Below are 115,343 nucleotides of genomic sequence, written 5' to 3' on the forward strand. Positions count from 1 at the left end.
GAGCGACCTGCCCGCCCCGATCCGCCCCACGGACCGAGCGCTCACCGTCTGACGCCCCAGGGTCCATCACCCCTCATACGTCCCGTACAACGACGTGCGGAACTGACCGGCGCCCGCCCCACTGTCCCCGACCGGACGACTGGGCGGGCGTCGCGGCGTGTTCGGGCCGCGGCCCGCGCCACGTATTGACTATTAGTCAATTGCGCTCCACTCTCGGGACGAGCCGCCGTCCGTCACCGGGAGGTCCTTGTGGACAACGAAGCGCTGTCGCAGTTGAGTACGGAGCTGGGGGCGCCGCCTCCGGACTTGCTGGCCGAGCTGACGCCTGATCAACTCTCGTTCCTTGCAGGCGCGTTGGGCAAGGAACGCGAAAGCCGGGCGGCCGGTCTCGGCGAAGCCGCCGAAGAGGCCCTGAAGCTGGTGCCCGCCCTGGCCCGCGGCCCCGTGCGCCGCATCCTCTTCAAGTGAGGGCGGCCATGGACAAGCTCCGCAACCGCGCGGAGACCGAGAAGATCGCGGCCCTGCTGGACGAGCGCCCCGAGCACCTGGCCTTCCTGGCGGCCCTGCCCGCCGAGGACCTGCGCAAGCTCCGCGAACAGGCGGTGGCCGCGCTGTTCGACGGGGCGCCCGACATGCTGGACCGCATAGCGAAGGCGACCAAACTCGTCCCGGCCGGGGTGGCCGCGGCCATCTCGCAAAAAGCACTCGGCCCACGCCTGGCCGCCGCCGTCGCGGGCCGCCTCGAACCGGCCCGGGCCGCCGACATCATCGAGAAACTCCCCGTGGCGTTCACCGCCGCGTCCTGCGCCCACCTGGACCCCCGCCGCATCGCGGGCATAGTGGACCGCCTGGACGAGAACCTGCTCGTACGGATCTCGGTCGCCCTCGCCGAACGAGGCGACCACCTCACGATGGGCCGCTTCGTGGGCCACCTGCGCGACTCGGCGCTGACCCGGATCCTGCCGCAGGTGGACGACGCGGTGGTGCTGCGCACGGGATTCGCGGTGGACCAGCCACAACGCCTCGGCACGATCGTCGAGTTGATGGGGGAGGAGCGCCTGGCCCAGGTGATCGCCTCCGCCGCCGACGGCCTGTGGCCTCAGGCCCTGGCGGTGGCGGGCATGGTGACGGGGGAGCAGCGCGCCCGGATCGCCACCCTGGCCGCGCGCCAGCCCCGAGCCCGCCTGGACACGCTGGTACGCACGGTGGCCACCCAGAACCTGTGGGAGTCGCTGCTCCCCCTGGTGGCCCTGCTGCCCGAGGAGGACCGCCGGTCGGTGGCAGTACTCCCCTCCCTGAGGGACCCGTCGGTCCTGGCCGGAGTGGTCCCGGCGGTAGTGGCCACGGCCCTGTGGGCAGAGTTCCTCCCGCTGGTGGAACTGCTGCCCGAGGAATCCCGCAAGGTGGTGGCAGACGCGGCAGGATCCCTCGCGGACGAGGACCTGGACGCCCTGGCAAGAGAGGTCGACAAACAAGACCTGTGGGATCTGGTGCTGCCGCTGGTGGAGCTGATGGAGGACGAGGCGAAGGAGCGAATCTTCGCCCTGCCCTCCTTCCAGGACCAGACTCCGTAGGACTCGGAGCGGGCGGCCGAACCCCCTAAGGGGCGCGGGGCTGTGCCATGGTGCGGCTCCGCCGCGCGGGCGAGACCGGCCACGGATGACCCGCAGACGAAATCCGCACCCCCAGGCGAGCGCCCCGGCGCCGGGCGCCAGAAGTGCCCCCGGCCGGCCGGGGCTGCCCGGGGCAAGCCGGACCCACCCCGCATCGCGTAACCTCGGCACTCCCGACCCCGTCGGAACGGAGACGAGGCGCATGCCCGCACTGTCCCTCCGAAACGTGGAGGAGGCCGCGCCCGCGCTCGTCTCCCTCTACAAGAGCGCCGCCGTGTCCCTGGAGAAGCACGGGCTCCACGACGAGACCGCCGCCGTCTACCTCGTCGTCGACTACTCCGGCTCGATGCGCCGGTACTTCAGGAACGGCAGCGTGCAGGCGCTCGCCGACCGGGTGTTGGGCCTCTCCGCGCACCTCGACGACGACGGCCGGGTGCCGGTGGTGTTCTTCTCCACCGGCATCGACGCCGAGACCGAGATCGCCCTGGAGAACCACCACGGGCGCATCGAGCGCATCGTGGCCAACCTCGGCCACATGGGCCGGACCAACTACCACGTGGCGATGGACGCGGTCATCGACCACTACCTGGAGAGCGGCGCGGACGCCCCCGCGCTCGTCGTCTTTCAGACGGACGGCGGCCCCAGCAGCCGCCTCGCGGCCGAGCGGTACGTCTGCAAGGCGGCGACGCTGCCGATGTTCTGGCAGTTCATCGGCTTCGGCAATCCGCGCAGCCACCAGTTCGACTTCCTGCGCAGACTCGACGAACTGGCCGTCCCCCAATACCGCTGCGTCGACAACGCCGGGTTCTTCGCCGCCGGGACCGATCCGCGCAGAGTGAGCGACGCCCAGCTCTACGACCGGCTGCTGGGCGAGTTCCCGCAGTGGCTGCGCGCCGCCCGGGCGGAAGGGATCGTACGGTGAGGACGCTGCGGGCCGCCGCCAGGCGAGCCGTGCCGTGGAAGAACGGCGGCGGGGTGACCCGGGGCATCGCCGCCCACCCCGAAGGCGCGGGGACGGCCGACTTCGAGTGGCGGGTCAGTCTCGCGGAGGTCGGCGCGGACGGCCCGTTCTCCGGATTCCCCGGCGTGGACCGGATCCTCACCGTCGTCGAGGGCGCCGGAATGGACCTCACGGTGGGCGGTCGACGCCGCCTGGTGGACGAGCGGTTCGTGCCGCAGCACTTCCCGGGCGACGCCCCCACCGACTGCCGCCTCCTGGCCGGCCCCGTCGTCAACTTCAACGTGATGTTCCGCAGGGGCCGCCCCGCCCCGGCGGTCGCCGTCGTGCGGGGCGCACTCACCGTCGCCGGGCCCGCCCTGATCGTCGCCCTCGACGCCCCCGCCCAGGTCGACGGCGTACGCCTCGGTCCGTACGACGCGGTGCTCACCGCAGAGGGCGCCGCGGCGCTACGGGCCGAGGGGCACGCGGCCGTAGTCACCCTGCCGCCCCGGCAATCCGGACAGGAGGTGTCGGGTATCTGAGGTTTCCTGGGGTCATGGCAACCAAGGAGACAGGAACCACGACGGTCGGCTGGGCGGAGTTCCACCAGGCCGAGGCGCAGTTCGCCGGGCTCGTCGAGGCCCGGTTCAAGAAGTACAAGCACCATGTCCTGGCCACCCTGCGCAAGGACGGCTCGCCCCGGGTGACCGGCCTGGAGGTGGACATCCGGGACGGCGAGCTGTGGCTCGGCATGATGCCGAACTCGATGAAGGCCCTCGACCTGCGCCGCGACCCGCGCTTCGCGGTGCAGGCCAACCCGGGCCCCGACGCCGAGATGGCCGACGGCGACGTACGGATCAGCGGCCGCGCGGTGGAGGTCACCGACCCCGCCGTCAAGGCGGCCTACGCCGCGCAGGTCGAGCCGCCCGAGCCGTTCCATCTCTTCCGCGGAGAGCTGGCCGAGGTCGTGTACACGGGCTTGGAGAACGACGAACTGGTCGTACGGGCCTGGCGACCCGGCACCGCCCTGCGCACGCTGCGACGCGGCAACAGCGAGGAGAGCCTGCGCGAAGACGCCTGAGGAACAGGCCGCTACAGTCGCCCTGGGCATGCGGCGGGTTCGAGAATCCAGGGGAGTTCATGAAGCGCGAGCACAACAACGGCGCGGTCACCCTCGTCACCGGCGGGGCCAGCGGCATCGGCGCCGCGACCGTCCGGCGGCTCCTGGACGGCGGACACCGGGTCGCCGTCACCGGCCGCGACCAGGCGAAGCTCGACGCCTTCGCGGATGAACTCGGCGTGGGGGAGCGGGTGTTGGCGGTCGCCGCCGACACCACCGACCTCGCGTCGATCGGTGCCGCCGTCGAGGCGACCGTCAAGAACTTCGGGCGGCTCGACCACGTCGTCGCCAACGCCGGGTTCTCCACGCACGACAACCTCGCCAACGGCGACCCCGAGCACTGGCGCGAGATGCTCATGGTCAATGTGCTCGGCCCGGCCGTCCTGGTGAAGGCCGCGCTGCCCGCGCTCAGCGAGAGCGGCGGCCGGATCGTGATGGTGGGCAGCACGGCGGGGATCAAGAACACCCCGGGCAACATGTACTCGGTGACCAAGGGCGCGCTGACCTCGCTCGCCGAGAACACCCGCGTCCTGGTCACCGGCTCGGGCATCGGCGTGACGCTGGTCGCGCCGGGCCGCGTGGACAGCCCGTTCTGGGAGAGCCACTCGACGGGCGTGGTCCCGGACGGCCCCGCGATGACCCCGGACAACGTGGCCGAAGCGATCGTTTGGGCGCTGGCCCAGCCGGCCGGGGTGGAGGTGAACCAGGTAGTGGTCCGCCCCACGGGCCAGCTCCACTGAGCCGCCGGGCCCGGTGGCTGAGCCTCCGGTGCCCGAGCACCCCGCTCAGCCGCCCAACACTGCCGCGCGACACTCCGAAGGCGAACCCCACGCGTCCCTCAGCGGACGCGCCTTGCGCAGCCACAGCGACAGGTCGAGCTCCTGGGTGTAGCCGACCGCGCCGTGCAGTTGCAGCGCGGTGCGGGCGGCGGCGTACGCGGCCTCGCCCGCCGTCACCTTCGCCGCGGCCACATCCCCGGGCGCGAGCGACAGCGCCGCCCCGTACAGCAGCGGCCGCGCGAACTCCACCGCGACCAGCGTGTCCGCGAGCCGGTGCTTGACCGCCTGGAATGACCCGATGGGCGCCCCGAACTGGGTGCGCTGCTTGACGTACGCCACGGTCCGGGCCAGCAGCGCCTCCGCGATCCCGAGGCACTGGCCTGCCGCAGCGAGCCGAGCCCAGACCGTGGCGTACGCGACGGCGTTCTCCAACTGGGGCCCGGTCGCCAGGAGTTCACCGCCGGGCAGCGGGCGGGAAAGGCGCCGGGCCGGGTCGGCCGAGGGCTGGACGGGGCCGTGGCCCGGCGCGAGCCGCACCTCATGGCCGACCGCCGCGAGCACCACGTCCGCCGCGTCCGCGTCGAGCGCGTACGGGCTCGCGCCCGGGAACAGCACGCTCGCCGCGCACGCGCCCGACACGATCCCGGGCAGCAGGCGCTTGGCCGGCCCCTCCTCGCCCAGCTCCGCGAGCCGGGCGAGCAAAACCGATGCGGCGACCGTCTCCACCAACGGGCCAGGCACCGCATGCCGCCCCAGCTCCACGCAGGCGACGGCCAGTTCGACGGGCAGCGGCCCGACGCCCTCGTACGCCTCGGGTGCGGCGAGTGCGAACACCCCGGCCCCGGCGAGCCGGGACCACAGGGCGCGGCCGGGCCCGGAGTCCCCCGCGCCCCAGGCCCGTGCCGCCGAGGGTGTGTCGGCGGCGGTCAGCATCGTGTCCAGGGAGTGGGCGAAGTCGCGCTGTTCCGGGGTGAGCAGGAACCTCATCGGCGGCCCTTCGGCAGGCCGAACAGGCGCTCGGCGATGATGTCGCGCTGGATCTCGTTCGTCCCCGCGTAGATCGGGCCGGCCAGCGAGAAGACATGACCCTCGGCCCAACTGCCGTATGCGGGCGCCTCGTCGGCGTCGTCGGACAGTTCGCCGTACGGGCCGAGCAGGTCGAGTGCGGTCTCGTGCAGGGCGATGTCGTACTCCGACCAGAACACCTTGTTCAGGCTCGACTCGGCGCCGACGGTCTCGCCCGCCGCGAAGCGGGAGGCGCCCGCGCAGGTGAAGAGCTGATAGGCGCGCGCCCCGATCAGCGCGTCCGCGACCCGGTCGCGCAGCGCCGTGTCCGCCGGGTCTCCCGCCGCGCGCCACAGCTCCACGAGCCGCGCGGCCGAGGCGAGGAAGCGGCCGGGGGAGCGCAGCATCAGGCCGCGCTCGTTGCCGGTCGCCGACATGGCGATCCGCCAGCCCGCGCCCACCTCGCCGATGACGTCCTCGTCGGGCACGAAGACACCGTCGAGGAACAACTCGGCGAAGGCCGGCTTGCCGTCGAGGCGGCCGATGGGGCGGACCGTCACACCGGGCGCCCGCAGGTCGAACATCAGGTAGGTGAGGCCCTGGTGGGGCCTGTCCGCGTCCGGGTCCGTACGGAAGATGCCGAAGGCGCGGTCGGCGAACGCGGCCCGGGACGACCAGGTCTTCTGCCCCGAGAGCAGCCAACCTCCGGGCGTGCGCACCGCTTTGGACCTCAGGGACGCGAGGTCCGAGCCGGCCTCCGGCTCGGACCAGGCCTGCGCCCAGATCGTCGCGCCGCTCGCCATGTCCGGCAGGAACCGCGCGCGCTGCTCGGGCGTCGCGTGGTCGAACAGGGTGGGTGCGAGCAGGTTGATGCCGTTCTGCGTGACGCGTCCGGGGCCGCCCGCCGCGAAGTACTCCTCCTCGAAGATCAGCCACTTGAAGATGTCGACGCCCCGGCCCCCGTACTCCTCGGGCCACGACACCACCGACCAGCGGTCCGCGGAAAGGCGCGCCTCCCACTCCCGGTGCGCGGCGAAACCCGCCTCTGTCTCCAGCGAGGGGAGCGGCACGGCCGGGACGTGGGCGGCGAGCCAGTCGCGCGCCTCGGCCCGGAAGGCCTCCTGGTCGGGCGTGGGGTCCAGGTCCATGGGTACGGCACACCATCCTTCCCTAACAAGTGTTTGGTAGGTTAACGTGGCGCCGTGACGGACAACAAGGCTCAGTACGTGCCGGGCCACGGCCTCCTCGACGGCCGCACCGCCGTCGTCACGGCCGCGGCCGGCGCCGGGATCGGCGGCGCCACCGCCCGCAGGCTCCTCGAAGAGGGCGCCCGCATCGTCATCGGCGACGCCCACGCCCGCCGCCTGGGGGAGACCGAGCAGGCGCTCGCCACCGAGTTCGGCGCCGGAAACGTCGCCTCCCTTCCCTGCGACGTGACCGACGAACAACAGGTCGCCGCACTATTCGCGCTGGCCGCCCGCGAACACGGCGGACTCGACATCGTCGTCAACAACGCAGGGCTCGGCGGCACTTGCTCGCTCGTCGACATGAGCGACGAAGCGTGGTCGAAGGTCCTCGACGTCACCCTGAACGGCACCTTCCGCTGTACGAGGGCGGCCCTGCGCGCCTTCGAGCAGTCCGGGCGAGGAGGCGTGATCGTCAACAACGCCTCCGTCGTCGGCTGGCGCGCCCAGGCCGGGCAGGCCCACTACGCCGCCGCCAAGGCGGGCGTCATGGCGCTCACCCGGTGCGCGGCGATCGAGGCCGCCGAGTTCGGCGTGCGGGTCAACGCGGTCGCGCCCAGCCTCGCCATGCACCCGCACCTGGCGAAGGTCACCTCCGCCGAACTCCTCGAAGAGCTCACCGCCCGCGAGGCGTTCGGGCGCTACGCGGAGCCCTGGGAGGTCGCCAACGTCATCGTGTTCCTGGCCAGCGGCTACTCCTCGTACCTGACGGGCGAGGTCGTCTCCGTCAGCAGCCAGCACGCCTAGGGGCAGCACAATGGTCGGGTGCCAACGAACAAGAAGAAGACGCAGGTGACCGCCTCGCCCGAGCGGCGGCGCGAACTCCTCGCCACGGCGGCCGAGGTGTTCGCCGCCCACGGGTACAACGCCACCACCGTCCGGAAGATCGCCGACGAGGCGGGCCTGCTCGCGGGCAGCCTCTACTACCACTTCGACTCCAAGGAGTCGATGCTCGACGAGATCCTCTCGACGTTCCTGGACGAGCTCTGGGAGGGGTACGACGCCGTGCTCGCCGCCGGGCTCGGCCCGCGGGAGACCATCGAGGCGCTGGTCACCGAGTCCTTCCGGGAGATCGACCGGCACCGCGCCGCCGTCGCGATCTACCAGAAGGAGTCCAAGCACCTGGTCGCGCTGCCCCGCTTCCAGTACCTGGCCGACTCGCAGCAGAAGTTCGAGAAGGCATGGCTCGGAACCCTCGAGCGCGGGGTCGCCGCGCACGCCTTCCGCGCCGACCTGGACATCCGTCTCACCTATCGCTTCGTGCGCGACACGGTGTGGGTGGCCGCGTCCTGGTACCGCCCCGGCGGCGGCCACAGCCCGGAGGAGATCGCCCGCCAGTACCTCTCGATGGTCCTGGACGGAATCGCCGTACGTACGTAACTCGCTTACCGGATTGGGGAGTTGGCATGTCCGAGGCCTATGTCGTCGAAGCGGTACGCACCCCGGTGGGCCGGCGCGGGGGAGGGCTCTCGGCAGTCCACCCCGCGGACCTCGGCGCCCACGTCCTGAAGGCGCTGGTCGAGCGCAGCGGCGTCGACCCGGCCGCCGTCGAGGACGTCGTCTTCGGCTGCCTGGACACGGTGGGCCCGCAGGCGGGCGACATCGCCCGTACGTCCTGGCTGGCGGCGGGCCTGCCGGAAGAGGTCCCCGGCGTCACCGTCGACCGCCAGTGCGGCTCGTCCCAGCAGGCCATCCACTTCGCCGCGCAGGGCGTGCTCTCGGGCACCCAGGGCCTGGTGGTCGCGGGCGGCACCCAGAACATGTCGATGATCCCGATCGCCTTCGCCTCCCGCCGGGCCGCCGAACCCCTCGGCCTGACCGACGGCCCCTACCTCGGCAGCGAGGGCTGGCGGGCCCGCTACGGGGACGCTCCGGTCAACCAGTTCCACGGCGCACAGCTGATCGCCGAGAAGTGGGGGATCTCGCGCCGCGACATGGAGGAGTTCGCGCTGAGCTCGCACCGGCGGGCCGTCCGCGCCATCGACGAGGGCCGCTTCGAGCGCGAGACCGTCGCGTACGGAGAGGTGACGGCGGACGAGGGGCCGCGCAGGGACACCACCCTGGAGAAGATGGCGAGCCTCAAGCCGGTCATGGACGGCGGCACCATCACCGCGGCCTGCTCCTCCCAGGTCTCCGACGGCGCGGCCGCCCTCCTCATCGCCTCCGAGCACGCCGTCGCCGAGCACGGGCTGACCCCGCGCGCCCGCATCCACCACCTCTCGGTGCGCGGCGAGGACCCCGTCCGCATGCTGTCCGCCCCGATCCCGGCCACCGCGTACGCACTGAAGAAGACCGGCATGACGATCGACGACTTCGACCTGGTCGAGATCAACGAAGCCTTCGCGCCGGTAGTGCTCGCCTGGCTGAAGGAGACCGGCGCCGACCCGGCCCGGGTCAACGTCAACGGCGGTGCGATCGCGCTCGGCCACCCGCTCGGCGCGACCGGCGTCAAGCTGATGACGACGCTCCTTCACGAGCTGGAGCGCACCGGGGGCCGCTACGGCCTCCAGACGATGTGCGAGGGCGGAGGCCAGGCCAACGTGACGATCATCGAGCGGCTGTAGGCGCGGGGGAGCCGCTCGAGAAGGGGGGATGCCGCCGACGGCATCCCCCCTTCCCGGCGAGTTGGTGACGTGCCACACGGACGCGCCGCACGGCGGCGTGCTATCGTGGTGGCTGTTGCAGTTTTGGTACCCATATACTTTATGTGCGCCTGACGGGAATGATCCTCAGGCGCATTATTTGTTTCCGGGGTTTCTCCGGATGGGCTCAATGCGGCGACGAGGAATCCGTAAATCCGCGGATTTCCGGAACTGCCCCTGTCTTAGGAGAAATGACATGGCTACTGGCACCGTGAAGTGGTTCAACTCGGAAAAGGGCTTCGGCTTCATCGAGCAGGACGGCGGCGGCCCCGACGTCTTCGCCCACTACTCCAACATCGCCTCCTCCGGCTTCCGTGAGCTCCTCGAGGGCCAGAAGGTCTCCTTCGAGGTCACCCAGGGCCAGAAGGGCCTGCAGGCGGAGAACATTCTCCCCGCCTAATCGCCGACGAGGCGTATTTTGCAGCCGCGTTTCAGCGGCTCGCGAATTTCGCAGCCGGGGCCCGCACCCTCAGGTGCGGGTCCCGGCTTGTGCTGTCTTGTCCCAGGAAGGCAAATTCCGTATGACGCGCATGACCAGCAAGCGCTCCGGTGCCGGTTCCGGTGCCGGTACCGGCTCCCGTTCCGGTTCCGGTTCCAGTTCCGGTGCCCGCAGGGGTTCCGGCCGGCCCGCCGCCAAGTCCTCGAAGCCCGCCAAGGGCAGGACCATGGCGCCGCAGGGCGAATTCAAGCTGCCGGAGACCCTCACCCCCGCGCTGCCCGCCGTCGAGGCCTTCGCCGACCTGGACATGCCCGCGGCGCTGCTCAAGACGCTCGACGCGCAGGGCGTGACCGAGCCGTTCCCGATCCAGGGCGCCACCCTGCCGAACTCGCTCGCGGGCCGCGACATCCTCGGCCGCGGCCGCACCGGCTCCGGCAAGACCCTCGCCTTCGGCCTCGCCCTGCTCGCCCGCACCGTGGGCCGGCGCGCCGAGCCCAAGGCGCCGCTCGCCCTCGTCCTCGTACCGACGCGTGAGCTCGCGCAGCAGGTCACCGACGCGCTCACGCCGTACGCGACGGCCGTCAACCTGCGCCTCACCACCGTCGTCGGCGGGCTCTCCATCACCAAGCAGGCGGGCTCGCTGCGCCGCGGCGCCGAGGTCATGGTCGCCACTCCGGGCCGGCTCAAGGACCTCATAGAACGAGGCGACTGTTCCCTGGAGAACGTCGCCATCACCGTCCTCGACGAGGCCGACCAGATGGCCGACATGGGCTTCATGCCGCAGGTCACCGCGCTGCTCAAGCAGGTCGAGCCGGACGGCCAGCGGATGCTGTTCTCGGCGACCCTGGACGCCAACATCGACCGCCTGGTCCGGATGTTCCTCACCGACCCGGTGGTGCATTCCGTCGACCCGTCGGCCGGCGCGGTCACCACGATGGAACACCACGTCCTGTACGTGATGGACGAGACCGACAAGAAGGCCGTCACCACGCGGATCGCGGCGCGCGACGGCCGCGTGATCATGTTCCTGGACACCAAGCGATCCGTGGACCGGCTGGTCAAGCGGCTGCTCTCCAGCGGTGTCCGCGCGGCGGGCCTGCACGGCGGCCGCTCGCAGCCGCAGCGCAACCGCACGCTGGACCAGTTCAAGAACGGCCAGGTCACGGCGCTGGTCGCGACGAACGTCGCCGCGCGCGGCATCCACGTCGACGACCTGGACCTCGTGGTGAACGTCGACCCCCCGACGGACCACAAGGACTATCTCCACCGCGGTGGGCGTACCGCCCGGGCGGGCGAGTCGGGCAGCGTCGTCACGCTCGTCCTGCCCGAGGAGAAGCGCGAGATGACCAAGCTCATGTCGTTCGCGGGGATCCGTCCCCGGACGGCGGAGATCAAGTCGAGCTCCGAGGAGCTCGTACGGGTCACGGGGGCGCGGGAGCCGTCCGGGGTGCCGGTGGTCATCGAGGTGCCGGCTCAGCCGGAGCCCAAGCGTGCGGCTTCCGGGCGCAGCCGGGGCCGCCGCGGCGGCCAGGGCTCCCGCGGCGCGGCGCAGCCGTCCGCACCCCGCTCGCAGGGTTCTGCCTCTGCGCGGCAGGGCTCCGGCTCCGCTCGGCAGGGTGCAGGCTCCGGCTCCGCCAGGCAGGGTGCCGCGTCTCGTTCGCAGGGTGGGCGTGCGCAGGGCTCTGGGCAGGGTGCCGCTTCCCGTGGGCAGGGTGGGCGCGGGCGTCGGTCCGGAGCCTGATCTTTTCCCCACCCCGCCCCTTCCCGCTGTGACACTCCGCGGCTCCGCCGCGTGGCCTCCGGGGGTGGATGGGTGAAGCCGGGTTTCCTGGGGCTCCGCCCCAGACCCCGTTCGCGCCCCCTGCCAGGCGCAACCCTGCTGGGGGCGCGGCGAACGGCGCGAGCGACCAAGAACGGTCCGAGGCCGAAGGCGCGGTTAGGGGCGCGGGGAACTGCGCGATCAGCCACGGACGGTCCGAGGCCGATGGAGCTGCCAGGGGCGCGGGGAACTGCGCAAACCACGGCGCCCGCACCCCCGCAGGGGCGCCCCGTACCCACCTCCCCGCGTCGCGGAGACGGCGGGGTCCGGGGCCCAGCCCTGCGGAACTTCACCCCGCCGCCCGCAAAGGGCACCCCGTACCGACCCGCGCCGCGAGCTCGGCGCGCAGCGCCACCAGCTCGCTCACGCGCGCATCAATAACCCCAATCTTCTCCTCGAACAGCGCGGACAGCGCCCCCGCACTGTCCGCCGCGCCCCGCAACTCCTCCCCGGTCCGGGCGATCTCGGCCAGCGAGAACCCCAGCGCCTGGGCGGTGCGCACGTACTGCAGCCACGGCACCGTCTCCCGCGGGAAGTCGCGGTAGCCGTTCGGCAGCCGTCGGCCCATGACGAGGCCGACCTTCTCGTAGAAGCGGATGGCGTCCCTGCTCAGACCCGTCTGCGCGGCCAGCTCCCCGATACGCACGGCTTCCCCCGAACTGCGAATGGCGTACTTCCTGCTGCGGACTTGACCTTGGACAGTACTCCACTGTTTAGCGTCGAGGCGTTCCCGCGGGAGACCGCCCAGTCCGCCCAAGACCGCCAGCAGGAGATCGATCGCCATGGCCTCTTCAACGCCCCCTTCCCTCGCCCCTTCCACCACCCCCTCCCGTCCCGGCTACCTCCGCGCCGTGCGCGCCAGTGCCTGGTACGACCTCCTTGTCACCGCCGGATTCGCCACCCCCTGGACCTACACCCTGGTCCACGACGCGCTGTCGGAGTCCGGGGGCGGGCTCGGGCTCGGTACCCTGCCTGCCCTTGGTCCGATGGAGATGCTCTACGCGAACCTGATGGGCTCGGTCGTCGTTGTCTGGGCGCTGCTGCGGATCGTCCGGCCGCTGGCCGTGCACGGGCTGTTCGACGGGGTCGCGCGTACGCTCTTCGCCTCGTGGCAGGCGTACGCGCTCGCCCACCGCGCACCCCGCTGGCTGTGGCTGTTCCTTGTGGTCGAGGTCTCGTTCGGTGTCGTCGAGCTCGCACCCTGGGCGCGGGCCCGGCGTGTCGGCCTCGCGCACGCCTCCGCCTGAATCAGCTCACCAGCCGGGACCGCAGCGCCGCCAGGTCGCCCAGGCTCAGGCCCAGCCCCTGCGTCAGGTACCCGTACAAGTCGCCGTACTGGGCCGACAGTTGGGCCAGCGCCGCGTTCAGGTAGTCGAGGCGCACCTCCTGCAGCGGGATCAGCAGGTCCGGGTTCTGCATCATGCCCGACTGCTTCAGGCCCGCCCGCAGTGCCGCGTCCGCCGCCGCCCGGAAGCCGTTGGACGCCAGGTAGTCCTGCTGAGCCGTCGCGTCCGGCACCCCGAGCGCGCGCAGCAGTACGTAACTCTCCCAGCCCGTACGATCCTTGCCCGATGTGCAGTGGAAGAGCAGGGGGCCGTGCCCGGCCGCCAGGTCCTTCAGTGTCGCACCGAACTGAGCTCGGCTCGCCGGATCCGAGACGAAGTCCTGGTACACCGTCCGCATGAGGGCCTCCGCCTTGCCGTGGCCCAGCATCGCGTCCTGCTTCGCCGGGTCCTTGGACCCGATCGCGGCCAGCATCTGCGCGTACAGGCCGCTGTCCGAGACCGGGCGCGCGGTCGGGGCGAGCCCGGCGGGGAGGCGGTCGGGGCCGTCGTACTGGAGCTCAAGGGGCACCCGGAAGTCGACCACCTCGCGCAGGCCTAGCCGCGAGAGCGTCGTGACGTCCGCGTCCGTCGCCCTGTTCAGGGCGTCGGCCCGGTAGGCGACTCCGTACCGGACCCGTTTCCCGTCGTACGTCCCGTAGCCGCCCAGGTCACGGACGTTCACCGCGCCCTGCAACACGACCTGGTGGATCGGCGACGCCTCCTGCCGGTGCGCGACGCCGCCGACGGCCACGGCCGGCGCCGCCATCGGCGCGCCCACCGCCAGGATCGCGGCGACCACGGCGGTCGCCGCCCTGGCACGTGTCACCTTGCGGACGGAGCGGTAGTGGTAGTGGTGGTTCACTGGGGGCCAACTCCCATGCAAATAGGGGGATTCACCCTGCCGTCGTCGGCAGGGTGGCGAGCACGTGCGCTGCCTCGGTCATCACGCGGGTGATCAGTTCCTCGCAGCTCGGGAGGTCCTCGATCAGCCCGGCCACCTGGCCCGAGGCCATCACGCCGAGATCGGTGCGGCCCTCGACCATCGACGCCCTCAGCAGCATCGGAGTGTTGGCCGCCAGCAGCGTCTGGCTCCAGGTCAGGTTCTTGCCGTGCTTCATCGCCAGGCCGTCCCTGACCATGTGGGCCCAGGTCAGGCCGGAGATCTTCCGGAAGCCCGCCGCCCGGCGCACCGCCTGCGCCAGCGCCCTGACGCGGCCGGCTCCCTCCAGCGATGCGACGAGTTCCGTACGGAGCATGCGGTGCGGTAGTCCGTCCACGGCCGTCGTCACGGTGATGTCCTTGACCGTGGCTGACAGGTACTTCGCCTTCACCGCGTCCGGGACCGTGGAGTCGGAGGTCAGCAGGAAGCGGGTGCCCATCGCCACGCCCGCCGCGCCATAGGCGAGCGCGGCCACCAGGCCCCGGCCGTCGTGGAAGCCGCCTGCCGCGATCACCGGAATGTCGACCGCGTCCACAACCTGCGGCAGCAGTACGGTAGTTGCCACCTCTCCCGTGTGGCCGCCGCCCTCGCCGCCCTGCACGATCACCGCGTCCGCGCCCCACGCCGCGACCTTCTCGGCATGCCGCCGCGCGCCGATGGAGGGGATCACGACGACGCCCGCGTCCTTCAGCTCGGCGATGAGCTCGCGCGAGGGGGCCAGCGCGAACGACGCCACGCGCACGCCCTCGTCGATGATGATCCGGACCCGCTCGCGGGCGTCGGCGGCATCGGCCCGCAGATTGACCCCGAACGGCTCCTCCGTACGGGACTTGACCTCTCGCACCGCCCGCCCCAACTGCTCGGTCGTCATCGTGGCGGAGGCGAGGATGCCCAGCGCGCCCGCGTTCGCCGTCGCCGAGACCAGGCGCGGGCCCGCGACCCAGCCCATGCCGGTCTGCACGATCGGATGCCGGACGCCGACCAGCTTCGTCAGCGCCGTTTCCAGGCGAGGAGTCGTCACGGCCCGACCTCGCGGTCGCGCAGGCCGTCCGGGTCGATGACCTCGCGGATGAGACGGAGCTCCTCGGGGGTGGGTTCGCGGGTGTGCGCCACCTCGGCGGACATGGTCAGCTCGAACGCCGTCGCCTCTCGCACCTGCTCGACGCTCACCCCCGGGTGCAGCGACACCACCCGCATCGAGTGGTCCGGCGTCGCGAAGTCGAAGACGCCCAGGTCGCTCACCACGCGCGGGATGCGGTGGTAGCGGGTCGCGGACGGGCCCGCTGCCGCCGCGCTGTCGTAGCCGACCCCGCTGATCATGTCGACCTTCGGCACGAAGACCCGGGTCGAGTGCTTCGGCACCCAGTAACTCACCGGATTGTTGAGGGTGTTGACGGGGGCGCCCCGTACGCCGAGGAGCTGGCGGGCGGGCTGCGCCCAGTCGCCGATGCAGGAGATGTTCTGGTTGCCGAACCGGTCGATCTGGCTCGCGCCCATCATCACGTGCCGCCGCCCGCCGGTGACCATCGCGAGGTGCCGGCGGTACGGAAGCCAGCCCTCGGGTTCGCCGTCGAGGCCGACCAGCATGGCCTCGCCGTCGGTGAGCAGCAGGTCGGGTGAGAAGGTGCGCCGGGCGAGCCGGGCGCCGACCGACGGGATGAGGCCCATCGGGCTCGCGAGGACCTCCCCGTTGTCGCGCCAGGCCTCGGCACAGGCGATCACGCAGTACTCGGCGCGGGACACCCGCACGGTGCCGGTCGTCATTTCTGCTCCTCGTGCCAGCTCTGCACCGCCGACTGGTAGGACTTCTCGTCGGGCCCGGACAGGAAGCGCTCCGCGAACTCGGGCCAGGGCGTGGTCGCGTACAGCTTCTGGAACGGCTCGTCGCGGCCGTAGTCGGGCACGCAGGACGTGAAGTGCGCGCCGTTCGGGCTCTCCACGACGCCGGTCACCGCATACCGCTTGACCAGCAAGGACTGCGGCACGGCACCCTTGAAGCCGTCCACGACGCGTTCGCACGAGACGTACGCGCTGTCGGCGGCCTCGCAGAACAGGTCGTCGAAGTACGGGTCCGGGCCCAGGTACTGGCCGTTGCCGAGCCGGTCCGCGCGATTGAGGTGGACGAGCGCCGCGTCCATGCGCAGGGCCGGCATCGCGACGAACCTCTCGCCGTCCTCGTACGGTGAAGCGACCGTACGCAGCGCCGGGTTGACCCGCATCACGTCGGAGCCGATGCCCGCGCGGACCGGCAGGAACGGCAGCCGGTTGGCGGCCGCGTGCAGCCCCCACATGAACATCGCCTCGTCGATCTCCATCAGCTCGAACGCGCCCGCCTGGCGAGCGGCGCGGAACTGCGGCTCCAGCGGGATCGAGTCGAGCGTCGCGAACGGCGCGACCAGTTTGCGGATCCTTCCGGCGGCGGCGAGCAGGCCGACGTCCGGGCCGCCGTACGAGATCACCGTGAGGCCGGTGACGGGGGAGCGGAGCAGGGCGCGCACCAGCGCCATCGGTTTGCGGCGCGAGCCCCAGCCGCCGATGCCGATGGTCATGCCGCTGCGCAGCCGCGCGACGACGTCCTCGGGCGTCATGGTCTTGTCCGTCACTGCGGGGCCTCCTCGGTGGCCGGTGCGCCGGAGGTGTCGGGTGCTCCGAACGTGTCGCGGACGCGGTCGGCGACGCCGCTGAGGTTGGCCTCGAAGGTGAAGCCCTGCTCGAAGCGGTAGCTGCGGCGTACGTCGACGGGGTCGATGCCGTTGATGGCGGCCTTGGCGAGCCGGATCAGGGTGCCGTCCTTGCGGGCGATCTCCCGCGCCAACTCCATTGCCGCGCAGCGGAGTTCATCACGGGGGACCACCTTCCACACCGAGCCGTGGGCGTGCAGTTCCTGGGCCGTCGCCGTGCGCGAGGTGTAGTACAGGGCGCGCATGAGGTGCTGCGGGACCAAGCGGGCGAGGTGGGTGGCGGCGCCGAGTGCGCCCCGGTCCAGTTCGGGCAGCCCGAAGACGGCGTCGTCGCTCGCCACGATCGCGTCCGCGTTGCCGGCCAGGCCGATGCCGCCGCCCAGGCAGAACCCACCGACCGCCGCGACGACCGGCACCTCGCACTCGTACACGGCGGCGAAGGCCTCGTAGCAGCCCCGGTTCGCGCCGATGAGGGCACTGTGGCCGGGGTCGCGCTGCATCTCCTTGATGTCGACCCCGGCGTTGAAGCCGCGGCCCTCGGCGGCGAGCACCACACAGCGGTTCTCGGGGTCGCGGCCTGCCGCGCGGACCGCGTCGGCGAGCTCGTACCAGCCCTTGACGGGAAGGGCGTTGACGGGCGGGAAGTCGACCGTGACGAGGCACATGCCCTTCTCGGGGCTTGAGGTGGAGACACCCATGGGCGGATCAGCTACCTTTCCACCAAACATTTGTTAGGTCAGGTGTTGAGTCAGGAAGGTAGCAGCGGATGGAGCTGGCCGGGAAGGCAGTCGTCGTCACCGGTGGCACCCGGGGCGTGGGCGCGGGCATCGCGAAGGCGTTCCTCGGGGCGGGCGCGGACGTGGTCGTGTGTGCGCGCAGACCGCCGGACGAACCCGTCGAACTCGGCGGCCGCAAGGCCGAGTTCCGCCCCCTCGACCTGCGCGAACCCGACGGCGTACGGGCCTTCTTCGCCTCGGTGGCCGCGGATTACGGGCGCCTCGATGCGCTGGTCAACAACGCGGGCGGCACCCCGTACCGGCTGCTCGACGAGGGCGAGGCCGAGCGCCACGCACGTGTCGTCGACCTGAACCTGACGGCCCCGCTGACCGCGTCGCTCGCCGCCCGGCCGCATCTGAGGGCGGCTCGCGGCTCGGTCGTGATGATCGGCAGCGTGAGCGGGGTGCGGCCGTCGCCGGGTTCGGCCGCGTACGGCGCCGCGAAGGCGGGCCTGGAGAGCCTGGCCCGCTCGATGGCGGTGGAGTGGGCGCCCGAGGTCCGGGTCAACACCCTGGTCCTCGGGATGGTCCGCACGGAACTGAGCGAGCTGCACTACGGCGACGCGGAGGGCGTCGCGCGCGTGGGCGCGACCGTGCCGCTCGGCCGGCTCGCCGAGCCGGAGGAGGTGGGGGAGGCGGCGGTCTTCCTGGCCTCGGCGAAGGCGTCGTACATCAGCGGAGCGTCGCTGCTCGTCCACGGCGGCGGCGAACGCCCGGCGTTCCTGGCCGCGGCAAACGTCAACAAGACCGGAGGGAACGGAAGATGAGCGGTTTGTGCGAGGGGCGGGTCGTGGTCGTGACCGGCGCGGGACGGGGCCTTGGCCGCGCCCATGCGCTGGCGTTCGCCGAGCAGGGGGCGCGGGTCGTGGTCAACGATCTGGGCGTCGGAGTCGACGGGGAGGGTGTTCCCCGAGGTCTCGGCTCCGCTCGACCAGGGGAGACCCCTGTGGCCGGGCCCGCGCAGTCCGTGGTGGACGAGATCCAGGCGGCGGGCGGCGAGGCGGTGGCGCACGGCGGGGACATCGCGACGACCCAGGGCGCGGCCTCGCTGATCGCGACGGCGGTGGACGCGTTCGGGGCGCTGCACACCCTGGTCAACAACGCGGGGTTCCTGCGCGACCGGATGCTGGTCAACCTGGACGAGGACGACTGGGACGCGGTCGTGCGGGTCCATCTGAAGGGCCACTTCCTGCCGCTGAAGTACGCCGCCGCGTACTGGCGGGCCGAGGCGAAGGCGGGCCGCGAGGTCGCGGCAAGGGTGGTCAACACCAGCTCCGGAGCAGGTCTTTTGGGCTCTGTCGGGCAGGGGAACTACAGCGCCGCGAAGGCGGGGATCGTGGGGCTCACCCTGGTCGCGGCGGCGGAGATGGGCCGGTACGGAGTCCAGGTCAACGCGATCGCCCCGGCGGCCCGCACCCGGATGACCGAGGGAACGTTCGCGGAGGCGATGGCGGCGCCGGGGGCGGTCGGGGCGTTCGACGCGATGGCCCCGGAGAACGTCTCACCCCTCGTGGTGTGGCTGGGCTCGGCGGCGAGCGAGGGCGTCACGGGCCGGGTCTTCGAGGCGGAGGCGGGCCGCATCACCGTGATGGAGGGCTGGCGCCCGGGCCCGACGAGCGACAAGGGCGCCCGGTGGACCCCGCGCGAGGCGGGCGAGGCAGCACTGAAACTCCTGGCGGAGGCGGAGACTCCAGGGGTGGTGTACGGGTCGAGGTAGGGGCGCGGAAGCGATCTCAGGTTGCACACGCCTTAACCGCTCGTGGCGCTTGCATTACGCACATGACCGCCTTGGTTAACAGGTAGAAAAATCAACGGAGTTGGCGTTGACGGCCTCCGCTCTACGCGCGTCATCATGGTGCACATGACAATCCCCCCACGTTTCGCAGCCCTTGGCGGCGCCTTCGCGGTAGCCGCCGCCCTCCTCGCCGGCCCGGTCGCCGGCAGCGCCTCGGCCGCCCCCACGGCCACCGCCGTCTCCGCCTCCGTGTCCGTGAAGTCGGTCGGCAACGTCTGTTACTCGGCGCTGCCGTCCCAGGCGCACGACACGATCGGCCTCATCGACCAGGGCGGCCCGTTCCCGTACCCCAGGGACGGCATCGTCTTCGACAACCGCGAGCACGCGCTCCCGAGCCAGAGCAGCGGCTACTACCACGAGTACACCGTGATCACCCCGGGTGCGCCGACGCGCGGCACGCGCCGGATCATCGCGGGTGAGCAGACCCACGAGGACTACTACACCGCCGACCACTACGCCACGTTCAGCCGGGTCGACTTCGGCTGCTGAGCCGGGGGCCGGCCCACCTGTGACGAGGCCCGCCCCGCCCCTTCGGGGGCGGGGCGGGCCTTCGTGATGTGCGGGGTGCGGCTGGGGGGATCCGGAGGGGCCCGGAGGGGGCCCCGCCTCACTCCTCCCCCAGCTGCCTCCCCAGCGCACTCGTCGCCACCGAGTTGTGCACCGTGAACGCCACCGTCCCCGGCAGATAGCGGTCCTCCGACCACTCCACCGGCGTGCCCGCCGGGTCCGTCGAGCGGCGGCGTTCGCGCAGGAGGGCGTGGCCCACCCCGCAGCCGAGCAGCTGCGCGTCGTCCGCGTCCGCCGGGGCCACGTCGATGGTGTGGTGCGCGTCCGTGAACAGGACGCCGTGCAGCTCCAGTTGGTGGGAGTGCGACACCTCGTCCACGTCCATCTCCGCCACCAGCAGGCCGATTCGCTCCGGGTACGTCGAGCGCTCCACCATCACCGGCGCGCCGGACAGCGTACGGACTCGGCGAACTCTGAACACCCTTGTGCCTGGAGGTAGCTGGAGGTGGTGGGCCTCCTCCTCCGTGGCTTCCGCCGGGTCCACCGCCACCGTCCGGCCGCCCGGTTCCTCGCCCAGTGAGCGGGCCCAGCGGGCGAACGAGCGCAGCTCCCCGAAGCTCTGCAGTCGAGGCGCGCCGCCAAGGACCACCCGGCGGGCGCCGCGGCGCGAGGTCACCAGGCCGTCGGCGCGCAACGACGCGAGGGCCTGGCGGACCGTTCCTCTCGACACGCCGTACCGGCGGGCCAGTTCGTCCTCGGCGGGCAGCCTCGCGCCCGAGCCGTACTCGCCCGCCGCGATGGCGGTCCGCAGATCACCGGCCACTTTCCGGTACAGCGGCGACTTGCTGGACACCCCGGGCCCCCTCAACTGGCAATCATTGAGCGGAGCAAGGTGAGGTCCGCCTCCTCCAGACTAGTCAGCACCGTTCTGCCCGCGGCGGGCGCTATGGGTTCCACCGACGGAACCGCGAGCACCACGCACCCCGCGGCCTCCGCCGATGCCACGCCCGTCGCCGTGTCCTCGACCGCCACACACCGCGCCGGGTCGGCGCCCAGCGCCGCGGCCGCCGCCAGGTACGGGTCCGGCGCCGGCTTGGTGCGCTCGGTGTCCTCCGCCCCGTACACCGCGTCGAACCGGTGGCCGTCGAGGGAGGTCGCGACCCTGCGGACTATCGCGCTCGGTGATGCCGACACCAGTGCGGTCAGCACCCCCGACTCCCGCAACATGCGCAGGAGCTGGAGGGCGCCCGGGCGCGGTTCGGCGCCGTCCGCCAGGCGTGCTGTGAAGTCCGCGCCCAGTTCCGCCGCCAGTTCCTCGCGCCGGGCGCCCAGCGACACGTGAAGCAGCTCGGCCGTGTCCTCCACCGAGCGGCCGTACACCGAGCGGCGCTCCTCGCCCACCAGCGCGTGCCCGTAGCGGGCCGCCGCCCTTTCCACGACCTCCACCCAGGCCTCCTCCGTGTCGACGAGGGTGCCGTCCATGTCGAACAGGACCGCCCGCAGCCCGCTCACGCCGCCTCACCGGCCGCGAGCACGGGACGCCGCTGCGGCCGTACGGTGACGCTCGCGCCCGCGCCGAACGAGCCGGCGGCGTGCGAGGGCAGGTCGGCCTTGACCTCGGTGCCGTCCGCGAGACGCACGGTCAGGCGGGTGCTCGCGCCGTGGAAGGAGGAGGACGTCACGGTGTCGGGGCCGCCCTCCGTCACCTCCAGGGCTTCCGGGCGCAGCAGGAACACCGAGCCCGTCGCCGGGCCGTCCACCGGGAGGCGTACGCCGAGCACCTCGGCGAGGCCGTCGGAGGTCGGCTTGCCCGGGACCCGGTTCATCGTGCCGACGAACGAGGCCACGAACGCGGTCGCCGGACGGTCGTACAACTCGGCCGGAGCCGCGCACTGTTCGAGCCGTCCGCCCTTCATCACCGCGACCTTGTCGGCCATCGAGAGGGCCTCCTCCTGGTCGTGGGTGACGAACACGGTCGTGATGCCGAGCTCCAGCTGGAGGCGCCGGATCTCCTCGCGCAGCTGGACGCGGACCTTGGCGTCCAGGGCGGAGAGCGGCTCGTCCAGGAGCAGCAGCCGCGGCTGGAGGGCGAGCGCGCGGGCGAGCGCCACGCGCTGTTGCTGGCCGCCCGAGAGCTGGTGCGGGAAGCGGTCGCCGTGCTCGGGCAGGCCGACCAGTTCCATCAACTCTGCCGCGCGGGCCCGGCGTCGGGGCGCCGGGACCTTGCGCATCTTCATGCCGAAGGCCACGTTGTCGGCCGCGCTCAGATGCGGGAAGAGGCTGTACGACTGGAAGACCATGCCGGTGTCGCGCCGGTTGGCCGGCACCGGCACGATGTCCTCGCCGTCGAGCAGCACCTCGCCCGCGTCGGGCCGCTCGAAGCCCGCGAGGACCCGCAGTGCGGTGGTCTTGCCGCAGCCCGACGGGCCGAGCAGCGCCAGGAGTTCACCCGGCGCGACATCGAGGTCGAGCCCGTCGAGGGCCACGGCGGACCCGAAGGTGCGGCGCAGGCCCCGGATGGTGAGGGCGGTGCCGGTGCGAGGCGGTGCGGTGGTCATCAGACGGCTTCCTTCTTACGAGACTTGCGGGCGCCACGGGTGCCACGGGTGCGGGCGAGGCCGGTCACCACGAGCAGCAGCCCCCAGGTGAGCAGCAGGCTGAGCAGCGAAACCGCCACCGACAGCTGGGCGTTGTCGCCGGAGGCCTGCACGATCCACACCGCGAACGGCTGGAATCCGAGCAGCGAGGCCACGGTGAACTCGCCGAGCACCAGGGCCAGCGCCAGGAACGAGGCATTGAGGAGCGCGGTGCGCAGATTGGGCAGCACGACCGCGAACAGCGCCCGCGGCCAGGACGCGCCCAGATCGCGGGCCGCCTCCACCAGGGTGCGCACATCGACGGCCCTCAGGCCCGCGTCCAGCGAGCGGTACACGAACGGCAGCGCCATCACGACGTACGCGAAGACCAGGACCAGGGGGAACGACGGGTTCTGGATCGCCACGAACGTCTGGTACAGCGGGGTCGTGGCGAGATGGTCCGGGCCCCACTTCAGGACCGTGCCCAGACCCGCGACCAGCGCGACCGGCGGCACCACAAGCGGCAGCGTGCACACCACTTCGAGCACCGCCCGCAGCCGCCCCGAACCGGAGAGCCGCACCGCGAGCGCGGCCGGCAGTGTCAGGAGCAGGGCGAGCGCGACCGTGCACAGGGCGAGTCCGACCGACCTCAGCAGCGCCGCGGTGAACCCGTCGGCACTGAAGATCTGCGTGTACGACTCCAGGGTGAGGCCCTGCCCGGGCACGTCCACCGTGAAGACGAGGGAGGCGAGCAGCGGCACCAGGAAATAGATGCCCGCGATCAGCAGGACCGCGCCGCGCCACGGGCGCAGGGGATACGTCAGGCGAGCCATCGGGCGCTCCTTCGCTGCAGCGGCAGGTGCACGGCCATCACCAACAGGGCGACGATCACCATGTCGAGGCTGAGTGCGAGCGCCACGTTCTCCTGGCCGACCAGCACGTTGCCGGACAGCGCGTCCGCGATCTGCATCGTGACCAGCGGCACCGAACTGCCCACCATCGAGGCGGCCGTGGCGTACGCGGCGAACGCGCTGCCGAACAGCAGGACGAAGCCGCCGAGCAGGGTGGGAAGCAGCACCGGGACGCCGACGTGGCGCCAGTACTGCCAGGCGCTCGCGCCGCTGCTCCGGGCCGCCTCGCGCCACTGCGGGCGAAGCCCGTCCAGGGCCGGCGCCACGGTGAGCACCATCAGCGGGATGAGGAAGTACAGGTAGGTGAGGGCCAGGCCCCAGAAGCTGTAGAGGCTCCAGCCGTGCTGGGCCAGGCCCAGCCTGGTGGTGATGACGCCCGCGTTGCCGAGGGTGGCGACGAAGGCGAAGGCCAGTGGCACACCGCCGAAGTTGGCGAGCACGCCCGAGGCGGTGAGCACGGCCTCGCGCAGCGCCTTGCCGCGCGAGGTGACGACGGCCTGCGCGAGCAGCAGGCCGAGCACGGCGGCGATGGCCGCGGTGGTGGCCGCGAGCTTCACGCTGCCGAGCAGGGCCGTCCAATACGCGCCGTGCACGGACTGGCTCATGTTGCCGAGCCCGTACGAGCCGTCGACGGACAGTGCGCCGTTCAGCATGGCGACGGCCGGGACGCCGAAGGCGAGCGCGACGAACGCGAGCAGCGGAACCGCCGCCAGCCAGGCGCCGGGGCGCCTGCGGCCCCGGCGCTGCGTCGGACGCTCAACTGCCGTGACAGCGGCCGGAGTTGAGGTGGTCGTGGTGAGGGTCATGGAGTGATCAGCCCGAGATCGCCTTGGCCCAGCCATTGGCGAGGACCGTCTTCGCCTGGGTGTTCTGCGCCTCGGTGGGGAAGGTGGGGGTGCCGGAGACCTGCGGGAGCTTGGCGGCGGCGGCCTTGTCGAGCGTGCCGTCCTTGTCCAGGGCGGGCATGAGCACCGGGCGGGCGTACCCCTTCAGCCACAGGTTCTGGCCCTCGGTGGAGTACAGGTACTCCTGCCACAGGCGGGCGGCCGCCGGGTGCGGGGCGTCCTTGTTGATGGCCTGCGAGTAGTACTGGGCATAGACGCCGTCGGTGGGAACCGCGGTCTTCCAGTCGAGGCCCTTGCCCTTGAACTGGTCGGCGTAGCCGGCGTTCAGGTAGTCCCAGTCGATGGAGATGGGCGTCTCGCCCTTTTCGACGGTGGCCGGGGTCGACTCCACCGGGTTGTAGTTGCCGGCCTTCTTCAGTTTGGCGAAGAAGTCGAGGCCGGGCTGGATGTTGTCGAGCGAACCGCCGTTGGCGAGCGAGGCTGCGTACACCCCGGCGAAGGCCGAACCGGACTTGGTGGGGTTGCCGTTGAGGGCGACCTGGCCCTTGTACTCGGGCTTGAGCAGATCGGCGAACGTCTGCGGGCACACCTTGACGCGCTTGGCGTCGCAGCCGATCGAGACGTAGCCGCCGTAGTCGTTGAACCAGCGGCCCTTCGCGTCCTTCTGCGCCGCCGGAATCTTGTCGAAGCCCTCGACCTTGTACGGGGCGGTCAGGCCCTGCTCGCCCGCGGACTGCGCGAAGGAGGCGCCGAGGTCGAGAACGTCGGGGGCGCGGTCCTGGCCCTTGCGGGTCTTGACGGCGTTGATCTCATCCGCGCTGGTGCCGTCCGGGTTCTCGACCGACACCTTGATGCCGTACTTCTTGGTGAAGCCGTCGATGAGAGCGCCGTAGTTCGCCCAGTCGCGAGGGATGGCGATCGCGTTGAGCGTGCCCTCCTTCTTCGCGGCGGCGATCAGCGCGTCCATGCCGCCCGCGTCCTTCGCGGAGGTGGCGGCCGCGGGGCTCTTGCCGCCCTTGCCGCCGTCGGCCGCGCCGGTCGAGGCGTCGGACTTGGCGCCGCAGGCGGCGAGGGCGAACGCGGAGGCGGCCAGGGTCATGGCGAGGCCGGCGGTGCGTATGCGAGGGGGGATCACAGGGGCTCCAAGTTGTACGGACAACTGTTGTACAGACAACTCCATTACGGGGGTGGTGGGTGTCCCGGTGGTGAACGCGGGGCGACGTGCGCGATGCGTTTGCCGGTCGGATCCGGTCAGCGAGTTTCGGCCACCGCCGCGACCCGGGGCCCCTGGGGCTCCGCCCCAGACCCCGTTCGCGCCTCGAGGACGCTCGTCCTCAATCTCCCCCAAGGCCTCAAGGGCCAGGGGGGACCCCCATGACAGGCTGAAAGTGCCGATGCCGGCCAGGATCGACGCTGCCAGGGGCGCGGGGGAACTGTGCGAGCAACTACGGGCGGCGCGCAGTCAAAGTGCGTCAGAGGGTTCGGGTCGCAAGCCCGAGGGAGCCCGCATCAGCCCTGCCAGGGGCGCGGGGAACTGCGCGACCGGCCCTCGACGGCCCGCAGGCGAAAGGAAATGAGGGGCGCGGGGAACTGCGCAAAGGCCTTCGAGCGGCCCGCACTCGAAGCCCCCCACCCCCGCGGAGCGCTACGTGTCGCAGTCCAGTACCGCCCCGCACAACCCGCACCGCGCCCGCACCCGCCCCCGCACCCCCACCCGAATCCGCTGGCAGCACCTCGGGCATGCGAAGCGCACCCTCAGCCCGTCCGGGCCGGGTTCGAAGGCGTAGGGCGAGCCGGGCTCCGTCCAGGCTCCGCCGTGCTCGGCGGCGTACCGGCGGTCCTTCGCGTAGCGGCGCCGTCCCGTCCAGCCCGCCGCGACGAGCGGGGGTTGCGACGCGTCCCGGCGGGCCTGCGCCGCGCCCGCCGTGTACGCGGGGTACGCCTGCGGGCTGGTGAACCACGGCGAGGGGTCCTCGCCGAACAGCGACGCCCGCTTGGCCAGGACGTACCCGAACTCCTCCGGCGTCAGATAGCCCAGCTTCTGGCTGGACACCCCGTCCTCGCGGAACGCGTCGAGGAGCAGCCACCCCGCACCCAGGTAGGTCGTCGCCGTGTCCGTGAGGATCTCGTTGTCGCGGGTGCCGGGGAACGTCAGGTCCAGGCGGTGGAGCAGCACATGGGTGATCTCGTGCGCGAGCGCCGCCCCGATGTCCCGGCGGTGGCTGCGGAACCGGTCGTTCAGCTCGATGAAGTACTCGGGCCCCGCCGCCAGTTCGACGCTCGCCGCGTGCTGCATCTCGCGGAAGCCCACGATCATCCGGGCATCGGGCAGATGCAGGTGCTGGACGAGCGCGCGGGCCACCCGCTGGGCCCCCAGGTGCAGGTCGTCGTGGTCGGCGAAGGCAACGTCGGCGGGCAGCACGCTCGTCCCGTACCCCCGCAGCCCCTCCGGGGACAGCCGCTTGTGCAGTGCCGTGATGGCCGCGCGCACCGTGGCGAGGTGCGGATACCCGTGCACGACCGGGCTCGACGTGCCCACCCTGCCACCCCCGTTCCGAACCGCGGACCGGATTCCACTGTACGGGCGCCGGGCGGCGGCGGTCCCGTCCGCACGCTGGCCGGAAAGTGCGCCTTGTGAGGGGAGGGGGGACCGGCTCCATAATCCCCGCAACGTATTGACGCGCCCATGACAGAACCGTCGGGGCCGTCCGTGCGTGTGACAGCCAACCCCCCACGAGAGGCAGTCAGTTGAAGAGAATCGTGCGAGCCCTGCGCAGATGCCTGGCCGTCACGGCCGTCCTCGCCGCCGCGTTCAGCCTGCCCGCCACCGACGCCTTCGCCTCGCCCGCCGCACCCGCCTCGCCCACGCCCGTCGTCGGCGGGCAGCGGGCCGCCCAGGGCGAGTTCCCGTTCATGGTGCGGCTCTCCATGGGCTGCGGCGGCGCCCTCTACACCCAGCAGATCGTGCTCACCGCCGCCCACTGCGTCGACGGCAGCGGCGCCAACACCTCCATCACCGCCACCGGCGGCGTCGTCGACCTCCAGAGTTCAAGCGCGATCAAGGTGAAGTCCACCAAGGTCCTGCAAGCCCCCGGCTACAACGGCAAGGGCAAGGACTGGGCGCTGATCAAGCTGGCCAAGCCCATCAACCAGCCCACCCTCAAGATCGCCACCACCACCGCGTACAACAGCGGCACCTTCACCATCGTCGGCTGGGGCGCGACCTACGAAGGCGGCGGACAGCAGCGCTACCTCAACAAGGCGACCGTCCCCTTCGTCTCCGACGCCGACTGCAAGAAGGCGTACGGCGACGACCTCGTACCCGGTGACGAGATCTGCGCCGGCTATCTCGACCAGGGCCGCGTCGACACCTGTCAGGGCGACTCCGGCGGCCCCATGTTCCGCAAGGACGGCGCGGGCGCCTGGATCCAGGTCGGCATAGTCAGCTGGGGCAACGGCTGCGCCGAGCCCGGCTACCCCGGCGTGTACTCCGAGGTCTCGACCTTCGCCACCGCGATCGCACAGGCCGCCTCGAACCTGTAGCGCCGCAGTGCCCGTGACCCCGGCCCGGCCGGGCGCCCCGAATTTGCGGGCGTCCGGCCGAACCTGCTCATATAGGGGCATGTCGATCACAGTGGTCATCGCGGACGACCAGGAAATGGTCCGTACCGGCTTCCGCATGATCCTGGAGAGCAGGGCCGACATCGAGGTCCTCGCCGACGTCGTCGACGGGCACGCCGCCCTCGAAGCCGTCGAGCGCCTCCAGCCGGACGTGCTGCTCCTCGACATCCGGATGCCCGGCCTCGACGGCCTCGAAGTCACCCGCCGCCTGGCCGGCCGCGACCGCCCCCGCATCGTCATCTGCACCACCTTCGACCTCGACGAATACGTCCACGCGGCCCTGCACGGCGGCGCCAGCGGCTTCCTCCTCAAGGACGCCAGCCCCGAAATGCTCGTCGAAGCGGTGCGCGCCGCGGCCGCCGGGGACTCCCTCGTCTCGCCCGCGATCACCGTGCGGCTCCTGAAGGAACTCGCCTCGGCCCGCCCCGCCGACGGCGTGCGCAAACCGGTCGAGCCGCTCACCGAACGCGAACGCGACGTCGTGCGCTGCCTGGCCCGCGGCGCCACCAACGCCGAGATCGCGGGCGAACTGTTCGTCTCCCTGTCCACCGTGAAGACCCACCTCGCCAACGTCCAGGGCAAACTCGGCGCCCGCAACCGCGTCGAGATCGCCGCCTGGGCCTGGGAGAGCGGACTCGCCACGAGCGCCGCGTGAGCAGCCCGTGAGCCCCCTACGCCGCTGGCTCCGCCGCCATCCGCGCGCCGCGGCCGCCGCCCGGCCCCTGCTCGCCGCCGTCCTCGTCGCCCTCGTCACCTACGAAGGCGTGGCCCTGGCCCGCCAGCCCACCCGGCCGCACGCCATCGTGTGGAGCGCCGGGATCGTGGTGTGCTTCTGCGCGGTGCCCTGGCGGAGGATCCCGCTCGTTCCGCGCGCCTGGACCGCGGCCGCCGTCAGCTGGACCGCGACCGCCCTGCTCTTCACCGGCCGCCCCGAGATCGTCTGGGGCATGGGCGAGGCCATCGCCCTCCTGGTGCTGCTGTCCTCGGTCCTCCTGTACGCCCCCGCCCGCACCGCCGCCTTCCTCGGCCCGGTGCTCGGCCTCGGCTGTGTGGCGGCGCCGGTACGCGACGCCCAGCCCGGGCGGTTCACGCTGCTCTTCACCGTCCTCGCCGTCGTGGTCAGCGCGTACTCGCTGCTCCTGCGCGCCCAGTCGGGCCAGCGCGTCCGCGACCTCGAAGCCGTGCGCACCGCCGAGCGCATCGAACTCGCCCGCGAACTCCACGACTTGGTCGCCCACCACGTCACCGGCATCGTCGTCCAGGCCCAGGCCGCCCGCTTCACCGCCGTCTCCGGCGAACGCGCCGCCGAGTCCTTCGCGCGCATCGAGGAGGCGGGCGGCGAGGCGCTCGGCGCGATGCGGCGCCTGGTGCGCGTGCTGCGCGAGGGCGAGGCGGAGACCGAGCCGGTGGCCGGCCTCGCCCAGGTCCGCGAGCTCGCCGCCCGCTTCTCGCGCGCCGGACCCCCGGCCGTCCTGTACATCGAGACCGGCCTGGAGGAACACCTGCCCGGCGACGCCGCAGCCCTCGCCCACCGGGTGGTCCGCGAATCCCTGACCAACGTACGCAAACACGCGGCGGACGCCACCGCCGTACGCATCGGCATCCGCACCACCGGCAGCCGCCTCGAAGTGCGCGTCGCCGACGACGGGTCCAGCGCCGCCACCCTCGCCGAACAGGCCCGCGGCGGCGGCTTCGGCCTGGCAGGCCTCACCGAACGGGTCACCGCGATGGGCGGCGAACTCGCCGCGGGCCCCACCCCCGAAGGCGGCTGGCAGGTCACCGCGGTCCTGCCCCTCGACGAGGAGTAGGGCGCGCCCGCCGGATCCCGCCGACGGACGCGCCCCGGCCCTGGCCACCGATGCGGAGGCGGCCGGGGCAGCCAGTCAGACCGCGAGGACCCGGATCGAGGGGTGCTCCACGGTGTTCAGATACAACTTCTCCTTCTTGCCGTCCTGCTCCAGCTCCACCACCAGGCGATAGCGGTACACACCCGGCCGCGTGGTGCTCAGGATCGTGCCCGCCCAGTAGTAGTAGACCGGCGTGAACGGGTCGCGCATGCGGTCCGGCATCCCGTAGATCTTCAGCTCCGTACAGATCTTCCGCTCGATGACGTCCTCCTCGTCACCCCGCTCGGTGTCGAGGAAGACCAGGCTGCTGATCTTCGGCATCGGCGGCCAGGTGCCGTCGGGGCGCTTCTCCATGTCGATGGGCCGGATGATCCAGTTCAGGACCTGGCCCTGCTTGCACACCGTCTCCAGCCGGTGGGTGCCCTGCCCGGTGCCGCCCACGCTGTTGTCCATCATGTACATGGAGTCCTTCAGCGAACCCGTCGCCGCCGCCCGCCCCATGTTCACGAGCGTCACGACATTGAGCTGTACGGAGTTCAGCTGACCGGGGTTCTGCTTCTCCACCTCGCTGCTGCGCGTACGCGTACTCGTACTCAACGCTCCTCCTTCGGGCACGCCGGTCAGCCGAACAGGGCCGGCGACAGAGTGGTCGTGATGGGATCGGTCCTCGTGCCCACCTTGAACTTGATCTGGTACGGCACGGACTGCACGTCGTCCTTCTTCACCGTCCCGATCCAGTAGGCGACATCGGTACCGGGATAGATCTTCCGCTCCGGCTCGATGACGTCCCTGTCGATCACGATGTCGTCGATGCTGACGAACGCCTCGCACTCCAGGGCGAGCACGTTCCACAGCAGCTGGTCGCCGCGCCTCACCTTCGTCCGCAGCTCCTCGGTGCCGAACCCGGTCGAGCCGCCCGCCTTGTTGGTGTCGTACAGATACAGGTGGCCGTGCACGCTGTGGGAGGCGAGCGCCCCCACGCAGTCCACCACCGCGGTGATCGAGATCGGCCGCTTGGCGGCGGCCCCGGTCTCCCGCAGCCTCGGTTTCGTGGTCATCTGCTCCTCCTCGTTCTGGCTGGGTCAGGGATCCTGCGAGCGCCGGCGCTACGAGAACGGGCGGGGCGGGATCGGCAGCAGACCGAGCCCCGCCTTGGTGAAGGCGTTGCGCTTGGGCTCGGTGATGACCCTGATCCGCGACTCGCACGTCAGGTTCACCGGCTCCCACAGCGGCTCGCCGCCCTGCTGCACCAGCCGGTGCAGCTGGATCCGCATCGTGTACGCGTAGGTGCCGGGACGCGATGTGTCGACCGTCGCCGACCAGTACCAGCCGTCGGTCACCAGGTCCGGCGAGCCGTACTCCGCGGGATAGATGACCTTCTCGTCGACGGCCTGCCCGTAGATGTCGGTGATCACCGGAGCGGGGTAACTGTGCGCCTCCGTACCGCCGTTGGAGACCACCTTGCCCGTCACGTCCAGGACCTTCTGGCCCGAGAGGCGGCCCCGGGTGCGCCGGGTCGTCTTCACCCGGCGGCCCGCGCTCTGCCGGATCCGGTTCAGCTCGGCCGCCGCGTCCACCCCGGCCGCACTCGACTTCACCGCCAGGTCCTCCAGCTCGGCGAGCGCCTGCTCGTCGGTCTGCCGCGCCCGCTCGGCCTCGTAGCCGCGCGGCACCGTCGGCGGGATCGAACCCAGGCTGTAGGGAAGCCAGTTGAGGACCTGCTCGCTCGCCTGCGAACCGTCCTGCCAGTACGAGCCGTTGATCGCGGTCACCAGGTCGCCGGTGCCCTGGTTCTGGGAGCCCTGCAACTTCATGTTGTCGAACAGGTACGTGTTGCCGTTCAGGGTCTGGGACTCCAGCGCGTTGCCGACGTCCACGAGCACGATGACCGCTAGCTGCTGGGGCATGAGCCCACCTTCCTCATCTCTCGTCGGGGGTATTGCTCGTCGGACTTCCGGCTACAGACACATCAGTGCGGGCGACTCGATGTGCAGGGTGCTGTACTCGCCCTCGTACATCTGCACTTCGAGGCGGTACGGGTGGGCGACCCCCGGCGCCAGATAAGGAACGACCCCGCTCCACACGTCCAGCTCGGGGTTGTGCCGCTCGTCGGCGTGACCGTCCTGGCCGTGCGGTACGGGAGCCTGCGCGGCGGGGGGCGCCTGCTCGGCCTCGTGCCCGCCGTCGGCGTCCGGGCCGAGAAAGGTGATGCTCTTGATCTCGACCGGGGTCTGGAGGTCCACGGCGAGCGCGGACCAGGTGACGACCTGGCCGGGCTTGACGACCGTGACCAGCTCGGGGGTGCCCTGCCCGGTGCTCGCCAGCGAACCGTCGTCGATCATGCAGAGGTTCCCGTTGCGCAGGGTGCCGTCCGAGAGCGCCCCGATGACGTCCACGACCACGACGATGTTGACCTTCGGGTTCATCCTCACTCCTGTTCTGGTGTAGGGGAGTTGTGCCTGCCTGCCGCTAACCCCGGTCCCGCACGAGCGGCACCTTGCCCACCGCCGTCCGCTCGATCTCCGGGGACGCCTTGGGGACGAACTTGAGCTGGAAGCGGTAGCCGGTCTTCTCGATCGACAGCGGGTTCGCCTCGCCCTGGTTGAACAGCGACAGGGCGCGCGGCACCGCGTTGACGAACACGCTCTGCAGCCCGTACGGGCCGAGCGTGGTGTCCATGCGGTACGTCAGGGCCGGTACGTCGTCCACCGAGGCGACCAGCGTGATCGTCCGCCCCTCACGGTGGTTGACGAACTGCACCTCGTGCGCCACCTCGTCCAGGTCCACCGCGGTGGCCGTCCGCAGCTCCTCGCGCAGCGCGTCATAGGCGCGGGCCGCCGAGTACTGGCTGTCGGCCAGGTGCAGGATGTCGCCGGTGCGCCCCGCGAACTCGAACTGCTGGGTCTTCAGGCCCGGCCCCTCCAGACGGGGCCGGCGGATCATCCGGTCGCCCAGCTTGAGGCGGAGCAGCGGCGCCTCGTGGGCGTGCAGCCGCGTCACGACCAGCTCGCCCTCCTCACCCTCGTCCACCCAACGCCCCCGCTCATCCACGATCTCGACCAGGTGCAGGCCGGGCACGGACGCCAAGTACGGTGATTCGGCGCGGAGTTGGAGCCCGATGGTCTCGGCCTGGGTCGCCGCGAAGTAGCTGAGGATCACCAGGTTCGGGTAGATCGCCTGGAGCTCGGCCCGCTTGCGCTGGGCGAGGACCCCGCTGCCGTACAGGGCGACCCGGAAGCTGTCCCGGGCCTCGCGGCTCATGCCCGCACCGAGCTCGGCGAGGATCGCGATGCCCGCGGTGATGCCCATCAGGGCCTTGGGCCCCGGGTAGGAGAACATGTGCTCAAGGACCCCGGCGGTGACCGGGCCCGCCCCGATGTAGTTGACGCCCGGCACGTTCTGCAGAACACCGCCCACCATGGTGCCGCTGCTCCACATCTGGTAGTCGGCCAGCGTGGTGTACAGCCATTTGGGATCGGCGCCCCGCAGGTATGCGGCGAGCTGGTAGGTGCCCATGAAATGGCCGGCGATCTCGTACGTGTCCCGCAACTCGCGCAGCGAATAAACGATTTCGAGCGGGCGACCGCCGCTGGTGCCACCGCTGGCCACTATTTCGAATCCGCCGTGGCCGAGCGGGACGACCATGCCGGGCCGGTCGCCCATGAAGAAGTCGCGCTGGGTGTCCTTGTCGGACAGCGGAATGCGCTGCCATTCCTCGAAGGTGGCCGGAGCGCCGGTGACCCCGGCTTCGGTGAGCCGGTCCCGCCACAGCGGATTCAGCATCGTCGTGTTGACCATCTGCTGGAGCCGGCGCAGCGTCAACGCGTCCTGGATGTCATGTGCTATCTCGCTGTACGGGCTCTGGCAGACCCGTTCGCATTCGCGGATCTTGCTGGCGAACGAGGCGAGATGCGGCACGGCGGAGACGGAATCCGGTTTCACCTCCCAGTCCGGGATGAGCCAGCCCGCCAGCTCTCCGGCGTCCCCGGGCGCCACCCGGGCCTGCGGCTCGTGCACTGAACTCATGGACAACCTCTCTTCGTTGGCGGTCCTTACCGGGACTGGTGCGTCTGGCGGAGCAGATCCTGGCCGACCCGCCGGATTTCGCCGAGCAGCATGCGGAAGTGCTCGGAAGTGACCTGATGGTTCATCATGACCACGCGCAAGGCCGCGAATTCACCCACGTTCACCTTGGAGATGAAGAAGTTGCCCTCGAATTTGATGCGATTCCTGATCTCCACCTGGAAGTCGTGCACATCCTCGTCCCGCAGGCCCGGCGGGCGATAGCGGAAGCAGAGAATATTGGCCTCCGGCCGGTGCAGCGTCTCGAAGTCCGGCTCGCCCTCCAGTATTCGGTGGACGTCGCCCGTCAGACGGCACAGGTACTCGATCTTCTGGGCGAACAGGGCCCTTCCGTGGATTGCCCACAGTGCCCACAGCGGCATGATCATCGGGCGCTTGGTGCATTCGAAGTTCTTCTCACCGCTGTCGAGGGCCGTGTAGATGTCCGGCTCCTCGTCGAACACGTAACTGGCCTGCTGGCGGAACGCGCCGAGGCTGTTCTCCCTGTTCCGGTAGAAAAGGAGCGTGCACGGCGCGGGCGTGAACATCATTTTGTGCGCGTCCCACGTCAGGGAATCCACCTTCTCGATTCCCCGCAGTTTGTGCCGCAGTTCGTCGGACACCAGCAGGCTCGCGCCGTGTGCGCCGTCGACGTGCAGCCACAGATCGCGCTCGCGGGCCAGGCCCGCGAGTTCGTCCAGCGGGTCGAAGGCGCCGACCGGCGTGGTGCCGGCCGAGGCGACCAGGCAGAACACCCTCAGGCCGCGCCGCTCGGCCGCGTCCAGGACCGGACGCGCCCGCTCCACACAGATCTGGTGCCTCTCGTTCAGTGGGAGCCGCACGATCTGGGCGTCGCCGATGCCCAGTACCCCGGCCGCCCGCGCCACGCTGTAGTGGACGTCGTCGCCGACCGCGATGGCGGGCCTGAGCTGCCCCGTCAGGGCCGAACCACCCTCCGACCAGTACCCGGGGAAGGCCCGGTTGCGGGCCGAGAGCAGCGCGGTGAGGTTGGCGAGCGAGCCTCCGGAGGTGGTCACCATCGCGAAGCTGCCAGGGTCCCAGCCGATGAAGGCGTTCAGCTCCTCGGCCATGATCTTCTCGGCCACATTGGGGAGTTGGGCGGCCTCGTAGAACGAGGACGGCTGGTTGACGACCGAGCTCACGAAGTCGATGACCCCGGACAGCGGCACGACCCCCGAGAACTGGCGTCCCATGTATCCGGGCGAATGCACCTGGATTCCGGTCTTGATGTACAGGTCGACGATCGCGGCGAGCCGGTTCTCGTCGAAGGCCGCGATCTGTTCGCGTTCCGTGGTCATCAGGGCCCTGGCCGCGTCGACGAGGATCGCGGGGTCGGTCAGGTCGAGCCCCCTGATCGAGAAGTCGGCCAGATGTTTCTCCAGCTTGGCGACGACCGTCTCGGACTGTTCACGGAAGAGCTGGGCGTCGAACGCTTCCAGTAATAGGCCGCTTTCGAGCGTTCCTGTCGCACGAGGCGGCGAGGACGTGGCCCCCGCGTGGGCGGAGAACGGCTCCGTGCCGTCGGGCCGCACACCGAAGGGATTCTCCGACCGGTATTCCGTCAACGGGATCTCCTCTGAAGAATGTGGCGCGTCCGGACATGGCGATGGCCGGAGGCTGCCGAGGCAATCGGGAAAACGTCCGGGGAAAGGGTCCGGCGCACCTGGTCGAGGCGCGATCGCGGCCCTGGGAAAGGAGCGGCCCGCAGGGTTGACACGGGCCCGCGTCCGGATGGGCGCGGAGGGATGGGAAGGAATGATCGGCGCAACCGCAGGAAGGAATGCCCCCGGGGCCGCTCCCCGCCGGGCGCCACGTGTCAATGGGATGGCCGACGACATCCCGGTGAATTCCTCATGTCCCCTTACGGGGCCGGAAGTTCACTCATTCGTCATGGCCGGAGGCCGGGGCCGCCCTCGTCCGGGTTCCGTGGAATGAGGCCGCGCCGGCATCTGTTCGTCGTGAAGCCCGTCGTGAAGCCCGTCGTGAAGTGTGTTGTGAAGTTCGACGTGATGGTCGTTGTGAGGTTCGTCGTGAAGGGGCCGGCCCGGCCTGGTCCACCCGTTCTGCGGCACCTGTCAGTACGGCGGTCCTGAACTCCGCGCCACAGTGCGGCGCACCGGGAAACGCCCGCGTCCATACTGTTCCGTTTCACCCGCATCATCGGCGTCCCGCCCCCCTCTTGCTCCCCGAAGGCGAAGAACTCCACGACCGTTCGGCCGAGCCCCTATTCGGCCAAGTGCGCGACGGTCCGCCGCGCGCTCGCTTTCGATCATGGCCAGCGCTTCGCAGGAACAACAGTAGGGGCTCACATTCGGTAGCCGAGGAGTTCCGGAGAGTCTGTCCGAAAAGAAGCAAGAGGCATCCCGGCGCCCGGCGCGCCTTTCGGACAGCGCGGTTTCCGCAATGCGCGGGCGGGCGCCACGGACAGCAGGCGATTCATCCATTGGCATAGACCAGAGGCAGATCCTTTCTGCCATTCGCCCCGGCCGCAGGCCCGCCGCCCCTGCGGCCGGTAAGCGCCAACCGGGCCGGCGCGGCCCCCGCTCCCACCCGTCACCGGAACCCGTTAGTCCAACACTTCTCGCTTCTTTGTCCATGGGCGCACCCGCACCGTGCGGCACATCGTGGCCCGCACCGGAAGCCGCCACGAGAAGGAGCGAGCGTGAACGCCGAACAGCACGGGCCGAAGCGGAGGACAGTGGTCGCGGCCACCGCCCTGGCAGGCGCCGGAGCCACCCTGGGCATCCCCTCGACGGCGCTCGCCGCGGCAGGCACGGCGGGGGAGACGGTGGTGCGCTCCGCCGCACTCGACGTCCGCGTCGACACCGCGTTCCCGCGCATCGTGTCGTACACCGACCGCGCCACCGGCGCCGTGCTGCACGGCCAGGAGGACCCCGTCACCGACGTCCTCATCGACGGCGCCGCACACACCCCCAGGGTGACCGCACGCCCCGGCCGGGACCGCATCGCCTACACCCTCGCCTTCGACGGCGGCACCGAGATAGCCGTGGAGATCCGCGTCACCGGCCGCCGCGTCGACTGGCGGGTCACCCGCATCGACGACACCGCCGCCCTGCGCGTCGGCACCCTCCAGATCCCCGGCCTCGCCCTGCTCTCCGTACGCAGCGACCAGCCCGGAGCCCAACTCCTCGCCGCCAGGCTCCAGTTGGACAAGTCCAAGAGCGGCGACACCCTCGTCACGCCCACCGCCACCACCGTCCCGGACGCGGGGCCCACCGGCTGCGCCTACGCGGTCCTCGCCCACCACGCGCTCGGCGGAGCCATCGAGACCAACACCGTCTACGACAATCCCGCCGCCACCCCCGGAGCCACCTGGGAGAACGGCCGGCTGTGGCGCCAGACCCTCAAGAGGGACGGCTACGTCAAAGCACAGCTCGTGCCCGGCCAGTGGACCCATCGCGCCGCGACCGCGCCGACCGGCGCCACCGAGCCCCTCCCGTACGCCACCGTCATCGTCACCGGCGACCGGGGCGGCGACGGAGTCGTCGACTGGCAGGATGCCGCCATCGCGTTCCGCGACATCATGGTCACCCCGCTCGGCGCCGACGACCAGCACCTGCGCGTCGTCGCGCACATCCCCTTCAACTTCGCCTCCCAGGCCACCAACCCGTTCCTGGCCACCCTCGACAACGTGAAGCGGATCTCGCTCGCCACCGACGGGCTGCGCCAGTACACCTTGCTCAAGGGCTACCAGTCGGAGGGACACGACTCCGCCCACCCCGACTACGCGGGCAACTACAACAAACGCGCGGGCGGCCTCGCCGACCTCAACTCCCTGGTACGCGAGGGCAAGAAGTGGAACAGCGACTTCGCCGTCCACGTGAACGCCACCGAGTCCTACCCCGTCGCCAACGCCTTCTCCGAGACCCTCGTCGACAGGGCCAACCGGCAGTGGGACTGGCTCGACCAGTCCTACCGCATCGACCAGCGCCGCGACCTCGTCTCCGGCGACATCATCAAGCGCTTCGCCGACCTGCGCCGCGACACCGACCGGGGACTGAACGCGATCTACCTCGACGTGTTCCGCGAATCCGGCTGGACCTCCGACCGCCTCCAGCACGCCCTGCGCGACCAGGGCTGGCTCGTCGCCTCCGAATGGGGCCACGGCCTGGAGCGCTCCTCCCTGTGGTCGCACTGGGCGAACGAGACGGACTACGGCCCCGACACCTCGCGCGGCATCAACTCCCAGCTCATCCGCTTCATCCGGCACCACCAGAAGGACGTCTTCGCCAACAAGTGGCCCACCCTGCTCGGCCACGCCCACATGGGCAACTTCGAGGGCTGGACCGGCAAGACCGACTGGAAGACGTTCTACGACCTGATCTGGACGGAGTCGCTGCCCGCCAAATACCTCCAGGCCCACCCCATCGAGCGCTGGACCGACCACGAGGTCACCTTCGCCGGCCCCACCCGCACCTCGGTCTCCGACGCGACGGGCGCGCGCCGCATCACCACCGACGGCCGCCTCGTGTACGACGCCGGCACCTACCTCCTGCCGTGGGAACCCCGCAACGCCACCGACCCCACGAAGCTCTACCACTACAACCCACGCGGCGGAACGAGCAGTTGGCGCCTGCCGCGCGGCTGGTCGGGCGTGCGCAAGGTGTCCCTGTACCGGCTGACCGACCAGGGCCGGGCATACGTCGGCGACCTCCCGGTCCGGGCGGGCGAGGTCACCATCGCGGACGCGGACGCGGGCCGGCCGTACGTGGTGTACCGGGAGCGGGCGCGAGCCCAAGGGGATGCGAACTGGGGCCAGTTCACCCCCGTCCGCGACCCCGGGTTCAACTCCGGCAGCCTTGAAGGCTGGCAGGTGACGGGCACGGCGAAGGTCGTCCCGAGCCCGCTCGGCGACTACGAACTGGTCCTGCCCGCAGGGGGCGCGGCGACGGTGAGCCAGCGCCTGGCCCGCCTCGCGCCGGGCACGTACTCCGCGTCCGTACAGGTCGAGGTGGGCGAGAAGCCGGGGGAGCGGCGCCGGGCGGCACTCGACGTCCGCACGGCCGACGGGGTCACGGCCACCAACTGGACCGACGTTTCGACCGCGGGCAACTACGTGGCCGCCGACCGCAAACACGACACCCGCTTCCAGCGCATGTCCGTCCCCTTCACGGTGCCGCCGGGCGGCGGGCCGGTGACCCTGACGCTGCGCGCGCAGGAGGGACCGGCGCAGGTCCGCTTCGACAACGTAAGGGTCCTGCGTTCCGAGCCGACCGCCCGCCCGGGCACCCTCGCCTACGAGGACTTCCAGAACGTGCCGTCCGGCTGGGGCGTCTTCGTGAAGGGCGACGCGGGGGGCTCCACGGACCCGCGCACCCACATCGCGCAGCGGCACGCGCCGTTCACCCAGCGGGGCTGGAACGGCAAGGCGGTCGACGACGTGGTCGACGGCACGGAGTCGCTGAAGTCGCGGGGCGAGAACGAGGGCCTGGTCTATCGGACGGTGGACCATACGGTCCGCTTCCTGCCGGGGCGGCGGTACCGGGTGTCGTTCCGGTACGAGAACGAGAAGGCGGGGCAGTACGCGTGGGTCACGGCGGTGGACGAGCCGGCCCCGCGCGAGCTGACCCGGGTGGCGCTTCCGGTGGCCGTGGAACCCACCCTGTTCGCTTACGAGTTCACCGCGCCGGAGGTGGGGGTGGCCTGGGTCGGCCTGAGGAAGGTGGGGGACGACGGGGTGGCGGAGGTGACGCTGGACGCGTTCGAGGCCAGGGAGGCCTAGCCCCCACCCCTCCCCGAGACCCTCCGGGGGTTGGAAGGGGTGAAGCCGGGTTTCGTTTCCCGGGGCTCCGCCCCGGACCCCGTTCGCGCCTCAAGGGCGCTCGTCCTCAATCGCCGGACAGGCTGAACCGCCCTGGTGCGGGCCGGCACCGCCCCGGCTGGGGGCGCGGGGAACTGCGCGAGCAGCCACGTACGGTCCGCGGTCGGCGACGTGCCCAAGCCCAAGCCCCCCGCCCCCTGCAAGGGATCAGGGAAGCAGGGGAGCATGAACCGCATGAGCGACAACCGCAGTACCGAGACCCACCCCCACACCCACCAGGAGAGCTTTTCTCCCTGGCCGCCCAGCGGGGCCGATCTCCCCGACTATCCCGTCACGCCGCGCCCCGCGCACACCCCGTCCTGGGCCCACCCGGAGACGGCGGCCTCACCCCCGGCGCCACGCGGCGGAGCCGCAGAGTGCCACAGCGGGAAGGGGCGGGGTGGGGGATGACCCCAGCGTCACCGCCCCACCCGCCCCCTCCAGCTCCAGCACCCACACCTCGTTCGCCCCCGCCCGCAACACCACCCCCGGCACATACAGCGAAACCCCCGGACCAACCCCCCAGTACCGCCCCAGACAGAACCCGTTCACCCACACGAACCCCCGTCCCCAGCCGGGGAGTCGGAGTCGGGCGAACGACTCCCCGGGCGCCGTCGACGGCAGGTCGAACCCGCCCCGGTACAGGCCCGTCGCCCCGGTCCCCACCCCCGGCGGCGTGCCGAAGGGCACCTTCGACACCGCCTCCGGCGAGTCGAAGGCGTCCAGGCGGAGCCCCCGCGCCCGCACCCCGTGCAGGTACTGCCGCTCATGCAGCACCCCACCCGTGATCCCCTTCGGCTCCCCGCTGCGCGGCCCGTAGTTGACCCGGCCGAGGGACTCCACCCACAGCTCGATCTCCACACCCCCCGGCACGGGATCCGCCAGCGTCGCGTCCTCGGTGTCCAGGACCCCGGCCCGTACCCCGTCCACGTACACCGTCGCCACATCGCGCAGCCCGAGCACGCCGAGCGGATACGGCTGCCTGGGCCCGGGGGCGTCCACGCGGTAGCGGACAAGACCCCGGTCCACATCCAGCTCCTCGAAGGTCGGCGGGACCGGGCACTCGCTCTCCTCCCCGCCCAGGGCATCGAGGACGTCGCTCAAGGGTGCCCAGTCATTCACGTCAACCCGCAACGGCCCCGTCAACTCCAGTGGTTCCGACGGCAGTTCGGGCAGCGGGCCATCCGCGTACGCCGCCAGTACCTCCCTGAACCGCCAGAACTTTTCCGTCGGCCTGCCCGCCTCGTCGATCGGCGCGTCGTAGTCGTACGACGTCGCCGTCGGCTCCAGCGCGCCCACGTGCAGGTCGCCCGCCCGGTTCGCACCCGACCAGCCCGCGAAGCTGGTGCCGCCGTGTGCCATGTAGATGTTGACCGACGCCCCGCACTCCAGGATCTCCCGCAGGGTCGCCGCCGCGTCCGCCGCGTCCCGCACCACATGGTCCGCGCCCCAGTGGTCGAACCAGCCGCACCAGAACTCCATGCACATCAGGGGGCCGGACGGCCGGTGGCGGCGGAGGACCGCGAAGGCCTCGCGGGCGGCGGTGCCGAAGTTCGCCGTGGCCAGGATGCCCGGCAGGGAGCCGCCGGTCAGCATGTGGTCCTCGGGTCCGTCGGAGGTGAACAGCGGCACGGTGATACCGCACTCGTGCAGCAGGTCCGCGAGGTGGCGCAGATAGCCCCGGTCGCTGCCGTAGCTGCCGTACTCGTTCTCCACCTGCACCATGAGAACCGGCCCGCCCCGGTCGATCTGGCGCTCGGCGACCTGGGGGAGCAGCGTGCGGAACCAGCGGTTCACATGGACCAGGTATTCGGAGTCGTCCGTCCGCACCCGGCGCCCGAGCCGGCCCGTCAGCCAGTGGGGGAGGCCCCCGTTCTCCCACTCGGCACAGATGTAGGGCCCGGGACGCACGATCGCCCACAGGCCCGCCGCATGTGCGGCGTCCAGGAAGCGGCCCAGCGCCCCCACATCCTCGTACCGGCCCAGGAACGGCTCGTGCAGGTTCCACGGAACATACGTCTCCACGCAGTTCAGGCCCATCGCCCGCAGCATCGCGAGCCGGTGGCCCCACTGCGCCTCGTGCACCCGGAAATAGTGCAGCGCGCCCGACAGGAGGCGCACCGGCCGCCCGTCGAGCAGAAAGTCCTCGTCCCCCACGGTGAAGTCGCCCACCGGCCGGCCCGCCCATCTCTCTCGATCACTACGCCCGGCCACTCTTGCCCCTGGCGCGGCGGTGGTCCATGGACAAAGATCGGCGCTGATTGGACGCAAGGGGGACCCGGGAGGAAGCGGAAACCGGCATGTATCACACCTGGATGCGCTATTTCACCCCGAGTCCGGCCCACCACCGGCTCGGCCTGGTCTGCCTCGGGGTGGGCCTCCAGCACGGCATGCTGCCCACCGTCGGACCCCGCACCCTGGACCACCACGTCGCCGTCGTCATCGGCGCCGGCGGCGGCTGGTTCCGCGGCCCCGACGGCCGCGAGATCCCCGTCACCGCACCCGCCCTGATCTGGCTCACCCCCGGCGTGCCCCACCACTACGGGCCCGACCCCGCCACCGGCTGGGACGAGTCCTTCGTCGACTTCACCGGGCCCGCCGCCGCCACCTACACCGAACTCGGCTACATCGAACCCGACCGGCCCGTCGTACCGCTCAGCGACACCGTGGGCGCCCGCGCGGCCGTCGGCCGCATCGCGAGAGCCGCCCGCCGCGGCAACCCCCTCCTGGAGGTCGAGACCGCCGCCGCCGTCCACGAACTGCTCGTCGCGCTGCGCCGCGCCCGCGCCGACGTCGCCCCCGACGGCGACCTCGTCCTCGACGCCCTGGCCCGCGACGCCTTCCAGCCGTTGTCGGTGGCCGAACACGCCTCCCGGCACGGCATGACCCCCGCCGAACTGCGCACCGCCGTGCGCCGGGCCGCCGGCTGCAGTCCCAAGGACTACCTCCTCGGCATCCGCCTCGGCCGCGCCAAAGAACTCCTCGCCGCCACAGAACTGCCGGTCGCGGCCGTCGCCCGCCGCGTCGGCTACGACGACCCCGCCTACTTCTCCCGCCTGTTCACCCGCCGCGTCGGCATCGCACCCGTACGCTTCCGCGAGCAGCAGGGCCGCTCCGTCCCCGGCGGCTGGAGCCACCGGATCCCGGATCCTGAACATCCGCCGACGATCCCGGGCCACGCCACGTAAGCTCGATGACCATGACCACGATCGACCCCTCCGTGCAGGCAGAGCTGTCCCGGCTCCGCGACAGCATCGACAACATCGACGCGGCTGTCGTGCACATGCTGGCCGAGCGCTTCAAATGCACCCAGCAGGTCGGCCACCTCAAGGCCGAACACAAGCTCCCCCCGGCCGACCCCTCGCGCGAAGCCGAACAGATCGCCCGGCTGCGCCGCCTCGCCGAGAACGCCAAGCTCGACCCGGCCTTCGCCGAGAAGCTCCTCAACTTCATCATCGCCGAGGTCATCAGACACCACGAGACCATCGCCAAGTCCGCCTGACGCCCCCGGACCCGCCTCACGACACCCATGGCATCGCACCCTGCCCGGTGCGATGATCCACCCGTGACGACAGAAGCCGCAGCGCAGCACACCCGGCCGACCGACGCCGACATGGCGGCCTACCTGAAGCGCCTGGGGGTGGAGCGGCCCCAACAGCCCACCGTCGAGGCCCTGTTCGCCCTCCACCGCGCCCAGATCGAGCGCGTGGCGTACGAGAACATCGACACCTACCTCGGCCGCCCCGCGGGCATCGACCAGCTGCTCTCGCTGCGCCGCATCGCCGCCGGGCACGGCGGCTACTGCTACCAGACCAACGGCGCCCTCGGCCTGCTGCTCGCCGCCCTCGGCTTCGACGTCACCCGCCACTACGCCGGAGTGCACGGCACCCCCGAAGCCGAAGGCGCCCGCGGCAACCACCTCGCCCTCACCGTCCGCACCGGCGACCAGGAATGGCTCGTCGACGCGGGCCTCGGCGACGGCATCCACGAACCGCTCCCGCTGGTGACCGGCACCTACCGCCAGGGCCCCTCCACCTTCCGCATGGCACCCTCCACCGCCGAACCCGGCGGCTGGCGCTTCCAGCACGACCCCGCCGGCGACTTCGACCACATGGAATACGACCCCGCACCGGCCGACATGACCGCATTCGACAGCGAGCACGAGCGGCTCACCACCTCACCCGAATCCGGCTACCTCAAAACCCCCGTCGTGGCCCGCCGCGACGCCACCACCATCGACGTCCTGCGCGGCCGCATCCTGCGCCACACCGACACCGACGGCACCAGCGAACACGAACTCGCCACCCCCGCCGCCTGGTTCGAAGCCCTCCACGACGTCTTCCACCTCGCCCTGCCCACCCTCACCGCCGACGACCGCACCGACCTGTGGGCCCGCGTCACCCGCTCCCACGAAGCCTGGCTCGCCACCCGCACCACCTGACAGCCCGAACCCCACCGCGTCTGTGCTCACCCGTCCGCATCAGGCAGCATGGGCCCCATGTCCGTACTGACGCGCGACGAAGCGCAGACCCGAGCCCAGTTCCTCGACGTACAGCGGTATCGCATCGAACTCGATCTGACCACCGGCGGCGAGGACACCTTCGCATCCCGCACCGCCATCCACTTCACCGCACGCACCGCCGGGGACACCTTCGTCGAGCTCAAGCCCGCCATTCTGCGCTCGGCCACCCTCGACGGGCAGCCCCTGGACCCCGAGACCCTCACCGGGAACCGCCTCGCCCTGACCCACCTCACCGCGGGCCCCCACGAGCTGCACGTCGACGCCGTCATGAACTACTCACACACCGGCGAAGGCCTGCACCGCTTCACCGACCCGGCCGACGGCGAGACCTACGCCTACACCCAGCTCTTCATGGAAGACGTCCAGCGCGTCTTCGCCGCCTTCGACCAGCCGGACCTCAAGGCCGCCTTCGACCTCACCGTCAAGGCCCCCGACGGCTGGAAGGTCCTCGCCAACGGCATCACCGAGCAGCAGGACGACGGCCGCTGGAAAGCCGCCACCACCCCCCTCATCTCCACCTACCTCGTAGCGTTCGCCGCCGGCCCCTGGCACTCGGTGACCACCGAACACGCAGGCCTGCCCTTCGGCCTGCACTGCCGCCGCTCGCTCGCCCCCCACCTCGACGCCGACGCCGACGAACTCTTCGAGGTCACCCGGCAGTGCTACGACCGCTACCACGAGAAGTTCGACGAGCCCTACCCCTTCGACTCCTACGACCAGGCCTTCGTCCCCGAATTCAACGCCGGCGCCATGGAGAACCCCGGACTCGTCACCTTCCGCGACGAATTCGTCTACCGCTCCGCCGTCACCGACACCGAACGCCAGACCCGCGCCATGGTCATCGCCCACGAAATGGCCCACATGTGGTTCGGCGACCTCGTCACCCTCCGATGGTGGGACGACATCTGGCTGAACGAGTCCTTCGCCGAATACATGGGCTACCAGACCCTCACCGAAGCAACCCGCTTCACGGAAACCTGGGTCGACTTCGGCATCGCCCGCAAGGCCTGGGGCTACGACGCCGACCAGCGGCCCACCACCCACCCCGTCGCCCCCGCACCCGACGCCGTCCCCGACACCGCCTCCGCGATGCTCAACTTCGACGGCATCTCCTACGCCAAGGGCGCCTCGGCGCTGCGCCAACTCGTCGCCTGGCTCGGCGAAAAGGACTTCCTCGCCGGCATCAACACCCACTTCAACCGGCACAAGTTCGCCAACGCCACCCTCGCCGACTTCATCGACTCCCTCGCCTCCACCACCGACCGCGACGTCCACGCCTGGGCCCAGCGGTGGCTCGGCACCACCGGAGTCGACACCCTCACCCCCACCGTCACCGAAGCCGACGGCAACTGGCACCTCACCATCACCCAGCACGGCGACCGCCCCCACCGCCTCACCGTCGGAGCCTACGACCGCGACATCAACGACGGCCGCCACCTCGTCCTGCGCGAACGCTTCGACATCGACGTCCCCCAAGCAACCGACGTCCCCCAAGCCACCGACGCCCCCCAGACCTTCGGCGCACCCCAGGGTGAAGCCGCCACCGCACGCCCCGGACGGCGCCCCGCCCTCCTCGTCCTCAACGACCAGGACCTCACCTACGCCAAGGTCCGCCTCGACGACACCTCCGCCGAAACAGCCCATCGCTCCCTGGCCGGCGTACCCGACGCACTCACCCGCGCCGTCCTGTGGAACACCCTGCGCGACATGGTCCGTTACGGCGAACTCCCGCCCGCCGCCTACCTGGAGACCGCCCGCGCCCACCTCGCGGAGGAAGCCGACCTCGCCGTCGTCCAGGGCGTCCTCACCTTCGCCGCCACCCAGATCACCAACCGCTACCTCGCCACGGCCGACCGCCCCGCCGCCCTCGCCCTCCTCACCGACCTCACCCGCGCCCTCCTGCGCCGCACCGAGGACGGCAGCAACCCCGGCCTGCGCCTCACCGCCGTACGCCACTTCATCGACGCCGCGGCCCAGCCCGACACCATCCGCGGCTGGCTGGAGGAAGGCAGCGTCCCCGGCGGCCCCGAACTCGACCCCGAACTGCGCTGGCGCATCCTCACCCGGCTCGCCGTCCTCGGCGCCACCGACGACAAGGAAATCGCCGCCGCCCTCGCCGCCGACCCCAGCGCCACCGGCGAAGAAGGCGCCGCCCGCTGCCGCGCCGCCCTGCCCACCCCCGCCGCCAAGGAAGCCGCCTGGACCGCCATGTTCCAGAGCGACACCCTGTCCAACTACCTGTTCACCGCCACCGCCCAAGGCTTCTGGCAACCCGAACAGGCCGACATCCTCCAGCCCTACGTCACCCGCTACTACCAGGACGTCGTCCCCCTCGCCGCCCGCCGCGGCCCCGCCATCGCCGAAGCCGCCGGCCGCGACGCCTTCCCCGGCCCCGTCGTCGACGCCGACGCCGTACACCTCGGCGAAACCTGCCTCGACCGGACCGACCTCCTGCCCGCCCTGCGCCGCAAACTCGCCGACCAGGTCGACGACCTGCGCCGCGCCCTGACCGTACGCAGCTGAACCACCGAGGGGCGAGCCAGGGGCGGCCCGAGCGGGCCATAGCAGCAACCACCCACCCCAACTCGCCCCCACCGCAAGGCAATACCACTTTCGGGTAGAGATCGTTGAGCACAGCGGCTTCACCGGCAGACAGCGGACCACGCTGGTGCAAGCCGCTGCTCGCACACCCGAAGGAACCCCATGCACAGCCCGCCCCTCGCCGGAGGCACCGCAGGGCCCGCGGCCCTGCGCCCCCTCCTCGACGTCGTACTCGACGCCCTCCACCAAGGGGCGAAAACCCGCGGCGGCCCCCTGCCCCCGGGCGGCCCCGAAGCCGTCGCCCGGCGCGTCCACGACGCCGCCCACGACATCCTCCCCACCCACGGCACCGGCGCCCAAGAAGCCCTCACCACCCTCGTCCGCGCCCTCGCCGAAGGCGCCGCCGACCCCGCCGAACCCCACTGCGCCGCCCACCTCCACACCCCGCCCCTCGCCCTCGCTACGGCCGCCGACCTCGCAGCATCGGCCCTCAACCCGTCCCTGGACTCCTGGGACCAGGCCCCCGCCGCCTCCGCACTCGAAGCACTACTCACCCGCACCCTCGGCCAGGAAATCTGGCCCCACGGCGACGCCCTCATCACCACCGGCGGCACCGAGTCCAACCAGCTCGCCCTCCTCCTCGCCCGCGAACACCACGGCCCCGTCCAAGTCGTGTGCGGCGCCCACACCCACCACTCCATCCACCGCGCCGCCTGGCTCCTCGGCCTGCCCGAACCCGTCGTCGTACCCGCCCCCACCGGCACCACCGACCTCGCCGCCCTCGACGACGCCCTCACCGACCTCCACCACCCCCTCCTCGTCGTCGCCACCGCCGGCACCACCGACACCGGCGCCATCGACCCCCTGCCCGCCATCGCCGACCTCTGCGCCACCCACCACGCGCCCCTCCACGTGGATGCCGCCTACGGCGGCCCCCTCCTCTTCAGCGACCGCCACCGCCACCGACTCGCAGGCATCGAACGCGCCCACACCGTCACCCTCGACCTGCACAAACTCGGCTGGCAACCCGTCGCCGCCGGACTCCTCGCCGTCGCCGACCCCCACCACCTCAACCCCCTCGGCCACACCGCCGACTACCTCAACGCCGACGACGACACCGACGCGGGCCTCCCCGACCTCCTCGGCCGCTCCCTGCGCACCACCCGCCGCCCCGACGTCCTCAAAATCGCCGTCACCCTACGAGCCCTCGGCCGCGACGGCCTCGCCCACCTCATCGACCACGTCCACACCCACGCCCGCGAACTCGCCCAACTCATCGACCAGCACCACAAGTTGGAGCTCTACGAACACCCCGCCCTCACCACCGTCCTCTTCCGCCCCCGCGACGCCACCGACGACACCGTCGCCCACATCCGCCGCACCCTGCTCACCAACGGCACCGCCGTCCTCGGCCGCGCCCGCGCCGACGGCCGCCTCTGGCTCAAAGCCACCCTCCTCAACCCCCACCTCACCCCCCACGACCTGCACACCCTCCTCGAAACCACCCTCAGCACCAGCACGGAAGGCACCCCCCGATGACCCCCCAACCCCCCACACCCGAAGGACACCCCCGCGACCTCGTCGGCATCGGCATCGGACCCTTCAACCTCTCCCTCGCCGCCCTCGCCCACGGCGTACCCGGCGGACTCGACACCGCCTTCTACGAACAACGCCCCGCCTTCCACTGGCACCCCGGCCTCCTCATCGAAGGCGCCACCCTCCAAGTCCCCTTCCTCGCCGACCTCGTCACCCTCGTCGACCCCGCCAGCCCCTGGTCATTCCTCAGCTACCTCAAGCACCGCGAACGGCTCTTCCCGTTCTACTTCGCCGAAAAATTCCACATCCAGCGCACCGAATACGACGCCTACTGCCGCTGGGTCAGCGAAAACCTCACCGACCTCCACTTCTCCCACCAGATCGACGCCGTCCGCTGGAACCCCGAACGCGCCCTCTTCGAAATCGACTACACCCAACTCGACCTCCACGGCGAAGCCGAAGCACTCGGCCGCACCTACGCCCACCACCTCGTCGTCGGCGTCGGCACCCAACCCCACATCCCCGAACCCCTCAAACCCCTCGCCGACGCCCCCACCGTCCCCGTCATCCACTCCGCCGACTACCTCAAGCACCGCGAACGACTCCTCACCGCCGGCCACATCACCGTCATCGGCTCCGGCCAGTCAGGCGCCGAAGTCTTCCTCGACCTCCTGCGCAACCGCCCCGCCGGCGCCGAAAAAATCACCTGGCTCGCCCGCACCGAAGCCTTCGCACCCATGGAGTACTCCAAGCTCGGCCTCGAACACTTCACCCCCGACTACACCCGCTACTTCCACGCCCTGCCCGAAGCCGTACGCGACCAGCTCCTGCCCCGCCAGTGGCAACTCCACAAAGGCATCGACGCCGACACCATGGCCGCCATCCACGACGAGCTCTACCGCCGCACCCAGCACGGCGGCTGGCCCGACGTCACCATGACCCCCGGCGTCTGCGTACGCACCGCGGGACGCGTCGCCACCACCAAGGTCGAACTCCACCTCGAACACACCCAGCAAGGCGTACGCGACCGCCTCACCACCGACGCCGTCGTCCTCGCCACCGGCTACCGCGAACGCCCCCTCACCCAGCTGCTCGCCGGACTCGACCCCTACATGCGCTACGACACCGCCCAACGCCCCCGCATCGACGCGGAGTTCAGGCTCCTCCTCGACACCACCGTCACCGGGAACGTCTACATCCAGAACGCCGAAAAACACACCCACGGCGTCGGCACCCCCGACCTCGGCCTCGCCGCCTGGCGCAGCGCCGTCATCCTCAACTCCCTCACCGGCAAAGAGCCCTACCCCCTGCCCACCCGCACCTCCTTCACCACCTTCGGCCTCGGCAAAAAAAACCAGGCCCGCCCGGCACAACAGCCAGGGGGCCTGGTACCGCTCGTCGAACAGCGGTGACACACAACGAGCCGACGGCTCAGAACACGGCAACACCGTTCTGCGTCAGCTTCCAGTCCACCGAAGCGAACTCCGCCTGATCGATGACACCCTTCGCCTTCACCCACGCGATCATCGTGTTACGGATCTCGTCGGAGTTCGCCCACAACTGCTTGGCGGTCGCCACCCCCGGGAAATTACCGCCACCATTGGCCCGGTAATTGTTCACGGCAAGCACGAACTGCGCCTTGTCGTCCAACGGCTTCCCGTCGAACATCACCTTCGAAACCCGCGAACCGGCAGGCTTCGCGATGTCCACCTCGTACGAAACGCCACTCACCACGTCGTAGTTGTAGTCCGGCGTACTGTTCGCGTTAGTGATCTTCGCAGGATCCACCGTGCCCGTCGTCTGCACGTAGTAGTTCGCCGAGAACTCCAGATACGCCCGCACCTGAGCACCCGTCAGAAGCCGTGCCTCCAACGTGTTCTCGTACACATACAGACCCGCCACATCCCTGATCGTCACCTTGCCGGCCGGAATCACCGCCGACCGCGAGAAACACGCCGCCTGCGAAAGGACGGGCAGCGACTTGTACTCGGTCGACGCAAGCGCCGCCTTCACCGTCTCCGCCTGAATGTGATTGATCAGGTCAATGATCGGCACATCCTTGTACGGAGCCTCCGTCGACCGCATCTCAGCACCATTGGTGCCCACCACCTGATTGACGTACGCCACGACCTTGTCGTGCTCCGCCTTCACCAGCCTCTTCACCACCGGATCCTCGGCCACCGCATTCGCGTTCCGAACCTCCGCCGTCACCGACGTCACATGCCAACGCCCCTTCGAGAACTCCAGGGCGAAGTCGAAGACACTCAGCCGCATACCCCACATGTACGGCTCGGACAGCACCACGGACTTACCGGTCTCCTTGTTCACCACCGTCCGCGACGCCACCTCCTTGTGCGTGTGACCCACCAGAATCGCATCAATACCCGGCACCTGCTCCGCCACCAACGACGACGCGTTCTCCGGATACGGCAACGCATCCCCGTACGACGTGCTGCCGTCAAGCCCCGAGTGATCCGTACAGATCACCACGTCACAACCCAGCGCCCGCAGCTTCGGCACATAGATCTTCGCCTGCTCCACCAGACCCGGGAACGTCATCTTCCCCTGCACATTGGCCTTGTCCCAGATCGCTATCCCCGGATTCGTCAGACCCAGGATCCCCACCTTCACATCCGGCCCGTGCGGCACCTTCAGACACCGCACCGTGTACGGAGGAAACGCCGGCTTCAACGTCTTCGCATCCAGCGCATTCGCCCCCAGGAGAGGGAAGTCGAGCTGGTCCTGGAACGCCCGCAGCGTCGGAATACCGTAATTGAACTCATGATTGCCGAGCGCGGCGGCGTCGTAGCGCATGTGGTTCATCGCCAGCGCCATCGGATGCTTTGGGCCCCGCTTGCCGCCCGAACCCGTGATCGGCTCCACCCGCGCGTAGTAGTACGACAGCTGAGTGCCCTGGATGATGTCACCCGCATCGATCAACAGCGTGTTGTGACGGCCCTTCTCCTTGCGGACCTGATCCACCAACGTCGAGATCTTCGCCAGACCGACGTCGTTGTGCGCCGCGTCGTCGTACTCCTTGTCCGTGAAGTAGTCCCAGTTGAAGACATGGCCGTGCAGATCCGTCGTGCCCATCACTGAGAACGCGTACCGCTTCGGCGGACGTCCGTGCCCGTGGTCCCCCTGGCTCCGCGTCTCGGCCTCGGCGGGCAGCGCCGTACCCCCGGCAACAGCCACACCGGCCCCTGCGGCGGCCGTAGTGCCCAGGAACGTCCTGCGGTTCAGCGGCATGGTCATCTCCCTGAAGTCGTGTGACGCGCGTAGAAGTTGGGCGGACCGAAGGGACGGCCCCTCGCATCGTCCACCGGGACCGCGACGCGCGTAGAACCCACGGATTCTGACGCAACAGCCACCCCCCGCAACACCCCCCGCAGGTTTCGATCTGATGACCGGCACCTGACAGAACGAGATGCCACAGTGAGCCCCATGACCGACACCCAGCCCTACGGAACCCCCGACCAGCCACGCCTCGCCGTCCACGGCGAAGCCCACCTCGAAGTAGACCCCGAAATCGCCCGCATCACCATCACCATCGCCACCCGCGGCCCCGACCGCCGCGCCACCCTCGACGACCTCACCCGCCGCAACACCCACACCATCGACCTCATCAAAAGCTACGGCGACGAAATCGAAAAACTCGAAACCGGAGCCTTCACCCTCACCCCCGAACTCACCAAACACGGCCGCGGCGAACGCGTACGCACCTACCACGGCACCGTCCACATCACCGTCGAACTCACCGACTTCACCGCACTCGGCGAACTCGCCACCCGCCTCGCCGACCTCGAACTCACCCGCGTCGACGGCCCCTGGTGGTCCCTGCGCCACGACTCACCCGCCCACAGCGCAGTACGCCGCCAAGCCGTCCAGCAAGCCGTCGTACGCGCCCGCGAATACGCCGACGCCCTCGGCACCACCCTCGCCGCCCTCGTCGAACTCTCCGACCCCGGCGCCGACACCCCCACCACCGGCTACGGCCACCCCGCAGGCGGCGGCATGGCCTTCCGCGCCGCAGCCCCCGGCACCGCCGAACCCGCCCCCGCCCTCGACCTCGAACCCCAACGCCAATCCGTCCACGCCCGCGTCAACGCCCGCTTCATCATGACCCCGCCAAACCTCTGACACCGGGCAGTACGGACGCACGCCGGGCGCCCCGACACGCTCATCGGAGCGCCCCCGCGCACAATTCAACACTTGTCAACCACCCTTCACGCAAAGGTTGTTGAGCAGTAACCCGCGACGAAATCTCTACCCACCGGTAAGCCCTAGGCTCGAACCATGCGCCGAGCCAAAATCGTCTGCACCCTGGGCCCCGCCACCAACACATACGACCAGATCAAAGCCCTGGTCGAAGCCGGAATGGACGTAGCCCGCTTCAACCTCAGCCACGGCACCTACGCCGACCACGAAGAGCGCTACCACCACGTCCGCAAAGCCTCCGGAGAAACCGGCCACAACGTCGGCATCCTCGCCGACCTTCAAGGCCCGAAGATCCGCCTCGGACGCTTCACCGAAGGCCCCGTACTCCTTGAACGCGGCGACGAGTTCACCATCACCGTCGAACCCGACACCCAAGGCGACCGCCACCTCTGCGGCACCACCTACCCCGGCCTCGCCGCCGACGTCACCACCGGCGAACGCATCCTCGTAGACGACGGCAAAGTCGCCCTCCAAGTCACCGCCGTCGACGGACCCCGCGTCCACACCCTCGTCACCGAAGGCGGCATGGTCTCCGACCACAAAGGCCTCAACCTCCCCGGAGTCGCCGTCTCCGTACCCGCCCTCTCCGAAAAGGACCAGGACGACCTCCGCTGGGCCCTGCGCACCGGAGCCGACATCATCGCCCTCTCCTTCGTCCGCAGCGGCCGCGACATCGAAGACGTCCACCGCATCATGGACGAAGAAGGCCGCCGCCTCCCCGTCATCGCCAAAATCGAAAAACCCCAGGCCGTCGACAACATCGACGACATCGTCGCCGCCTTCGACGGAATCATGGTCGCCCGCGGCGACCTCGGCGTCGAAATGCCCCTCGAACTCGTCCCGATCGTCCAAAAGCGAGCCATCAAGCTGGCGAAGCGCAACGCCAAACCGGTCATCGTCGCCACCCAAATGCTCGACTCAATGATCGACAACTCCCGCCCCACCAGGGCCGAAGCGAGCGACGTCGCCAACGCCGTCATCGACGGCACCGACGCGGTGATGCTCTCCGGCGAGACCAGCGTCGGCAAGTACCCCATCGAGACGGTGAAGACGATGGGCCGCATCGTCGAAGCGGCCGAGGAAGACGTCCTGGCCAAGGGCCTGCCCCCACTGACCGACCGCAACAAGCCCCGTACGCAGGGCGGCGCCGTGGCCCGGGCGGCCGCGGAAATGGGCGACTTCCTCGGCGCGAAATTCCTCGTCGCCTTCACCCAGTCCGGCGACACGGTCAAGCGGTTGTCCAGGTACCGCTCCCCGATCCCGCTCCTCGCCTTCACCCCGGTGCCGGCGACGCGCTCCCAGCTCAACCTCACGTGGGGCGTCGAGACGTTCCTCGGCCCGCACGTCGAATCCACCGACGAGATGGTGGCTCAGGTCGACGAGATGCTGCTGAAGGTGGGCCGCTGCAAGAAGGGCGACGTGGTCGTCATCACGGCGGGCTCCCCGCCGGGGGTTCCGGGTTCGACGAACCTGGTCCGCGTCCACCACATCGGCGAGGACGACAGCCCCAAGTAACCCTGGGAGCCGGCCCCTTGCCCCTCCCTGCGCAGGGGGCCCTCGCCCTCTTTTGTGCGGGGTCAGTACTTGGGGCCTATGTGCTGGTCCATGAGTTCTACTGAGTGCCGCTTCGCGACGGATATGTTCTGGGCGCGCCTGCCGTGGTTCGCGGAGCGCCACTCCACAGCGACCCGGTCGAGGGTGTCAGTGAAGAGGCCCAGGATGTCCGTGGACGTGTTGGTGAAGAAGTACCGGACGTACTCGTACCGCTTCCGCTCCCCGCCGATGATCTTCTCCGTCCAGTTGGTGATGCGACAGCCGTCGGAATGGATGAGGCCACGGATGAACTCCCAGGGGTGGGCGTCGACGATGGCTTGCTGCCAGGGTTCGAGCGCGATGAGGCGGCTGTGCTTCTTGCCAGGGCCGTGCTGTGGGAACAGGCATGGCCAGTGGCGGTCGTAGCTGGTCACGGACACGCACCCCTGCTTCTGCAGGTTGTAGACGCCGCTCTCCGGGCGCACTGCCTTGATCGCCGTCTGGCACGCCTCTATGAGGCCGGGCCATGCGTCGGCGCACGCGATGCGCAGGTAGTGGCCGACTCCACGCGGATGCGCGCTGATGCAGCCATCGCCTAGGTAGAGGCCGAGGAGGTACGAGTACGAGGCGGCGTCTTCTGGTGCGCCCGGCGCGGGGCGGCATCTGGGGCAGGGGTTGGCGTTGGCGAGCAGTCGGGGCAGTGGCTCGATGCGGGTCTGCCAGGCGCGGATCGCTGCGCGCGATATCCCGGTCTGGTTGCTGACGGAGTTCATGCTGCGGCCCTGGGCGAGGAGCGCTAAGGCATAACGTCGCGTTGAGGTGTCGTACATGGCTGCCAGATTTGCCGTGTGCGTGACCCACGGCAGCAATTCGACCACGTGTTCACCAGGTCGAGTGAAGATCCCCAACGGTCTGGTGAACCTTGGAATCGAAGGAGAAGTGCCCCGAGTCGGATTCGAACCGACGCTGTATGGGTTTTGAATCCATGGCCTCTACCGCTGGGCTACCGGGGCCCCTTCGAAACGAAGGATACCGGAGACCCCTCGTATCTCAAACATACAGGAGCTAGGTAGGCTCATGTAGCAGCACCTGCCTTAACCAAGGAGCCCCACGTGACCGCCCCCGAGTCGCCCCAGCCCATCGCAGACGACGACGATGCGACGCACGTCCCCCCGTTGACGACCCGCGTCGTCATCGCCGAGGACGAGGCCCTCATCCGCCTCGACCTCAAAGAGATGCTCGAAGAAGAGGGCTACTCGGTCGTGGGCGAGGCCGGTGACGGTCAGCGGGCCGTCGAGCTCGCCCGGGAGCACCAGCCGGATCTGGTGATCCTGGATGTGAAGATGCCCGTCCTGGACGGGATCTCCGCCGCCGAGCTGATCGCCAAGGAGTCGATCGCCCCGGTGTTGATGCTGACCGCGTTCAGCCAGCGGGACCTGGTCGAGCGGGCCAGGGATGCCGGTGCGATGGCGTACCTGGTGAAGCCGTTCTCGAAGAGTGATGTCGTGCCGGCGATCGAGATGGCGGTGTCGCGGTTCACGGAGTTGAAGGCGCTGGAGCAGGAGGTCGCGGACCTCTCGCAGCGTTTGGAGACGCGGAAGTTGGTGGACCGGGCGAAGTCGGTTCTGCAGACGCAGTACGGGTTGTCGGAGCCGGCGGCGTTCCGGTGGATCCAGAAGACGTCGATGGATCGGCGTATGTCGATGCAGCAGGTGGCCGAGGCGGTTATTGAGGACGCCGAGGAGAAGAAGGCGGCGAAGGGGCAGTAGCCTCCGCATACACAGCTGAGTGGCCCGCATCCGGGATTCCGGGTGCGGGCCACTTTCCTGTGTACCCGGCGCTCAGTCTTCGCCGAGGTAGGCCTTGCGGACGGATTCGTCGTGGAGGAGGTCCTGTCCGGTTCCGGAGAGGACGATTTTGCCGATTTCCATGACGTGTCCCTGGTCGGCGAGGGAGAGCGCGGCTTGGGCGTTCTGTTCGACGAGCAGGATGGTGGTGCCTTGGGCTTTGAGTTCGCTGATGGTGGCCATGATCTTTTGCATCATGATCGGTGAGAGCCCCATCGACGGTTCGTCGAGCATCAATAGCTTCGGTTGGGACATCAGCGCGCGGCCCATGGCGAGCATCTGCTGCTCGCCGCCGGAGAGGGTGCCGGCTGCTTGCTTGCGGCGTTCTCCGAGGATGGGGAAGAGGTCGTAGGCGCGCTGGATGTCTTTTTCGATGCCTGCTTTGTCGTCGCGGAGGTAGGCGCCGAGGCGGAGGTTGTCCTCGATGGTCATGCGGGGGAAGATGTGGCGGCCTTCGGGGGAGTGGGCCATTCCGAGGGCGACGATTTTGTGTGCGGGGACGTTCTTGAGTGGTTTGCCGTCGAATTTGATTTGTCCGGCGAGGGGTTCGAGGAGGCCGGAGAGGGTGCGCAGGGTGGTGGTCTTTCCGGCGCCGTTGGTGCCGATGAGGGTGACGACCTGGCCTGCTTCGACGCTGAAGGAGATGCCTTTGACGGCTTCGATTTTGCCGTAGGCGACCCGGAGGTCCTCGACTTCGAGGAGTGCGGTCACGGGGTGTCTCCTTCGGTGCTGGTGGTGCTCTGCGCCGATTCCGCCGCTTCTACTTCGGCGATTTCTTCTTCTCCGGGTGCGCCTTCGAAGGGGGTGCCGAGGTAGGCGGCGATGACGCGTTCGTCGGCCTGGACGATGTCGGGGGTGCCTTCGACGAGTTTTTCGCCTTGGACGAGGACGGAGACGCGGTCGCAGAGGTTCATGATGAAGCGCATGTCGTGCTCGATGACGAGGACGGCGATGCCTTGGTCGCGGATGGCGAAGATGAGTTCTTCGGCGGCGCGGGTTTCTTGGGGATTCATGCCGGCGGTGGGCTCGTCGAGGAGGAGGAGTCCGGGTTCGCTGGCGAGGGCGCGGGCGATTTCGAGCTTGCGTTGTTCGCCGTAGGGGAGGTTGCGGGAGAGGTGGTCGGCTTTTGCGGCGAGGCCGGTGAACTCTAGGAGTTCCATGGCTCGTTCGCGTGAGGCGTTTTCCGCTTTGTTGAATCCGGGGAGCCTGAGGAGTGCGGACCAGAGGCCTTCTTTGGTGCGGGTGTGGCGGCCGACGAGGACGTTTTCCAGGACGGTCATGTTGGGGAACAGGCGGATGTTCTGGAAGGTGCGGGCGACGCCGGCTTGGGTGACGAGGTGGGGCTTGGGGGGCAGGACGGTGTCCTTGTACGTCACTTTTCCTTCGGTGGGGACGTACAGGCCGGTGAGGCAGTTGAAGAAGGTGGTTTTTCCTGCGCCGTTGGGTCCGATGAGGCCGACGATTTCGCCGCTGTTGACGGTGAGGTCGACGTTTCGTACGGCGGTGAGTCCGCCGAAGCGCATGGTGACGCCGCTGGCTTGGAGGACGGTGTTGGTCGTGGTGGTCATGCTGGTCACGCCCCCGCCTTGGTGACGCCGACGGTGTCGGTGAGGTTTGCGTCGGGTACGTCGAGTTGGCCGGTTTCGTGGAATTCGAGCTTTTTCCTGCGGTCGGCGACGATGCCTTCGGGGCGCAGGCGCATGAGGACGATGAGGGCGACTCCGAAGAGGAGGAGCTGGTAGTCCTGCATGAATTGGAGTTTGGCCGGGATGAGGTAGAGCAGTGAGGCGCCGATGAGGGGTCCGCTCATGGTTCCCATGCCGCCGAGGATGACGGCGGCGAGGAGGAAGGCGGAGTTGGGGGGTACGGAGCCGGCGAATTGGTACTGCTCGGGGGTGACGGTGCTGGTGAGGTGGCCTTGTACGGTGCCGGCGAGTCCGGCGAGGGTGGCGCCGAGTGCGAAGGCGATGAGTTTGACGCGGAAGCCGTTGATGCCCATGGCGGTGGCGGCGGTTTCGTCTTCGCGGATGGCGACCCAGGCGCGGCCGATGCGGCTGTCGGCGCTGCGGCGGAAGACGGTGACGACGATGAGGGTGACGATGAGCATCAGCAGGTAGTAGTTGCCGGGTTTGCCGAGGGTGAAGCCGGCGATGTCGTGGCTGATGCCGAGGTCGTATCCGAAGATCGTGATGTCGGGGATGGCGGGGATGCCGCGGGAGCCGTTGGTGACGTTGGGTCCGCTGTTCCCGTTGAGGTTGTTCATGGTGATGCGGAAGATCTCACCGAAGCCGAGCGTGACGATGGCGAGGTAGTCGCCGCGCAGGCGCAGGGTGGGGGCGCCGATGAGGACGCCGAAGATGAGGGATGCGCCGGCGCCGACGAGGATGGCGGCCCAGAAGGGGAAGTGGACGCCGAGGCTGGAGGTGCTTGCGCCGGAGACGAGGGCTGCGGCGTAGGCGCCGACGCCGAGGAAGGCGACGTAGCCGAGGTCGAGGAGGCCTGCGAGGCCGACGACGACGTTGAGGCCGAGGGCGACGGTGGCGAAGATGAGGATGTTGGCGCCGATGAGGGCGTATTCGTCGCTGGACTGTGTGAAGGGGAAGCAGATCGCGGCGACGAAGGCGGCGCTGAGGGTGACGGTGCGGTGTTGTGCGGTGAGTGCGGAGAGGCGGGCGAGGAGGCCTGCCTGGGTGATTGCGGCGAACGTGAACACGGCGGTGATGAGGAAGCCGATGAACAGTTCGGTGTATTCGGTGTCGATGCCGTACGCGAAGACGTAGAGGCCGATGGCGAAGGCGGCGACGATGATGAGGATGCCGGCCCAGTCGGGGATGGTCTTGGCGGTGCGGGGGCTGGGGGCGGCGAGGGTGTGGCGGATGCGCTGCCAGGCGTTGTCCGCGGTGGTGTCGTTGCCGGGGGTGTCGCCGGGCAGGGCGAAGGCGGCGACGAGGGCGATGAGGGAGCCGATGCCGGAGACGTAGGCGCCGGGTTCGAGGTTGACGATGCCGCCGAGGTCGCTGGATATCGCGCCGAGGGTGTAGCCGGTGGTGGCGAAGGTGGCGAGGGCGAGCAGGCGCAGTGGTGCGTTGGTGCCGGCGGGGGTGAGCCAGCGCAGTCCCTTGACGCCGTAGGCGGAGAGGGCGAACAGGAGGGTGAGCAGCGCGCCGGTGAGGGTGAGGAGCTGGAGGCCGCCGGGGTAGCCGTCGACGGTGAGGTCGCCGGGGAAGTCGCTGGTCCAGGTCCAGGCCATGAAGGTGCCGATGAGGGCGATGGCGGAGCCTGCGGTGACGGTGTGTCGGGCGAGGGGGGCGGGCAGCAGCGGGACGAGCGGGGTGCCGCTGTCGTTGGTGCGTGTGGTGGTTTCGGTCATGGTGTTCACGCCCTGTCCGCGACGCGTTCGCCGAGCAGGCCTTGGGGTCGCACGAGGAGGACGACGATGAGGAGGACGAAGGCCCATACGTCCTTCCAGGCGCCGCCGCCGAAGAGTTCCATGCTGGGGATGTTGCCGATGTAGCCGACGGCGAGGGATTCGGCGAGGCCGAGGACGATGCCGCCGAGCATGGCTCCGTAGATGTTGCCGATGCCGCCGAGTACGGCTGCGGTGAAGGCTTTGAGGCCCATGATGAAGCCCATACGGAAGCCGACTTGGCCGTTGTGGAGGCCGTAGCCGACGGCTGCGACGGCTGCGAACGCGGCGCCGATGGCGAAGGCCATGACGATGATGCGGTCGGTGTTGATGCCCATGAGCTTGGCGGTGTCGGGGTCCTGGGCGGTTGCCTGCATGCCGCGGCCGGTGCGGGTTTTGGTGACGTAGAACCCGAGGGCGATCATGCAGACGGGGGCGGCGATGAGGATGAAGAGGTCGCCGCGCTGGATGTTGGCGCCGAGGATGTGGAAGGGGCTGCCGTCGAACTGGGGGAAGGAGCGGTCCTTCTTGGCGTCGGGGTACCACTTCCATACGGCCTGCTGGAGGGCGAGGGAGAGGCCGATCGCGGTGATGAGGGGGGCGAGCCGTGGTGCGTTGCGCAGGGGCCGGTAGGCGAAGCGTTCGGCTGCGGTGGCGACGAGGACGGAGACGATGACTCCGCCGATGATCATGAGGGGGATGGCGGCGAGGAGTGAGAAGCCTGCCGGGAGTGCGAGGAAGACGGTGAGAGCCCCGAAGCCCCCGACCATGAATATCTCGCCGTGGGCGAAGTTGATGAGCTGGACAATGCCGTAGACCATCGTGTAGCCGATCGCGATCAGTCCGTACATCGCGCCGAGGATGAGTCCATTGGCCAGCTGTTGCGGCAGTTCGTGCACCGCGGGGCCTCCGTGAAGTGATCGGATATGGCACCGCGCGGGAGCGCTGGTGGCGCTCCCGCGCGGTCCTTGGGGTGGTGCGGTGGGCGGGATTCGCCGGGTTACGGCTTGTAGGCCTCGCTGAGCTCGGGCTTCCAGGCGCCGTCGGTGACCTTGTAGGCGGTCATCATGGTGTTGGTGGTGTCGCCGTACTGGTCGAAGGAGACGGGGCCGGTGACTCCGTCGAACTTGACCTTGCCGACGGCGTCGAGGACCTTGGCGCGCAGGTCGCCGCTGGGGAGCTTGCCGCTGTTGGCGGTGACGACGTCCTTGACGGCCTGGATGATGGCCCAGGTGGCGTCGTAGGTGCCGCCCCCGTAGGCCTCGTAGGCGTCCTTGTAGCCGGCTGCCTTGTAGTTGGCGATGAAGCTCTTGGCGGAGTCGAGCTGTTCGACGGGCTTGCCGACGGAGGTGGCGAGGTCGCCGGCGGCCTTCTTGTTGAGCTTGATGAAGTCGGAGCTGTAGATGCCGTCGCCGCCCATGAGCGGGATGTTGGTGCCGCTGTCCTTGAGCTGCTGGCTCAGGGGGCCGGCGGCGGGGTATTCGCCGCCGTAGTAGAGGGCCTTGGCTCCGGTGTTCTTGACCTTGGCGACGATGGCGTTGAAGTCGCGGTCGTCGGGGTTGATGTGGTCGGAGCCGACGATCTTGCCGCCGAGCTTGGTGAAGGTGTCCTTGAAGGACGCGGCGAGGCCGGCGCCGTAGGTCTTCTGGTCGTCGATGAGGTAGACCGAGTCGACCTTGGCGTTGTTGAACAGGTACTTGGCGGCGAAGGCGCCCTGGACCTGGTCGGTGGTGGCGGTGCGGAAGAAGGTCTTGTAGGGGCGGACCTTGTTTCCGGTCTTCCAGCCGTCGCCCTGGGTCAGCTCGGTGCCCGTGTTGGCGGGGGAGATCTGGGTGAGGCCCGCGTCGTTCAGCGGCTTCTGCATGGACTGCGAGACGCTGGAGTTGAGGGGGCCGACGACGCCGACGACGGTCTTGTCGCCGATGAACTTGGTGGCGTTCTGCTGGCCGACGGACGGCTGGGCCTGGTCGTCGAGCGGCTGGGTCTTGAACTCGACGCCGGGGACGAGGTTTTGCTTGTTCGCCGTCTGGGCGGCGAGGTCGGCGGAGTTCTTGATGCCGAGGCCGAGGGCGGACAGGTCACCCGTGAGGGGTGCGTCGACGCCTATGACGACGGTCTGCTTCTTGTCGCTGCCTCCGTCGCCGCCTTTGTCGCGCGAACCGCAGGCGGTGAGTGTGAGTGCGCCTGTGGTGAGCACTGTGGTGAGGATGAGCAAGGAACGGTGTCGCACGATGGGTCCTTTCCCTGGCGCGGCCTCCTCGTGTGCGAGGTGCCGTGTCGGTCGCCGGGCCGTACTGGGTGGTAAGGGCCGTGCAGCAGTCGCACCCGGCGGCGCGGTGACTGGCCGTGACTCTAAGCGCAGCTGACGGGGGTGGGGAGCGGCCGGGACAGGATGTGACTTTCTTGTTATCCCAGGGCCAAACCTTGATGGTGCAGGGCAGACAATCTGTACATTTTGTGAAACTGGGATTTCTCGCATGGTGAGAACGCCCAGTTCCGCTAAGGGGCTTGGGGGGATCATGGTGCTGACAGGCCGGTTTGTGTCCGGATGTCGGTCGGTGGCCGACGGGGTGCCGCACGGTGGCTGATAGTCACCCTTGGCGTTCCGCGCGATTGTCACGCAGAGTCACGGCGATCCGGAGGGGGTGGGCTGCTTCGTCTGGGCCCAAGGGTCCGTCGTGGGGGTGCCGTTGCGGTAGCGCTCGGCGCAACCGTGCTGCGCCTGCTGCTCGATGAGCCGGTCGCCCGCGGCCGCTCCGTGGGCCGCACGTTCCTTGCGGGCCGCGGCGAGCGTGGTCAGGAGGATCTCGTTCTGCCCGTCGGACAGGCCTTTCTCCTGGTAGTCGAGCCCGGAGCCCTGCCCCTCGTCCAGCTCCTGCTTCGCCCAGTACGTGATCAGGTGCGTACAGAGCTCAGCGGGTGAAGTGGTGTGCGGCGAGGGCGAGTTGAGGGCCGAGGGGGACCGGCTCGGGGTGTCGGCGGGCGTGGCGTCGTGCCCGGCCGAGCAGCCCGCCAGGGCCGCCGCCAGGGCGAGCGCGCACACCGGCGCGCACCGTAGCCGTACCCGTGGCCGCGCTCGGGTTCTCATGGCACGACGTTAGGACCCGGTCCGCGACATGACAATGGCCGGTGAGTTGTCGACCCACCGGCCACCTGGATGCTCAACTCGCCTGCCACGAACCGGACTTGAAGGGTCCGGGTCCGGCTTTCGGGGGGCTGTGCGGGCTCAGCCCTTGAGGCCCTCCGCGTCGCGCAGCAGGCAGGTCAGGCGCGCCGTGCAGACCCGCTTGTCCTGCTCGTCGGTGATGACGATCTCGTACGTCGCCGTCGAGCGCCCGCGGTGCACGGGGGTGGCCACGCCGGTGACCAGGCCGCTGCGCACCCCGCGGTGGTGGGTGCAGTTCAGGTCGACGCCGACCGCGATCTTGTTGATGCCGCCGTGCAGCATCGAGCCGACCGAGCCGAGCGTCTCGGCGAGCACCGCGGAGGCGCCGCCGTGCAGCAGCCCGTACGGCTGGGTGTTGCCCTCGACGGGCATGGTGCCCACGACGCGCTCCGCCGAGGCCTCGATGACCTGCACGCCCATGCGGGTGCCCAGGTGTCCGGCGGAGAACATGGCGGGCAGATCGACGCCGAGGGCCGCGTACTCGTCGACGACTTCCTGCGGGAACTTCACGCTGTGCTGCTCGCCCATGGGCTCCGGCTCCGTTCATCTGCGGTCACACTGCTGTGTCCGCACCGTCATACCAGATGCCTGAGCAAACGCTTAGGGCCGGGCTCTCATTCCCGCTCACCGCTCTCCCGCCCGGCGCTCTCGAAGCGCACGATCACCGACTTGCTGGCCGGGGTGTTGCTGACGTCGGCCGTCGCACCCAGCGGCACCAGCACATTCGTCTCGGGATAGTAGGCGGCGGCGCAGCCGCGGGCCGTCGGGTAGTGGACGACGCGGAAGCCCGGCGCACGCCGCTCCACCCCGTCCTTCCACTCGCTGACCAGATCCGTGTACGCGCCGTCGGCCAGGCCCAGCTCGCGGGCGTCCTCGGGGTTGACGAGGACGACGCGGCGGCCTCCCTTGATGCCGCGATAGCGGTCGTCGAGGCCGTAGATGGTGGTGTTGTACTGGTCGTGCGAGCGCAGGGTCTGCAGCAGCAGCCGGCCCTCGGGCAGCTCGGGGGCCTCGACGGGTGCGGCGGTGAAGTTGGCCTTCCCGGTGGCGGTGGGGAAGCGGCGCTCGTCGCGCGGCGCGTGCGCCAGCTGGAAGCCGCCGGGGTGGGCGACCTTGGCGTTGAAGTCCTCGAAGCCGGGCACGACGCGCGCGATGCGGTCGCGCACGGTCGCGTAGTCCTTCTCGAACTCGGCCCAGTCGATCGAGGATGTGGCGCCCAGCGTCGCCTGCGCCATGCGCACGACGATGGCCGGCTCGGACAGCAGGTGGGGGCTCGCGGGGGTGAGGTTGCCGCGGGAGGCGTGGACCATGCCCATGGAGTCCTCGACGGTCACGAACTGGCGCCCGCTCTTCTGGACGTCCTTGTCGGTACGCCCCAGGGTGGGCAGGATCAGGGCCCGCCGGCCGGTCACCGCGTGCGAACGGTTCAGCTTCGTCGAGACGTGTACGGTCAGCGCGGCCCGGCGCATCGCGGCCTCGGTGACCTCGGTGTCCGGGGTCGCGCCGACGAAGTTGCCGCCCATCGCGAAGAACACCTTGGCCTTGCCGTCGCGCAGCGCCTCGATGGACCGTACGACGTCGTAGCCGTGGTGGCGGGGCGGGGCGAAGCCGAACTCCTTCTCCAGGGCGTCCAGGAAGGCGGGCGCCGGCCGCTCGAAGATGCCCATCGTGCGGTCGCCCTGCACGTTGGAGTGGCCGCGCACCGGGCAGACACCGGCGCCGGGGCGGCCGATGTTGCCGCGCAGCAGAAGGAAGTTGACGACTTCGCGGATCGTCGGCACGGCGTGCTTGTGCTGGGTCAGGCCCATCGCCCAGCACACGATGGTGCGCCTGGAGGCGAGCACCATGGAGAGGGCCTGCTCGATCTCGGCGCGGGTCAGGCCGGTCGCGGTGAGCGTCCGGTCCCAGTCCGCCTCCTGGGCCGCGGCCTTGAACTCCTCGTATCCATGGGTGTGTTCGCGTACGAACAGCTCGTCGACGGCGCCCTCGGTCTCCACGATCAGCTTGTTGAGGAGGCGGAAGAGGGCCTGGTCGCCGCCGATGCGGATCTGCAGGAACAGGTCGGTGAGCGCGGCGCCCTTGATCATGCCCTGCGGTGTCTGCGGGTTCTTGAACTTCTCCAGGCCCGCCTCCGGCAGCGGATTCACCGAGATGATCTTGGCTCCGGCGGACTTCGCCTTCTCCAGGGCGGACAGCATCCGGGGGTGGTTGGTGCCCGGGTTCTGCCCGGCCACCACGATCAGGTCCGCCTGGTGGAGGTCCTCCAGGGAGACGCTGCCCTTGCCGACGCCGATCGTCTCCGTCAGCGCCGAACCGGACGACTCGTGACACATGTTGGAACAGTCCGGCAGATTGTTCGTGCCGAATTCGCGGGCGAAGAGCTGCAGCAGGAACGCCGCCTCGTTGCTGGTGCGCCCCGACGTGTAGAAGAGGGCTTCGTCGGGGGAGTCGAGCGCGGTGAGCTCCTCGGCGATGATCCCGAAGGCCCGCTCCCAGGTGACCGCCTCGTACCGCTCGGCCCCCTCGGGCAGATACATCGGCTGCGTGATCCGGCCCTGCTGGCCCAGCCAGTACCCGCTGCGGGCCGCCAGGTCGGCGACGGGGTGCGCGGCGAAGAAGTCGGGTGTCACCCGGCGCAGCGTCGCCTCCTCGGCGACCGCCTTCGCCCCGTTCTCACAGAACTCGGCCGTGTGCCGCTTGTCGCCCTCCGGCCACGCGCAGCCAGGACAGTCGAAACCGTCCTTCTGGTTGACCTTCAACAAGGTCTGCGCCGTGCGCCGCAACCCCATCTGCTGCTGCGCCATGAGCAGTGTGTGACCGATCGCGGGGAGGCCGGCTGCGGCATGCTTGGGTGCCTCGACCTGCGGCGCGTCCTGGACCGGATCACCTGCGGGCGGCTTGCTGGCCATGGCGCTGCTCCCCTTCGAGCGGACACGTCGTGCGGTACGAGGTGTGTGTACTCGATCCTGCCACGCCGCACCGACAGCCGCGCCGGGCAGGTCGGACAGGCGCGGGCCGGTCGGCCGGAGCCGGGACTGGCCAGGATTGTCAGTGGGGCGTGGCAGGATCGGGGGCATGGCTGAGACAGCATCGAAGAAGACCCCGGACAACCGACCGCGCCTGCTCCTCATGGACGGGCACTCCCTGGCGTACCGGGCGTTCTTCGCGCTGCCCGCGGAGAACTTCACGACCGCGACGGGCCAGCCGACCAATGCGGTCTACGGCTTCATGTCCATGCTCGCGAACACCCTGCGTGACGAGGCGCCCACGCACTTCGCGGTGGCGTTCGACGTGTCCCGCAAGACCTGGCGCTCCACCGAGTTCCCCGACTACAAGGCGAACCGGTCGAAGACCCCGGACGAGTTCAAGGGCCAGGTCGAGCTGATCGGCGAGCTCCTCGACGCGATGCACGTGGACCGGTTCGCCACCGACGGCTTCGAGGCCGACGACATCATCGCCACCCTCGCCACCCAGGCCGAGGCGGCCGGCTTCGAAGTCCTCATCGTCACCGGCGACCGCGACTCCTTCCAGCTGGTCTCCGACCACGTCACCGTCCTCTACCCCACCAAGGGCGTCTCCGAGCTCACCCGGTTCACCCCGGAGAAGGTCCAGGAGAAGTACGGCCTGACTCCGCAGCAGTACCCGGACTTCGCGGCGCTGCGCGGCGACCCGTCGGACAACCTGCCGGGAATCCCGGGCGTCGGCGAGAAGACCGCCGCCAAGTGGATCAACCAGTTCGGTTCGTTCGCGGAGCTCGTCGAGCGCGCCGAAGAGGTCAAGGGCAAGGCCGGACAGAACTTCCGCGACCACCTGGACGCGGTGAAGCTGAACCGCCGACTGACCGAGATGGTCAAGGACGTCGAGCTGCCCAAGGGCCCCGCCGAGCTGGAGCGCGCCCCTTACGACCGCAGTGCGGTGACCGGCGTCCTCGACGTCCTGGAGATCCGCAACCCGTCGCTGCGCGAGCGCCTCCTCGCCGTCGACCCGGGCGCGGGCGAGGAAGAGGCCCCGGCGCCGGCCGCCGGCCTGGAGCTCGACGGCACGGTCCTCGGCGCCGGCGAGCTCGCCCCCTGGCTGGCGGAGCACGGCGGGCAGCCGCTGGGCGTGGCCACCGTCGACACCTGGGCGCTCGGCACCGGCAGTGTCACCGAGATCGCGCTGGCCGCGGCCGACGGCGCCGCAGGCTGGTTCGACCCGGCACTCGTCGACGAGGCCGACGAGCAGGCCTTCGCCGCCTGGATCGCGGACGCCGCCCGGCCCAAGGTCATGCACAACGCCAAGGCCGCGATGCGGGTCTTCCCCGAGCACGGCTGGTCCATCGCCGGCGTCACCATGGACACCGCGCTCGCCGCCTACCTCGTCAAGCCCGGCCGCCGCTCCTTCGCCCTGGACGCCCTGTCCATCGAATACCTGGGCCGCGAGCTCGCCCCCGCCGGCGCCGCCGACGGCCAGCTCGCCTTCGGCGCGGACGACGAGGCCGAGGCCGACGCCCTGATGACCCAGGCCCGCGCCGTCCTCGACCTCGGCGGCGCGTTCACCGAACGCCTCAAGGAAGTCGGCGCCGCCGAGCTCCTGCACGACGTCGAACTGCCCACCTCCCTCCTGCTCGCCCGCATGGAGCGGCACGGCATCGCCGCCGACCGTGCCCACCTGGAAGCCATGGAGCAGCAGTTCGCGGGCGCCGTCCAGCAGGCCGTCAAGGAAGCGCACGCCTCGGTGGGCCACGAGTTCAACCTCGGCTCGCCCAAGCAGCTCCAGGAAGTCCTCTTCGGCGAACTGGCCCTGCCCAAGACGAAGAAGACCAAGACCGGCTACACCACGGACGCCGACGCACTGGCCTGGCTCGCCGCCCAGACCGAGCACGAGCTGCCCGTGATCATGCTGCGCCACCGCGAGCAGGCGAAGCTGCGGGTCACCGTCGAAGGCCTCATCAAGACGATCGCGGCCGACGGCCGCATCCACACCACGTTCAACCAGACCGTCGCCGCGACCGGCCGCCTCTCCTCGACCGACCCCAACCTGCAGAACATCCCGGTCCGTACCGACGAGGGCCGCGCCATCCGGCGGGGCTTCGTCGTCGGCGAGGGCTTCGAGTCGCTGCTCACCGCGGACTACAGCCAGATCGAACTGCGCGTGATGGCCCACCTGTCCGAGGACGAGGGCCTCATCAAGGCATTCACCTCCGGCGAGGACCTCCACACCACCGTCGCCTCACAGGTCTTCGGCGTCGCCAAGTCCCAGGTCGACCCCGAGATGCGGCGCAAGATCAAGGCCATGTCGTACGGCCTGGCCTACGGCCTGTCCGCCTTCGGCCTCTCCCAGCAGCTCAACATCGAGGCGGGCGAGGCCCGTGGCCTGATGGACACGTTCTTCGAGCGCTTCGGCGGCGTACGGGACTACCTCCAGCGCGTCGTCGAGGAAGCCCGCGCCACGGGCTACACGGAGACAATGCTGGGCCGCCGCCGCTACCTGCCGGACCTCAACAGCGACAACCGCCAGCGCCGCGAAATGGCCGAGCGGATGGCGCTCAACGCCCCGATCCAGGGCACCGCGGCCGACATCGTGAAGGTCGCGATGCTGAACGTGGACCGCGCCCTGACCGAAGCGGGCCTCACCTCCCGCCTGCTGCTCCAGGTCCACGACGAAATCGTCCTGGAAATCGCGCCGGGCGAGCGCAAGAAGGTCGAGACGCTGGTCCGCCGGGAGATGGCCGGAGCGGTGGAACTCCGCGCCCCGCTGGACGTCTCGGTGGGCGCGGGCAACGACTGGGAATCGGCGGCGCACTAGCGCGTGCCGCCGCCCCGCTGGGCTTGGGTGACCTTGCGCCCGGGCCCGGCGGGGCCGGCCACTGCGGGATTCCCGGCTCGGGCGAGACGGCCCGATCGCCACGCCGCCGCATAGGCCACCAGGCCGAGGACCAGCCCCGTACCGCCGCCGAAGCAGGCGCTCGGGATGAGGCCCAGGACGGACGCGTCGCCGTAGAAGGCGTACCAGCGCAGACACCGGTACACAGCGACGGCTGCCGTGCACAGCGTCAACAGGCCCAGAACGACGGTGAGTTGGCGTGGGGTGAGGCCGGGTGGGACCGCTCCCGCGTCTATCGGGGTGGCGGGGGCCGGGTCGGCGCCGGGGCGGGTGTCCATGGGCCGGAGGCCGGCGGGGTCTGCCCGGCGCAGTGCCGTCACCGTGAACCAGCCGATTCCCGTCAGCGCGAGGGCTGATCCGCCGTACTGGGCATACCAGTACAGAGGGAATCCGGCGAGCTTCTCGCCGAGCACGGGCAGGACCCGCATCCCCCAGCGGTCGAAGTGGGTGAACGCATCCCACACCACATGCGTGGCGGAGCCGATCGCCGCCGACAGTGCGAACCAGCCCGCCAGAGCCCATGATCCGGGCCGCCGCCACACCTCGCCGCGCACGACCGTGTACACCCGTGAACGCCAGGACGCTCTGGGAAGCAGCGCGATCAACGGTTCGCGCAGCAGCACCCACAGCGCGACCAGTGCGCATGCCGACGCGACATCCACGGTGACGACCCCGAGTGCGGAATGCGTGACCCGGCCGAAGGGCATCGCGGCCGGCACGACCGTCGCCGCGTAGTACGTCGCATCCGGCGCGAACGACCCCGCGACGAGAGCGGACGCGAGGAGCCGGCCGCGGCCGGTGCCGTTTCTCCGGATGCCCGGCAGTACGGCCGCGGCGTGGCTCAGCGTGAACGGCATGCGTGCCCCATCGGTCGATTGGCCTGTCTGTCCGTAGTTGTTATGGTTCGTCAGGTTCCAGTTGTCGGCCGATACTCGTCAGTCGTCCGTTAGCCGTTGACGGTTAGATGTCGGTTGGCGCTGCTGTCTACCCGTCAGTGATCACCAACGTCCGGTATTCGGCACCGGTTCCCCCACCAGCAACCGGCAACGCGCAGGTGGCGAATCAGTGAAAATCGGTCAGCCCGCGGTGTTCTGGCGTCAACGGTTGCCGTAGTGTCACGTGAGTCTCGCGCTGGGGAGCGCGGACAGCCGAATATGGGGAGGGACTTGACGTATGGCACCGCACATGGGCCGACGACTGCGTAAGGGAGCGGGCACCACGGCGGTGGCCGCGCTGGCGGTGGCGGCGCTCTCCGCCTCACAGGCGCCGGGAGTCGTGCACGCGAGCACCCCGACGGACCAGGCGGCTTCCGATGTGACGCCGCCCCCCGCCCCCGATGCCCCGGCCTCCGGCAACTCCCCGTACTACACCGACCTTCCGCCGCTCGCGTCGCCGACGCCGCCGCCGAACGCGTCGACCGGCACGCTTCCCGTCGGTGACCAGCAGGGCATACCCGCCACCGTCCTCGACGCGTACAAGAAGGCGGAGGCGGCGCTCGCCACGGACCGGCCGAACTGCCACCTCCCCTGGCAGCTGCTCGCCGGCATCGGCAAGGTCGAGTCGGGCCATGCGAACGGCGGCCGGGTCGACGCCAACGGCACCACCCTCACACCGATCCTCGGCCCGGTGCTCAACGGTGCCGGGTTCGCCAACATCACCGACACCGACGGCGGCGCGTACGACGGTGACAAGGTGCACGACCGGGCGGTCGGGCCGATGCAGTTCATCCCGTCGACCTGGGCGACCTCGGGCCGCGACGGCAACGGTGACGGCGTCAAGGACCCCAACAACGTCTACGACGCGGCGCTCGCCGCCGGGTTCTACCTCTGCGGCAACAGCCGCGACGTCGCGGTGAAGGCCGACCTCGACAAGGCGATCCTGAGCTACAACCAGTCGCAGGAGTACCTGACCACGGTCACCACGTGGTTCGACTTCTACCGGCGCGGCACCCACGAGGTCCCCGACGGCACGGGCTCGCTGCCCAGCCGCCGCAGCGACCAGAGCACCCCCAAGCAGCCGCCGGTCACCCCGAAGGCGCCGCCGAGCAAGAAGCCGTCGCCGACGCCGACCCCGCCCGCCCCGCCGGTGAAGCCGCCGGTGCCGCCCACCAAGCCCGACGGCGGCGGCACTCCGACGCCTCCGACGCCGACCGTGCCGCGGGCGACGACGTTCGAGGGTGTGGGTGCCAAGGAGCTGACGGCGTTCGCCGGCGGCGCGTTCGGCGGGCAGCCGACGGCGCGGGTGAAGGACGCGTCCGGCAAGGCGATGGCCAAGGTGTCGGTGAAGTTCGAGATCGTCGGCGACACCGACACCCGCTTCGCCGGCGGAGCCACCAGCGTGACCGTGGCGACCGCCACCGACGGCACGGCCGCCGCCCCCGCGCTGAAGGCGGGCGAGAAGACCGGCACGTTCACCGTGCGGGCCACCGTCGCCGAGGCCAAGCTGTCCGCCGTCGAGTGGAAGGCGACCGTCGTCGCCCGGCAGGCCGACATCCTGACCCGCGGCGACGCCAAGGAGCTGACGGCCGCGCCGAGCGGCGAGTTCGCGAACCAGGTGTCGGTCAAGGCGACCTACAAGGGCGCTGTCGCCTCCGATGTGGCGGCATCCGCGACCATGATCGTGACCCCGGCCGCCGGGGCCGACCCGAAGGCCGCGCCCAAGGTCAACGACAAGGGCCCGTACTTCAAGGACGCCAAGGGCAAGCCGGTCCGCGAACTCACGGACCTGAAGACCGACGCGAACGGTGTCCTGGTCCTGCCGAAGATGTACGCGGACGCCCAGACCGGCACGTTCCTGCTCCGCCTCACCACCGAGGGCGGCGCCACGCTCACCGTCGAACTCAAGGTGGCCGCCGCGGCCTCGTAGGAGCGCACCGGTCCCGTTCTCCCCAGCAGCCCCTTTGCCGCCCGGCGGCAGAGGGGCTGTTCGACGTGTTCTCATCTCGGCCCGGCGTTGCTACGGTGCCCACTCCTGACGACCCATCAGCTTTACGGAGGCCGAGCATGCGCGCCCTCATAGCCGCCGCGATCGGGCTGGCCGCCGCCCTCGCCCTCGTCCTGACGATCTCTGCCATCGGCGCCCCCGAGGGCAAGACCTCGCCGAAGCCGCTGCTCACCACCGTGCCCAGCGCCCCGGGCAAGATCACCCAGACCAAGTAGCGCCACCCCACGTAGAGGGAGAGCAGGTCCATGCGACGCAAAGCCAGTCTCGTCCTGCTCGCCCTTGCCGTGTTCGTCGGTGCCCTGTCGCCCCTGTTGCGCTGGTACGCCTTTCCCCGGCTCGCGAAGATCCCGCCCAGCCAGTACCAGGAGGCGGTCCTCGAAGCCAAGAACGCCACCCTCATCGACTACGGCACCATGCAGTCGAAGACGGTCCCCAAGGTGACGGTCGTCCAGACGCTGAAGGGCAACGTCGAGGCGGCCAAGGAGATCGAGAAGAGCGCCGGCCGGGACGTCGTGGTGTGGGACACCCTCTCCTTCGTCCAGGGGCCCGACGGCAAGATGGTTTCCCAGATACCCGAGCGCTACATCTTCGACGCGCACAGCCAGGCACCGGTGCACGCCACCGGCGAGATGGTCGACGGCGATCCGGTGCAGCGCAAGGGCATCGAGTTCAAGTTCCCCTTCCTGACCGAAAAACGGGACTACGAGTACTTCGACTTCCAGGCCCGCACCTCCGCGCCCATCCACTACAAGGGCACCCAGAAGTTCCACGGCCTCGACGTGTACTACTTCGAGCAGACCATCCCGTGGACCAAGGTGGCCTACCCGAAGAAGATGCCGCTGCCCGGCATCGACTCCAGCACCCTGGAGAAGACCACCGGCACCTCTCTCTGGTACACGACCACGCGGAAGTTCTGGATCGACCCGGTCACCGGAGCCCCGGTCAACGGCGAGGAAGTCAACCAGGAGGAGATGCGGGGCGGCACCCTCCTCGGAGGCCGCGACAAGGTCACCGTGTTCGCCGGCGACGTCAAGATGCGCGACGACTACGTCAGCTACACCGTCGACCTGGTCAAGAAGAACCGCGTCCTGGTCCTGCTGCTCACCTCCTACCTCCCCTGGGGATTCCTCGGCCTCGGCCTCGCCCTGCTCGCTCTGTCCCTCTGGCTGGAGGCGCGCAGCCGCCGCCCCAGCGACCCGCCTCCCGCCGTCACGGAGCGGCTCGACCCCGTCATCGCCTGAGCCGCCCCGCCCATGGGGGCCTGTGTCCGGGTCCGTCCGGATCTGACGTGGGCCCCGACCGGCAGGCCCCGACTGGCCGGCCCCGACTGGCCGGCCCCTGCTGGCGGGCCCCTACTGTTTGAGCCGCGCCTTCGTGAACCGCGTCGCCTCCGCGCCCGTCGGATCCTCCGGCCACGGGTGCTTGGGATAGCGGCCGCGCAGCTCGGCCCGCACCGCCCGGTACCCGTCGCGCCAGAAGTTCGCGAGGTCCGCGGTGACGGCAGCGGGCCGTCCCGCGGGGGAGAGCAGATGCACCAGGACGGGCACACCGGCCACCTCGGGCGTGCCGTCCAGGCCGAACATCTCCTGCAACTTGACGGCGAGGACGGGCTGTTCACCCCCGTACTCCACCCGTATCCGTGATCCGCTCGGCACCTGGATGCGTTCGGGGGCCAGCTCGTCGAGACGGGCCGCCTCGCCGGTCGCCCATGGCAGCAGCCGGTTCAGTGCCGCCCCCGCCTCGATCCGCCCGAGGTCCGCGCGGCGCCGGGCGCGCGAGAGCTCGGGCTCCAGCCAGGCGTCGGGGCGGGCGAGCAGCGCCGCGTCGGACACGTCCGGCCACGGCTCTCCCAGCACCCGGTGCAAGAACGCGAGCCGCTCGCGCAGGCCCTGCGCGTCACGGGTCCAGCGCAGGAGCCCGACCCCTTCGCGCCCCAGGCCGTCGAGCAGCGCGTCGCGCACGAGCGCCGGGTCCGGGTTCTTCAGCGGGCGTACGGACAGCTCGACCGAGCCGAGCCGGGCCACCCGGCGCGCCACGACATCACCGTCCTCCCAGTGCACCTCCTCGCCTTCGGCCAGCAGATGCCCCGCGGCGAGCCGGGCGGTGGCCTCGTCGATGACGGAGGCCAGGCGAACCCGGGCGGAGGCCGCCTGTACCGGCCGGTCGGCGACGGCCACCGCCAGCCAGCCCGCTGTGGCAAGGCCGGACCCGTGGGTCACCTCGGCGGCGGTGCCGGATGCCATGAGGAACGAGCCTTTGCCGCGGGCCCGCGCCACCCGCTCCGGGAACGCCAGGGCCGCGACGAGCCCGGCGGCGGCCTCGGCGGAGCCCTGCTCGGGATGGCTCCCGGCGAACGAGGCCAGGCGCCGCACCTCCTGGAGCCAGCGCCCCGCATACCCGTCCCCGCCCTGGCGCGCCGTGCGCCAGGCCGCCGCCAGGTCATCCCCGTATTCCCGCGGAGGTTCCTCGCTCAGCAGGGCGACCACTTCGGCGGCCCGTCGCCCGCCGACCTCCGAAGCGCCGTCGAGGAGGGCCCTGGCGAGCCGGGGATGCAGCCCGAGCCGGGCCATCCGGGCGCCGCGTTCGGTGGCGCGGCCCCGGTCGTCGACGGCGCCGACGGCCGTCAGTACGGCACGGGCCGCGGCCATCGCGCCCGCCGGCGGCGTGTCGAGCAGGGCGAGGCCCTCGGCCGACGGGTCGCCCCAGCAGGCTGCCTGCAGGGCGAAGGCGGCCAGGTCGGCGACCTTGATCTCGGGGGCCGGGAAGCGGGGCAGGCGGATGTTCTCCGCCTCGGTCCAGCAGCGGTAGACCGCGCCGGGGGCCTCGCGCCCGGCCCGGCCCGCTCGCTGGCGGGCCGCCGCCTGCGAGGCCCGCACCGTCGTCAGCGCGCCGAGACCTCTGGCGTGATCCACCCTTGGTTCGCGGGCCAGGCCGCAGTCGACGACCACCCGCACTCCGGGCACGGTCAGCGAGGACTCGGCGACCGAGGTGGCGAGGACCACCCGCCGGCCGTCGGATCCGGCGAGTACCGCGTCCTGGACGGAGGCGGGGGCCCGCCCGTGCACCTGGAGCACCTCAAGCCCGCCGAGGTCGCCCAACTGCTGTGCCACGCGGGCGATTTCACCCACGCCGGGCAGGAAGCAGAGCACATCGCCGTCCCGCTCGGCCAGCGCCCGCCGCACCGTGGCGGCCACGTGCGAGAGCAGGGCCGGGTCCACCCGCATGCCGTGCGGCGGCCGGACCGGCTGCGTGGGCGGCGCCCACACCACCTCCACCGGGTGCGCCACCCCGGCGGCCTCGACGACCGGTGCGTCCCCGAGCAGCCGGGCCCAGCCTTCCGCGTCGGTCGTCGCTGAAGCCGCCACCAGACGCAGCTCGGGCCGCAGAGCCGCCCGTACGTCGAGGAGGAAGGCGGCGACGGTGTCCGCGTCGAGATGGCGCTCATGGCACTCGTCGAGGACGACGACGTCGACCCCGGACAACTCCTGATCACGCTGGAGGCGCTGGAGGAGCACACCGGTGGTGACGACCTCGACGACGGTGTCCGGGCCGACCGACCGTTCGCCGCGCACGGTGAAGCCGACCTTCGCGCCCGTCCGCTCGCCGAGCAGCCAGGCCATCCGGCGCGCGGCGGCCCGGGCCGCGATCCGGCGCGGCTCGGCAACTATGACCCGCCGCACCGGGCCGCCCCCGACCAGGCCCGCGAGGACCAGCGGCACCAGGGTGGTCTTGCCGGTGCCGGGCGGGGCACACAGCACGGCCGTGCCGTGCCCGTCGAGCGCGGCCAGCAGCTCGGGCACGGCCTCGCGGACAGGGAGGGCGTCGAGTGCGTCGGTTCGGATCATGCGCTCAGTGTCGTACGTCCCGCCGGACCGCGTGACGCTCTGTCCACAAGGACGGTGGGCTTGTATGACTAACTCTGGGTAACGCGCGCTCCGGGGTCGGGCCCGCGTCGCACCCGGACGCGTGTCAGTCCCGTACGCACACGAAAATCGCCGTGCCCGGGATCAGATTGCCCCGCAGCGGGGACCAGCCGCCCCACTCCTGGGCGTTCCAGGACGGCCACTCCGGCTCGACCAGGTCCTCCAGACGGAAGCCGCCCGCGACCACGTCCCGCACCCGGTCGCCCAGCGTGCGGTGGTGCTCCACATACACCGCGTGACCGCTCTCGTCCTGCTCGACATAGGGCGTGCGGTCGAAGTAGGAGGCCGCGACCGACAGGCCCTCGGGGCCCGGCTCGTCGGGGAACGCCCAGCGGATGGGGTGGGTGACCGAGAAGACCCAGCGGCCGCCGGGGCGCAGCACCCGGCGCACCTCGCGGAAGACCTTCACCGGGTCCGCCACGAAGGGGACCGCGCCGTAGGCCGAGCACGCCAGGTCGAAGGAGCCGTCCGCGAAGGGCAGGGCGCCGGCGTCCGCCTCGACGAGCGGGAAGGCGCCGCCGTCGATGCGCAGCGCGTGCTGGAGCTGGCGGTGCGAGAGGTCGAGTGCCACCGGGCGGGCGCCCTGGGCGGCCAGCCAGCGCGAGCACTGGGCCGCGCCGGCGCCGATCTCCAGGACGTCGAGACCCTTGAGGGACTCCGCGGGGCCGAGCAGCCGGGCGTCCGCCTCGTCCAGGCCTTCGGGGCCCCACACGAACCGGTCGTCCCCGAGGAACGTTCCGTGATCGGTCTGGTACTCGTCGGCGTTGCGGTCCCACCAGCCACGGCTGGCCCGGCTGCTCTCCGTGTCCCCGGCGGCACGCCTGGTCGCCTCGGGCTCGGAATCGGACCCGTTCTCGGACTCGTACGCTTGGATCTCTTGGCTCATCGTGTCCGTCGTTGTAGTTTGCGCGGAACGCGACCTCGTGTTCCGAAGGTTCTCGAAAGAGGTCTGCGGGGCCCATCGTGGCCTCGGGGAACCTTAGTTGTGCCGGGAATGCGGGGATCCGCCCCGGGTGTGCGCCTTCGCGCATTGACCGTGTCCGGCTGCCCCCGTATGCTACAAGTTGCGCTGCGAGCCTGCGCACCTCAGACGTAGCAGGCGCGCTTCCATCTGTTGTATGTCCCCTCGGTTCTCGAGGCGCCATCCGGACCGACCCGGATCGGCGCTTCCCAGGCTGTCCGGCTTCTGCAGAGGCGATACGGGCTCTCGGCGTGGCAGTACCTACGACTTTCTGTCCGTAACCGGAGCCCTTTCCCACATGACGAGCAGCACCGAGACCACCTCTACCACTCCGCAGGTAGCGGTCAACGACATCGGTAACGAGGAAGCCTTCCTCGCCGCGATCGACGAGACGATCAAGTACTTCAACGACGGCGACATCGTCGACGGCGTCATCGTGAAGGTCGACCGGGACGAGGTCCTGCTCGACATCGGTTACAAGACCGAAGGCGTGATCCCGAGCCGTGAGCTCTCGATCAAGCACGACGTCGACCCGAACGAGGTCGTCAAGGTCGGCGACGAGATCGAGGCCCTGGTTCTCCAGAAGGAGGACAAGGAAGGCCGCCTGATCCTGTCCAAGAAGCGCGCTCAGTACGAGCGTGCCTGGGGCACGATCGAGAAGATCAAGGAAGAAGACGGCATCGTCACCGGTACCGTCATCGAGGTCGTCAAGGGTGGTCTCATCCTCGACATCGGCCTCCGTGGCTTCCTGCCGGCCTCTCTCGTCGAGATGCGTCGTGTCCGCGACCTCCAGCCCTACGTGGGCAAGGAGCTCGAGGCGAAGATCATCGAGCTGGACAAGAACCGCAACAACGTGGTCCTGTCCCGCCGCGCCTGGCTCGAGCAGACCCAGTCCGAGGTTCGCCAGACGTTCCTCACCACCCTGCAGAAGGGTCAGGTCCGCTCCGGCGTCGTCTCCTCGATCGTCAACTTCGGTGCCTTCGTGGACCTGGGTGGCGTCGACGGTCTCGTCCACGTCTCCGAGCTGTCCTGGAAGCACATCGACCACCCGTCCGAGGTTGTCGAGGTCGGCCAGGAAGTCACCGTCGAGGTCCTCGACGTCGACATGGACCGCGAGCGTGTCTCCCTGTCGCTGAAGGCGACGCAGGAAGACCCGTGGCAGCAGTTCGCCCGTACGCACCAGATCGGGCAGGTCGTCCCCGGTAAGGTCACCAAGCTCGTTCCGTTCGGTGCGTTCGTGCGCGTCGACGAGGGCATCGAGGGCCTGGTCCACATCTCCGAGCTGGCCGAGCGCCACGTGGAGATCCCGGAGCAGGTCGTCCAGGTCAACGACGAGATCTTTGTCAAGGTCATCGACATCGACCTCGAGCGTCGCCGGATCTCGCTGTCCCTGAAGCAGGCCAACGAGTCCTTCGGTGCCGACCCGGCGTCGGTCGAGTTCGACCCGACCCTGTACGGCATGGCCGCGTCCTACGACGACCAGGGCAACTACATCTACCCCGAGGGCTTCGACCCCGAGACCAACGACTGGCTCGAGGGCTACGAGACCCAGCGCGAGGCTTGGGAGGGTCAGTACGCCGAGGCGCAGTCGCGCTTCGAGCAGCACCAGGCCCAGGTCATCAAGTCCCGCGAGGCCGACGAGGCCGCCGCTGCCGAGGGTGCTGCCGCCCCGGCCGGTGCCCCGGCGGGCGTCTCCGGCGGTTCGTACTCCTCGGAGTCGGACGACAACTCCGGCGCCCTGGCGTCGGACGAGGCGCTGGCTGCCCTGCGCGAGAAGCTGGCGGGCGGCCAGAGCTGACGCTCCGACCCCGGCTGGTAGATAGCTGAAAGTAAGGCCCGCTCCCTATTGGGAGCGGGCCTTACTTCATGTTCCGGGTCAACTCGGGCTGCCCCGAGCCGGTTTGGGTGAAAGCGGCGGGGACGGGAATGCCCGCGTCCTGACGGTCGTTCTTCCTGATGAACACGAGGAGGAGCGGTAATCGTGCTTGATCCGCAGGATTTGTACGAATGGGAGCCGAAGGGCCTCGCCGTCGTCGACATGGCGCTCGCGCAGGAGTCGGCCGGCCTGGTCATGCTGTACCACTTCGACGGCTACATCGACGCGGGTGAGACCGGCGAGCAGATCGTCAAGAAGCTGCTCGACACGCTGCCCCACCAGGTGGTGGCCCGCTTCGACCACGACCGGCTCGTGGACTACCGCGCCCGCCGCCCGCTGCTGACGTTCCGGCGCGACCGCTGGACGGACTTCGAGGTGCCCGCCCTTGAGGTGCGCCTGGTGCAGGACGCCACGGGGGCGCCCTTCCTTTTGATGTCGGGCCCCGAGCCGGACGTCGAGTGGGAGCGCTTCGCGCTCGCCGTGCGCCAGATCGTCGAGCGCCTCGGCGTGCGTCTCTCCGTCAACTTCCACGGCATCCCCATGGGCGTGCCGCACACCCGCCCCGTCGGCCTCACACCGCACGGCAACCGCACGGACCTGATGCCCGGCCACCGTTCGCCGTTCGACGAGGCGCAGGTGCCCGGCAGCGCCGAGTCTCTGATCGAGTACCGCTTGATGGAGTCCGGCCACGACGTCCTGGGTGTCGCCGCGCACGTCCCGCACTACGTGGCCCGCTCGGCCTACCCGGACGCGGCGCTGACCGCTCTGGAGGCCGTCACGGCGGCAACGGGCCTGGTCCTGCCGAGCGTTGCGCACGGCCTGCGCACCGAGGCGCAGCGCACGCAGACCGAGATCGAGCGGCAGATCGGTGAGGGCGACGAGGAACTGGTCAGCCTGGTCCAGGGCCTTGAGCACCAGTACGACGCGGTGGCGGGCGCCGAGTCCCGCGGCAACCTGGTCGCCGAACCGGCGGACCTCCCGTCGGCGGAGGAGCTGGGCCGCGAGTTCGAACGCTTTCTCGCCGAGCGGGAAGGCGACGCATAGAGCGGGCGCCTAAGCTTCCGCTCATGCTGAAGGTGGGCCTGACCGGCGGTATCGGCGCCGGCAAGAGCGAAGTGTCACGGCTGCTCGTCTCCTACGGAGCCGTACTGATCGACGCGGACAGGATCGCGCGGGAGGTCGTCGAGCCCGGAACGCCGGGCCTGGCGGCGGTGGTCGAGGCGTTCGGCCCCGGCATCCTGTCCGCGGACGGCACCCTCGACCGCCCCCGGCTGGGCGGCATCGTCTTCTCCGACCCCGAGAAGCTCGCGACCCTGAACAAGATCGTCCACCCGCTGGTCGGCGCGCGCTCCGCCGAGCTGGAGGCGACGGCGGGCTCCGACTCGGTCGTCATCCACGACGTACCCCTCCTCACGGAGAACGGCCTCGCCGCGCTGTACGACCTCGTGGTCGTCGTCGACGCGGCCCCCGAGACCCAGCTCGACCGGCTGGTGCGCCTGCGCGGCATGACGCCCGAGGAGGCTCGCGCCCGTATGGCCGCCCAGGCCGACCGCGCCCAGCGCCTCGCCGTTGCCGACCTCGTCATCGACAACGACGGCCCCCTGGAGTCGCTGGAGCCGCAGGTGCGCAAGGTGTGGGAGGAACTGGTGGCGCGGGCCGCCGCCTGAGGAGCGGGCGAGCCCGCCTGAGAGCGGTGGCAGTGCGCGGCCGTCAAGAGCGCCTCGGCGGCCGCGACCGGCGCCCCGGGCTCACCGGGGGCGCGAAAACCGGTGTTCCGATGAACCGGCGCGTATCCGAACCGTACGGATTCCCTCATCATGCTGGGTTTCCCCGGCTTGGCCCGCGGCATATGGCCCGGGCGGATTACGATCCGACTGTGCTCTTCGTACTGGCGGGTTTCACGGTGCTCGGCGGCCTGGTGGCGCTGCTCGCCGGGGCGTACGGGCTGCGGGAGACCCGGCGAGTCGAGCGGGCGGGCGCCTTCGCGTGGGCGCTGGTGAAGCCCGCGCCGCAGGGCTCGGCGCGGCCCCTCCTGCAGTTCGAGACGGCCGACGGCCATGTCCTCGAACTCCCTTCACCGGTCCCGCCGAGCCGCCGCGAGCCGCTCCCGCCGGGCGCCAGTGTCCGGGTGTCCTACGATCCGGAGGACCCGCGCACCATCGTCCTGCTCGGCCGTGAACGCACCGCCCTGGACCGGACGTTCATGGCGGCGGGCGCGGCGATCGTGCTGCTGGGGCTGACCCTGGCGGCGGCCTCGCTCTGAAGCGTGCGGCCCGCGGGGGCGAGCGCGTTCGGATGCGTACGGAATACCGGAGCTGGGCATGGCGTTGACAACGCGCAGCGAGGGAAAGGACAGGCACGTGGCCGAGAGCAACCCCGAGACGCACGTGATCGACTTCCGCGCGGCCGAGCACCTGCTGGCCGCCCGGGATCCGCGTGGCGCCGTCAAACTCCTCGACTCGGTCATCGCCGCCCACCCCGAGAACACCGCGGCCCGCCTGCTGCGGGCCCGCGCCTTCTTCGCCGCGGCCCAACTGCGTTCCGCGGAGCTGGAGTTCCAGCTGGTCCTGGAGCGCGAGCCGGACAACGCCTTCGCTCACTTCGCCCTGGCCCGCACCTACGAACGCCAGGCCCGCCCCGACCAGGCCAAGCGCCACTTCCGGCTGGCCGCGGCCCTTGACCCGAAGCCGGAGTACCTGGCGTCGGCGCGGTTCGAGGACGACGCGGAGTAGCGCACGGGATCGCGCCGGGGCTCACGGCCAGCGGGTGCGCGGCGGCTCATACGGCGGGATGTCGCGGCCCGGCTGATAGTGCGGGCCCTGCCGGATATGGCGGATGATCATGAACAGGTCGACGATGATCACCGCAGCCAGGGCCGCGCAGGCCGCCATCCAGCCCGGCCGCCCCTCCAGGGCGAAGCCCACCGTGCCGCCGACGGCCCAGATCAGCCCCCAGATGCTCAGCCACAGCCGCATCCGCAGGGGGCTGCGGGCGGTGATCGGCTCGTTACCGGTGCGCAGCATGATGATCGCCTCTATAAGGAGGTGTACCCGCTGGCGCGCAGGTGAAGCCGGGGGATGCGGAGGATCCGCACGTCACGGGGTGTGTCCGCAGGGACGCGGCGCGCGCCGCGTCCGCAAATGCGGCGGCGCGGGGGGAACGGGGTGGCTAGGGTGGCGCGCATGCTGCTCCTCGACGACCTCCCCGAGACGCTGCTCGACCTCGCCGTACCGCACGAGGACATCAACGAACTGACCTCGCTGGCCGCCCGGTTCACGGCCGAGCCCGGGCTCGGCGAGCTCCTGGAGGAGTCGGTGCGGGTCCTGGTACAGGACATCGGCACCGTCGGCGTCCATCCCGAACTGCCCGCCCTGCCGGAGAAGTTGGGCGACCTGGAGCGCTGGTTCCCCGTGTACGTCGCGGTCGCCGCGCTGCCGCACATCAGGGCGTACCACCGTGAGCGGGGCATCCCCGAGGACATCGCCCGCCGCACGCTCGCCGACCTCGGGCGGCACATCGCGCTGCACCACAGGCGGCGCGGAAAAGGCGGCCTCTCCGTGCCCGGCTGGCTGCGGCTGCACTTCCGGGGGGAGATCTACCAGCTGGGCCGGCTCCAGTTCCAGCGCTCACGGCTCGGGAACCGTACGGGCCGGGCCGTCCGGGAGGCGGGCATCGACGCGGAGCCCGGCGGCTCCTGCCTGGACCTCCACATCCCGGACTACCAGGGCCCGTTGACGCCCGAGGCGTGCGCCGACTCGATCGCGCGGGCCGGGGAGTTCTTCGCGCGCCACTTCCCCGAGGAGCACTACCGGGTCGGCGTCTGCCACTCCTGGCTGCTCGACGAGCAGCTGCGCGACTACCTTCCCGAGAATTCCAACATTCTGCGGTTCCAAGGTTTGTTCCGTACCGCCTACAAAGACGACGAGCCGTCCGACCGCGAACCCGTCGGCTTCGTCTTCGGCAACCCGGACCTGCCCGTGGCGGACCTGCCGCAGCACACCACCGTGCAGCGCGCCGTCACCCGGCATCTCCTGGCCGGCGGCCACTGGTACCTGGGCCACGGCTGGTTCGAGCTGTAAAGCAGGCCCGGCCATAGCAGGCCCAGCCAAAGGCGGGCTCAGTCAAAGACAGGCTCAGTCAAAGACAGGCTCAGTGCACGAAGCTGTAGCTGCGCCAGGGTGCGGCCTTCGGGGCCACGTTGTTGGCGAGTCTGCTGCCGATGTACGTGGTGTCCTTGCCGGTGCAGTCGGATGTCCGGTACATGACCATGTCGACCAGCGTGTTGTTGTACAGCTCGGTCGTCCCGGACGGGGGGAGCTTGTGGCAGCCCCGCACTTTCGGGCTGGTCAGCATGACGGACGTCTCGGGGCCGATCGAGTAGGTGATCGTGCCGACCGACGTCCGCCCGAGGCTGGAGCAGGCCGTGGTGGCGAGGGTGAGCAGCACGACTCCGGCGGCGAGCCGCGTCCGGCGACGGCGGTGCGACGTGCGGGCGGGGGACTGGGACGCGGGCACGGACATGAGCGGTCCTCGTCTGTACGGCATGGCTGTGGCGGTCAGTGCCGCCAGCCTCCCCCTTGCCCGCGCTTCCGGCATCCGGTGTGCGCCGTGGATAGCCCGGCCGGGCGAAGGGGCATCCGACGCGCCACATCTCCCCTTCGTCTTGTGTGGTGCGCACACGCCACCCCGGTGAGCGCGCGTTGCCCGGCGTCTACGTGGCCGGTGGCCGGGTACGAGAGATTGCGGTGCCCGGAGCCGGGCATGCGGTCCCTGCCGAACGTTCCGAGGAATGCGGCGCGGCACTGCTCGAAACCCTGTCGGAAGGCGCACGCAACTGATGGAACCCATCCGTACGACCCACCAGGGCGCGGTACGAGGCCGGCTCGTCGCCGACGACGTGGCCGCCTTCCTGGGCATCCCGTTCGCCGCGCCCCCCTTCGGGGAGGCACGCTTTCGCGCACCGGGACCGGCCGCCCCCTGGGACGGCGTACGCGAAGCGCTCACCTGTGGAGCGAGCGTTCCCCGAGCCCCCTACGCGCCGCCCTTCGACGCCCTCCTCCCGGACGGCGGGCCCCAGGGCGAGGACTGCCTCAACCTCAACATCTGGACCCCGCACCCGGCCTCCGGCGGCCTCCCGGTGATGGTGTGGATCCACGGCGGAGCCTTCGCCAACGGCTCCGGATCCAGCTCCGCATACGACGGCAGTGCCTTCGCCCGCGACGGCGTGGTGTACGTGAGCATCAACTACCGGCTCGGCGCCGACGGCTTCCTGCGGCTGCCCGAGCGGCCGGACAACCGCGGGCTGCTCGACCAGATCGCCGCTCTCGAGTGGATCCGCGACAACATCGAGGCCTTCGGCGGCGACCCCGGCCAGGTGACCGTCTTCGGCGAGTCGGCGGGCGCCATGAGCATCGGCGCGCTGCTCTCGATGCCCCGCGCGCGCGGCCTGTTCCGGCGCGCGATCCTGCAGAGCGGCGCCGCCCACCACTTCCTGCGGCCCGCCTCGGCCGACCTGATCACGGCCAGGCTCGCCGAAAAGCTCGGCATCGAAGCGAGCGCCGAGGAGTTCGCCGCCGTCCCCCTGGACACGCTGCTGCCCGCGCAGGCCGAGCTGCGGGGCGAGATCGGGGCCCGCCCGGACCCGGCACTGTGGGGCGAGGCGGCGCTCAACATGATGCCGTTCGAGCCCGTCCTCGACGAGCTGCCGCTGCCCGCTGCGGACTGCGGGGTGGAGCTCCTGGCCGGCAGCAACCGCGAGGAGTACCGCCTCTTCCTGGTGCCGACCGAGCGCCTCGACGTACTGCCGCACACCAAGCTGCGGATCGCGACGGCGGCCTACGGCCTCGACCCGGACAAGGCGCTGCCCGTGTACGCGGAGCGCCGCCCGGACGCCGTGCCCGGCGAGCTGTTCGACGCGGTCACCACCGACTGGTTCTACCGGATCCCGGCGCTGCGCGTCGCCGAGGCGGTGCCCGGCTCCTATGTGTACGAGTTCGCCCGGCGCTCCCCGGCCCTCGGCGGCCGGCTCGGCGCCTGCCACGCCTGCGAACTCGGCTACGTCTTCGACCGGCTCGACGACCCGGCCCATGCACCGATCCTCGGCGAGAAGCCCCCGCAGTCCCTCGCGGACGCGATGCACGGCGCCTGGGTGGCCTTCGCGAAGACGGGCGAACCGGGCTGGGCGCCGTACGACCGCGAGACCCGGACGACCATGGTCTTCGACACCGTGCCGAGCGTCGAGTCCGATCTTCGCGGCGAGGAACGTGCCTTGTGGGAGGGGGTGCGCTGAGGCCGTGGGGCCCATTGTCAGACCTCGCCCGTAAGGTCGTAGATCAGTCGCGGACCACGCGACGCGTCATGACCGTGCGGACGGAGGGAGGTGACCGGCGATGAACCGGCCGACACCGATGCAAAGCCCGGAGCGGGAGCCGGTGGCCTCGTGGATGCCCGCGTCCGCCTGGCGTGAGCAGCGCGGGCGCGCCTACCCCTCGGGCGAGCCCGCGCCGTCGCACGAGGCCGCGAGGGAGCCCGCGCCCTCCCCGTCGCCCGCGGTGTCGGCGGCCGCCGTGTTCCTGCCCGCCGGGCTGCCGCGCGACGGGAAGGTCGCCTTCTGGGATCCGGACCAGGGTCCGGTGCCCCAGGGACCGCCCGGGGCGGAGGCGACCGAGCTGACCGTGGTGCGCCGTCACGGCGGGCAAGCCCGCAGCCGCAAGGTCGCAGCCCTCCTCGTGCCGGTCGCCGAAGCCCTTCCGATGCTGGTCAGGGCCCGCCGTCATCGCGCCGCGCACCCGGCGGCGGCCTGCTGGGGCGCCGCCGCGCTGCACGCCCTGCACCTCGTCGCGCGCGGCAGGCTGCTGCCCGGGCTCACCTCCACCCACCACGACGCCTGGCGGGCCGGCCCGCTGGACGCCGACGACATCGCCCAGCTGCGCGCCATCGCCGCCGCCATGCCGTACGAGGCGTACGCCGTCCCCGTCCCCGGCCGGGGCGCTCTCCGGCTGCACGAGCCGGAGGCCCTGGTGCGCGCCTTCCTGGACGCGGTCGCGGACACCTTGCCGCGCACCCCGGCCGCCGCCCACGCGGCGGGCGCGCCCTTCGCCGCGGCCACCGCCCAGCACCTGCCCGCCGCCCGCGCCTGGGCCGCGGAGGCGGCCGCGGGGATGGACGCGGGCGTACGGGTCTCGCTGCGCCTGGACCTGTCCGGGTACGAGCTGTTCGACGCGGCGTCCGAAGAGGAGGGCGAGGCCCGGCGCGCGGGCTCGGCGATCGTCCAGGTGCACAGCCTCGCCGACCCGACCCTGGTCGTCGACGCCGCCCGCCTCTGGTCGGACGACGAGGGCGAGAGCGGGGCCAGGGCGTCAACAGGCAGCGCACGAACGGGAGTCGATGCCTTCGGGCCGCGCGCCCGGATCGACGCTCTGCTCGCCCTGCGCCGCGCCGCCCGCGTCTGGCCGCCGCTCGGGCTGCTCCTGGAGCGCAGTGTTCCGGATGTCCTGCCGCTCACCGAGACCGAGCTGTACGAGCTGCTCGGCGAGGCCTCGGCACGCCTCGCCGCGGCGGGTGTCACCGTCCACTGGCCGCGCGAACTGGCCCGTACACTCAGCGCCACCGCCGTCGTACGGCCGGCGCCCGGCTCGGCGACCGACGGCACATCGTTCTTCGACGCCGAGGAACTCCTCGCGTTCAACTGGCAGTTGGCGCTCGGCGGCGAACCGCTCAGCAACGCCGAGATGGACGTGCTCGTCGAGTCCCACCGCCCGATCGTGCGGCTGCGCGACCAGTGGGTGGTGGCCGACCCCGAGCTCGTCCGCAAGGCCAGAAAGCGCGACCTGGGGCTGCTCGACCCGGTGGACGCGCTGTCCGTCGCGCTCACCGGCACCGCCGAGGTCGACGGCGAGACGGTCGAGGCCGTCCCGGCCGGGGCGCTCGCCGTGCTCCGCAACCGGCTCCTGGAGGGGCCGGCCACGGCGGAACAGCCACCGGGCCTGGACGCCACTCTGCGCGACTACCAGCTACGGGGCCTTGCCTGGCTGGAGCTGATGACGTCGATGGGCCTCGGTGGCTGCCTCGCCGACGACATGGGGCTCGGCAAGACCATCACCGTCATCGCCCTGCACCTGCGCCGGGCCCGCACCGAGCCCACCCTGGTCGTCTGCCCGGCCTCGCTGCTCGGCAACTGGCAGCGCGAGATCGCCCGGTTCGCACCCGGCGTCCCGGTGCGCCGCTTCCACGGCAGCAGCCGCAGCCTCCAGGGCAGCGAGGGCGGCTTCGTCCTCACCACGTACGGCACCATGCGCGGCAGCGCGCCCCAACTGGCCGCCCACGCCTGGAACATGGTGGTCGCCGACGAGGCGCAACACGTCAAGAACCCGTTCTCGGCGACCGCCAAGGCGCTGCGCACCATCCCGGCCCCGGCCAGGATCGCGCTCACCGGCACCCCCGTCGAGAACAACCTCTCCGAGCTGTGGGCGCTGCTCGACTGGACGACGCCGGGGCTGCTCGGCCCCCTCAAGGCGTTCCGGGCCCGGCACGCCCGGCTGGTGGAGAACGGCGAGGACGAGGACGCGGCGGCCCGCCTCTCCCGCCTGGTCCGCCCCTTCCTCCTGCGGAGGAAGAAATCCGACCCGGGCATCGTGCCCGAACTGCCTCCGAAGACGGAGACCGACCATCCCGTGCCGCTGACCCGCGAACAGGCCGCCCTCTACGAGGCGGTGGTCCGCGAGGTGATGGCGGCCGTCGAGGCCTCCGAGGGCATCGCACGGCGCGCCCAGATCATGAAGCTGCTCACCGCTCTGAAGCAGATCTGCAACCACCCCGCCCAGTACCTGAAGGAGGAGGCCCCGCGCCTGGCGTCCCGCTCGGGGAAGCTGGCGCTGCTCGACGAGCTGGTGGACACCATCCTCAGCGAGGACGGCTCGGTGCTCGTCTTCACCCAGTACGTCGCGATGGCCCGCCTGCTCTCCAGCCACCTCACCGCCCGCGGCGTGCCCTCCCAACTGCTCCACGGAGGAACGCCGGTGGCCGAGCGGGACCGGCTGGTCGACGCCTTCCAGAGCGGCGAGGTCCCCGTGTTCATCCTCTCCCTCAAGGCGGCGGGCACCGGCCTCAACCTCACCCGCGCCGGCCATGTCATCCACTACGACCGCTGGTGGAACCCGGCGGTGGAGGAACAGGCCACCGACCGCGCCTACCGCATCGGCCAGACCCAGCCCGTCCAGGTCCACCGCCTGATCGCGGAGGGCACGGTGGAGGACCGCATCGCCGACATGCTGGAACAGAAACGCCGGCTGGCCGACGCCGTCCTCGGCTCCGGCGAGAGCGCCCTGACCGAACTCACCGACCGCGAACTGGCCGACCTGATCTCCCTGCGGAGGGCCCCGTGACCCCCCGCCCGTCCATCGGCACCCCGCGCCACGACGACCGCCGCCGCAGCTACCCCGCGCTCGGCGCCCGCTCGGAGCGGACCGGCACCTGGTGGGGCGACGCCTGGGTGGAGGCCCTGGAGGAACTGGCCCTGGACTCCGCCCGGTTGGCGCGCGGCCGCGCCTACGCCGAAGCCGGAAACGTCGACGCGATCACCGTCACGCCGGGCCGCATCACCGCCTACGTTCACGGCTCCCGCCCCCGCCCCTACCGTACGGAGCTGCGCCTGCGCACCCTGCCCGACCAGGTGTGGGAGGACTTCCTCGACACCGCGGCCCGAGAGCCCGCACACATCGCCGCGCTGCTCGACAAGGACCTGCCGCACGCGCTGGCCGACGAGGCGGCGTTGCTGCCCGGTCCGGGCGACCTGGTCCCCGACTGCTCCTGCCCCGACGACGGCTACCCCTGCAAGCACGCGGCGGCGCTCTGCTATCAGGCCGGCCGCCTCCTGGACGAGGATCCGTTCGTGCTGCTGCTGATGCGCGGGCGCGGCGAGCAGGAGGTGCTCGCCGCGCTCACCCGGCGCAACGCCACCCGCATGGCCGTGGAGCGGGCGGCCCCGCTGCCCCAACTCCCCACGGTCCAGGCCCGCGTGGCGGTCCAGCCGCGTACGCTTCCGCCCCTGCCGCCGCCGTTCCCCACGCCGCCACGGCCGGGCCACCCGCCCGCCTTCCCCGAGGTGCACGGAGGGCCCGACCCGCTGGCCCTCGACCTCCTCGCCACCGAGGCAGCCATCCGTGCCCACACCCTCCTGGCCACCGGAGAGGATCCGATCGCCCCCCTCTCCACCTGGCAGGACGCGGTCCGCCTCGCCGCCGCCCACCCCGGCTCCGGCCTCACCTCGGCCACCCGCGCCCTCTACACCTCCCTGACCCGGGCCACCGACCGCACCCCCACCGACCTGGCGCGCGCGGTGGCCGCCTGGCGGCAGGGCGGCATCGAGGCGCTCGCCGTCCTCGAATCCCCCTGGGACCCGCCGGCCGGCCCCTTCGACCGGGCCCGCCCGGCGCTGAGCGCCGCCGGATTCCCGGACTTCCGCCCCAGCCGCAACCGCCTCTCCACCCCCACCACCCAGCTCCGCTACGGCCGCGACGGGCTCTGGTACGGCTACGAATCGGACCCGGGAAGGGAGGACTGGTGGCCGCGCGGCACCCCGGACACGGATCCGGTAGGGGCGCTCACGGCCAGGCTCGGCGGCTGACACGAGGACGACCGGGCGGCCTCACGCCGAGGCCTCGGCAGCCTTGGCACGCTGTCCCGGGCGCGGCCGCTCCAACTGCGTGACCACACCGGCATGGAAGAGGTCGACAGCGGCGTCGACACCGCGGATGAACCCGGTCTCGGCGTTGCCGCGCGTACTGCCCACGCTCTTGGAGAGCGTCAGCCGGAACCCGGTGATCCGCTCGGATCCCCTCGGCAGCAGGTCCCCGGGCTCGGGGCGCAGCCTCTCCAGGGTGCCGCGCGGGCCGACCGTCTCCCCGTCCAGGAGCGTCTGCACATGCAGGTCGGCCGGTGCCTCGCCGAGCTGCTTCATCAGCTTCTTCACCCAGGTGAGCGGGTAGCCCTGTTCGGGCGCGGGAACTTCGATGGAGGTCCGGAGCCGCCCCATCCGCAGGTCGGCGACGATCGCGAGAATGCCGGGCGCCCCCTCCACCCGGATCTCCGCGTGCAACTGCCCGTCCACACAGAGCCGGCCCGCCAGTTCCGCCCGCCGCGACTGCGGGTCGGTGCCGCGCTTGGCCCGCTGCACCGGCACCACCTTCGTGCCGAGCTCACCGCCGAGCCGCAGACAGACCTGGCGGATCAGCCGCTCCCAGCTCTCGACGACCTGCACGGTACGTGGATCGCCGGGCGACAGGGTCTCCTCGTCGATCCCGTTGCGCACTGGGACCCATGCCGGGCCCATGTTCTGGAAGCCGTGGCAGCCGGAGTTCTCGTGCTGGAGATAGTGCAGAAGTTCCTGGAGGAGCCAGGCATGCGCCTCGTTGCGTACGCCCTCGTGCCGGATGAGGAGCTGCGCCTGGTGGGTGACCTCGGCCCAGGACAGATGCCACAGGGCGACCTTGTGCTTGCGTCGCCCGTCGGTCTTCACCTCGACCAGGGAACTTCCTTCCAGGGCAACGTCGTTGGACAGGGTGATGACCGCTTCGTAGCCCCGGCGGGCGGCGATGTCCATGTAGCCCTGGATCTGCTCGCTGCGCAGAGCGTTGCCGTTGGTCTTGGTCTCGACGAGCGCCGTCCACAGCTTCCCCGCGCGCTCCACCCGGATGACACCGTCGGGTCGCCTGGGGGTGTCGCCGTTGGGGAGCGAGACCTCGGTGAACGTCTCCATCCGCCCGGCGGGCGCACCGAAGGCGGCGGTGAGGCGGCGCCCGAATTCCGGCACCTGGGTCATCACGGCGAGCAGCACGGACGTCGCCCGCATTTCGCGTTCCCGGTCGCTCTTCAGCGAGGACGCGGGGAACAGCCGGGCGGCGCGCCACGCCTCGTTCTCCGCGAGCGAGCTCTTGGGTGCCTTCGGCAGCGTGACCTTCTTCTTGGCCGTACGGAGCCGACGTGCGGGCACGGCGGCGGGAGACTTGGCCGCGGCGGGCTCGGCGGAGCGCTGCACGGGCACTCCGCCGAGCGCGTCGGCACGTGGGGCAGTCTGAGCCTCAATGGGCCGGTCGGACAGGAGAGTCGGGGTGCTCGTCTCGACGGTGGGTGAGGCGTTGCCTTCGCTTTCGCCTTCGCCCGGGGCATCGAGGGGGCTCGGCTCGCCGTCCTGGTCGCTGTCGTCGTCCTCGTCGATCTCGATGCCGTAGTCGGTGGCGAGTCCGGCCAGACCGGAGTCGTACCCCTGGCCGATGGCCCGGAACTTCCAGGCTTCCGCGCGCCGGTAGATCTCGCCGAAGACGAACGCGCTTTCCGCGCCGGCGTCCGCTATGGAGAAGCCGAGCAGGTCGTCGCCGGAGCCGTCCGTCAGGGCGAGCCGGATGTTCTCCAGCTCGCCGAAATGTGCTCGCTGATGACGGCTGGCCGCGATGATGATCCGGTCGACGTCACCGGGAAACGCCGTCAGATCGAGCCGGATTCTGTCCTCGCTGCCGTTCTCGGTCGGAGCCGGGCCGAGGAGTTGCACCGTGCCGTCGGCGGCGGCCGGGTTGTTGTAGAAGTAGAAGTCCGCGTTGCCCCGCACCTTGCCGTTCGCGCCGAGCAGCAGCACGGAGACGTCGGCGTCGCCTTCGCCGCTCGGGCTGCTCCAGCTCAGGCTGACGATGACCGAGCCGGCGTTCTCGCTGAGCGCCGCCAGGCCCACGTTGGCACCCTTGACCATTTCGTGCATACGAGATCCCCCCACGGGATGGAGGGCCGCACGGGCAGGGCCGAACTGCCCTCTGTTCACGGAAAGTTCAGGCTCTCCCCACGAGCGCAACATTCAGCCTACTCGGCACTGCGCCTGCCACCTGGGGAAATGGGGGAAGTGGGGAAAGCCGTGGAAGAAACGGACGCACCGGGTCAGTGTGGGGGGGGCTCATGTGTTCGCGTCAGGTGTTCGCCGCCGCCCACTGGGTCAGTTTTCTGAAGTCCGCCTCCCGCAGACCCCGTCGTGGATGCACGCGCCACATCAGCGCGGGCGAATCGTGGTTGTCGCGCACGTAGGTCTCGTCCAGATCAGTGATCATGTCGTCGACCCAGGCGAACGGGCGGCCCGCCGCCCACTTCAGCAACGGTCTGGTCTTCCAGTACAGACCGTCCGGGTCGGTCGCGAAGAGTTCGGGCCAGGCTATGAACGGGAGGTCCGGCGGCAGGCCGACGGCGGGGGCGATCATTTCGTTCGCCTCGTTCATCCACGTGGTGGCCCAGGCCAGTTCGTACGGCAGGGAACGCAGCCGGGGGCCGTGGTCCGGGTTGAGGTAGACGCGCAGGCCGCGCCGGTGCCGTCGGGAACCCGGGGTCTGGCGGGCGAGCCAGCACGACGGGTGGAGCCGGTGGGCGCGGTAGCCGCGCAGCTGGGGGAGGCGGGCCCCGTACGGGTTGAGGGGGCCGTCCACGTCGAGGAGCAGCAGGGGGCGGTCCGGCGCAGTCGTCATGGGGGAGGGATACCCACGCGGGTGGCCCAAGTGCCGTGCCGCGCCGGGCAGTTGCGGAGGTCAGCCGTCCGTGGGCTCGCTGAGAGGGCCTCGGCTGCTCGATGCGGTCACCCATTCCCGCGTCCACCGGCGCCTCATCCGCCCGACGTCGTCACCGACTCGCGCGTCTCCGGGGCCCATGCCAGCGACACCAGCATGCCGACGAGGAGGACCGCCGCCAGCCAGTACATCGAGCCGCTCAGGCCGAGGTGCTCCAGACTCACCGGCAGGATGAACGTGCCGATGGCCGAGGCGATACGGCTCGTGCCGTTGAGGAAGCCGACGCCGGTGGCGCGCAGATGAGTCGGATAGAGCTCTGCGGGATACACCTGGGTGAGGTTTGAAGCGCCGGCCATCACAAAGGTGTAGACGAGGAACGGCACCATGAGGGCGATCGTCGACGCATGGGCGAAGGCACCCATCAGGGCCAGCGCCGCCGTCATGATGCCGAACGTGACGATCGTCAAGGGGCGGCGGCCGGTCTTCTGGAGGAACCAGAGACCTATGACGCCGCCGCCGAGCAGGAAGAGGTTGAGCAGCAGGTTCTGCAGGTCGGGGTCGGGGACGTGCAGTGCGGCCAGGATGGTCGGCATGAAGGTGTAGATCGCGAAGTACGGGAGCACCTGCGCGCTGTAGAAGACCGTGCCGAACCAGGTGCGCCTGGCCTGGCCGGGCGAGAAGAGTTCCCGGTACGCGGCGGTCGTGCTGGAGCCCCGCTCGGCCGGGGCGGCCTCGGCCGGGCCCAGCTCGGCCTTCAGGTACTTCCTGGCGATGTCCCGCGCCTCGGCCACCCGGCCCTGGCTGATCAGCCAGCTCGGCGACTCGGGCGTACCGATGCGGAGCAGCAGCACCAGGAGCGCGGGCACCGCGCCGGACGCGAGCAGCAGGTAGGCGGCGTCCTCCGACTTGCCGAGGTAGGTGCCGAGGATGCCCGCGATGACGTAACCGACGGTCCACATCACGGTGAGGGAGCCGAGCAGTACGCCCCGGAGCCTGCGGGGTGCGAACTCCGACAGCATCGTCGGGCCCACCGCGTAGTCCGCACCGAGCCCGAAGCCGATCAGCAGGCGCAGGGTGAAGAGGAGTGCCGGATCCCTGGCCCAGAGCTGGAGCGCGGAGGCGATGGTGATCAGGACGAAGTTGTAGATGTACAGCTTCTGGCGGCCGATGATGTCGCCGACCCGGCCGAGCACGATGCTGCCGAAGAAGAGGCCGATGAGCGCCGATGCGCCGAGCAGACCCTGCCAGACCCCTGAGAGGTGCCGGGCGTCGGTGAGGGTGGCGAGGACGGCGCCGATCATGCCGAGCGCGTAGCCGTCGGAGAAGTTCGCCCCGAACGTCGTCGCCGTCACCCGCAGGTGGAACGGGCGCAGCGGGGCTTCGTCGAGCGACGGGGCGAGTGGCTCGGGTGCGGTGGATTCCACGGTGGCCGGCTTCGGCATCGGCTGCTACCTCGCCTTGTGCATGGGCCCGCCCGGGGTGGCGGGGGATGGACGGCTTGGGTCGAGCGCAGCCATCCTGCCCTGCCGGAGCGCCGTAGGGGAATCGTTCTATGCGAAAGAACTGTGAGTGAATGGAATTCTTACATAAGAGGAGGCTGGTCTTCCGCGACCCTGGAGGCTACCTCGTCCGACCCGTCCGCCGCCCATGAGGCCAGCACGGCGTCGATGGCGGCGGCGACCCGGGCCCGCGCGCGGTGGTGCGGCACCCGCGCCATGAGCAGCGCGTCGTACTCGGTGTCCAGATGGCGGACGGAGGCGCGCACGGCGGCCGTCACCGCGAACTCGTCCAGCGCCCGGCCCGCCGCAGAGCGGCCCACCCGTCCGCTGCCCCGCACCGAGGCGTGCTCGGCGATGTCGCGGGCCCGCTCGGCCGGGCAGCGCGGAAACAGGCGCAGGATCTCGGCGGTCAGCGCCCCGGTGAACCGCACGTCCTCGGCGGCCCGGCGCCGGGCGTCCCGGGCCCGCCGCCGGGCCCGGGCCTCCGCGTCGGCCAGGCACGCGGCCTCCGCCGCAGCGAGGGCGGGCTCCTCGACGAAGACACCCTGGCGCTCGTAGCGCCGGCGGCGTCGGTTGAAGCGGACCACGACGGCGGAGAGCGAACTGCCCGCGCGGGCGCGACGGGTGAGCGCGGTGTCGCCGCGCGGCAGGAAGACCAGATGCCCCAGATCCGCGCAGTCCAGACAGAGCGGGGCGCCGGACTCCAGGACGATGTGCCGGAGCGGCGCGCGGTCGCAGTCGGCGCAGCGATGGTGGCGCCGGGGTTGTATGACGAGAATGCGGCGGCCCTCCTCGCATGGCCCCAAGTCCCTGGGTGCGTCCCTCCCCCTTCTCTGATTCCCCGCTCAACGACCGGTGGAACAGGGGGGATTGGAAGGTTCTCCTTCTCGGAAAGCGGCTGACGGACTTCGGTGCTTCGGTGCTTTGGTGCGCCGGGGGCCGGCCACGCCTCCGGGCCCGCTCCTCGTCCCGGGCCCGTACGCGATCCGGCACCCCGCATGATGGGGACGTGCGATTCGAAGCGATCACCTGGGAACGGCTGACCGACGCCCTCGCCGAGCGGGTCATGGATCTGAAGGCGGCCGACGGCGGTCCCTGGCTGCGCGTCGGCATCGACGGCGCCCCGGCGGCCCGCCCCGAAGAACTGGGCCGGCGCGTCGCGGAAACGCTTCGGCTGCGCGGCAGGTCCGTCCTTGCCGTCTCCACCGAGGGCTTCCTGCGGCCCGCGTCGCTGCGCTACGAATTCGGCCGTGAGGACCCGGACACGTACTACGACGGCTGGTTCGACACGGGCGCCCTGTGGCGCGAGGTGTTCGGGCCGCTGGAGCCGGGCGGCACCGGCCGCGTGCTGCCCGACCTGTGGGACCCGGCGACCGACCGGGCCACCCGGAGCCCCTACCAACTCCTCCCGGAGTCGGGCGTGTTGGTGCTGTACGGTCCCATGCTGCTGGGCCGCTGGTTCCCCTTCGATCTCACCGTGCACCTGCGTCTGTCGGCGCCCGCCCTGCGCCGCCGAACCGAAGAGAGCGCCCGCTGGACGCTCCCCGCGTTCGAGCGGTACGAGAGGGAGGTGGGGCCGGGCGAGGCGGCCGATGTGGTGGTGCGGGTGGACGATTTCCGGCATCCGGCTTGGGGGACGACGGCCGGCGGATGACGGACTCTGATATCTGATATCCGGCGTCTGTCCGTTGTCCGTCGCCCATCGCGCGCGATCGCTACCCGCCCCCCACCTCCGGCCGCCCTCCCACCACTCCCACCGCCAGCGCCCCCGCCCGGCACCCCGCCGTCGCGGCCTCCGCGGGCGACGCGCCGCTCAGGCGCGCGGCGAGGAAGGCGCCGGTGAACGCGTCGCCCGCGCCCGTGGAGTCCAGAGCCACCACCTTCGGCGCCGCAACCTTCGCGACCACCTCCCCGCCCGTGGCCACCAGCGCACCGGCCGCGCCCAGCGTGACCGCCACCAGGGGAAACTGCCGGCTCAACTTGGCCGCCGCGTCGGCCGGTTCGGGCAGTCCGGTCAGGAAGGCCGCCTCGTCCGCATTGGGAAGCAGCACGTCCACCCCCTCGGTCGCCGCCAGGAATCGTTCAACCCCCAGGTCCCCGATGAAGCCGGTCGACGCCGGGTCCAGGCTCACGATGACACCGGCCTGCCGGGCCGATTCCCGTGCTGCGAGCGCCAGTTGACGGCTCTGGTCGGCGAACAGCAGATAGCCCGAGAGGTGGAGATGCGCGATGCCGTCGAGGAGGTCGGGCGACCAGTCGGCGGGGTTCATGCGGTGGACGGCGCCGCTGTCGGTCAGGAAGGTGCGTTCGGCCGTCGCCGTGTCGACCAGCGCGATCACGGTCGCGGTGGGCGCGTCGGCATCCGGGATCAGCAGGGGCCGTACGCCGGAGCGGCGCAGCCGGAGGTCGTGCCAGGCGGCCGAGTCCCGGCCGACCCGGGCGAGCAGTCGTACGTCCGGGCAGCCCGAATGAGCCGCCCAGCAGGCAGCGTTGGCGCCCGCGCCGCCCGGCACCGTACGGATGTCGGCCGGGGTGTCCGTGGCGGGTGCGAGCGGGCCGCGGTGGCGGGCGACCACGTCGGTGACCACATCGCCGACGACGAGGAGCCCGCCGCCCGCGCGGCCGCCCCCGGCACCGCTCACAGCGCCGCCGCGATGTCCGCCGCGAGCCGGACGTTCCCGCGGACCGCCGCCACGTTGGCCTCCAGGGACGCGCCGTCCGTGTGCTGGACCAGGTGGCCGAGGAGGAAGGGCGTGACCGCCTGGCCCGTGATGCCCGCGGCGTGGCAGGCGGCGAGGCCCGAGGCGAGCACCTCGTCGTGCAGCCGGGGGTCGAGCTGCTCGGCCTCGGGCACCGGATTGGCGACGATCACCGCCGAGTCGAGCGCGAGCGCCCGATGGGCCCGGAGCACGTCCGCCGCTTCCTGGGGCGTCCGCACCGTCCAGTCGACCGGCTCGCCCGAACTGGACAAGTAGAACCCGGGGAAGTGTTCCGTGCCGTAGCCGACCACCGAGATGCCGAGCGTCTCCAGGCGCTGGAGCGTGGCCGGTACATCGAGGATCGACTTCACCCCCGCGCACACCACCGCGATCGGTGTCGTGGCGAGGAGCCGCAGGTCGGCCGACTCGTCCTGCGTCCGGGTCCACTCGCGGTGCACGCCGCCGAGCCCGCCGGTCGCGAAGACGCGCAGGCCCGCCCGCGCGGCCAGGAACGCGGTGGCCGACACGGTCGTCGCGCCGCTCGCCCCGGTGGCCAGCGCCATCGGCAGATCGCGGTGCCCGAGCTTGCGCATCTCCTCGTTGGCCACCCGCTCCAACTGGGCCTTGTCGAGGCCCACCCGGGGCTTCCCGTCGAGTACGGCGATCGTCGCGGGAACGGCTCCCCGGGCCCGCACCACCTGCTCCAGTTCGGTGGCGACCAGCAGATTGCGCGGCCGGGGGAGGCCGTGCGAGATGATCGTCGACTCCAGAGCGACGACCGGGCGGCCCTCGTCAAGAGCCGTCCGTACTTCTTCCGACACCTTGGTCTCATCAGGTACGTCGTCAAAGGGCATGTCCCATCCCTGGCACGCCCGACGGCCGGGTAAACGTTCAGCCACGACGGTCCGGGCGATGCGGCGGGCGGGTCAGGGGCGCGCGCCTCGACGGCTCAACTCGGCGTCGGCGCGGCCGGTTTGATCCACGGTGTACGAGGTAAGGGCACGCGCTGGACATACTGTCGCGCAAGGGCGCCCGGACCTGGCCGGACTGTCGGTCGAAGCCGCTGCCCGACGTGGCTAGATTGACCGGCCATGAGCACCATGGACCAAGCCTCTGCCGCACCTGCCGGTTCCGCCCCCGTCGACCCGAGCCCCCTCGCGCCCGCTTCCTTCGCCGTGCGTGTCCCCGATGCCGACCTGGAGCCGGAGCCGCTCGATCCGGAACAGATCGTGTCCGGCGCACCCGAGGTGACCGGGAAGGTGCTGTGGGAGTCGGCGGACGGGAAGCAGGTCCGGGGCATCTGGCAGATCACGCCGGGCGTGGTGACCGACACCGAGGCCGACGAGCTGTTCGTGGTGGTCAGCGGGCGCGCCACCGTCGAGGTGGAGGGCGGTGACACGCTGGAGATCGGTCCTGGCGATGCCTGTGTGCTGCGCGAGGGCGACCGCACCACGTGGACGGTTCACGAGACGCTGCGCAAGGCCTATCACATCAACTTGTAGGCGCCGCCGGGCTCTGTTCCTTCGCCCCGTGCCGACGGGAGGTGAACAGGGCGAGGCCTGCCATCGGCAGCAGCAGCGAGGCGCCCGCCGCGTTCAGCCAGCCATAGCCCGCGCGGGCCACGATCAGGCCCGCCGTGAGGCCGCCGAGACCCGCCGCCACGTTCATGGTCAGGTCGCACAGGCCTTGCACGGCGGCGCGGGCGGGGCCCGGCACCGAGTCGGTCAGCAGGGCCGAACCGGATACGAGCCCCGCCGACCAGCCGAGGCCCAGCAGGAACAGCCCGGCCATGGTCTGTCCGTGGCTCGCGCCCGCCGTGCCCGCCAGCAGGGCGGCGCAGCACAGCAGCCCGGCCGCGAGGCCGATCACGGAGAGCCGCCCGAGCCGGTCGGCGAGCCAGCCCATCACCGGTGAGAACGCGTACATGCCGGCGATGTGGATGCTGATGACGAGGCCGATCAGCTCGATGTCCGCGCCGTGACGGGTGAGCGCGACCGGTGTCATCGACATGATCGACACCATGGCGGTGTGCGACACGGCGACGGTGACGAGCGCCAGCCGGGCCCGCGGGGACTCCCTGACCGCCCTGACCCCGGCCCGCAGCGAGCGGGCCGCCGCGGAGTGCGCCGCGCCGCCGTCCAGCGCGCGGGCGGTCAGCAGCGGGTCCGGCCGGAGCAGCACGCCGACGAGCACGGCGGACAGCAGGAACACCCCGGCCGCCCAGACGAAGGGGCCCGCGGCCGCCGGTATGCCGAAGCGGGTGACACTGTGGCCGGCGGGCGCGGCTATGTTCGGGCCGAGCACGGCGCCGATCGTGGTGGCCCAGACCACGGTGGAGATGGCCCGGGCCCGCCGTTCCGGCTCGGCGAGGTCGGCGGCGGCGTACCGGGCCTGGAGGTTGCCGAGGGAGCCGGCGCCGAAGACGGCCATGCCGCACAGCAGCAGCGGGAAGCTGGCGATCACGGCGCCCGTGACCACGACCGCGGCGCCGGCCACCCCGAGGAGGTAGGCGAGCACCAGGCCGGGGCGGCGGCCGCGCCGGGTCATCAGCGCGGCCAGCGGCATCGCGAGGAGCGCGGGCCCGACCACCATCGACGCGGAGGCGAGCCCCGACAGGGCCTGGCTGCCGCTGACCTCGGCGGCAAGCACCGCGGCCAGCGCGATCCCCGTGGCGTTGGCGAGGCCGCCGAGTATCTGGCTCGCGATCAGCACGGCCGTGATGCGGCGCCGCAGCGCGGGCAGGGCCGCCGGATCGGGCACCGCACGGCCGGTGCCGGAGGCGTCGGAGAGCGTAGTCACCGGCGCAGTGTGCCAGCCCGTATCCGCGTACGAAACAGGTGGGCCAGGGGAATGGAGCTGCTCAGAACAGCGGCTGGGGCAGCACCCCTTCGAGCGCGAGCAGCTGCCGCTTGGTCTCCAGGCCGCCGCCGAATCCGCCGAGCCCGCCGTCGCTCTCCACCACGCGATGGCAGGGCACCACCACCGGCAGCGGGTTCGACCCCATGGCCGCGCCCACCGCCTGGGCCGCCCCGGGCTGGCCGACCCGGCCGGCCAGATCGCCGTAGCCCACCACCGACCCGTACGGCACCCCTGCCGCCAGCTCGCGCAGCACCTGCCGGTTGAACCCGGACGACAGCGACCAGTCGAGCGGCAGCGTGAACTCCCGCAGCGCGCCGCCGAAATAGGCCTTGATCTGGCGTATGGGCTCCTCCAGGGGGCCCGCCAGGCCGGGCACCGCCGGGGCCGGCTCCGTGCCGAACCGGGCGGCGAGCGCCCGCACGGCCCTCACGCGCACTGCTTCATCGGCGTGGAACACCACGTTCACCAGACCCTGCCCGGTCGCGGCCAGGAGCAGCGGGCCGATGTCGCTCTCGACGACGGCCCACTCGACGAACTGCGCATTGCTGTCCATGCCGACCACGGTACGACCGCCCACTGACAACGCGGCCCGCCCGCCGGACCCGCCCGGCCCCGCCCGGCCCCGAAACAGGCCTGCCGGGGTCGCGGGACGGGGGTGCCAAAGGGTGCATATCGTCACATAGAGGCACGCCTCAGTCGCCCGGAGTCGATAAATTGCCCGGAAAATGTTTGCCTGTCGCGCAGCGAGCCCTAATGTCGCCCCGAACCAGGGCCGCAATCAGGAGTAGGGCCTCTTCAGTCGGTACGGGGTGAAGGGCACACGGGTATGCACGGGACGGTCGACGGATTCAGCTATGGCCTTGTGACGCCGGTGGCGGCGTTCATCATGGCCTGCCTCGGTGGAGCGCTGGGCCTGCGCTGCACCGCCAGGTCTGTGCGGACCGAGCGCTCCTTCAAAGCCGCCTGGCTGGCGCTCGGCGCCACCTCCATAGGCTCGGGCATATGGACCATGCACTTCATCGCGATGATGGGCTTCACGGTCCACGAGGTACCGCTCGGCTACGACCGGGGCATCACCTTCGCCAGCCTCGCCGTCGCGATCGTGATGGTGGGCATCGGCATCTTCATCGTCGGCTACCGGGGCGCCACCCCCATGGCGCTCGTCACGGGGGGCACCGTCACCGGTCTCGGCGTGGCCACCATGCACTACCTGGGCATGGCCGGGATCACGATGAACGGCGAGTTCGAGTACAACACCGTCGTCGTCAGCGTCTCCGTGGTGATCGCGGTGGTGGCCGCCACGGCCGCGCTGTGGGCCGCCGTGTCCGTGCACGGTTTCCTGGCCAGCCTGGGTGCCAGCCTCGTCATGGGCATCGCCGTCAGCGGCATGCACTACACGGGGATGGCCGCGCTCAGCGTCCGGCTGCACGGCGCCGCCGCCAGTGCCGCCACCGCCGGGGCCGGCGGCGAGTCGCCCGCCTCCCTGCTCGCGCCCATGCTGATCGGGCCAGTCGCCTTCCTGATCCTCGCCGGGGTGGTCGTGATGTTCGACCCGCTCGTGGTGATGGGCAAGCCGGACTGGGAGAGGCGTCCGCCGCGCGCGATCCCCGCGCCCCGCCACCGCCCGTCCTTCCCGGAACGCACCAGCTGGGCGGCGTCCGAGCCGTCGCGAGAGGGCTCCGCCTCCCCGCACGACTGGTGACCGGAGCGCGATCGGACCCCGGTTGTCAGTGGCGGGTCGTACGGTGGTTGCATGCGGCCCGTTTCCAAGATCGAACGTACGGTGGCGCCCTTCGAGGTCGTCAGTCCCTACCAGCCCAGCGGTGACCAGCCGGCGGCCATCGCCGAGCTGGAGAAGCGCATCCGTGCAGGTGAGAAGGACGTCGTCCTCCTCGGCGCCACCGGCACCGGAAAGTCGGCGACGACTGCCTGGATGATCGAGAAGCTCCAGCGCCCCACGCTCGTGATGGCGCCGAACAAGACGCTGGCCGCCCAGCTGGCCAACGAGTTCCGCGAGCTGCTGCCCAACAACGCCGTCGAGTACTTCGTGTCGTACTACGACTACTACCAGCCCGAGGCGTACGTCCCGCAGTCGGACACCTACATCGAGAAGGACTCCTCGATCAACGAGGAGGTCGAGAGGCTGCGCCACTCGGCGACCAACTCGCTGCTCACCCGCCGCGACGTGATCGTGGTCGCGTCCGTCTCCTGCATCTACGGCCTCGGCACCCCGCAGGAGTACGTCGACCGGATGGTGCCGCTCAAGGTCGGCGACGAGATCGACCGCGACCAGCTGCTGCGCCGCTTCGTCGACATCCAGTACACCCGCAACGACGTGGCGTTCGCCCGCGGCACCTTCCGGGTGCGCGGCGACACCATCGAGATCTTCCCGGTCTACGAGGAACTGGCCGTCCGCATCGAGATGTTCGGGGACGAGATCGAGGCGCTCTCGACGCTCCACCCGGTCACCGGCGAGATCATCAGCGAGGACCAGTCGCTCTACGTCTTCCCCGCCAGCCACTACGTGGCGGGCCCGGAGCGCATGGAGAAGGCCGTCAACGGCATCGAGAAGGAGCTGGAGCAGCGCCTTGCCGAGCTGGAGAAGCAGGGCAAGCTCCTGGAGGCCCAGCGGCTGCGCATGCGCACCACGTACGACCTGGAGATGCTCCGCCAGATCGGCAGCTGCTCGGGCGTGGAGAACTACTCGATGCACTTCGACGGCCGCGAGCCCGGCACCGCGCCCAACACCCTGATCGACTACTTCCCCGAGGACTTCCTGCTGGTCCTCGACGAGTCGCATGTGACCGTGCCGCAGATCGGCGCGATGTACGAGGGCGACGCCTCCCGCAAGAGGACGCTCGTCGACCACGGCTTCCGGCTGCCCTCCGCGCTGGACAACCGGCCGCTGAAGTGGGAGGAGTTCCTCGGCCGCATCGGCCAGACGGTGTATCTGTCGGCGACCCCCGGCAAGTACGAACTCTCGCGCGGCGACGGCTTCGTGGAGCAGATCATCCGCCCGACCGGCCTGGTCGACCCGGAGGTCGTGGTCAAGCCCACCGAGGGCCAGATCGACGACCTGGTGCACGAGATCCGCAAGCGCACGGAGAAGGACGAGCGCGTCCTGGTCACCACGCTGACCAAGAAGATGGCCGAGGACCTCACCGACTACTTCCTCGAACTGGGCATCCAGGTGCGGTACTTGCACAGCGACGTCGACACGCTGCGCCGTATCGAGCTGCTGCGGGAACTGCGGGCCGGTGAGTACGACGTGCTGGTCGGCATCAACCTGCTGCGTGAGGGCCTCGACCTGCCCGAGGTATCCCTGGTGGCGATCCTCGACGCCGACAAGGAGGGCTTCCTGCGGTCGGGCACCTCCCTGATCCAGACCATCGGCCGTGCGGCCCGAAACGTCTCCGGCCAGGTCCACATGTACGCCGACCGCGTCACCCCGGCGATGGAGAAGGCCATCGAGGAGACCAACCGGCGCCGCGAGAAGCAGATCGCGTACAACAAAGAAAAGGGAATCGACCCGCAGCCGCTCCGGAAGAAGATCAACGACATCGTCGCGACCATCGCGCGCGAGGAGATCGACACCGAGGAACTGCTCGGCAGCGGATACCGCAAGGGCAAGGACGGCAAGGCGGCCAAGGCGCCGGTGCCCTCCCTCGGCGCCAAGGCGGCGAAGGCCGGCAAGGGAGCGAAGAAGGAGCTCACCGACCGTCCCGCGGCCGAACTGGCGGGAATCATCGAGGAGATGACCGACCGGATGCGGGCGGCCGCCGCGGACCTGCAGTTCGAGGTGGCGGCCCGGCTGCGCGACGAGGTCGGCGAGCTGAAGAAGGAGCTCCGCCAGATGAAGGAGGCGGGCCTCGCCTGACAGGCCGGCCGCGGGGGCGGATTCCTTGCGTGGGCGGTGTGTTGCAACACCGCCACAAAAAGCCCCCGCGTGGCCGCGTGGCCCGGTGGACTGCGTAGGGTCGGGCCCGAGACGTACAACAACGCAAAGCATGTCAAGAACGACACATGGGGAGAGGGGACAGCGCGTGACGGTCAATCTGTCCAAGGGTCAGGCCATCAGCCTGGAGAAGCAGGGTGGCGGCACCCTGACCGCGGTGCGGATGGGGCTCGGCTGGCAGGCGGCACCGCGCCGGGGCCTGTTCGGCAAGCGGACGCAGGAGATCGACCTGGACGCTTCGGCGGTGCTCTTCGCCGACAAGCAGCCCGTCGACGTGGTGTTCTTCCGCCACCTGTCCAGCGACGACGGCTCGGTCCGGCACACCGGTGACAACCTCGTGGGCGGCGCGGGCCAGGGCGGTGACGACGAGTCGATCCTGGTCGACCTCTCGCGCGTGCCGGTCCACATCGACCAGATCGTCTTCACGGTGAACTCGTTCACCGGCCAGACGTTCCAGGAGGTGCAGAACGCGTTCTGCCGCCTGGTCGACGAGACCAACGGCCAGGAGCTGGCCCGCTACACGCTGGACGGCGGCGGCCAGTACACCGCGCAGATCATGGCCAAGGTGCACCGGGTGGGCGCCGGCTGGCAGATGACCGCCATCGGAAACCCGGCCAACGGCCGCACCTTCCAGGACCTGATGCCGGCGATCCTGCCGCACCTCTGACCGCGCCGCGGTACCGAACACCGCAGTACAGAGCAGGACCGGACACCGCAGCTCCCGGAGGCACGATGCCGCCGGGAGCTGCACCGTAACCGCATACGCAGCACACGCACCACCATCAACTCGACGAGGGGACAGAGGCGATGACGGCCGAGCTGGTACGGGGGCAGAACCACCCCCTGCCCCAGACCCGACTGGAGATCCGGGTGTCGGCCGGCACCCCGATCGTGGCCGGTGCCACGCTCGGCGACGAGCAGGGCCGGGTGCGCGGGGCGGAGCAGGTCGCCCACCCCGGCGCGCCGAGCCTGCCCGGCCTGGAGGTCTCCCGGCAGGCCGCCGCCGACCACCGCCTGGCCGTGGACCTGGAGGCCCTGGGCGAGGGCGTGCACCGGGTCAACGTGCTCCTCGCGCTGCCGCTCGGGACGCCGGGGCCCAGCCGGTTCGCCGCGGTGGCCGCGCCCTTCGTCGCGGTCACCGGCCTCGACGGCACCGAGATCGCCAGCTACACCATCACCGGGCTCGGCGCCGAGTCCGCGGTCGTGGCCCTGGAGCTCTACCGCCGCCAGGGTGCCTGGAAGATCCGCGCCATCGGCCAGGGATACGCGGGCGGCCTCGCCGACATGCTGGCCGACCAGGGCCTGCCCGAGGCGGGGCAGCTGGCCACCGCCATCCAGGACGCGATCGCGCTCGGCGTCTCCCGTTCGGTGGCCGCGCCCCCGCCCCGTACGAGCGACGACGCCCGGGTGCGCGCGGCTGGGCCCGGAGCCTCGGGCGGGCCCGCACCGGCCGACGCCCAGCCGCCCGTCACCCCGCCCCAGCAGGCGGTCGGCGACGGCGGCCCCATCAACTACGCGCATCCCCGGCGCCAGACCAGCACGCCCCCGCCACCGGCCCCGGTCGCGCCGCCCGCGGCCCCGGGCGAGCCCGCGCAGCCCGTCGCGGGCGACGCGACCGGCTGGTCCATGGACGAGCGGCTCTACAACCAGGTGTGGGGCATGTTCGAGGACCTGGCCCGCGCCGTCGCCGCCTACCGCAGCGCCGTCGACTTCGCCGACTCGCGCATGGAGCAGGAGATCGACCGAGCCCTGTCCGACCCGCGCGGCCGCATGGGACCGGCCGGGGACCAGGCGCGCGAACAGGCCCGTGCCAAGCGGGAGGAACTCGTCGCCAGGGCCAGGGAGGCCCTCGACCGCGACCTCGGTCAGCTGACAGCCGAGTCCGAGGTCGTCGAGCCCGCCCTGCCGCCCGCGTACGCCCGCTGGGACAACCCGGTGTGGCACGCCTACCGGGTCCCGATGGAGCTCCCCATGGCCCTGCGGATCGGCGATCTGCAGCTGCCCGAGCAGCCGGAGCTGCGCATCCCCATGCTGGTCCGGCTGCCGCTCGAGCGCGGCCTGTGGATCGACTCGGGCCGCGGCGGCTCCGAGGCGGCCGCGTTCATGGACTCCGACCAGGTCAAGGGCCTGGCGGTGGACACCGCGGTGGCGATCGCGGCCCGGCTGCTCGCGGTGTATCCGGCCCATGAGTTCGCCGTCCACGTCATCGACCCGGCGGGCTCGGCCGCGGCCCGGCTCGCCCCGCTCACGCGGGCCGGGGTGCTCGCCGCACCTCCGGCGGCGGGCGCGGCCGGGGTGGCCGAGGTCCTTGCCCGGCTCATCGAGCGCGTGGACCTCGTACAGATGGCGGTACGGGCAGGGGCGGGCGCCGACGCGTTGCCGCCCGGGATGGACACCGCCGAGCAGCTTCTGATCGTCAACGACTTCCCGCACGGTTTCGACGACCGCGCCCTGAACCAGCTGCGCTACCTCGCCGACGAGGGCCCCTCGGTCGGCGTGCACCTGCTGATGGTCGCCGACCGTGAGGAGGCCAGCGAGTACGGGCCGGTCCTCCAGCCGCTGTGGCGCTCGCTGCTGCGGCTGACCCCGGTCCCCGACGACCACCTGGCCGACCCGTGGGTGGGTCACCCCTGGACGTACGAGCCGCCGCTCACGCCGCCCGGCAGCCGCATCCTGGAGCAGGTCCTCGGCCAGGTCGGCGAGGCCCGCGCCGCCTGGCCCCGCTAGCGCCCCTGCCCGCTCCGGAACGGCGCGGGCGACTCCACCGTAAGAGCTAGACCAAACGCCTCCGACCTGGCCATTTGGTCGATCTTTACCAATCTCTTTACCTTCTCTTGGTTATTCGGGTAGGCTGCCTCCAGCGGAGGGGAGTACTCCCGACTGCGGCGTTCCCGTCAATACGGACCCACGGGACGGGTCCCGGGGCGCCGGCCCGCGGCGCGAGGGAAGGCGCCCGGGTGGAAGAGACCTCCGGCAGCGACGACGCTGATCAGTAGCCGTACGACGCCGGAGGCGCAGTGGACGTTTCAATGACCCTGTGGGTACTGACCATTCTTGGTCTGTGTGCCCTGATCGCGGCCGACTTCTTCATCGGGCGCAAGCCCCATGACGTGTCGGTCAAGGAAGCCGGCATCTGGACCGTGGTCTGGATCGTGCTGGCCGCGCTCTTCGGCCTCGGCCTGCTGTTCTTCGGCAACAGCCAGGCGTCCGGCGAGTTCTTCGCGGGCTTCATCACCGAGAAGTCGCTCTCCGTCGACAACCTCTTCGTCTTCATCCTGATCATGGCGAAGTTCTCGGTGCCCTCGCATCTCCAGCAACGGGTGCTGCTGTTCGGCGTGTTGATCGCCCTCGTGCTGCGCGCGATCTTCATCGCGGCCGGTGCCGCGGTGATCGCCAACTTCTCCTGGGTCTTCTACATCTTCGGCGCGTTCCTGATCTACACCGCCTGGAAGCTCATCCAGGAGGCGCGCTCCGGCGAGGAGGAAGAGGAGTTCGAGGAGAACCGCCTCCTGAAGTCCGTCGAGAAGAAGTTCGGCGTCGCCGACAAGTACCACGGCACCAAGCTGTTCGTGGAGAAGAACGGCAAGAAGATCCTGACGCCGCTCATGGTCGTCATGCTCGCCATCGGCACCACCGACGTCCTCTTCGCGATGGACTCGATTCCCGCGATCTTCGGTCTCACGCAGGACCCGTACATCGTGTTCACCGCCAACGCCTTCGCACTGATGGGTCTGCGCCAGCTGTACTTCCTGATCGGCGGACTGCTCAAGAAGCTGGTGCACCTCAGCTACGGCCTGTCGGTGATCCTCGGCTTCATCGGAGTGAAGCTGGTGCTGCACGCCCTGCACGAGAACGGGGTGAGCGTCCCCGAGATCTCCATCCCGGTCTCGCTCGGCGTGATCTGTGGCGTGCTGGTCATCACCACGATCACCAGCCTCATCGCCGCCAAGAAGCAGACGGCGGCCGAGGAGCCCCAGAAGGACAGCATCGGCGCCTGACCAGAGGGAGGTGGCCTTACGCCGGGGCCGCCTCCGGCTCCGCCCCGGGACCCGGCTGCGCCAGCGGCGCGGGCCGGGTCTCGGGGAGCAGCGCGAAACAGCCGAGGCTCAGCAGTCCGACGCCGGTCAGATACGCGGCCACGCCCCACGGCGGGCCGTCGCCGCGGGCCAGCGCCGTTGCCGCGAGCGGGGTCAGCGCGCCGCCGAGCACCCCGCCCAGGTTGTAGCCGACCGCGGCGCCCGTGCAGCGCACCCTCGGCTCGTACAGCTCCGGCAGATACGCCGCGATCACCGCGAACATCGAGATGAACGCCAGCATCGCGCCCAGGAACCCGGCGAACATCCACAGCGGCTCGCCGGTCGAGAGCAGCGCCACCATCGGGAACATCCACACCACCGTCGCCGTGCACCCCACCAGGCACATCGGCCGACGCCCGTAGCGGTCGCCGAGCAGCGCCGCGAGCGGCGTCAGCGCGCCCATGACCGCGACGGTCGCCAGGATGCAGACGAGCATCACCGTGCGGTCGACCCCGAGCCGTTCCGTCGCGTACGCCAGCGACCAGGTCGACACCGTGTAGAAGACGGCGTACCCGATCGAGAGGGCGCCCGCGGTCAGGAGCACCAACCGCCAATGGCCGCGCGCCACTTCGAGCAGTGGCAGCCTGACCGGCTCGCCCATCTCGCGGAACTGCGGCGTCTCGGCCAGCGAGGTGCGCAGCAGCAGCCCGCCGAGCGCGAGCAGCCCGGCGCCCCAGAACGGCACCCGCCAGCCCCAGGAGTCGAACTGGGCGTCGCTCAGCCCGGCGGACAGGGCGAGGGTGACGCCGTTCGCCAGCAGGAAGCCGAGGGAGGGGCCGATCTGCGGAAAGCTCGTCCACAGGGCGCGTCGGTGGGCGGGCGCGTGCTCGGCCGTGAGGAGTACCGCGCCGCCCCATTCGCCGCCGAGCCCGAGCCCCTGGAGGAAGCGCAGCACCAGGAGCAGCGAGGGCGCCGCGATGCCGATCGAGGCGTACGAGGGCACACAGCCGACCGCCACCGTCGCGAGCCCGGTCAGCGTGAGCGAGGCGAACATGACGGGGCGGCGCCCGTAGCGGTCGCCGATGTGCCCGAACAGGGCCGAGCCCAGGGGGCGGGCCAGGAAGCCGATACCAAAGGTGCCGAAGGCCGCCAGGGTTCCCGCGAGCGCGGAGAACGTCGGGAAGAACAGCGGGCCGAGGACCAGGGCGGCCGCCGTCCCGTAGACGAAGAAGTCGTAGAACTCGATGGCGGTGCCCGCCAGCGAGGCGGCCGCGAGGCGGATCATCGAAGGCGGTGTGGGGGGAGTGGCGGTGCGCATGTCACGCCAACTACCCGCAGTGATCATGCGTTACGGGGGCGCGCGGAAGCGTGCGGGACGGCGGGCGGGCGCACGCGTGCACCGCCGATTGTCAGTGGCGGGTGCCACGATCGAGGCATGGACTTCTACGGCACGGCGAACGGACCGGTCCCCCTGGCGGGCCCGGCGGCGGGACGCGCCGCCGGGCGGCGGCTACCAGCCGCGTGCGTGCCACTCCGGCAGGTGCGGGCGCTCGTCGCCCAGGGTGGTGTCGTTGCCGTGGCCGGGATAGACCCAGGTCTCGTCCGGCAGCGTGTCGAAGAGCTTGGTCTCGACATCGCGGATGAGGCTGGCGAAGGCCTCGGGGTCCTTCCACGTGTTGCCGACACCGCCCGGGAACAGGCAGTCGCCGGTGAACACATGGGGGTGGCCGTGCGGGTCGTCGTAGACCAGGGCGATCGAGCCCGGCGTGTGGCCGACGAGGTGGCGTGCGGTGAGCTCGACGCGGCCGACCCGGATCGTGTCGCCGTCCTCGACGGGGACGTCGGTCGGGACCGGGATGCCCTCGGCGTCGTAGCGTCCCGCATAGGTGCGCGCGCCCGTCGCGGCGACGACCTCGGCGAGCGCCTGCCAGTGGTCGCCGTGCCGGTGGGTGGTGACGACGGACGCGATGCCGTCGTCACCGATCAGCGTGAGCAGCGTCGAAGGGTCGGCCGCCGCGTCGATGAGCAACTGCTCGCCGGTGGCCCGGCAGCGCAGCAGGTACGCGTTGTTGCTCATCGACCCGACCTCGACCTTGGAGATCATCAGGTCCGTCAGCTCGTGCACATCGGCCGGACCGCCGGCCTTCACCGCTCCGCTGTACGTCATGGGCTCAGCCTATCGCCGGGGTCACAGCGGGGGCAGGGCGGGCAGCGCGCCGCCGGTCACCTTCAGGGCGGCGCCGTCACGCCGTCCGGCGAGCCAGCCGACGAGGTCCGCGGCGGTTCCGCTCACCTGGACGGGGCTGCCGTCGGCGCCACCTCCAGTCGTCCAGTTCCGGCCGCTGTCGTCGGTCAGGGCGATCGACGGAAGGTCATGGTGCCCGGCGAACCGCTCGGTGAGGAAGTCGGTCTCGCGCCGGACGAAGTCTTCGGGCAGGTCTTCCAGCTCATAGCCGATCCCGAGGTCCACGTGGTGCAGCTCGACCTCGACGAGGCGGCGGAAGGGCACGCGGGCGGCGGCGTCGGTGACGCCGTTGCGCAGCTCGACCGTGCGCGACCAGTCGGCGGGGAGCTCGCCCTGCGCCTGGAAGCCGGCCGCGCTCTCGCGCACGTCGGCGAGCTGGGCGTCCAGCGGGCGGGGCGCGTCGCGGTCGATGTCCGCGTCCCGGGCCTCGGCGCTCGGATACATGGGCCGCCCGGCCAGCACGTTGACGAGCGCGTCCGCGTTCCGTGCGATATGGGCCAGTACATGGCCGCGGCTCCAGCCGGGCAGCCGTGACGGCTCGGTGACGGAGGCGTTGTCCAGTGCGGCGGCTGCGGTGAGCAGCCGTTCGGTGGCTTCGCGTACAGAGGCCAGGTCGCGCGCGTGATCAATCATGGCGCCGACGATAGCCCCGCCACTCGTCCGGGTGAAGGTGGCCGGACGAGTCCGTAAATCGAATGCGCGTGCTATACGCTCGTAGTCGGTTCCCTTCTCGGATCCGTTTCGGAACGTGTCCTGATTCATCCAAGAATCAACAACATCACCGTGGCGCCCCCCATACCCTGGGACGGGGGCTCCTGGAGCTCCCTCGCTCTCTCTAGAAAGGTGCGGACCGGCGTGGCCGACCGTCTCATCGTCCGTGGCGCGCGCGAGCACAACCTGAAGAACGTCTCGCTCGACCTGCCGCGCGACTCCCTCATCGTCTTCACCGGGCTCTCGGGGTCGGGCAAGTCCTCTCTCGCGTTCGACACGATCTTCGCCGAGGGGCAGCGCCGCTACGTCGAGTCGCTCTCCTCGTACGCCCGCCAGTTCCTCGGCCAGATGGACAAGCCGGACGTCGACTTCATCGAAGGTCTGTCGCCCGCCGTCTCCATCGACCAGAAGTCGACCTCGCGCAACCCGCGCTCGACGGTCGGCACCATCACCGAGGTCTACGACTACCTGCGTCTGCTCTTCGCGCGCATCGGCAAGCCGCACTGCCCCGAGTGCGGCAGGCCGATCTCGCGCCAGTCGCCGCAGGCCATCGTCGACAAGGTGCTCGAACTGCCCGAGGGCAGCCGCTTCCAGGTGCTCTCGCCGCTGGTGCGCGAGCGCAAGGGCGAGTTCGTCGACCTGTTCGCAGACCTCCAGACCAAGGGCTACAGCAGGGCCCGGGTCGACGGCGAGACCATCCAGCTCGCCGAGCCGCCCAAGCTGAAGAAGCAGGAGAAGCACACCATCGAGGTGGTCATCGACCGGCTCACGGTGAAGGACGGCGCCAAGCGCCGCCTCACCGACTCGGTGGAGACCGCGCTGGGCCTGTCCGGCGGCATGGTCGTGCTCGACTTCGTCGACCTCGCGGCCGACGACCCCGAGCGCGAGCGGATGTACTCGGAGCACCTGTACTGCCCGTACGACGACCTCTCCTTCGAGGAGCTGGAGCCGCGCTCCTTCTCCTTCAACTCGCCGTTCGGTGCCTGCCCCGACTGCACCGGCATCGGCACCCGCATGGAGGTCGACCCCGAGCTGATCATCCCGGACGAGGACAAGTCCCTCGACGAGGGCGCGGTCTCGCCGTGGTCGCTCGGCCACACCAAGGACTACTTCGCCCGCCTGGTCGGCGCGCTCGCCGACGAGCTGGGCTTCCGCACCGACATCCCGTGGGCGGGGCTTCCGCAGCGCGCCAAGAAGGCGCTCCTTTACGGCCACAAGACCCAGATCGAGGTCCGCTACCGCAACCGGTACGGCCGCGAGCGGGCGTACACCACCTCCTTCGAGGGCGCGGTGCCGTTCGTCAAGCGGCGCCATTCCGAGGCGGAGAGCGACGGCGCGCGCGAGCGCTTCGAGGGCTACATGCGCGAGGTGCCCTGCCCGACCTGCGAGGGCTCGCGCCTCAAGCCCCTGGTCCTCGCGGTCACCGTGATGGAGCGGTCCATCGCCGAGGTCTCCGCGATGTCGATCAGCGACTGCGCGGACTTCCTGGCCGAGCTGAAGCTCAACAGCCGCGACAAGAAGATCGCCGAGCGGGTCCTCAAGGAGGTCAACGAGCGGCTGAAGTTCCTGGTCGACGTGGGCCTCGACTACCTCTCGCTCAACCGCGCGGCCGGCACGCTCTCCGGCGGCGAGGCCCAGCGCATCCGGCTCGCCACCCAGATCGGCTCCGGCCTGGTCGGCGTGCTCTACGTCCTGGACGAGCCGTCGATCGGGCTGCACCAGCGCGACAACCACCGCCTGATCGAGACGCTCGTACGCCTGCGCGACATGGGCAACACCCTGATCGTCGTCGAGCACGACGAGGACACCATCAAGGTGGCCGACTGGGTCGTCGACATCGGCCCGGGCGCAGGTGAGCACGGCGGAAAGGTCGTCCACAGCGGCCCGTTGAAGCAGTTGCTCAGCAACAAGGAGTCGATGACCGGCCAGTACCTGGCGGGCAAGAAGTCGATCCCGCTGCCCGACATCCGGCGGCCCATGGATCCCACGCGCCGCCTCACCGTGCACGGGGCGAAGGAGAACAACCTCCAGGACATCGACGTCTCGTTCCCGCTCGGCGTGCTGACCGCCGTCACCGGTGTCTCCGGCTCGGGCAAGTCGACACTGGTCAACGACATCCTGTACACGCACCTGGCCCGCGAGCTGAACGGGGCGCGCAGCGTGCCCGGCCGGCACACCCGGGTCGACGGCGACGACCTCGTCGACAAGGTCGTGCACGTCGACCAGTCGCCCATCGGCCGCACCCCGCGGTCCAACCCGGCGACGTACACGGGTGTCTTCGACCACGTCCGCAAGCTGTTCGCGGAGACGATGGAGGCGAAGGTCCGGGGCTACCTCCCCGGCCGGTTCTCCTTCAACGTCAAGGGCGGACGCTGCGAGAACTGCTCCGGCGACGGCACCATCAAGATCGAGATGAACTTCCTGCCGGACGTGTACGTCCCGTGCGAGGTCTGCCACGGGGCGCGCTACAACCGGGAGACGCTGGAGGTCCACTACAAGGGCAAGTCCATCGCCGAGGTGCTCGACATGCCGATCGAGGAGGGCCTGGAATTCTTCGAGGCCGTCCCGACGATCGCCCGTCACCTGCGGACGCTGAACGAGGTCGGGCTCGGGTACGTCCGGCTCGGGCAGTCCGCGCCGACGCTGTCGGGTGGTGAGGCCCAGCGTGTGAAGCTCGCCTCCGAGCTGCAGAAGCGGTCCACGGGGCGGACGGTGTACGTGCTCGACGAGCCCACCACCGGGCTGCACTTCGAGGACATCTCGAAGCTGATCAAGGTGCTTTCGGGGCTTGTCGACAAGGGGAACTCGGTGATCGTCATCGAGCACAACCTGGACGTCATCAAGACGGCGGACTGGGTCGTCGACATGGGTCCCGAGGGCGGCAACGGGGGTGGCCTGGTCATCGCCGAGGGCACGCCCGAACAGGTCGCCTCGGTGCCGGCCAGTCACACGGGCAAGTTCCTGCGGGACATTCTGGGGGCGGACCGGATCAGTGACGCGTCTGTTCCGGTGCGGAAGCCGGTGAAGAAGGCGGCGGCGAAGAAGGCGGTTTCTGCGGCGAAGGCCGCGCCTGCCAAGAAGACGGCCTCTGCTCGGACGGCCTCCGCGGTCAAGAAGGCGGCGCCGGCGAAGAAGGCGACCCGGGCTCGCAAGGCGTGAGTCCCTCTCCCCGCCCCTTCCCGCTGTAACACTCTGCGGCTCCGCCGCGTGGCCTCCGGGGGCGGGGAAGGGGCGGGGAGGATGCGTGTCCTGGGGCTCCGCCCTCGGGCTCTGGCCGGGTCCCGCCCCTGCGGCTCTGGCGGGACTCTGTCCCCGCACCCCCGGGCCCGCCCCCTCAGACCCTCCCCACCTCCTCCGCCGTAGGTGGCTGCGCTCCCTCTCTCTCGCAGGTCAGCGCCGCTGCCCTTGCCGCGTAGCGCAGTACCTCCGGCCAGTTCGCCGAGACCAGGGCGTTCCGGTCCGGGAGGCGGTGCAGTAGCGCGGCGTTCACCGTGTCGCCTGCGCCGATCGTGTCTGCCACCCTCACCCGCTCGGCGGGGACCGCGTGCTCGGCTCCCTTCGCCGTGTATGCCGTCAGGCCCGCCGCGCCCCGTGTCACCACCACCGCCTCCGGGCCCGCTGCCAGCCATTCCTCCACCTCGCCGCCCAGCCACTCCGCGTCCTCCTCCGAGAGTTTCAGGAGGGACACGTACGGAAGCCAGCTTCTGAAGTGGGTTCGGTAGGCGTCCGGGTCCGGGATCAGGCCCGGGCGGATGTTCGGGTCGAGGAGGGTGAGGATGCCTCTGGCCGACTCCCGGCGGAGCAGCGCCTCGTACGCCGTCGCGCCCGGTTCGAGTACCAGGGAGCATGTGCCCAGGGCCAACGCGCTTACCGGGGACGGGAGTTGCGGAGGGAGCTCGAAGAGGCGGTCCGCGGTGCCGTCCGCGTAGAAGCTGTAGCGCGCGGAGCCGTCCGGGGCGACGCTCGCCACCGCCAGCGTCGTCGGCTCCGGGCCGCGCTGCACCAGGGACGTGTCCACCCCGGCCGAGTGCAGCCCGCCCAGCAGGGCCTCGCCGAAGCCGTCCGTGGACACCCGGGAGCAGAAGGCGGCCCCCGCGCCGAGCCGGCCCAGGGCGACCGCGGTGTTGTACGGGCCGCCACCGGGCCGGGGAGCCAGCGGCCCCAGCGGATCCTCGGGGTGCCGCGGCACCAGGTCGATGAGGGACTCTCCGGCGACGACGATCACGGCCCAGAACGTAACCCATCCCACTGCCGCTCCGGCAGCCCCGGCGAAGGGCGGGCGATCTGCGCCGGTATCGTCGATACGCAACCCGGGTCGGTTGCGCGCGACGACCGCGTCGGCCGCGCAGGCGACCGACCGAGACCAGTGATTCAGTGGAGTACCCATGACCGGCCAGCCCGCCGCCCGTCGCACCGTGCTGAAAGGCGCTGCCCTCGCCGGGGCCGCGGGGGTCGGCGTGGCCGCCTGCTCCACCGACTCCAAGCTCGGCCACGCCGAGACGCCGACCCCGACCGCGCCCGAGCCGCTCGGCTCGCCCGACGCGGTCCCGGTCGGCGGCGCCAAGCTCTACCGCGAGCAGCGGGTCATGGTGTCCTGCCCGGCGAAGGGCGAGTACCAGGCGTTCAGCGCCCAGTGCACGCACGCCGGCTGCCTCCTGGAGAAGATCGAGGACGGCCACGCGAACTGTCCCTGCCACGGCAGCCGCTTCAACGTGATGACCGGCAAGCCGGTCCAGGGCCCGGCCACCGTGCCGCTGCCCAAGGTGCCGGTGAAGCTCAAGGACGGCCAGCTGGTGGCCGGCCCCGACGCCTGACCCCCGGCCCGGCCTCCCAAGAGCTCACTCCCAGTCCCAGTCGATCCCCAGGATCCCCGGCCGCACGCCCTGCTCCACCAGGTGCACCGAGCGGTGCCGCCCGCTGAGGGTGAGGTCGCTGCGGCCGGAGCGGGTGGCGCCCGTGGAGGTCTGGGCGAAGCGGCGGCAGCGGGCCGGCAGGGCCCGCTCGTCGAACCGCACCTGAAGGACGTACTGGCCCCCCGCGAAGGCGAAGCCGCGCACGTACTCCCGGCTCGGACCGCCCGTACCGTCCTCGAAGCCGTATCCGAACAGATACGTCTCGCCGGCCCGCAGCCGGGTGTCGAAGAGCAGCTCGGCGACCAGGACCCCGCTGGCGGCGTCCCAGCGGACGCGGCCGGTTCGGCAGTTCTCGCCCGCGCGCACCTCGACCCGGGCCGGATCGCAGCCGTCGTCCCCGCGGTGGATGGCCAGATAGCGGTCGATGCCGTCGCGGTGGGCCCGTACGACGTGCTGCGAGTCGCGGCCGCGCAGTTCCCGGTCGGCGCCGATGCGGATCCGCTCGTGGTGGCCGACGGTGTGCAGGCCGCCGTCCACCGGGGACTCCAGCTCGCCGATGAGCTGCTCCACCACCCCCGACGCCTCGACGAGCGAGCGGTAGGAGCGCCCGGCGGGCCGCTCGACGTCGGCCGCCGAGGTGTCGTCGAGGAGGCGCAGCAGGGAGTTGGCAGGCAGGCCGAGCACCTCTTCCAGGCCGCGCACGGCGCGCAGCGACTCGGGCCGCTGCGGCCGGCGCGCCCCCTGCTGCCAGTAACTCAGGCTGGTCACGCCGACCTTGATGCCGCGCCCGGCGAGATGGTGCTGGACCCGCTGGAGCGGCAGGCCCCGGACGGACAGGGCGGCGCGCAGTGCCAGGTGGAACGGGCCGGTGTGCAGCACCTGCGCCAGATCGGCCTCGGTGTGGAGCATGGGGGACTCCTCAGTGAACGTTCACGGTGGGGGATGGGCGCGAGGCGGCCTCAGGTCGGGGAAAACCTGGTGGCGGCAGGGGAGTTGTTCACACTCCGGCCACTTCGTTCACACCCGCGTCCCACCCCGCATTGAAGCGCGTTGACCTGTTCTCGACAACGTCCGATGCTCAACCACAAGCGTCCGGACGCGGTCCTCCACCATCCCCAACCCCCCACCCCGCCATGGGAGGAACGCGATGCGCAGCAAGAAGAGACGGCTGTCCGCCCTCACCCTCGTGGTGGCGGCCCTGTTTGCCGCCCCCACGGCAACGGCCACCGCCGCCCCGCACAACGACAAGCCGGTGCCCGCCGCAGCCGCCGCGGCGAGCTCCAAGAAGCTCAACATCACGATGCA

At 70.7% G+C, this 115,343-nt stretch carries 102 protein-coding genes and 1 tRNA gene (2 of these 103 only partly in view); 52 read left to right on the top strand and 51 right to left on the bottom strand.

Annotation, left to right across the window (positions count from 1 at the left end; all coding sequences use genetic code 11):
- The 7 genes from IE206_RS07175 to IE206_RS07205 form a co-directional block, all read left to right on the top strand.
- On the top strand, positions 1-52 hold the 3' portion of the coding sequence (locus IE206_RS07175; protein WP_189961156.1) for a glutamate synthase subunit beta. 1,409 nt of this gene lie to the left of the window's left edge; the window shows 52 of its 1,461 coding nt (coding positions 1,410-1,461); its start codon lies beyond the left edge, outside the window; its stop codon occupies positions 50-52.
- 197 nt (positions 53-249) lie between these two features.
- Complete coding sequence (locus tag IE206_RS07180; RefSeq protein ID WP_189961157.1) at positions 250-468, top strand: hypothetical protein; 219 nt, start codon at positions 250-252, stop codon at positions 466-468.
- Between the two features lie 8 nt (positions 469-476).
- Positions 477-1,574, top strand: coding sequence for a hypothetical protein (locus tag IE206_RS07185; protein WP_189961158.1), 1,098 nt, complete (start codon positions 477-479; stop codon positions 1,572-1,574).
- A gap of 241 nt (positions 1,575-1,815) precedes the next feature.
- Positions 1,816-2,535: a vWA domain-containing protein gene (locus IE206_RS07190; RefSeq protein ID WP_189961159.1), complete on the top strand. Its 720-nt coding sequence runs from the start codon at positions 1,816-1,818 to the stop codon at positions 2,533-2,535.
- Complete coding sequence (locus IE206_RS07195; protein WP_226598767.1) at positions 2,532-3,095, top strand: HutD/Ves family protein; 564 nt, start codon at positions 2,532-2,534, stop codon at positions 3,093-3,095. Before IE206_RS07190 ends, IE206_RS07195 begins: the two co-directional genes overlap by 4 nt.
- Positions 3,096-3,109: 14 nt before the next feature.
- Complete coding sequence (locus IE206_RS07200; RefSeq protein ID WP_189961161.1) at positions 3,110-3,634, top strand: pyridoxamine 5'-phosphate oxidase family protein; 525 nt, start codon at positions 3,110-3,112, stop codon at positions 3,632-3,634.
- Between the two features lie 59 nt (positions 3,635-3,693).
- On the top strand, positions 3,694-4,413 hold the full coding sequence (locus IE206_RS07205) for an SDR family oxidoreductase (protein ID WP_189961162.1): 720 nt from the start codon (positions 3,694-3,696) through the stop codon (positions 4,411-4,413).
- A gap of 45 nt (positions 4,414-4,458) precedes the next feature.
- Here IE206_RS07205 and IE206_RS07210 read toward each other — a convergent pair whose 3' ends face one another.
- Together IE206_RS07210 and IE206_RS07215 are read right to left on the bottom strand one after the other, a co-directional pair.
- The gene (locus tag IE206_RS07210; RefSeq protein ID WP_189961163.1) at positions 4,459-5,439 is read right to left on the bottom strand and encodes an acyl-CoA dehydrogenase family protein; all 981 of its coding nucleotides are present in this window, start codon (positions 5,437-5,439) and stop codon (positions 4,459-4,461) included.
- On the bottom strand, positions 5,436-6,605 hold the full coding sequence (locus tag IE206_RS07215; RefSeq protein WP_189961164.1) for an acyl-CoA dehydrogenase family protein: 1,170 nt from the start codon (positions 6,603-6,605) through the stop codon (positions 5,436-5,438). The genes IE206_RS07210 and IE206_RS07215 overlap by 4 nt, the downstream gene beginning before the upstream one ends.
- A gap of 54 nt (positions 6,606-6,659) precedes the next feature.
- Between IE206_RS07215 and IE206_RS07220 the strand changes: the two genes are divergently transcribed.
- The 5 genes from IE206_RS07220 to IE206_RS07240 all read left to right on the top strand — a co-directional run bounded on the left by IE206_RS07220 (position 6,660) and on the right by IE206_RS07240 (position 11,523).
- A complete protein-coding gene (locus tag IE206_RS07220) occupies positions 6,660-7,448 on the top strand; it encodes an SDR family oxidoreductase (RefSeq protein ID WP_189961165.1) in 789 nt (262 codons plus the stop codon).
- An 18-nt stretch (positions 7,449-7,466) separates the two neighbouring features.
- Entirely contained in the window at positions 7,467-8,081 is a 615-nt protein-coding gene (locus IE206_RS07225; RefSeq protein WP_189961166.1) for a TetR/AcrR family transcriptional regulator, read from the top strand.
- A gap of 26 nt (positions 8,082-8,107) precedes the next feature.
- Positions 8,108-9,265, top strand: coding sequence for an acetyl-CoA C-acetyltransferase (locus IE206_RS07230; protein WP_189961167.1), 1,158 nt, complete (start codon positions 8,108-8,110; stop codon positions 9,263-9,265).
- A gap of 274 nt (positions 9,266-9,539) precedes the next feature.
- Positions 9,540-9,743: a cold-shock protein gene (locus IE206_RS07235; protein ID WP_053727847.1), complete on the top strand. Its 204-nt coding sequence runs from the start codon at positions 9,540-9,542 to the stop codon at positions 9,741-9,743.
- A 121-nt stretch (positions 9,744-9,864) separates the two neighbouring features.
- Positions 9,865-11,523 carry a DEAD/DEAH box helicase gene (locus IE206_RS07240; protein ID WP_444545504.1) on the top strand — a complete coding sequence of 553 codons (1,659 nt, stop codon included), beginning with the start codon at positions 9,865-9,867 and terminating at the stop codon, positions 11,521-11,523.
- Positions 11,524-11,890: 367 nt separating this feature from the next.
- Here the strand turns inward: IE206_RS07240 and IE206_RS07245 are convergent, their stop codons facing one another.
- On the bottom strand, positions 11,891-12,247 hold the full coding sequence (locus tag IE206_RS07245) for a MerR family transcriptional regulator (protein WP_189961169.1): 357 nt from the start codon (positions 12,245-12,247) through the stop codon (positions 11,891-11,893).
- Positions 12,248-12,383: 136 nt separating this feature from the next.
- Between IE206_RS07245 and IE206_RS07250 the strand changes: the two genes are divergently transcribed.
- The gene (locus IE206_RS07250) at positions 12,384-12,848 is read left to right on the top strand and encodes a hypothetical protein (RefSeq protein ID WP_189961170.1); all 465 of its coding nucleotides are present in this window, start codon (positions 12,384-12,386) and stop codon (positions 12,846-12,848) included.
- A gap of 1 nt (position 12,849) precedes the next feature.
- On the opposite strand, the gene IE206_RS07255 is transcribed toward IE206_RS07250, so the two are convergent.
- The 5 genes from IE206_RS07255 to IE206_RS07275 are packed head-to-tail and all read right to left on the bottom strand — an operon-like array spanning position 12,850 to position 17,245.
- Positions 12,850-13,788: a tyrosine-protein phosphatase gene (locus IE206_RS07255; RefSeq protein WP_308433910.1), complete on the bottom strand. Its 939-nt coding sequence runs from the start codon at positions 13,786-13,788 to the stop codon at positions 12,850-12,852.
- 31 nt (positions 13,789-13,819) lie between these two features.
- Complete coding sequence (locus tag IE206_RS07260) at positions 13,820-14,872, bottom strand: NAD(P)H-dependent flavin oxidoreductase (RefSeq protein WP_189961415.1); 1,053 nt, start codon at positions 14,870-14,872, stop codon at positions 13,820-13,822.
- Between the two features lie 11 nt (positions 14,873-14,883).
- Positions 14,884-15,630, bottom strand: coding sequence for a CoA-transferase subunit beta (locus tag IE206_RS07265; protein WP_189961171.1), 747 nt, complete (start codon positions 15,628-15,630; stop codon positions 14,884-14,886).
- Entirely contained in the window at positions 15,627-16,469 is an 843-nt protein-coding gene (locus IE206_RS07270) for a CoA transferase subunit A (protein WP_189961172.1), read from the bottom strand. Before IE206_RS07270 ends, IE206_RS07265 begins: the two co-directional genes overlap by 4 nt.
- Complete coding sequence (locus IE206_RS07275; protein ID WP_189961173.1) at positions 16,466-17,245, bottom strand: enoyl-CoA hydratase family protein; 780 nt, start codon at positions 17,243-17,245, stop codon at positions 16,466-16,468. The genes IE206_RS07270 and IE206_RS07275 overlap by 4 nt, the downstream gene beginning before the upstream one ends.
- A gap of 68 nt (positions 17,246-17,313) precedes the next feature.
- Between IE206_RS07275 and IE206_RS07280 the strand changes: the two genes are divergently transcribed.
- From IE206_RS07280 to IE206_RS07290, 3 genes are all read left to right on the top strand, one after another.
- Positions 17,314-18,090 carry an SDR family oxidoreductase gene (locus IE206_RS07280; RefSeq protein WP_189961174.1) on the top strand — a complete coding sequence of 259 codons (777 nt, stop codon included), beginning with the start codon at positions 17,314-17,316 and terminating at the stop codon, positions 18,088-18,090.
- Complete coding sequence (locus IE206_RS07285; protein WP_189961175.1) at positions 18,087-19,040, top strand: SDR family oxidoreductase; 954 nt, start codon at positions 18,087-18,089, stop codon at positions 19,038-19,040. Before IE206_RS07280 ends, IE206_RS07285 begins: the two co-directional genes overlap by 4 nt.
- 144 nt (positions 19,041-19,184) lie before the next feature.
- A complete protein-coding gene (locus IE206_RS07290; RefSeq protein ID WP_189961176.1) occupies positions 19,185-19,607 on the top strand; it encodes a guanyl-specific ribonuclease in 423 nt (140 codons plus the stop codon).
- Positions 19,608-19,725: 118 nt separating this feature from the next.
- Here the strand turns inward: IE206_RS07290 and IE206_RS07295 are convergent, their stop codons facing one another.
- The 7 genes from IE206_RS07295 to IE206_RS07325 form a co-directional block, all read right to left on the bottom strand.
- Positions 19,726-20,478, bottom strand: a complete 753-nt coding sequence (locus IE206_RS07295; protein WP_189961177.1) for a GntR family transcriptional regulator — start codon at positions 20,476-20,478, stop codon at positions 19,726-19,728.
- An 11-nt stretch (positions 20,479-20,489) separates the two neighbouring features.
- Entirely contained in the window at positions 20,490-21,137 is a 648-nt protein-coding gene (locus IE206_RS07300; RefSeq protein ID WP_226598766.1) for an HAD family hydrolase, read from the bottom strand.
- A complete protein-coding gene (locus IE206_RS07305) occupies positions 21,134-22,183 on the bottom strand; it encodes an ABC transporter ATP-binding protein (RefSeq protein ID WP_189961178.1) in 1,050 nt (349 codons plus the stop codon). The genes IE206_RS07300 and IE206_RS07305 overlap by 4 nt, the downstream gene beginning before the upstream one ends.
- On the bottom strand, positions 22,183-23,034 hold the full coding sequence (locus IE206_RS07310; RefSeq protein ID WP_189961179.1) for an ABC transporter permease: 852 nt from the start codon (positions 23,032-23,034) through the stop codon (positions 22,183-22,185). The genes IE206_RS07305 and IE206_RS07310 overlap by 1 nt, the downstream gene beginning before the upstream one ends.
- Entirely contained in the window at positions 23,022-23,918 is an 897-nt protein-coding gene (locus IE206_RS07315) for an ABC transporter permease (protein WP_189961180.1), read from the bottom strand. The genes IE206_RS07310 and IE206_RS07315 overlap by 13 nt, the downstream gene beginning before the upstream one ends.
- Positions 23,919-23,925: 7 nt before the next feature.
- Positions 23,926-25,056: an ABC transporter substrate-binding protein gene (locus tag IE206_RS07320; RefSeq protein WP_226598839.1), complete on the bottom strand. Its 1,131-nt coding sequence runs from the start codon at positions 25,054-25,056 to the stop codon at positions 23,926-23,928.
- 546 nt (positions 25,057-25,602) lie between these two features.
- Complete coding sequence (locus IE206_RS07325) at positions 25,603-26,496, bottom strand: hypothetical protein (protein ID WP_189961182.1); 894 nt, start codon at positions 26,494-26,496, stop codon at positions 25,603-25,605.
- Positions 26,497-26,705: 209 nt separating this feature from the next.
- Between IE206_RS07325 and IE206_RS07330 the strand changes: the two genes are divergently transcribed.
- From IE206_RS07330 to IE206_RS07340, 3 genes are all read left to right on the top strand, one after another.
- Positions 26,706-27,500: a S1 family peptidase gene (locus IE206_RS07330; protein WP_189961183.1), complete on the top strand. Its 795-nt coding sequence runs from the start codon at positions 26,706-26,708 to the stop codon at positions 27,498-27,500.
- A gap of 79 nt (positions 27,501-27,579) precedes the next feature.
- A complete protein-coding gene (locus IE206_RS07335) occupies positions 27,580-28,233 on the top strand; it encodes a response regulator (protein WP_189961184.1) in 654 nt (217 codons plus the stop codon).
- A gap of 7 nt (positions 28,234-28,240) precedes the next feature.
- On the top strand, positions 28,241-29,386 hold the full coding sequence (locus IE206_RS07340; protein WP_189961185.1) for a sensor histidine kinase: 1,146 nt from the start codon (positions 28,241-28,243) through the stop codon (positions 29,384-29,386).
- 75 nt (positions 29,387-29,461) lie between these two features.
- On the opposite strand, the gene IE206_RS07345 is transcribed toward IE206_RS07340, so the two are convergent.
- From IE206_RS07345 to IE206_RS07370, 6 genes are read right to left on the bottom strand one after another with little or no spacing between them, the layout of a single operon-like run.
- On the bottom strand, positions 29,462-30,022 hold the full coding sequence (locus IE206_RS07345; protein WP_114035799.1) for a DUF8788 domain-containing protein: 561 nt from the start codon (positions 30,020-30,022) through the stop codon (positions 29,462-29,464).
- Between the two features lie 23 nt (positions 30,023-30,045).
- Positions 30,046-30,483, bottom strand: a complete 438-nt coding sequence (locus IE206_RS07350) for a DUF8788 domain-containing protein (protein ID WP_189961186.1) — start codon at positions 30,481-30,483, stop codon at positions 30,046-30,048.
- 48 nt (positions 30,484-30,531) lie between these two features.
- The gene (locus IE206_RS07355) at positions 30,532-31,332 is read right to left on the bottom strand and encodes a DUF8788 domain-containing protein (protein WP_189961187.1); all 801 of its coding nucleotides are present in this window, start codon (positions 31,330-31,332) and stop codon (positions 30,532-30,534) included.
- A 51-nt stretch (positions 31,333-31,383) separates the two neighbouring features.
- Positions 31,384-31,851 carry a DUF8788 domain-containing protein gene (locus tag IE206_RS07360; protein ID WP_189961188.1) on the bottom strand — a complete coding sequence of 156 codons (468 nt, stop codon included), beginning with the start codon at positions 31,849-31,851 and terminating at the stop codon, positions 31,384-31,386.
- A 43-nt stretch (positions 31,852-31,894) separates the two neighbouring features.
- Positions 31,895-33,451, bottom strand: coding sequence for a phenylacetate--CoA ligase family protein (locus IE206_RS07365; RefSeq protein WP_189961189.1), 1,557 nt, complete (start codon positions 33,449-33,451; stop codon positions 31,895-31,897).
- 26 nt (positions 33,452-33,477) lie between these two features.
- The gene (locus IE206_RS07370) at positions 33,478-35,073 is read right to left on the bottom strand and encodes a pyridoxal phosphate-dependent decarboxylase family protein (protein ID WP_189961190.1); all 1,596 of its coding nucleotides are present in this window, start codon (positions 35,071-35,073) and stop codon (positions 33,478-33,480) included.
- A 1,097-nt stretch (positions 35,074-36,170) separates the two neighbouring features.
- Here IE206_RS07370 and IE206_RS07375 point away from each other — a divergent pair.
- Positions 36,171-39,251 carry an endo-alpha-N-acetylgalactosaminidase family protein gene (locus IE206_RS07375; protein WP_189961191.1) on the top strand — a complete coding sequence of 1,027 codons (3,081 nt, stop codon included), beginning with the start codon at positions 36,171-36,173 and terminating at the stop codon, positions 39,249-39,251.
- Between the two features lie 423 nt (positions 39,252-39,674).
- Here the strand turns inward: IE206_RS07375 and IE206_RS07380 are convergent, their stop codons facing one another.
- Complete coding sequence (locus tag IE206_RS07380) at positions 39,675-41,501, bottom strand: glycoside hydrolase family 35 protein (protein WP_189961192.1); 1,827 nt, start codon at positions 41,499-41,501, stop codon at positions 39,675-39,677.
- 128 nt (positions 41,502-41,629) lie between these two features.
- Here IE206_RS07380 and IE206_RS07385 point away from each other — a divergent pair, with 128 nt between their 5' ends.
- The 6 genes from IE206_RS07385 (at position 41,630) to IE206_RS07410 (ending at position 49,340) form a co-directional block, all read left to right on the top strand.
- Positions 41,630-42,517, top strand: coding sequence for a helix-turn-helix domain-containing protein (locus IE206_RS07385; protein ID WP_189961193.1), 888 nt, complete (start codon positions 41,630-41,632; stop codon positions 42,515-42,517).
- A gap of 5 nt (positions 42,518-42,522) precedes the next feature.
- Complete coding sequence (locus IE206_RS07390) at positions 42,523-42,831, top strand: chorismate mutase (protein WP_189961194.1); 309 nt, start codon at positions 42,523-42,525, stop codon at positions 42,829-42,831.
- A gap of 63 nt (positions 42,832-42,894) precedes the next feature.
- Positions 42,895-43,770, top strand: a complete 876-nt coding sequence (locus tag IE206_RS07395) for an arylamine N-acetyltransferase family protein (RefSeq protein WP_226598765.1) — start codon at positions 42,895-42,897, stop codon at positions 43,768-43,770.
- A gap of 57 nt (positions 43,771-43,827) precedes the next feature.
- A complete protein-coding gene (gene pepN / locus IE206_RS07400) occupies positions 43,828-46,374 on the top strand; it encodes an aminopeptidase N (protein ID WP_189961196.1) in 2,547 nt (848 codons plus the stop codon).
- A gap of 180 nt (positions 46,375-46,554) precedes the next feature.
- Positions 46,555-47,931: a pyridoxal phosphate-dependent decarboxylase family protein gene (locus tag IE206_RS07405; RefSeq protein WP_189961197.1), complete on the top strand. Its 1,377-nt coding sequence runs from the start codon at positions 46,555-46,557 to the stop codon at positions 47,929-47,931.
- Positions 47,928-49,340: a lysine N(6)-hydroxylase/L-ornithine N(5)-oxygenase family protein gene (locus IE206_RS07410; protein ID WP_189961198.1), complete on the top strand. Its 1,413-nt coding sequence runs from the start codon at positions 47,928-47,930 to the stop codon at positions 49,338-49,340. The genes IE206_RS07405 and IE206_RS07410 overlap by 4 nt, the downstream gene beginning before the upstream one ends.
- A 19-nt stretch (positions 49,341-49,359) precedes the next feature.
- Here IE206_RS07410 and IE206_RS07415 read toward each other — a convergent pair whose 3' ends face one another.
- Complete coding sequence (locus tag IE206_RS07415) at positions 49,360-51,177, bottom strand: bifunctional metallophosphatase/5'-nucleotidase (RefSeq protein WP_189961199.1); 1,818 nt, start codon at positions 51,175-51,177, stop codon at positions 49,360-49,362.
- Positions 51,178-51,372: 195 nt separating this feature from the next.
- On the opposite strand from IE206_RS07415, the gene IE206_RS07420 reads away from it, so the two are divergent.
- Both IE206_RS07420 and pyk read left to right on the top strand, forming a co-directional pair.
- A complete protein-coding gene (locus IE206_RS07420) occupies positions 51,373-52,068 on the top strand; it encodes an SIMPL domain-containing protein (RefSeq protein WP_189961200.1) in 696 nt (231 codons plus the stop codon).
- 156 nt (positions 52,069-52,224) lie between these two features.
- Positions 52,225-53,661, top strand: coding sequence for a pyruvate kinase (gene pyk / locus IE206_RS07425; RefSeq protein WP_189961201.1), 1,437 nt, complete (start codon positions 52,225-52,227; stop codon positions 53,659-53,661).
- Between the two features lie 62 nt (positions 53,662-53,723).
- On the opposite strand, the gene IE206_RS07430 is transcribed toward pyk, so the two are convergent.
- Together IE206_RS07430 and IE206_RS07435 are read right to left on the bottom strand one after the other, a co-directional pair.
- On the bottom strand, positions 53,724-54,509 hold the full coding sequence (locus IE206_RS07430; protein ID WP_189961202.1) for a transcriptional regulator: 786 nt from the start codon (positions 54,507-54,509) through the stop codon (positions 53,724-53,726).
- Positions 54,510-54,619: 110 nt separating this feature from the next.
- Positions 54,620-54,692, bottom strand: a tRNA-Leu gene (locus tag IE206_RS07435).
- 99 nt (positions 54,693-54,791) lie between these two features.
- Here IE206_RS07435 and IE206_RS07440 point away from each other — a divergent pair.
- On the top strand, positions 54,792-55,448 hold the full coding sequence (locus IE206_RS07440) for an ANTAR domain-containing response regulator (RefSeq protein WP_053729283.1): 657 nt from the start codon (positions 54,792-54,794) through the stop codon (positions 55,446-55,448).
- Between the two features lie 72 nt (positions 55,449-55,520).
- Here IE206_RS07440 and IE206_RS07445 read toward each other — a convergent pair whose 3' ends face one another.
- From IE206_RS07445 to IE206_RS07480, 8 genes are all read right to left on the bottom strand, one after another.
- Positions 55,521-56,237: an ABC transporter ATP-binding protein gene (locus IE206_RS07445; RefSeq protein ID WP_189961203.1), complete on the bottom strand. Its 717-nt coding sequence runs from the start codon at positions 56,235-56,237 to the stop codon at positions 55,521-55,523.
- Entirely contained in the window at positions 56,234-57,094 is an 861-nt protein-coding gene (locus tag IE206_RS07450) for an ABC transporter ATP-binding protein (RefSeq protein WP_373300888.1), read from the bottom strand. Before IE206_RS07450 ends, IE206_RS07445 begins: the two co-directional genes overlap by 4 nt.
- Before the next feature lie 5 nt (positions 57,095-57,099).
- Entirely contained in the window at positions 57,100-58,896 is a 1,797-nt protein-coding gene (locus IE206_RS07455; RefSeq protein ID WP_189961205.1) for a branched-chain amino acid ABC transporter permease, read from the bottom strand.
- A 5-nt stretch (positions 58,897-58,901) separates the two neighbouring features.
- A complete protein-coding gene (locus IE206_RS07460) occupies positions 58,902-59,831 on the bottom strand; it encodes a branched-chain amino acid ABC transporter permease (protein WP_189961206.1) in 930 nt (309 codons plus the stop codon).
- A gap of 101 nt (positions 59,832-59,932) precedes the next feature.
- Entirely contained in the window at positions 59,933-61,147 is a 1,215-nt protein-coding gene (locus IE206_RS07465) for a branched-chain amino acid ABC transporter substrate-binding protein (protein WP_189961417.1), read from the bottom strand.
- Between the two features lie 411 nt (positions 61,148-61,558).
- On the bottom strand, positions 61,559-62,020 hold the full coding sequence (locus tag IE206_RS07470; protein ID WP_189961207.1) for a hypothetical protein: 462 nt from the start codon (positions 62,018-62,020) through the stop codon (positions 61,559-61,561).
- A 138-nt stretch (positions 62,021-62,158) separates the two neighbouring features.
- Positions 62,159-62,626 carry a PaaI family thioesterase gene (locus IE206_RS07475; RefSeq protein ID WP_189961208.1) on the bottom strand — a complete coding sequence of 156 codons (468 nt, stop codon included), beginning with the start codon at positions 62,624-62,626 and terminating at the stop codon, positions 62,159-62,161.
- A gap of 86 nt (positions 62,627-62,712) precedes the next feature.
- A complete protein-coding gene (locus tag IE206_RS07480; protein ID WP_189961209.1) occupies positions 62,713-65,007 on the bottom strand; it encodes an FdhF/YdeP family oxidoreductase in 2,295 nt (764 codons plus the stop codon).
- Positions 65,008-65,173: 166 nt separating this feature from the next.
- Here IE206_RS07480 and polA point away from each other — a divergent pair, with 166 nt between their 5' ends.
- On the top strand, positions 65,174-67,885 hold the full coding sequence (gene polA, locus IE206_RS07485; protein WP_189961210.1) for a DNA polymerase I: 2,712 nt from the start codon (positions 65,174-65,176) through the stop codon (positions 67,883-67,885).
- On the opposite strand, the gene IE206_RS07490 is transcribed toward polA, so the two are convergent.
- Complete coding sequence (locus IE206_RS07490; protein WP_189961211.1) at positions 67,882-68,820, bottom strand: DUF4184 family protein; 939 nt, start codon at positions 68,818-68,820, stop codon at positions 67,882-67,884. The genes polA and IE206_RS07490 overlap by 4 nt on opposite strands.
- Positions 68,821-69,136: 316 nt before the next feature.
- Between IE206_RS07490 and IE206_RS07495 the strand changes: the two genes are divergently transcribed.
- The 3 genes from IE206_RS07495 to pgfA all read left to right on the top strand — a co-directional run bounded on the left by IE206_RS07495 (position 69,137) and on the right by pgfA (position 72,147).
- Positions 69,137-70,828: a lytic transglycosylase domain-containing protein gene (locus tag IE206_RS07495; RefSeq protein WP_226598764.1), complete on the top strand. Its 1,692-nt coding sequence runs from the start codon at positions 69,137-69,139 to the stop codon at positions 70,826-70,828.
- 137 nt (positions 70,829-70,965) lie between these two features.
- Positions 70,966-71,121 (top strand): SPW_0924 family protein, encoded by a 156-nt coding sequence (locus IE206_RS07500; RefSeq protein WP_189961213.1) that lies wholly within the window; start codon positions 70,966-70,968, stop codon positions 71,119-71,121.
- Between the two features lie 30 nt (positions 71,122-71,151).
- On the top strand, positions 71,152-72,147 hold the full coding sequence (pgfA, locus tag IE206_RS07505) for a cell envelope lipid trafficking protein PgfA (protein WP_189961214.1): 996 nt from the start codon (positions 71,152-71,154) through the stop codon (positions 72,145-72,147).
- 111 nt (positions 72,148-72,258) lie between these two features.
- Here the strand turns inward: pgfA and hrpB are convergent, their stop codons facing one another.
- Together hrpB and IE206_RS07515 are read right to left on the bottom strand one after the other, a co-directional pair.
- Positions 72,259-74,751 (bottom strand): ATP-dependent helicase HrpB, encoded by a 2,493-nt coding sequence (gene hrpB, locus IE206_RS07510; protein WP_189961215.1) that lies wholly within the window; start codon positions 74,749-74,751, stop codon positions 72,259-72,261.
- 124 nt (positions 74,752-74,875) lie between these two features.
- A complete protein-coding gene (locus IE206_RS07515) occupies positions 74,876-75,715 on the bottom strand; it encodes a class I SAM-dependent methyltransferase (RefSeq protein WP_189961216.1) in 840 nt (279 codons plus the stop codon).
- A 373-nt stretch (positions 75,716-76,088) separates the two neighbouring features.
- Between IE206_RS07515 and rpsA the strand changes: the two genes are divergently transcribed.
- The 5 genes from rpsA (at position 76,089) to IE206_RS07540 (ending at position 80,398) form a co-directional block, all read left to right on the top strand.
- Positions 76,089-77,588, top strand: a complete 1,500-nt coding sequence (gene rpsA, locus IE206_RS07520; protein WP_053729297.1) for a 30S ribosomal protein S1 — start codon at positions 76,089-76,091, stop codon at positions 77,586-77,588.
- A gap of 183 nt (positions 77,589-77,771) precedes the next feature.
- Positions 77,772-78,710, top strand: a complete 939-nt coding sequence (locus tag IE206_RS07525; protein WP_189961217.1) for a PAC2 family protein — start codon at positions 77,772-77,774, stop codon at positions 78,708-78,710.
- Between the two features lie 23 nt (positions 78,711-78,733).
- Complete coding sequence (gene coaE, locus IE206_RS07530; RefSeq protein WP_189961218.1) at positions 78,734-79,333, top strand: dephospho-CoA kinase; 600 nt, start codon at positions 78,734-78,736, stop codon at positions 79,331-79,333.
- Between the two features lie 209 nt (positions 79,334-79,542).
- The gene (locus IE206_RS07535) at positions 79,543-79,929 is read left to right on the top strand and encodes a DUF3592 domain-containing protein (RefSeq protein ID WP_226598763.1); all 387 of its coding nucleotides are present in this window, start codon (positions 79,543-79,545) and stop codon (positions 79,927-79,929) included.
- Positions 79,930-80,026: 97 nt separating this feature from the next.
- Entirely contained in the window at positions 80,027-80,398 is a 372-nt protein-coding gene (locus IE206_RS07540; protein WP_189961220.1) for a tetratricopeptide repeat protein, read from the top strand.
- A gap of 21 nt (positions 80,399-80,419) precedes the next feature.
- On the opposite strand, the gene IE206_RS07545 is transcribed toward IE206_RS07540, so the two are convergent.
- Positions 80,420-80,689, bottom strand: coding sequence for a DUF6343 family protein (locus IE206_RS07545; protein WP_189961221.1), 270 nt, complete (start codon positions 80,687-80,689; stop codon positions 80,420-80,422).
- A 159-nt stretch (positions 80,690-80,848) separates the two neighbouring features.
- Between IE206_RS07545 and IE206_RS07550 the strand changes: the two genes are divergently transcribed.
- The gene (locus IE206_RS07550) at positions 80,849-81,745 is read left to right on the top strand and encodes an acyltransferase domain-containing protein (RefSeq protein ID WP_189961222.1); all 897 of its coding nucleotides are present in this window, start codon (positions 80,849-80,851) and stop codon (positions 81,743-81,745) included.
- Between the two features lie 70 nt (positions 81,746-81,815).
- Here the strand turns inward: IE206_RS07550 and IE206_RS07555 are convergent, their stop codons facing one another.
- A complete protein-coding gene (locus IE206_RS07555) occupies positions 81,816-82,187 on the bottom strand; it encodes a hypothetical protein (RefSeq protein ID WP_189961223.1) in 372 nt (123 codons plus the stop codon).
- A 316-nt stretch (positions 82,188-82,503) separates the two neighbouring features.
- Here IE206_RS07555 and IE206_RS07560 point away from each other — a divergent pair, with 316 nt between their 5' ends.
- The 3 genes from IE206_RS07560 (at position 82,504) to IE206_RS07570 (ending at position 88,290) form a co-directional block, all read left to right on the top strand.
- The gene (locus IE206_RS07560) at positions 82,504-83,955 is read left to right on the top strand and encodes a carboxylesterase/lipase family protein (RefSeq protein WP_189961224.1); all 1,452 of its coding nucleotides are present in this window, start codon (positions 82,504-82,506) and stop codon (positions 83,953-83,955) included.
- A gap of 100 nt (positions 83,956-84,055) precedes the next feature.
- Entirely contained in the window at positions 84,056-87,049 is a 2,994-nt protein-coding gene (locus IE206_RS07565) for an SCO1167/SCO6262 family helicase (RefSeq protein WP_226598762.1), read from the top strand.
- Positions 87,046-88,290: an SWIM zinc finger family protein gene (locus IE206_RS07570; protein WP_189961225.1), complete on the top strand. Its 1,245-nt coding sequence runs from the start codon at positions 87,046-87,048 to the stop codon at positions 88,288-88,290. Before IE206_RS07565 ends, IE206_RS07570 begins: the two co-directional genes overlap by 4 nt.
- A 21-nt stretch (positions 88,291-88,311) precedes the next feature.
- On the opposite strand, the gene IE206_RS07575 is transcribed toward IE206_RS07570, so the two are convergent.
- The 4 genes from IE206_RS07575 to IE206_RS07590 form a co-directional block, all read right to left on the bottom strand.
- On the bottom strand, positions 88,312-90,414 hold the full coding sequence (locus IE206_RS07575) for a TerD family protein (protein WP_373300881.1): 2,103 nt from the start codon (positions 90,412-90,414) through the stop codon (positions 88,312-88,314).
- Positions 90,415-90,616: 202 nt separating this feature from the next.
- On the bottom strand, positions 90,617-91,162 hold the full coding sequence (locus IE206_RS07580) for a hypothetical protein (RefSeq protein ID WP_189961226.1): 546 nt from the start codon (positions 91,160-91,162) through the stop codon (positions 90,617-90,619).
- Positions 91,163-91,296: 134 nt separating this feature from the next.
- Entirely contained in the window at positions 91,297-92,643 is a 1,347-nt protein-coding gene (locus IE206_RS07585) for an MFS transporter (protein ID WP_189961227.1), read from the bottom strand.
- Between the two features lie 140 nt (positions 92,644-92,783).
- Complete coding sequence (locus IE206_RS07590) at positions 92,784-93,506, bottom strand: DUF2293 domain-containing protein (protein WP_226598761.1); 723 nt, start codon at positions 93,504-93,506, stop codon at positions 92,784-92,786.
- Positions 93,507-93,709: 203 nt separating this feature from the next.
- On the opposite strand from IE206_RS07590, the gene IE206_RS07595 reads away from it, so the two are divergent.
- A complete protein-coding gene (locus tag IE206_RS07595) occupies positions 93,710-94,354 on the top strand; it encodes a nucleoside/nucleotide kinase family protein (protein WP_189961228.1) in 645 nt (214 codons plus the stop codon).
- A gap of 61 nt (positions 94,355-94,415) precedes the next feature.
- Here the strand turns inward: IE206_RS07595 and IE206_RS07600 are convergent, their stop codons facing one another.
- Both IE206_RS07600 and IE206_RS07605 read right to left on the bottom strand, forming a co-directional pair.
- On the bottom strand, positions 94,416-95,342 hold the full coding sequence (locus IE206_RS07600; RefSeq protein WP_189961229.1) for a carbohydrate kinase family protein: 927 nt from the start codon (positions 95,340-95,342) through the stop codon (positions 94,416-94,418).
- Complete coding sequence (locus IE206_RS07605; RefSeq protein WP_189961230.1) at positions 95,339-96,253, bottom strand: pseudouridine-5'-phosphate glycosidase; 915 nt, start codon at positions 96,251-96,253, stop codon at positions 95,339-95,341. The genes IE206_RS07600 and IE206_RS07605 overlap by 4 nt, the downstream gene beginning before the upstream one ends.
- 246 nt (positions 96,254-96,499) lie before the next feature.
- On the opposite strand from IE206_RS07605, the gene IE206_RS07610 reads away from it, so the two are divergent.
- On the top strand, positions 96,500-96,901 hold the full coding sequence (locus IE206_RS07610; protein WP_189961421.1) for a cupin domain-containing protein: 402 nt from the start codon (positions 96,500-96,502) through the stop codon (positions 96,899-96,901).
- Here the strand turns inward: IE206_RS07610 and IE206_RS07615 are convergent.
- Both IE206_RS07615 and IE206_RS07620 read right to left on the bottom strand, forming a co-directional pair.
- On the bottom strand, positions 96,891-98,198 hold the full coding sequence (locus IE206_RS07615; protein ID WP_189961231.1) for an MFS transporter: 1,308 nt from the start codon (positions 98,196-98,198) through the stop codon (positions 96,891-96,893). The genes IE206_RS07610 and IE206_RS07615 overlap by 11 nt on opposite strands.
- A 61-nt stretch (positions 98,199-98,259) precedes the next feature.
- Entirely contained in the window at positions 98,260-98,811 is a 552-nt protein-coding gene (locus tag IE206_RS07620) for a methylated-DNA--[protein]-cysteine S-methyltransferase (RefSeq protein ID WP_189961232.1), read from the bottom strand.
- Positions 98,812-99,084: 273 nt separating this feature from the next.
- Here IE206_RS07620 and IE206_RS07625 point away from each other — a divergent pair, with 273 nt between their 5' ends.
- The 5 genes from IE206_RS07625 to IE206_RS07645 all read left to right on the top strand — a co-directional run bounded on the left by IE206_RS07625 (position 99,085) and on the right by IE206_RS07645 (position 106,211).
- The gene (locus IE206_RS07625) at positions 99,085-99,960 is read left to right on the top strand and encodes an MHYT domain-containing protein (protein WP_189961233.1); all 876 of its coding nucleotides are present in this window, start codon (positions 99,085-99,087) and stop codon (positions 99,958-99,960) included.
- A 51-nt stretch (positions 99,961-100,011) separates the two neighbouring features.
- Positions 100,012-102,135, top strand: coding sequence for an excinuclease ABC subunit UvrB (uvrB, locus tag IE206_RS07630; RefSeq protein ID WP_189961234.1), 2,124 nt, complete (start codon positions 100,012-100,014; stop codon positions 102,133-102,135).
- Between the two features lie 166 nt (positions 102,136-102,301).
- Positions 102,302-102,880 (top strand): TerD family protein, encoded by a 579-nt coding sequence (locus tag IE206_RS07635; protein ID WP_189961235.1) that lies wholly within the window; start codon positions 102,302-102,304, stop codon positions 102,878-102,880.
- A 140-nt stretch (positions 102,881-103,020) separates the two neighbouring features.
- Positions 103,021-104,940 (top strand): TerD family protein, encoded by a 1,920-nt coding sequence (locus tag IE206_RS07640; protein WP_189961236.1) that lies wholly within the window; start codon positions 103,021-103,023, stop codon positions 104,938-104,940.
- A 290-nt stretch (positions 104,941-105,230) separates the two neighbouring features.
- A complete protein-coding gene (locus tag IE206_RS07645; protein WP_189961237.1) occupies positions 105,231-106,211 on the top strand; it encodes a TerC family protein in 981 nt (326 codons plus the stop codon).
- 16 nt (positions 106,212-106,227) lie between these two features.
- Here the strand turns inward: IE206_RS07645 and IE206_RS07650 are convergent, their stop codons facing one another.
- The 3 genes from IE206_RS07650 to IE206_RS07660 form a co-directional block, all read right to left on the bottom strand.
- On the bottom strand, positions 106,228-107,514 hold the full coding sequence (locus IE206_RS07650) for an MFS transporter (protein WP_189961238.1): 1,287 nt from the start codon (positions 107,512-107,514) through the stop codon (positions 106,228-106,230).
- A gap of 225 nt (positions 107,515-107,739) precedes the next feature.
- Positions 107,740-108,396, bottom strand: a complete 657-nt coding sequence (locus IE206_RS07655; protein ID WP_189961239.1) for an MBL fold metallo-hydrolase — start codon at positions 108,394-108,396, stop codon at positions 107,740-107,742.
- Positions 108,397-108,417: 21 nt separating this feature from the next.
- Positions 108,418-109,107: a maleylpyruvate isomerase family mycothiol-dependent enzyme gene (locus IE206_RS07660; protein ID WP_189961240.1), complete on the bottom strand. Its 690-nt coding sequence runs from the start codon at positions 109,105-109,107 to the stop codon at positions 108,418-108,420.
- Between the two features lie 222 nt (positions 109,108-109,329).
- Between IE206_RS07660 and uvrA the strand changes: the two genes are divergently transcribed.
- Positions 109,330-112,344, top strand: a complete 3,015-nt coding sequence (uvrA, locus tag IE206_RS07665; RefSeq protein ID WP_189961241.1) for an excinuclease ABC subunit UvrA — start codon at positions 109,330-109,332, stop codon at positions 112,342-112,344.
- A 175-nt stretch (positions 112,345-112,519) separates the two neighbouring features.
- On the opposite strand, the gene IE206_RS07670 is transcribed toward uvrA, so the two are convergent.
- The gene (locus IE206_RS07670; protein ID WP_189961242.1) at positions 112,520-113,410 is read right to left on the bottom strand and encodes a carbohydrate kinase family protein; all 891 of its coding nucleotides are present in this window, start codon (positions 113,408-113,410) and stop codon (positions 112,520-112,522) included.
- 160 nt (positions 113,411-113,570) lie between these two features.
- Between IE206_RS07670 and IE206_RS07675 the strand changes: the two genes are divergently transcribed.
- Complete coding sequence (locus tag IE206_RS07675) at positions 113,571-113,999, top strand: Rieske (2Fe-2S) protein (RefSeq protein WP_189961243.1); 429 nt, start codon at positions 113,571-113,573, stop codon at positions 113,997-113,999.
- A gap of 24 nt (positions 114,000-114,023) precedes the next feature.
- Here IE206_RS07675 and IE206_RS07680 read toward each other — a convergent pair whose 3' ends face one another.
- Positions 114,024-114,947, bottom strand: a complete 924-nt coding sequence (locus IE206_RS07680) for a hypothetical protein (protein WP_189961244.1) — start codon at positions 114,945-114,947, stop codon at positions 114,024-114,026.
- 238 nt (positions 114,948-115,185) lie between these two features.
- Here IE206_RS07680 and IE206_RS07685 point away from each other — a divergent pair, with 238 nt between their 5' ends.
- On the top strand, positions 115,186-115,343 hold the 5' portion of the coding sequence (locus IE206_RS07685; RefSeq protein ID WP_189961245.1) for a papain-like cysteine protease family protein. Its footprint extends 451 nt past the window's final position; 158 of the gene's 609 nt are visible here — the first part of the coding sequence; its start codon is at positions 115,186-115,188; the stop codon falls past the right edge of the window.

The sequence above is a fragment of the Streptomyces violascens genome, assembly GCF_014649955.1.
GTDB classification, from domain to species: Bacteria; Actinomycetota; Actinomycetes; order Streptomycetales; family Streptomycetaceae; genus Streptomyces; species Streptomyces violascens.

Coding starts and splice junctions, on each gene's coding strand:
- IE206_RS07230 (WP_189961167.1), top strand. CDS start 8,108: ATGTCCGAGGCCTATGTCGTCGAAGCGGTACGCACCCCGGTGGGCCGG.
- IE206_RS07470 (WP_189961207.1), bottom strand. CDS start 62,020: ATGAGAACCCGAGCGCGGCCACGGGTACGGCTACGGTGCGCGCCGGTG.
- polA (WP_189961210.1), top strand. CDS start 65,174: ATGGCTGAGACAGCATCGAAGAAGACCCCGGACAACCGACCGCGCCTG.
- IE206_RS07620 (WP_189961232.1), bottom strand. CDS start 98,811: ATGGACAGCAATGCGCAGTTCGTCGAGTGGGCCGTCGTCGAGAGCGAC.
- IE206_RS07420 (WP_189961200.1), top strand. CDS start 51,373: ATGACCGACACCCAGCCCTACGGAACCCCCGACCAGCCACGCCTCGCC.
- IE206_RS07310 (WP_189961179.1), bottom strand. CDS start 23,034: ATGGCTCGCCTGACGTATCCCCTGCGCCCGTGGCGCGGCGCGGTCCTG.
- IE206_RS07190 (WP_189961159.1), top strand. CDS start 1,816: ATGCCCGCACTGTCCCTCCGAAACGTGGAGGAGGCCGCGCCCGCGCTC.
- IE206_RS07675 (WP_189961243.1), top strand. CDS start 113,571: ATGACCGGCCAGCCCGCCGCCCGTCGCACCGTGCTGAAAGGCGCTGCC.
- IE206_RS07605 (WP_189961230.1), bottom strand. CDS start 96,253: ATGCCCTTTGACGACGTACCTGATGAGACCAAGGTGTCGGAAGAAGTA.
- IE206_RS07355 (WP_189961187.1), bottom strand. CDS start 31,332: ATGCCCCAGCAGCTAGCGGTCATCGTGCTCGTGGACGTCGGCAACGCG.
- IE206_RS07305 (WP_189961178.1), bottom strand. CDS start 22,183: ATGACCACCGCACCGCCTCGCACCGGCACCGCCCTCACCATCCGGGGC.
- IE206_RS07655 (WP_189961239.1), bottom strand. CDS start 108,396: ATGACGTACAGCGGAGCGGTGAAGGCCGGCGGTCCGGCCGATGTGCAC.
- IE206_RS07290 (WP_189961176.1), top strand. CDS start 19,185: ATGACAATCCCCCCACGTTTCGCAGCCCTTGGCGGCGCCTTCGCGGTA.
- IE206_RS07475 (WP_189961208.1), bottom strand. CDS start 62,626: ATGGGCGAGCAGCACAGCGTGAAGTTCCCGCAGGAAGTCGTCGACGAG.
- pgfA (WP_189961214.1), top strand. CDS start 71,152: ATGCGACGCAAAGCCAGTCTCGTCCTGCTCGCCCTTGCCGTGTTCGTC.
- IE206_RS07385 (WP_189961193.1), top strand. CDS start 41,630: ATGTATCACACCTGGATGCGCTATTTCACCCCGAGTCCGGCCCACCAC.
- IE206_RS07560 (WP_189961224.1), top strand. CDS start 82,504: ATGGAACCCATCCGTACGACCCACCAGGGCGCGGTACGAGGCCGGCTC.
- IE206_RS07390 (WP_189961194.1), top strand. CDS start 42,523: ATGACCATGACCACGATCGACCCCTCCGTGCAGGCAGAGCTGTCCCGG.
- hrpB (WP_189961215.1), bottom strand. CDS start 74,751: ATGATCCGAACCGACGCACTCGACGCCCTCCCTGTCCGCGAGGCCGTG.
- IE206_RS07315 (WP_189961180.1), bottom strand. CDS start 23,918: ATGACCCTCACCACGACCACCTCAACTCCGGCCGCTGTCACGGCAGTT.
- IE206_RS07360 (WP_189961188.1), bottom strand. CDS start 31,851: ATGAACCCGAAGGTCAACATCGTCGTGGTCGTGGACGTCATCGGGGCG.
- IE206_RS07625 (WP_189961233.1), top strand. CDS start 99,085: ATGCACGGGACGGTCGACGGATTCAGCTATGGCCTTGTGACGCCGGTG.
- IE206_RS07415 (WP_189961199.1), bottom strand. CDS start 51,177: ATGCCGCTGAACCGCAGGACGTTCCTGGGCACTACGGCCGCCGCAGGG.
- IE206_RS07240 (WP_444545504.1), top strand. CDS start 9,865: ATGACGCGCATGACCAGCAAGCGCTCCGGTGCCGGTTCCGGTGCCGGT.
- pyk (WP_189961201.1), top strand. CDS start 52,225: ATGCGCCGAGCCAAAATCGTCTGCACCCTGGGCCCCGCCACCAACACA.
- IE206_RS07280 (WP_189961174.1), top strand. CDS start 17,314: ATGGAGCTGGCCGGGAAGGCAGTCGTCGTCACCGGTGGCACCCGGGGC.
- IE206_RS07250 (WP_189961170.1), top strand. CDS start 12,384: ATGGCCTCTTCAACGCCCCCTTCCCTCGCCCCTTCCACCACCCCCTCC.
- IE206_RS07565 (WP_226598762.1), top strand. CDS start 84,056: ATGAACCGGCCGACACCGATGCAAAGCCCGGAGCGGGAGCCGGTGGCC.
- IE206_RS07350 (WP_189961186.1), bottom strand. CDS start 30,483: ATGACCACGAAACCGAGGCTGCGGGAGACCGGGGCCGCCGCCAAGCGG.
- IE206_RS07515 (WP_189961216.1), bottom strand. CDS start 75,715: ATGAGCCAAGAGATCCAAGCGTACGAGTCCGAGAACGGGTCCGATTCC.
- IE206_RS07215 (WP_189961164.1), bottom strand. CDS start 6,605: ATGGACCTGGACCCCACGCCCGACCAGGAGGCCTTCCGGGCCGAGGCG.
- IE206_RS07575 (WP_373300881.1), bottom strand. CDS start 90,414: ATGCACGAAATGGTCAAGGGTGCCAACGTGGGCCTGGCGGCGCTCAGC.
- IE206_RS07235 (WP_053727847.1), top strand. CDS start 9,540: ATGGCTACTGGCACCGTGAAGTGGTTCAACTCGGAAAAGGGCTTCGGC.
- IE206_RS07660 (WP_189961240.1), bottom strand. CDS start 109,107: ATGATTGATCACGCGCGCGACCTGGCCTCTGTACGCGAAGCCACCGAA.
- IE206_RS07430 (WP_189961202.1), bottom strand. CDS start 54,509: ATGTACGACACCTCAACGCGACGTTATGCCTTAGCGCTCCTCGCCCAG.
- IE206_RS07480 (WP_189961209.1), bottom strand. CDS start 65,007: ATGGCCAGCAAGCCGCCCGCAGGTGATCCGGTCCAGGACGCGCCGCAG.
- IE206_RS07285 (WP_189961175.1), top strand. CDS start 18,087: ATGAGCGGTTTGTGCGAGGGGCGGGTCGTGGTCGTGACCGGCGCGGGA.
- IE206_RS07495 (WP_226598764.1), top strand. CDS start 69,137: ATGGCACCGCACATGGGCCGACGACTGCGTAAGGGAGCGGGCACCACG.
- IE206_RS07450 (WP_373300888.1), bottom strand. CDS start 57,094: ATGACCACCACGACCAACACCGTCCTCCAAGCCAGCGGCGTCACCATG.
- IE206_RS07490 (WP_189961211.1), bottom strand. CDS start 68,820: ATGCCGTTCACGCTGAGCCACGCCGCGGCCGTACTGCCGGGCATCCGG.
- IE206_RS07200 (WP_189961161.1), top strand. CDS start 3,110: ATGGCAACCAAGGAGACAGGAACCACGACGGTCGGCTGGGCGGAGTTC.
- IE206_RS07365 (WP_189961189.1), bottom strand. CDS start 33,451: ATGAGTTCAGTGCACGAGCCGCAGGCCCGGGTGGCGCCCGGGGACGCC.
- IE206_RS07680 (WP_189961244.1), bottom strand. CDS start 114,947: ATGCTCCACACCGAGGCCGATCTGGCGCAGGTGCTGCACACCGGCCCG.
- IE206_RS07550 (WP_189961222.1), top strand. CDS start 80,849: ATGCTGCTCCTCGACGACCTCCCCGAGACGCTGCTCGACCTCGCCGTA.
- pepN (WP_189961196.1), top strand. CDS start 43,828: ATGTCCGTACTGACGCGCGACGAAGCGCAGACCCGAGCCCAGTTCCTC.
- uvrB (WP_189961234.1), top strand. CDS start 100,012: ATGCGGCCCGTTTCCAAGATCGAACGTACGGTGGCGCCCTTCGAGGTC.
- IE206_RS07410 (WP_189961198.1), top strand. CDS start 47,928: ATGACCCCCCAACCCCCCACACCCGAAGGACACCCCCGCGACCTCGTC.
- IE206_RS07580 (WP_189961226.1), bottom strand. CDS start 91,162: ATGACGACTGCGCCGGACCGCCCCCTGCTGCTCCTCGACGTGGACGGC.
- IE206_RS07265 (WP_189961171.1), bottom strand. CDS start 15,630: ATGACGACCGGCACCGTGCGGGTGTCCCGCGCCGAGTACTGCGTGATC.
- IE206_RS07650 (WP_189961238.1), bottom strand. CDS start 107,514: ATGATCCGCCTCGCGGCCGCCTCGCTGGCGGGCACCGCCATCGAGTTC.
- IE206_RS07335 (WP_189961184.1), top strand. CDS start 27,580: ATGTCGATCACAGTGGTCATCGCGGACGACCAGGAAATGGTCCGTACC.
- IE206_RS07205 (WP_189961162.1), top strand. CDS start 3,694: ATGAAGCGCGAGCACAACAACGGCGCGGTCACCCTCGTCACCGGCGGG.
- IE206_RS07275 (WP_189961173.1), bottom strand. CDS start 17,245: ATGGGTGTCTCCACCTCAAGCCCCGAGAAGGGCATGTGCCTCGTCACG.
- IE206_RS07555 (WP_189961223.1), bottom strand. CDS start 82,187: ATGTCCGTGCCCGCGTCCCAGTCCCCCGCCCGCACGTCGCACCGCCGT.
- IE206_RS07210 (WP_189961163.1), bottom strand. CDS start 5,439: ATGAGGTTCCTGCTCACCCCGGAACAGCGCGACTTCGCCCACTCCCTG.
- coaE (WP_189961218.1), top strand. CDS start 78,734: ATGCTGAAGGTGGGCCTGACCGGCGGTATCGGCGCCGGCAAGAGCGAA.
- IE206_RS07610 (WP_189961421.1), top strand. CDS start 96,500: ATGGACCAAGCCTCTGCCGCACCTGCCGGTTCCGCCCCCGTCGACCCG.
- IE206_RS07545 (WP_189961221.1), bottom strand. CDS start 80,689: ATGCTGCGCACCGGTAACGAGCCGATCACCGCCCGCAGCCCCCTGCGG.
- IE206_RS07405 (WP_189961197.1), top strand. CDS start 46,555: ATGCACAGCCCGCCCCTCGCCGGAGGCACCGCAGGGCCCGCGGCCCTG.
- IE206_RS07585 (WP_189961227.1), bottom strand. CDS start 92,643: ATGCCGAAGCCGGCCACCGTGGAATCCACCGCACCCGAGCCACTCGCC.
- IE206_RS07500 (WP_189961213.1), top strand. CDS start 70,966: ATGCGCGCCCTCATAGCCGCCGCGATCGGGCTGGCCGCCGCCCTCGCC.
- IE206_RS07320 (WP_226598839.1), bottom strand. CDS start 25,056: ATGACCCTGGCCGCCTCCGCGTTCGCCCTCGCCGCCTGCGGCGCCAAG.
- IE206_RS07455 (WP_189961205.1), bottom strand. CDS start 58,896: ATGACCGAAACCACCACACGCACCAACGACAGCGGCACCCCGCTCGTC.
- rpsA (WP_053729297.1), top strand. CDS start 76,089: ATGACGAGCAGCACCGAGACCACCTCTACCACTCCGCAGGTAGCGGTC.
- IE206_RS07640 (WP_189961236.1), top strand. CDS start 103,021: ATGACGGCCGAGCTGGTACGGGGGCAGAACCACCCCCTGCCCCAGACC.
- IE206_RS07185 (WP_189961158.1), top strand. CDS start 477: ATGGACAAGCTCCGCAACCGCGCGGAGACCGAGAAGATCGCGGCCCTG.